Raw genomic sequence first — 111,941 nt, 5'->3', positions numbered from 1 at the left:
CTGCACGGCCTCCGAGAAGTTGACGGTCAGTCCTTCGTAGGCCAGGAACTGCCCTGCATAACCTCCAATATCGCGATTTTTGGTAACTCTTCGTGCTTGATCGCGAAGCTCCGCCCACGTCTGGGGAGGCTTCCCGACCAGGTCCGCCCGGTAGTAGAGCAACCCGGCGTTGCTCGTGTACGGCACGGCCCACAGCTTGCCCTTGTGGATCGCCGTGTCCACGACGGGCGGCAGGAACCTGTCGAGCGGGAACAGCCCGCGCTCCAGGGGGATGATCCAGCCGTTCTCCGCGAACTCGGCGGTCTGCACGACGTCGAGCCCCAGCACGTCGTACCGGCTGCTCCGAGCCTGGAGGTTGGCGACCATCTGCGCGCGCTGCTCGTCGGCGGCCTCGGGGAGCTCCAGCAGCGTCACCTTCTCGGCCGGGTGGGCCTGGTTCCAGCGGTCCAGCAGGGGTTGCAGGTACGCCGTGGTGTCGCGGCCGGTGGCGAAGGTGATCGGCCCGGTGCCGCCGGTGCCGGTCTCGCCGTCGCCCTCCTCGCCCGCCGCCGCGCAGCCGGCCGCCAGGAGCACGGCCAGCACGGGCGCGAGCGAACGCAGCACGATGTCCTCCACGTTCAGAGTGCTTTACATACGTGTTAGGTAGATGCATTCATGTTATGCACACCGGTAATCTGGCGGTCAACGACAGGTGCGTAACGCATCCGTAACACGGCGGGGAGGTGAGGCGTGCGGCTTCACCTGCTGGCGCTTCTGGCGAAGGAGCCTGCCCACGGGTACGAGCTCAAACAGGCGCTGGAGCAGACGTTCGGCAGCGCCTACCCATCGCCCAACATCGGGCAGATCTACGTCACCCTGGGCAGGCTGGAGAAGGACGGCCTGGTGCGGGCCGTCGACGTCGAGCAGTCCAACCGGCCGAACAAGAAGGTCTACTACCTGACCGCCAAGGGCCGCGACCTCCTCACCACCTGGGTGGACGAGCCGACCGAGGGCCCGCGGGTGCGCGACGAGTTCTTCATGAAGCTCGTGCTCGCGCCGCTCACCGGCATCGCCGACCGCATGGCGCTCATCAACCGCCAGCGCCGCCACTACCTGTCGCTCATGAGCGACCTCAACGACCTGCTGGAGCGCACCCCGCCGGCCGACCGGGTGGCGATCCTCCTCATCGAGGGCGCCATGCTCCACCTCCAGGCCGACCTTGACTGGCTGGAGCGGTGCCAGGAGGATCTGGCATGACCCCCGTGGTGAAAACGGTCAATCTCGTCAAGATCTACTCCGACGGCGCGGTTCCCGTGCCCGCCGTGCGCGGCGTCGACCTCCAGGTGGAGCCAGGGGAGTTCGTCGCCGTCATGGGGCCGTCAGGCTCGGGCAAGTCCACCCTGGTGCACATGCTGGGCGGCCTCGACACCCGCACCAGCGGCGAGATCTGGCTCGACGGCAAGCGCGTCGACACGCTGTCCGAGAGCGCCTGGGCGCTGCTGCGGCGCGAGAAGATCGGCTTCGTCTTCCAGTTCTTCAACCTCGTCGCCAACATGACCGTCGGCGACAACGTCGAGCTGCCCGCGCTGCTCGCGGGAGTCTCGCCCAAGGTCGCGCGCGAGCGCAGGGAGAGCCTGCTCGCCGCGCTCAACCTGACCGAGCGCGCCGACGCCGCGCCCGCCCAGCTCTCCGGAGGCGAGCAGCAGCGCGTCGCGCTGGCGAGGGCCCTCGCCAACAAGCCCAGCCTGCTGCTCGCCGACGAGCCCACGGGCAACCTCGACAGCCGCAACACCCGCGACGTGCTCCGCCTGCTCGGCGAGGTGCACAAGGAGGGGCAGACGATCGTCATGGTCACCCACGACGCCCGCGTGGCCGCCCTGGCCGACCGGCTCGTGTCCCTGTTCGACGGCGAGATCGTCGACGACGGCCGCATCGCGCGCAGGCGCTCGCGCACGGCCGGCGAGGTGATCGACCTTCGATGAGCGCCACCTCATGAGCACCGTGCTGGCCGGAGGCAGGTGGATCAGGGCCGACCTGCGGGCCAGGAAGGGGCCGGCCGCGCTGACCGTGCTGGTCGTGGCCGGCATCGTGGCCGCGCTCATCACCGCCGTCACCCTGCTGGAGGACGGCACGAACCCGTGGCGCGGCCTGTTCGCCCAGACCGACGGCGCGCACGTCTGGGTCCACACCGACGACAGCCCGCAGGTCGCCCTCGACCGCATCGACGGCGTCACCCGCACCGCGGGGCCGTACCGGTCGGCGCCGGTGACGGTGGTGCAGGACGGCAAGAAGGAGCCCGCCGCGCTGCGCGCCATGCCGGCCGCGCCGCCGCCGGTGGCGCACCCGGTCGTGACCGAGGGCGGGTGGCTCGACGGCTCCCAGCCCGACGGCGTGGTCGTCGAGCGGTCGTTCGCGAACGCGCTGCGCCTGCGGGTGGGCGCGCCCTTCACGGTGGTCGCGCTCAGCGGCGAGCGGCACACCCTGTACGTCCGCGGCATCGCCGACTCCGCCGAGCAGGGCTTCTACCCGGAGTGGGCGCCCGGCCTGGCCTGGGTGCTCCCCGCCGCCCTCGACCAGGTCGAGCCCATGCTCGGCCGCAGCGAGTGGGTGACCGGGCTGCGCCTGGCCGACCCAGAGGCCACCCAGGTCGTCTCCCAGCGGGTGGTCGTGATGCTGGAGGACAAGGTCCAGCGGGTCTACACCTGGCGCGAGGTCAGGGCCGCCATGGAGCTGGACAACCGGCTGCTCGGCACGCTGCTCGCGCTGTTCGGCGTGGTCGGCCTGGTGGCCGCCGCGCTCGCCCTCGCCAACGCGGCCGGCGGGCGGGTGCTGGGGCAGCTGCGCGACCTGGCCACGCTCAAGTCCCTGGGGTTCACCGGCGGGCAGGTGGCACTGCTGCTGATCGCCGAGCACGGCGCGCTCGGCCTGCTCGGCGTCGCGCTCGGCGCGGCCGCCGGGTGGGGCTCGACGGTGGCCGTGCTCGGCGCCACCTCGGTGGCGCCCGGCCCCGTGCTGTCCATCGTGGGCGGCACCGCCGTGGTCGTGCTCGCGGCCGTGGCCGTGCCCGCCTGGCGCGGCGCCAGGACGCCGCCCATCCCCGACGTTCCCTCGGCGCCGCCGCGCGGCCACCTGTCCAGGCTGGCCAGGCTCGCCCTCCTCGTACGCCTCCCGCCCGCCCTCGTCCTCGGCACCAGGGACGCCTTCACCCGGCGGGTGCCGGCGTTCCTGACGGCGTTCGGGCTGGCGGTGCCGATGATGATGATCACGATCGGGCTCGGCGTCTGGGCCACGCTCGACGACTTCCTCAGGCACCCCGAGCAGGTGGGCCAGCACGCAGGCGTGTACGTCAGGCCGGGCAAGCTGGACTCCGCCGAGGCCAGGCGGCTGGCCGAGCTCGACCCGGGCGTGGCCACGGCGTACCCGGGCGCCGAGGTCGACGCCCTCGCGCCGGGCGCGGCGCGGTCCGTACGGGTGCGGGCGCTCGGCGGCTCGGCGGACCCGTACCCGTTCCCGGTGGTCGAGGGCCGCATGTACGCGCAGCCGGGTGAGGCCGTCGCCGGGCAGGGCCTCCTCGACCTGCTCGGCCTGAAGATCGGCGACCGGGTGCGGCTGACGGTGGGCGGCTCGCCGCTGATCGTCAGGATCGTCGGCAGGGCGGTCGAGCCCGACCAGGACGGCGAGGTGCTGTCGCTGGGGCTCGACAGCCTGGCCGCCAAGGACTCCGTGCCGCCCGAGTTCTACGCGCTGGCCCTCAAGCCGGGCACGGACCGGGCGGAGGTGCGCGCCAGGCTGCTGGCGGAGTCGGGGGAGGCCCTCGACGTGCAGCTGGCGGTGAACCCGGCCGACCGGCTGTCGGTCATCCGGGCGGTGATCGTCGCGCTGATCGCGGTGCTCGCCCTCATCGGCCTGGCGAACCTGCTCACGGCCAGCGCGCTCGGCCTGCGCGACCACGCCTTCGACCTGGCCGTGCTCAAGGCGATGGGGCTGACGCCCCGCCAGGTCATGGCCACGCTGGTGACCGGCACGGGGCTGCTCGTGGCGCTGGGCGTCGGCGCCGGCACGGCGGCCGGGGCCGCCGTCGCGACCTGGCTGATCGACCTGCAGGGCCAGACGAGCGGCGTGGGCGCGGGCATCGGCCGGCCGCCGTCGCCGTTGACGCTGGCCGTCGCCGTGCTCGTGGCCGTGGGCGCGGCCCTCGCGGTGGCGCTGATACCCGCCCGCCGCGCCGCCCGCGCCCAGGTGCCCGTCACCTCTCGATGAGCCGGCCCGCCTCGGGCTCGCGCAGGACGCCGGACGCGGGACGCTCGGCCTGCTTCAGCGCGAACCAGTAGAAGCCGTGCCCGGGGAGCGTCAGCAGGTACGGCAGCTCCCCGATGGCCGGGAAGCGCACGCCGCCGCGCGCCTCCACCGGGATCATGCCCTCGAACCTGCGCAGGTCCAGCTCCACCGGCTGCGGGAACTTCGACAGGTTGTTCACGCACAGCATCACGTCGTCGCCCTCCTCGCGGACGAACGTGAGCACGCACGGGTTCGACGACCACATCTCGGTGTAGGCGCCGGTGCCGAACACCGGGTGGTCGCGCCGGATCTCCAGCATGCGGCGGGTGAAGTGGAGCAGCGACCCCTCGTTGCGCTGCTGCGCCTCCACGTTGACCGCCTGGTAGCCGTAGATCGGGTCCATGACGGCGGGCAGGTAGAGGCGGCCGGGGTCGGCCGTGGAGAACCCGGCGTTGCGGTCGGGGCTCCACTGCATCGGCGTGCGGACCGAGTCGCGGTCGTCCAGCCAGATGTTGTCGCCCATGCCGATCTCGTCGCCGTAGTACATGACGGGCGAGCCGGGCAGGCTCAGCAGCAGCGCCGTGAACAGCTCGATCCGGTCCCTGTCGTTCTCCAGCAGCGGCGCGAGGCGGCGGCGGATGCCGAGGTAGGCGCGCATGCGCGGGTCCTTGGCGTACTCCGCGTGCATGTAGTCGCGCTCCTCCTCGGTCACCGTCTCGAGCGTGAGCTCGTCGTGGTTGCGGAGGAAGATGCCCCACTGGGCGTTCTCGGGAAGCTTCGGGGTGCGCGACATGATCTCGGAGATCGGCTCGCGCGTCTCCTTCTTGACCGCCATGTAGATGCGCGGCATCAGCGGGAAGTGGAACGCCATGTGGCACTCGTCGCCGCCCGTGGTGGGGTCGCCGAAGTACTCGACGACGTCCTCGGGCCAGCCGTTGGCCTCGGCCAGCAGCACCCGGTCGGGGTAGAGGCGGTCGACCTCCGCCCGGACCTTCTTCAGGTACGCGTGCGTCTCGGGCAGGCCGGAGCAGGCGGTGCCCTCGCGCTCGAACAGGTACGGCACCGCGTCGAGGCGGAAGCCGTCGATGCCGAGGTCCAGCCAGAACCTCAGCACCTCCAGCATCGCCTCCTGCACCGCCGGGTTGTCGTAGTTGAGGTCCGGCTGGTGGTGGAAGAAGCGGTGCCAGTAGTACTGCTTGCGCACCGGGTCGTACGTCCAGTTGGACTCCTCGGCGCCGACGAAGATGATCGGTGCGTCGGGGTAGCCGGTCGGGTCGTCGGACCACACGTAGAAGTCGCCGTACGGGCCCTCGGGGTCGTGCCGGGACGCCTGGAACCAGGGGTGCCTGTCGCTGGTGTGGTTCATCACGAGGTCGGTGATGATGCGCAGGCCCCGCGCGTGCGCCGACTCGATGAGCTGCACGAAGTCCCCGAGGTCCCCGAAGTCCGGCAGGATCTTCATGTAGTCGGAGATGTCATAACCGCCGTCGCGCAGCGGGGACTCGTACAGTGGCAGGAGCCACAGGCAGTCCACGCCGAGCCATTCGAGGTAGTCGAGCTTCTCGATGAGGCCGCGAAGGTCTCCGGTGCCGTCGCCGTTGGAGTCCTTGAACCCCCGGACGAGGACCTCGTAGAACACCGCCCTCTTGTACCAGAGGGGGTCCGCCGAGACGAAGGTCTCCGACACCGGCTCCGGCGTTGGGGATGCGTTGATCATATGTCGCTCACAGGAAGAGATGTGGGCAGGACGAAGTCACCGGTTTCCCCGGCGCTGTTATCTGGTGACCGCGCCGCCTGGAGTCGTCATCCCTGCGAACTCCATGCCCTGGAACGAGCCCGGATTTGTGATCCGGTGCCCGCTTGTGCGGCGCTTACGGGCCGAACACTACCAGCCCGTTGGCTTTCCGGAACCCGCTTGTGCTGTGCGAGCTGTAATACCCGAGAGATCGGTATGTAACCGCTCTGTTACCCACAGTTCACTAAAAAGGCGGCGCGACGTCTGCGAGGTCGTTCTCGAAGTCGCTCAGCCAGAGCCCGAACAGGACGAGTCCGCGCACCCAGAACCGGTCGTTCCAGCCGTTGAAGCGGGTCAGCGCGTCGGGCCCGCCCGCGACCACCTCGTGCAGCTCCTCCGACAGCATCCCCGGCAGCCGCGTCGCCACCACGTCGAGCATGCGGTGCGCGTACGCGCGGGCCGGGGCCGCCGCCGACCGCAGCGGCACCCGCCGCAGCGGCTGCTTGACCACGTTCGTCGACGGCAGCGCGGCAACGCGCGGGTTCGCCGCGTGCAGCACCTCCCGGTAGAAGCGGCCCTTGTCCTTCCTCGCCACGCCCACCGACAGCGCCGCGTCGAAGAAGTCGGGGTGGATGAACGGCGCCGCGAACGACGCCTCCGGGCCCACCAGGTTCACCGCCGAGCGGGCGATGCCGCGCACGGTCCTCGTGTGCAGCACCGACAGCGGCAGCTCGGCCCGGTGGCCGTGCAGCATCGAGGTGGCCGCCGCGAACTGCTCGCGCACGGTCTCCTCCATCCACTTGGCCGCCGCCTTCGACAGGAACGGCATCGAGGGCGCCCCCAGCGACAGCGAGCCCAGCACCGCCGCCGACCGCTCCGCCTGCGTCCTGGCCTCCAGCGCGGCGCCGCTCACCATGAAGTTCTTCAGCAGCGGGCCGCCCGCCAGCCCGTCGACGAGCGTCCTGCCCGCGCCGTGCACCTCCTTGGCGAAGGGCGCGTACCAGGCGTGGTGCGGCGTCAGGTACTCCAGCCTGCGCGCCACCTCCTGGGCGTCGGCCGGGTAGTCGGCCGCGTCCTGCGTGACGACCCGGTGCGGGATGCCCAGCTCCCCGGTGATGGCCTTGGCGAACGCGATGTCGGTGTCGGTGCCGTCGTCGGGGCTCGTCGTCCACGACTCCACGTCGGCGCCCCTGGCCACCGCCACGCTCGCCAGCAGCCGGGAGTCGTACCCGCCGCTGACCGGCACCAGCAGCCTGCGGCCGTCGTAGTCCTTGTAGACCTCGTGCAGGATCTCCAGGATCTCGCCCGCCCCGATCCACGTCTCGAACGGCTCGGTGCGCAGCCAGCGCGGCAGCCTGCGCTCGGTCGCCAGCCGCCCCTGGGCGAACACCAGCGCGCTCGACCCGGGCAGTCGCTTGATCCCCTGGTACGGCGTCGCGTCGCCCAGCGGGAACGTCACCTGGACGATCGAGGCCCAGGCCGCCCAGTCGATCTCGACGGGCACGAGGCCGAGCAGCGGCCGGATGAGCGAGGAGAAGTACACCGCCTCGCCCAGCCGCACGTAGTAGAGGTCGACCAGGCCGAGGCCGCCCGCGTGGAGCGTCACCCGGTCGCCGTCGCCGATCAGTCCCGGCGTCTCGTACGTCTCCGCCACCGTGATCCAGTCGCCGGGCCCGGCCGGCCTGCGCTCGCCCCACGAGAACGCGAACGAGCCCTCCGCGCGGTGGTACGGCGGCAGCGGCGCGGAGCTGAAGAGCGCGGCCTCGGCGGTCTGCAGCGCCGGCCGCACGCGGGGACCGGCGGATGCCAGGGCGCCCAGCGTTTCCGGGTCGATCCGGCCGAGAGCGCCGCAGATGTAGGGTCGCACGTTGAACTGCACCGGATCTCATCCCTTCGAGACGCTTCCCGCAAAAGAGTATCCTTTGCCGGGCTGAGAGAGCGGAGGTCCAGTTGTCCACCGAGCTGGAAAGCACGCGCAGGGCGTTGCGAGATGCGGTCGAGCAGGCAGGGCGCGCGGCAGAGCTGGCCAGGCTGCTGGACGCCGCCCAGGCCAGGCTGGCCGAGGCCGAGCGGCACGCCGCCGAGGCGAAGGCGCTGGCCGAGCGCGTGGCCGAGGTGGAGGAGCTGCTGGAGGCCGAGCGGGCCGCGGCGGCCAAGCTGCGCAAGGAGCTGGCCGAGCAGCGCTACCAGGCCGAGGTGGCCAACTGGAAGCTGTCGTCGATGAAGGTCGCCCGCTGGACCAGGCTCGGCGACGCCATCAAGAGCGGCAAGAAGAACCCGATGGCCCTGGCCAAGGGCATCAGGGTGGCCGCCAGGCCGGTCAAGCGGCCCACGGCGCCCAAGCGCAGGCCCGTCGCGGTGTCCGCCTCCAAGGACGAGCGGCCGGGCGCCTCGTTCCAGGCGACGACGTCCACCAGGACGCTCGGCGGCGCCTCGTTCAAGCTCAAGCCGTTCCGCGTGCCGACGGGCCCGAACACCCGCCCGCACATCACCGCCGCCGTGGTCGCCGACCCGCACGTCGAGGCGCTGCTGCGCTACGAGTGGCGGCAGACCACCGGTTTCACGCCGCGCGACTTCGCCCGCGTGCTCCCGGCGGAGGTGCCCCACCTGCTCGTCGTCGAGTCGGTGACGCAGGGGCCGTGGGCCGACGAGATCAGGGGCGAGCCCGGCGAGGGGCTGAGGGCGCTGCTGGCCTGGTGCGCCGAGCGCGGCATCCGCACGGTCTTCTGGCACACGCGCGGCGACGTGGCCGACTACGCCGCGGCGGCCGAGCTGTTCGAGCACCGTTTCACCAGCGAGCAGGCCGCGGGCTGGCCCCGGCTGACGTTCGGGGTGCAGCCGCGCGTGCACAACCCGCTGCCGCTCGCGGGCGGGCGCATCGACCGAGTGCTCACGCTCGACCAGCTCCTGCCGGGCCAGCTGGCGTACCCGGACGTGCTCACCTCCTACCGGTGGCCGGCGGCCGTGAACTGCCCGCCGGGCACGCCGGCCTGGCGGCTGGCCGAGATCGCGGCCTGCGGCACGCCGATCGGCGCCGACCCCGACCCGAGGCGCGCGCACGTCGCGCTGCGCCGCGCGTACGACATGGGCACGATGACCGAGCGCGTGGACGAGCTGCTGGAGGCCGTGGGCCTGCCGAGCGCGCGGGCGACGCTGAACGTGTCCGTGCTGCTGCCGATCACCGACGCTTCCCTCACCGAGCACGCCCTGGCGCAGGTCGCCAGGCAGTCGGGGGTCGTCCAGGCGATCGTCATCGGCCCGCCGGAGGCCGAGCTGCGCGCCCGCGACGTCCTGCGCGACGTCGAGGTGATCCACCGGCGTCCCCACCCGGGCATGACGGAGGGCGCGATGCTCAACCGCGCGCTCGACCTGTGCGAGGCCGACCTCGTGGCCGTCATGGACCCCCGCGACGTGTACGGCTCCCACTACCTGGCCGACCTGCGGCGGGCGTTCCAGTTCACGACGGCCGACATCGTGGGCAAGGCCGCCTTCTTCGCCCACCTGCGCAAGCCGCAGGCCACGCTGCTCAAGCAGCCGGAGGCCGAGTACGCCCACCTGCCGGAGATCACCGGCGGGACGCTGCTGGCCAGGCGCAACACGCTGCGCGAGATCGGCTTCCCCGACCTGACCGAGGACTGGGACGAGGTGCTCATGCGCCAGTGCCGGGCCGACGGGGTCAAGGTGTTCTCCGCCGACAGGTTCGGCTACGTGCGGGTGCGCGACGAGGACCGCTGGCTGCTGGGCGCCGCCCACCTGGTCGAGTACGGCTCGGCCGAGCCGCACGCCCTCATCTGACCGCCGGGCCCCGTTAGGCTTCCTGCGCATGACGCCGGGGAAGCTGGCCGAGGTGCTGGGGGAGCCGCCCGCGCCCGAGGGCGGGTGGGAGTCGGAGGCCGTGTACGTCTCGGCGGCGGCGCCGCGGCGCGGCGTCCCGCCGGACGAGCTGGCGGGGCGCGTGCGGGCGCTGCCCGGCGTGCGCGCCGTGGAGGTGCGGCGCGACGGGCTGCTGCGCATCACCGTGTCCGCGCCGGGGGAGCTGCTGGAGTGGCTGGAGCCGCCGCGCGTTCCCGTGCCCGCCTGGCCCGACGCCCCCCGCACCTGGGACAACCCGGGTTTCGTGGTCCGCTACGGCCACGCCCGCGCCTGCGCGGTGCTGCGCTGGGCACGGGAGCTGGGCGTGCCTGAGACGGGGTTCCGTCCCGAGCTGCTGGACGACCCGCGTGACCGGCGGGTGCTGCGCCTGCTGGCGGAGCTTCCGGGGCGGGCGGGGAGCAGGGATCCGGGGTGGGAGTCGTACCTGGTGCGGCTGGCGCTGGCCTACCACGACGCGCATGAGCAGGCCCCGGCCGTGCCGAAGGGGGACGAGCCGCCCGTTGCCGTGCACACGGCGCGGGTGAGGCTGGCGGCGGCGGTCGCGGCGGTGCTGCCCGGCCCCGACCGATTGTGACTTCGTACAAAATATCCGGCCAAGTGGCGATAAAGCGTAAAAATATCGCTCCGGAGGCGTGATCGCGTCTCGATACGTGAGCAGCGGGTCATGGTGGAGTGGCGCTTCCGATAGCCTCGATCGGGTGAGCCGATTCGTCCATCCCGCAGGGGACAGGCACGCCGAGATGCTGCCCCAGGAGCGCCCCCCGCGGGCGCCCGCCGACCTCAACCGGATCAACCCCGCGATCTGGCCGCGAACGTCGGGCCGCACCGATGGCGCGCTCACGGTGGGCGGCGTGGACGTCCGCGACCTCGCCCGCGAGCACGGCACGCCCCTGTACGTCCTCGACGAGGACGACGTCCGCTCGCGCATGCGCGACTACGCCACCGCCTTCTCCGGCTCCGAGGTCCACTACGCGGGCAAGGCGTTCCTGTGCAAGGAGGTCGTGCGCTGGCTGGCCCGCGAGGGCCTCGGCCTCGACGTGGCGAGCGGCGGCGAGCTCGCCGTCGCGCTCAGCGTCGGCTTCCCGCCCGAGCGCGTCACCATGCACGGCAACAACAAGTCGGCCGCCGAGCTCACCCGCGCGCTGGAGGCGGGCGTCGGCCACATCGTGATCGACTCGTACGAGGAGATCGCCAGGCTCGGCCACCTCGCGGGCGAGCTCGGCAAGCGGCCCAAGGTCATGATCCGCGTGACCACGGGCGTCGAGGCCCACACGCACGAGTTCATCGCCACCGCGCACGACGACCAGAAGTTCGGCCTGTCGCTGAACACCGGCGCCGCCGCCGAGGCCGTCCGCCGCGTGCTCGCGCTCCCGCAGCTCGACCTCGTCGGCCTGCACTCCCACATCGGCTCCCAGATCGTCGACACCGCCGGGTTCGAGGTGGCCGCGCGTCGCCTGGCCACGCTGCTCGTCCAGATCAAGGACGAGCACGGCGTCGTCCTGCCCGAGCTCGACCTCGGCGGCGGCTACGGCATCGCCTACGTCGAGGGCGACGAGGCGCCCGACATCAAGGAGCTGGCCGACGGCCTGCGCGAGATTGTCACCAAGGTCTGCTCCGACGCGGGGCTGCCCGTGCCGCGCCTCACCATCGAGCCGGGCCGCACCATCGTCGGCCCCGGCGGCGTCACCCTGTACGAGGTCGGCACCGTCAAGGACGTCGAAGGGCTGCGCACGTACGTCAGCATCGACGGCGGCATGAGCGACAACGTCCGCACCGCCCTGTACGGCGCCGAGTACACCGTCGTCCTGGCCAGCAGGGAGAGCGACGCCGAGCCGATGCTGTGCCGCGTCGTCGGAAAGCACTGCGAGAGCGGCGACATCATCGTCCGCGACTGCTACCTGCCCTCCGACCTGGCACCTGGCGACCTGATCGCCGTCGCCGCGACCGGCGCCTACTGCCGCTCGCTGGCGAGCAACTACAACTACCTCCCCAAGCCCGCCGTGGTGGCCGTCTCCGGCGGGGCCTCACGCGTCATCGTGCGGGGCGAGACCGAGGACGACCTGTTGAGAGGGCAGCTGTGAAACCCCTGAAAGTGGCTCTCCTGGGATGCGGCGTCGTCGGCTCCCAGGTCATCCGCCTGCTCGACGAGCAGGCCGCCGACCTCGCCGCCCGCATCGGCGCCCCGCTGGAGCTGGCGGGCGTCGCGGTGCGGCGGCTCGGGCGCAAGCGCGACGTCGAGGTCGCCCCCGACCTGCTCACCACCGACGCCGAGACGCTGGTCGCCCGCGACGACATCGACATCGTCGTCGAGGTCATCGGCGGCATCGAGCCGGCGCGCACGCTCATCGTCTCCGCGCTGAACAACGGCAAGTCGGTCGTCACCGCCAACAAGGCGCTGCTCGCCGAGGACGGCGCCACCCTGTACGAGGCGGCCCGCGCCGGCAACGGCGACCTGTACTTCGAGGCCAGCGTGGCCGGCGCGATCCCGCTCCTTCGCCCCCTGCGCGAGTCGCTCGCCGGCGACCACGTCAAACGGGTGCTCGGCATCGTCAACGGCACCACCAACTACATCCTCGACAAGATGGACACCACGGGCGCGTCGTTCACCGACGCCCTGGAGGAGGCCCAGACCCTCGGCTACGCCGAGGCCGACCCCACGGCCGACGTCGAGGGCTTCGACGCCGCCGCCAAGGCCGCGATCCTGGCGAGCCTCGCCTTCCACAGCCGCGTCACCGCCGCCGACGTCCACCGCGAGGGCATCACCGAGATCACCGCCACCGACGTCGCGTCGGCCAAGGCGATGGGGTACGTCATCAAGCTGCTGGCGATCTGCGCCCGCTCCGACGACGGCCGCTCGTTCGGCGTCCGCGTCCACCCGGCGATGATCCCGAGGACGCACCCGCTCGCCGGCGTGCGCGAGGCGTACAACGCGGTGTTCGTCGAGGCCGAGTCGGCCGGGCAGCTCATGTTCTACGGCAAGGGCGCGGGCGGCGCCCCCACCGCCTCGGCCGTGCTCGGCGACATCGTGGCCGTGGCCCGCAACCGCATCGCCGGCACCCGGGGGCCCGCCGAGTCCACCTACGCCGACCTGTCCGCCCACCCGATGGGGGAGACCGTCACCCGCTGCCACGTCGCGCTCGACGTCGCCGACAAGCCGGGCGTCCTGGCCACGGTCGCGGACCTGTTCGCCAAGCACGACGTGTCGATCCAGACGGTGCGCCAGGAGGGGCACGGCGACGACGCGCAGCTCGTCATCGTCACCCACCGGGCCACCGACGCCGCGCTCACCGCCACCATGGAGAGCCTGCGCGAGCTGGACATCGTCCGCGCGGTGGCGAGCGTCATGCGCGTGGAGGGCGACGACTGACCGCGACGCCGCCCGCGGTCAGCGGTCCTGGGGGAAGACGAGGGCGCGGACGCGGCGCACGGCGCGTCTGACGACCGTGCGGTCGCGGGCCCGCGCCGGGCGCACCGCCTCGCGCCGCCACGCCTCCGCCTTCTCCCGCCGGCGGGCCGGCGTCCCCGCCGGCCTTGCCCGCGGCCGCGGCCGCCGCGTCCGGCACGAGCAGGCCGGCGAGTACGAGGAGTGCGAGCACCGCGACGGTCGGTGCTCCGAGGAGCACGGCGGTCGCTGCCAGCCGGCGGGGCGGAAGCATCGGCGCATGCCGTTCGTCGTCACGACTGGTCTTGCGTCAAAGGCGGTCTTGCATCAATCGGATGAAACCCACCTCGAGAAGCAGGTGTGACCACCCTGCCACACGTTCCTGGATGGATTCTGGGAATCTCCCCTGATGAACCCAGGTGGGTCACCTGGCGGGTAACAGACGGTAAAAACGGCGTATGGTAGGCGCCGCACAGTGTCACCGGGTCCGAGGAGCACCGTCCATGTCCGTCACTCCTTGCGGCTTCGCGCGTACGCCGTCCAAGGGGATCGCCAGGCTCTCCTGGGGCGGGAACGGCTGGGAGGCCGACGGGCGGCCGTTCGCCGGAGAGCCCGCCGACGTCGCGGCGCTGCGCCCGCTGCGCGGCCTGGAGATCGAGTGGCCGCGCGCCAGAGCGCCGCTGGAGCCCCTGCTCGACCTGGCCGCCGCAGGCGTCCCCCTCACGGCCGAGGACGCGCCCACCTGGGTGCCCGCCGGGCTCGCCGAGCTCCTCACCGACCACGCCTGGCTCGGCCACACCCCCGACGGCACCGCCCGCTGCGTGGCCGACCTGCGGCGCGAGGAGCACAGCGTGCGGCTGCGCCGCCTGCGCTGGCGGCCCGCCACGCTCGCCGCTCCCGCCGTCAGCGTGGTGATGTCCACCATGCGGCCCCACCTGGTCGGCGCGGCGCTCGCGCAGATGGAACGCCAGCGCGGCGTCGAGGCCGAGGTGCTGCTCGGGCTGCACGGCGTGCCCTTCGAGCAGGTACGCGAGCGCGTCGGCGCCTGCTCGCTGCCCGTGAGGTGGGTGGAGGCCGCCGCGTCCGTGCCCTTCGGCGAGGTGCTCAACCAGGCCGCCTCCCTCGCCTCCGGCGACTACGTGGCCAAGTGGGACGACGACGACTGGTACGGCCCCGACTACCTGTCCGACCTGGTCATGGCCCTGACGTACGCCGAGGCCGACATCGTCGGCACCACCGCCGAGTTCCTCTACCTGGAGCCGCTCAAGGCGACGATCAGGCGCACCACGTTCGCGAGCGGCGCCTCGTACCCGAGCGAGGTCTACTCCCACCACGTCGCGGGCGGCACCATCCTCGTCCCGCGGGAGCGCTTCCACGAGCTCGGCGGGTTCCCCGCCCTGCCGCGCGCCGTGGACCAGGAGTTCCTCAAGGCCGCCGAGCAGGCCGGCGCGCGCACGTACCGCACCCACGGCCTCGGCTTCGTCGTGCGCCGGGGGCCCAGCGCCGGCCACACCTGGCAGCTCCCGCTGGCCCACTTCGTCAAGGTCGCCACCAGCCAGTGGCGCGGCTTCCGCCCCAGCCTGCTGATGGAAGCGGCATGAGGGTCCGCGGCAACGACTACCGGGTCCTGCGGCCCGAGGAGCGGTTCACCCCGCGGCTCACCGTCAGCGTGGTCGTCCCCGCGTACGGCGGGCAGCACGAGCTCGACCTCGTGCTGGCCGCCCTCGCCAGGCAGACCTACCCGGCCGAGCTGACCGAGGTCATCGTCGTCGACAACGGCAGCGAGCCGCCGCTGCGGCTGCCCGCGACGCGCCCCGCGCGCACCCGCCTGGTCGTCTGCCCGCGCCCCGGCCGGGCCGCCGCGCGCAACGCCGGGCTCGCCGAGGCCACCGGCGACGTCGTCCACTGGCTCGACTCCGACGTGCTGCTCACGCCCGGCGCGATCGAGGCCCACATGCGCTGGCACCACGCCGCGCCGTACCTCGTCGTCACCGGCTACATCAGGTTCACCGAGGTGGAGCCGCCCGCCGAGCTGCCCGCCGACCTGGAGCGGCACTTCGAGCCGGCCAAGCCGCACGCCTGGATCGTCGAGCTCGTCGAACGCACCGGCGGCCTCACCGACAACCCGAAGCGCCCCTTCAGCCTGCACGTCGGCGGCGCCACCTCGGTCAACGCCGCGCTGCTCGCCGCCGCCGGGCCCATGGACGACGACCTCGTCCTCGGCCAGGACACCGAGATGGGCTACCGCCTCGCGCAGGCGGGCGCCGTGTTCGTGCCGGAGCCTTCCGCCCGCGCCTACCACCTCGGTCCCACCATGCGGATGCGCGACCAGGGGCCCATCGACCGGGTGAGCCACGCGTTCGTCGCCGACCGCATCCCCACGTACCGGTGGCTGCGCGGGCACCCCGGCAGGCAGTGGAAGGTCCCGTACGTCACCGCCGTGCTCGACGGCGCCGCCGGGTACGAGCCGGTCCGCGCGGCCGTGGACGCGCTGCTCGCCTGCACCGTCGCCGACCTGTCCGTGCTGCTGGTCGGCCCCTGGGACACCCTGGAGCGCGACCGCCGCGCCCCGCTCAAGGACCCCGCGCTCGACCTCGTGCTGGTCCAGGGCCACTACGAGCACGAGGGCCGCGTGCGGCTGTCGGCGGCCGAGGACGTCGACCCCTCGGTGCCGTACGTGCTGCGGCTGCCGCCCGGCTGGGTCCCCGGCGAGGACACCGTGGCCCGCCTGCTCGACCTGGCCCGCGACGAGGGGCTCGGCCTGGTGAACGTGCTGCTGGACGAGACCGGCGAGGGCGTCGCCGCCGCCCGGCTGGAACGCGTGTCGGCCTTCGCGAGGGCCAGGATCCTCGCCGAGCCCGGCGAGGACCTCGACGACGTCGTGGACGCGGTGTCGGGCGTCGTCTGGGTCGAGGGCGAGAGCTACGGCTTCACCACCGAGGCCGGGCCGCCCCCGCTCGGGCGCAGGGGGGCGTACCGGGGGCGCCAGGAGGCGCAGGCGGAGGCGGCCAGGCTCGCCAAGGAGGCCGAACGCCTGCGGGCGCAGGTGGCCAAGTGGAAGGACGAGGCGGGCCGCTGGCGCAGGACGGCGGTGGAGCTGCGCAGGGAGGTCGGGACGCTGCGCCGCCAGCTCGCCGCCGCCAACCGCGCCCAGCGGAGCCTGCGCGCCCTGGTCTCCACGACCATGAAACGCGCCCTCGCCAAGCGCCTGCGCACCTGACCGCGGTGCGGCGCGGGACGGCTCCGCGCGGCGCTCGGCGGGTCCCCGGTCGCCTCAGTCAGGGCGGAGGGCGGACTTGAGGCGGCGCAGCAGGGTGCGCTCGGGCGTCCTCGCGCCCGTGCCCGTCGCCGGCGCGGCGGCGGCTCTGCCGTCCGGAACCGTCGGTCCGCCTGGCTGGGCGGGCGTGGCGGCCGTGGCGCTCCCTGGCCTGCCTCCGCTGGCCTGCGCCGGCCCGGGGGATGCGGCGGGCGCAGGCGACGCGGCGGGTTTGGAGGAGGCGGGCGCGGGCGCGGGGGGCCAGTAGTGCTCGGGGGATTCGCGGCGGATGCCGTGCGTGGTCTCGATGACGGCGTCCAGGTCGCCGCCCGCCCCGGCGAGCAGGACGGCCCTGCCGAGCGCGGACGTCCGCTCCAGCCTGGCCGTCCTGGGTTCGGCGCCCGCGCCGGGCAGGTCCACGACGAGGACGCCCGTCAGGTCCTTCTGCACCGTCTCGATCATCCGCTCCAGCGTGACCCGGTGCAGCGGCACGTCCACGGGACCGCGGTAGCGGAACGGCGCGGGCGCCGGGGTGGGCGCCTCCTCGTCGATGAGGCGGACGCGTTCGTCGTGCGCGAACAGGTCGCGCATGAACCGCAGCTCGAACGCCGGGTCGCCGAGCACCGAGCGGCGCCCGTCGCCCAGCCGCGACCACGGCCCGACCAGGGTCACCGCGACGTCCTGCAGCGAGCCGTCGAGCGCGGCGGACACGGCCGCGCGCACCTGCTCCTGCGTCGCGCCCGCGACGTCCAGGACGATCTCCACGTACGGCACCAGCCACCGCCGCCCGCGCTCCTTGCGCAGGTCCCTGCGCAGCGGGACGCGGTGCGCCAGGTACGGCTCAACCGCCCGCACCGCCCGCTCCCTGTCGAGGTGCTGCGCGGGCAGGCCGAGGTGCACGGCCTGAGCGGCCGGGTCGGGCACGAACACGACGCCGTGCATGGCGAGCCGGTAGGCGAACTCGGTGTCCTCGCCGCGGAGCACGTTCGGGTCGAGGCCGCCGGCCGCGTGGAAGACGTCCCTGCGAAGGGCGAAGGTGGGGCCGGTGCACACGTGGTACGGGTTGCGGCTGGCGCGCAGCCCGTCGGTCCTGGCGATGGTCGCCTCGGTGGAGCTCGGCACGGCCGCGTCGAGGTCGAACAGCTCTCCCAGGTGCCGTGCCAGGGAGACCTGCCGCGCCGTCACCTCCGGCGGCTCGACGAACTTCTTCATCCCGATGGTGACGAGGTAGTCGGTGACGTGGTGCCAGCGGGCCAGCGCCTCGATGTGCTCGCGGCAGGGCACCATGTCGGCGTCGAGCCGCTGGACGATCTCGCCGTCGGCGGCGTTCGCGCCGGTGTTGACGGCGTTCGAGATGCCCCAGCCGGTCTCCACCCTGATCAGCCGCGTGCGTAAGGGCCTGAGCTCCGGCAGCGTGATCGGCGGCTCGCTGCCGTCGTCCACGACGAGCACCTCCATGAGGTGCGCCGGGTACGTCTGGGCCGCCAGCGCGGCGAGTGTCAGCTCCAGGTGCCGCCCGCCGTGCGCCGGTATCACGACGCTCACGGGCAGGGCGGGCGACCAGGCGCCGAGTTCCGGCGGTGTGACCGGTGAATAGTCGTTCTGCCTCAGAGCAGGACGCGCGTCCATCGTGGTTGACCCCCCTGGCGAGCGACCTTATCGGGACAGGCCGAGAATTTCCTGAATAGTCGTTCTATCTAATGACTGTTCAACGGGTGGACACGACTCCGCCCCTGTCGCCCGCACCCCGTACACTCAGTGCCCAACACCGCAGGTAGGGGAGTCATCATGAGCAGGTCGTGGCGTGGCCTCATCGAGGAGTACCGAGAGCGCCTTCCGGTCACCACGAAGACGCCCGTCGTCACGCTGCTGGAGGGCGGCACGCCGCTGCTGCCCGCCCACCGCGTCTCGGCGCTGACCGGATGCGACGTCTACCTGAAGGTCGAGGGCGCCAACCCGACGGGCAGCTTCAAGGACCGCGGGATGACCATGGCCATCAGCAAGGCCGTGGAAGAGGGGGCAAAAGCGGTCATCTGCGCCTCCACCGGCAACACCTCGGCCTCGGCCGCCGCGTACGCGGTCCGCGCGGGCCTGACCTGTGCCGTCCTCGTCCCGCGCGGCAAGATCGCCATGGGCAAGCTGGCCCAGGCGCTCGTCCACGGGGCGACGCTGCTGCAGGTCGAGGGCTCCTTCGACGACTGCCTCGACATGACGCGCAAGCTGTCGTCCAGCTACCCGATCGCGCTCGTCAACTCGGTCAACCCGTTCAGGCTCCAGGGCCAGAAGACGGCCGCGTTCGAGATCGTCGACACCCTGGGCGACGCCCCCGACATCCACTGCATCCCGGTGGGCAACGCCGGCAACATCTCCGCGTACTGGATGGGCTACAAGGAGTACGCCGACGACGGCCTGGCGACCAGGCGGCCGCGCATGTTCGGCTTCCAGGCGAGCGGCGCGGCGCCCATCGTCAACGGCGCGCCCGTCGCCCGCCCGCACACGATCGCCACCGCCATCCGCATCGGCAACCCGGCGTCCTGGGACCTCGCCACCGCGGCGCGCGACGAGTCGGGCGGCGTGATCCAGGCGGTCACCGACAGGCAGATCGCGGCGGCGTACAAGCTGCTGGCGCAGGAGGAGGGCGTCTTCGTGGAGCTCGCCTCGGCGTCCAGCGTGGCGGGCCTGCTGCAGGCGCACGCGCAGGGCCTGGTCGAGCCGGGGCAGCGCATCGTGTGCACCGTCACGGGAAACGGGCTGAAGGACCCCGACTGGGCCATCTCGGGCGCCCCGGCGCCGGTCGTCATCCCGATCGACGTGCACGCCGCCGCGGGGGCCCTGGGCCTGGCCTGATAGAACACCTCCGCCGGGTGTGCACCAACGGGGGCTTCATGGGGGAGACGAGGAACGTGAGCGAATGACGACGGTTGAGATCCGCGTGCCGGCCACGTCGGCGAACCTCGGGCCGGGCTTCGACGCCCTGGGGCTGGCGCTGACCCTCCACGACGAGGTGGAGGCCACGCTCACCGGGGAGCGCGGCGTCCAGGTCACGGTGGAGGGCGAGGGCCAGGGCGAGGTCGACCTCGGCGAGGGGCACCTGATCGTCAGGGCCATGCGCGCGACGTTCGACCGCATGGGGGTCGCGCAGCCGGAGGGCGTACGGCTGCGCTGCCGCAACCGCATCCCGCACGCGCGCGGCCTGGGCTCCTCGTCCGCCGCCGTGTGCGCGGGCATCCTGGCCGCCCGCGCGCTGTCCGGCGACGCCGGCGCCGCCTTCTCCGACGACGCGGTGTTCGCGCTGGCCACCGAGATGGAGGGGCATCCCGACAACGTCGCGCCCTGCCTGTCCGGCGGCCTGGTCGTGGCGTGGACCGACCACCTCGGAGCGCCGCATATGGTGAAACTGGTCCCCGACCAGCGAATCCATCCGGTCGCCGTCGTGCCGTCGGCACGGCTCGCCACCGAGACCGCGCGGGGGCTGCTGCCGAAGGACGTGCCCCACAAGGACGCCGCCTTCAACGCAGGCAGGGCAGCGTTGCTCATCGCCGCGCTGACCCTGCGCCCGGAACCGGAGCTGCTGCTCGCCGCCACCGAGGACCGGCTGCACCAGCCGTACCGCGCGCCTGCCATGCGGGGGAGCGCGGATCTGGTAGAACGTCTGCGTGCTGTAGGCGTGCCCGCGGTCGTTTCGGGAGCGGGTCCTACGGTTCTTGCGTTTCCGTCACCGGATACGCAGGATTTGATCGCGCCAGAAGTGGGTAATGACTGGCACATCCAGCAAATGGACGTCGACCAGGTTGGTGCGACCGTTCGGTTCCCCGAGACACGCTGAAACCTCTTTAGACCTTCAGGGAATAGCCGTGTGCGCTGGTGATGTTAGGCTGGTAGCCGCACCAGATGCCCCCTTGGTGGGTGCGTGCTTGTCAGCCACACATCGCTGCATCATGCTTCACGTCGCGAGGCGTGGGCAGCGCGGCTGTCTCCCCGGAATCCGTTGCCTCCGGTTGGCCCACACCCGGTTGGCCCAACGTGAGGCGGCGACGACGGGGATCCGCGCGCTCGAATCAACTCGACATCTGGATGGCGACAGCAATCTGGGGGGTGTCAGCCACGCGCCACGGCCCTGTGGTGGCCTGGACGAGCCCCTCCCCAAGAGTGGCGGCCGTCTCCAACGACAGCCGAAGATCGCAAAGTGCACCCCGACCCGGTCTGTCCCACCGGATCGCAAGCACCTCCGGGACGCCCGGCAGAACAAAACCGGCGCCCGACCCCTGGGAAGGACCTTTTAGTTGAGCGACACCACCGAACTCCTCTCCGACGCATCAGGCGCTCAGCCCGCGTCCGGCGACACCCCCACCCGCGCCGCGGCCAAGCCCCGTGCGCGTCGCTCCGGCACCGGCCTGTCCGCCAAGGTGCTGCCCGAGCTGCAGAAGATGGCGGCCGAGCTGGGCATCAGCGGGACCGGGCGCATGCGGAAGAGCCAGCTCATCGCGGCCATCCAGGAGAAGCAGGGTGGCGGTTCCGCCGACGGGGCTCCCGCTCCGGCGGCTGAGGCCCCGGCTCCGGCCGCCGCCGAGGCCGCTCCCGCGGCCGAGCGGCCCGCCCGCGCCCGCAGGGAACGTTCCCGCGTCAAGCCCGCGGAGGAGAGCGCGCCCCAGGCCGCCGAGCCCGTGGCCGCGGCTCCCGAGCCCGTCGCGGCCCCGGCCGAGCCGGTCGTGGAGCAGCAGGCGCAGGCCGTCGAGGCCGGCCAGGGCGACACCCGCGGCGAGCGCGGCGAGAGCAGGCGTGAGCGCCGCAGCCGCGGCGAGCGCCGTGAGCGCGGCGACCGTGCCGACCGCGGTGACCGTGCTGACCGTGGCGACCGCGCCGAGCGCGGCGACCGCGCCGAGCGTGGCGACCGCGGTGACCGTGGCGACCGTGCTGACCGTGGCGAGCGCGGAGAGTCCGGCCGCGACCAGCGCACGGCCGACGGCGGCGCCCGCGGCGGCGCCGACCAGCGCGGTGACCAGCGCGGTGACCAGCGCGGTGACCAGCGGGGCGGCATCGACGACGACGAGCGCGGCGGACGTGGCCGCAGGGGCCGCTTCAGGGAGCGCAACCGCGGCAGGGGCCGCGACCGCTTCGACAGCAGCGAGCCCGTCATCGGCGACGACGACGTGCTCATCCCGATCGCCGGCATCCTCGACATCCTCGACAACTACGCGTTCGTCAGGACCAGCGGCTACCTGCCGGGCAGCAACGACGTCTACGTCTCGCTCGCCCAGATCCGCCGCAACGGCCTGCGCAAGGGCGACGTCATCACCGGCGCCGTCCGCCAGCCGCGCGACGGCGAGCGTCGCGAGAAGTTCAACGCCCTGGTCCGCCTCGACACCGTCAACGGCATGGACCCCGAGCAGGCCCGCAACCGGCCCGACTTCAACAAGCTGACGCCGCTGTACCCGCAGGAGCGCCTGCGCCTGGAGACCGAGCCGAACATCCTCACCACGCGGATCATCGACCTCGTCTCCCCGATCGGCAAGGGCCAGCGCGGCCTCATCGTCTCGCCGCCGAAGGCCGGCAAGACGATGGTGCTGCAGGCCATCGCCAACGCGATCACCCGCAACAACCCCGAGTGCCACCTGATGGTCGTGCTCGTGGACGAGCGGCCCGAAGAGGTCACCGACATGCAGCGGTCGGTCAAGGGCGAGGTCATCCACTCGACCTTCGACCGTCCCGCCGAGGACCACACCACGGTCGCCGAGCTCGCCATCGAGCGTGCCAAGCGCCTGGTGGAGCTGGGCCACGACGTGGTCGTCCTGCTCGACTCGATCACCCGCCTCGGCCGCGCCTACAACCTGGCGGCCCCGGCGTCCGGTCGCATCCTGTCGGGTGGTGTCGACTCCACGGCGCTCTACCCGCCCAAGCGCTTCTTCGGCGCCGCCCGCAACATCGAGAACGGCGGCTCGCTGACGATCCTCGCCACGGCCCTGGTCGAGACCGGGTCCAAGATGGACGAGGTCATCTTCGAGGAGTTCAAGGGCACCGGCAACATGGAGCTCAAGCTCAACCGCTCCCTGGCCGACAAGCGCATCTTCCCCGCGGTGGACGTCGACGCGTCCGGCACCCGCAAGGAAGAGATCCTGATGGCCAAGGAAGAGCTCCAGATCGTCTGGAAGCTGCGCCGGGTGCTGCACGCCCTGGACATGCAGCAGGCGCTCGAACTGCTGCTGGAGAAGATGAAGGAGACGAAGTCCAACGCGGAGTTCCTCCTTCAGGTCCAGAAGACGACCGTGAACAACGACCGCGACTGATCGCGCGTCCGCGCCTGACGAGGGGCGGCGGGGGTCTCCCCGCCGCCCCTCGCGCGGTCTCCGGGGCCTCGCCCCGCCTCGAAGGGGGGATAACCCCACCTCCGTACTGCCGCCCGCTCCATTCACGCGCGCCGCCGTCCGGTGCAGGCTTGGGGCATGCGATCGGTGGCGTGGAAGGATGTCGTGCCGCTCGGGCCGAAGGGGCCGATCGGCGTCGTGGTGGACCCCGCGACGTGGCGGGCCGCCCCGTACCTGCTGCTCAGCCTGGTGTTCGGGCTGGGCTGGGGCGCCGTGCTGGGCGTCGCCGTGCCGTTCTCGCTGATGCTGGTCGCCGTGTGGGTGGGCGTGCCGCTGGTGCTCGCCACGATGTGGCTGTGGCGGGGCGCGGCCATGCTGGAACGGCGCGTCCTCGGCGCGGCGCTGGGGGTGCGCATCCGCGACCCGTACAGGGAGCGGCCCGACCACGGCGTCGTCCAGTACGTGGCGTGGCTGGTGAAGGACCCCGCCACCTGGAAGGACCTCGGCTACCTGCTGCTGCTCCTGCCGCTCGGGGCGGTCGAGTTCGTCGCGTCGGCGGTGCTCTGGGGCAGCACGCTCGCGCTGCTGACCGCGCCGTTCGGCGTCGAGTGGGAAGTCCGGCTCGAGCTGTGGGGCGGCCTGCTCACCTTCGACGACCAGGTGGACGCCGCCTTCGGGGCGATGCTGGGGCTCGTCATGCTGCCGGCGAGCGGGTACGCGGTGCGCGGCATGGCGTTCCTGCACGGCACGCTGGCCAAGGCGCTGCTCGGCGGCAGCGAGGAGGAGCGGCTGCGGGCCAGCAGGGCGAGGGGGATAGACGCGGCGGAAGCGGAGCGGCGCAGGATCGAACGCGACCTCCACGACGGCGCGCAGCAGCGGCTGCTGTCGGTCGCGGTCGACCTCGGCAGGGCGCAGGCGAAGCTCGACAGCGACCCCGAGGAGGTGCGCGCGCTCATCGCGCAGGCCCACGCCGGCACCAAGGCCGCCATCAAGGAGTTACGCGACCTCGCCAGAGGCATCTACCCGGCCATCCTCACCGACAGAGGGCTCGACGCGGCGCTGTCGGGCCTCGCCGCGCGGGCGCCCATCCGCGTGGACGTCTCCGTGGACCTCGCCGAGCGCCCGCCCGCCGCCGTGGAGAGCATCGCGTACTTCATCGTGGCCGAAGCGCTGACGAACATGGCCAAGCACGCGGCGGCCACCGAGGCGTCCGTCACCGTGAGCAGGGACGGCCGCAGGGTGCTGGTGGACGTGTGGGACGACGGCATCGGCGGCGCGAGCGTCACCCCCGGCGGCGGGCTGGCCGGGCTGGCGGACCGGGCCGCCACCATCGACGGCGTGCTCGTGCTGCACAGCCCCGTCGGCGGCCCCACGCTCGTACGCGCGGAGCTGCCCTGCGAATGGTAGTCATGTGGCCATGCGCGTGGTCATCGCCGAGGACTCCGTACTGCTGCGGGAAGGGCTGGCGCGGCTGCTGGCCGACGGGGGGATCGAGACGGTCGCCGCGGTGTCCGACGGCCCCGGCCTGGTCACGGCGGTTCACGAGTACGAACCCGACCTGGCGATCGTCGACGTCCGCATGCCGCCCAGCCACACCGACGAGGGCGTGCGGGCCGCGCTGGAGGTGCGGGCGGCCAGGCCCGGGTTCCCGATCCTGGTCCTGTCGCAGTACGTCGAGGAGCGGTACGCGGGCGACCTGATCGGCAAGGCCGTCGGCTACCTGCTGAAGGAGCGGGTGGCCGACGTGGCCGAGTTCCTGGCCACGGTGCGCCAGGTGGCGGCGGGCGGCACGGTGATCGACCCGGAGGTCGTCATGCAGTTGCTCGGCCGCCGTCGCCGCGGGCCGCTCGACACGCTCTCCCCCCGAGAGCGTGAGGTGCTGGCCCTGATGGCCGAGGGCAGGTCCAACACGGCCATCGCGGCGCGCCTCGTGGTGAGCGAGGGCGCCGTCGAGAAACACATCTCCGGCATCTTCGCCAAGCTGGCCCTCGGGCCCGCGCCCGAGGACCATCGGCGGGTGCTCGCCGTCCTGACCTATCTCGGCCGCTGACGGCCGTTCACGGGTCCGGGCCGGTGGCACGGCCTGCACCCGGGGTTTGGGGTGCGGGCCGTGCCAACGGTCACCTCACGTCGACGAACTCCTGCGGCGACAGCGCGCTGCGGGTCTTGCTCGTGCCCGGCACCTTGACCTGGAAGTAGCCGTCCTTGCGGGCCTTGAACGACTTGGCGTACTTGCCGGTCGAGGTGGTCTTGGTGAAGCCCATGAACTTGTACGTCTTGGTGCCCTTGGCCTTGAAGTAGACCTCCAGGACCTTGCTCGGGTACGCCCTGGTGCCGCGGTACGCCTTGCCGTACACCTTGAACGTCTTGCCCGCCCTGACCTTGCTCGGGGCGTTGATGGTGACCTTCGCCCTGGCCTTCTTGGACGCGCCGCCCTCGGGGGCGACGACGGTGAACGACGCCTCGCCCTTGAGCGTCTGCCCGCCGCGGGAGGCGTACAGCTCCAGCGTCCAGCTGCCGGGGGTGGAGTCGTCGCTGAAGTACGTGACGCCCCGGTAGTAGCCGTCGGACTCCTTGGCCAGCTCACCGAGGTCGTAGTACTCGCCCGCGGTGTCGCTGACCAGCTTGGCCGTCACCATGGTGGCGTCCTTCACCGACGCGGTGACGGTCACCTTGACGTCCTCGCCCTTGACGAGCTGGACGGGGTCGGGGGTGACCGTGCCGGAGGTGATGCCCTGCTTGCCGGAGACGGCGACGGCGAACTCGTTCGCCCTGGAGGACCCGTCCCTGGTGACGTCGACGACGAGCTTCCACTCGCCGGACGGGTCGTCCTTGCCGATCGTCCACTTGCCGGTGACGGTGGTCTCGGTGGCCGTGCTGGTGCTGTCGGCCTTGAAGTCGAACGTGACCGCGCGCTGCTCGGTCTTCCCCGCCGGCGTGATCGCGCCGGACAGCGCGGTGACCTTGCCGGGCTCCCTCAGCTTGAGCGTGATGGTCGCCTCGACGGCCTGCTCCAGCGGCACGCCCGCGTTCGACACCGACGGGGCGCCGTTGAAGTCGTCGGCGGCGAGCACCTGCTGCTGGGCGGCCAGCGCGGCGGTGGTGGTGAGGCCCGCGCCTCCTGCGAGAACTGCGGCCCCCGTGGCGGCCGCCACCAGCAGCCGCACCCTTCTCTTCATCTGATAGGTCGTCCTTTGGCTCGTCCCAATTGTGGGAAAAGTTACGGTTTGTGGGCTGGAGCCTAATGTGACCGCTGTGACGGTGTCTTGAAGATCGGGGGAATGGCCGGTGGCCTGGGAGGGTTACAGCATCTGGCACACTGGTAGCTGACCATCAGCGGCTCCGGCTCCCGCCGTCAGTCTGGGCGACCCGGCGGCCGCACCCCGAAAGGACAGCGATGAAGCGCGACATTCACCCCGAGTACCACGTGACGCAGGTGAGCTGCTCCTGCGGCAACACCTTCACCACGCGCAGCACCGCCAAGAACGGCGTCATCCACGCCGACGTGTGCTCTGCCTGCCACCCGTTCTACACCGGCAAGCAGAAGATCCTCGACACCGGCGGCCGGGTGGCGCGCTTCGAGAAGCGCTTCGGCAAGAAGGCCGCGGGCAAGTAGCCCGAGCGACGCCGGCCCGACGCACCCCCCTCCACGCGGGCGGGGCGCCGGGTCGGCGTTGTTGGTGAAACGGCTCTGCCACATCCGGACAAGAAGGACCCACGGTGAATCTCGACGAGTTGCTCAAGGAGTATTCCGAGCTGGAACTGCAGCTCGCCGACCCCGCCGTGCACGCCGACCAGAACAAGGCCCGCACGCTCGGCAAGCGCTACTCACAGCTCACCCCGATCGTCACCACCTACCGCGAGCTCGACTCGGCCAGGGCCGACCTCACCGCCGCCAAGGAGCTGGCCGGCGAGGACGAAGCGTTCGCGGACGAGGCGGCCGAGATCGAGGCGCGCATCCCCAAGCTGGAGGAACGCCTCAAGCACCTGCTCATCCCGCGCGATCCCAACGATGACAAGGACATCATCATGGAGATCAAGGCGGGCGAGGGCGGTGAGGAGTCCGCGCTGTTCGCGGGCGACCTGCTGAGGATGTACCTCCGCTACGCCGAACGCATCGGCTGGAAGACGGAGATCATCGACACCCAGCCCTCCGACCTCGGCGGCTACAAGGACGTCACCGTCGGCATCAAGGCCAAGGGCGACGAGGGCGTCTGGTCCAGGCTCAAGTACGAAGGCGGCGTCCACCGGGTGCAGCGCGTGCCCGTCACCGAGTCGCAGGGGCGCATCCACACCAGCGCCGCGGGCGTGCTCGTCTACCCCGAGGCCGAGGAGGTGGACGTCCAGATCGACCCCAACGACCTGCGCGTCGACGTCTACCGCTCCAGCGGCCCCGGCGGGCAGAGCGTCAACACCACCGACTCCGCCGTCCGCATCACACACCTGCCCACCGGCACGGTCGTCTCCTGCCAGAACGAGAAGAGCCAGCTCCAGAACAAGGAGTCGGCCATGCGCATCCTGCGGGCCAGGCTGCTCGCGATCGCGCAGGAGCAGGCCGAGGCCGCGGCGCAGGCCGAGCGCAAGTCGCAGGTTCGCACCGTCGACCGCTCCGAGCGCATCCGCACCTACAATTTCCCGGAGAACCGCATCTCCGACCACCGCGTCGGCTTCAAGGCGTATAACCTCGACCAGGTTCTCGACGGCGACCTTCAGGCCGTCACCCAGGCCCTCATCGACGCCGAAATGGCGGAGAAGCTCGCACAACACTCATGACATTTCTGCTGGACGAGATCGCTCTCGCCACCGCCAGGCTGGCCGAGGCAGGTGTGCCCTCCCCGCGCACCGACGCGGAGGAGATCGCGGCCTTCGTCCACGGCGTGCGCAGAAGCGAGCTCCACACGGTCAAGGACTCCGACTTCGACGCGCTGTTCTGGGAAGGCGTCGCCAGGCGCGAGGCCCGCGAACCCCTGCAGCACATCACCGGCCACGCCTACTTCCGCTACCTCGAACTCAAGGTCGGGCCGGGCGTGTTCGTCCCCCGGCCCGAGACCGAGGTGATGACCGGCTGGGCCATCGAGACGCTGCGCGCCATGGACGTCACCGCCCCGCTCGTCGTCGACCTCGGCACCGGGTCGGGCGCCATCGCGCTGTCCATCGCCCAGGAGGTCGCGCTCGCCGAGGTCCACGCCGTCGAGGTCGACCCGGCGGCGTACAGCTGGGCCAAGCGCAACATCTCCGAGCATGGCCAGGGGCGCACCCACCTGCACCCCGAAGACCTCGCCGAGGCGCTTCCCGAGCTCAACGGCAAGGTCGACCTCGTCATCTCCAACCCGCCGTACATCCCGCCCGGCGCCATCCCGCGCGACCCCGAGGTACGCGACTACGACCCGTCCAGGGCGTTGTACGGCTCGGGCGACGACGGCCTCGGCGAGGTGCGGGCCGTCGAACGCACCGCGCGGCGGCTGCTGCGGCCCGGCGGCTGGGTCGCCGTCGAGCACGCCGACGAACAGGGCAGGGCCGTCTACCTGACCTTCAGGGAGGACAACGGCTGGCGCGACGTGAGGCTCCGCCAGGACCTCACCAGGCGAGACCGCTTCGTCACCGCCAGACTCGGTCAGGACTAGCCAGGACTAGGATGCACGCCGTGGGAAGACGCTTCGACTGCTCCGACCCGGAGCAGCGCACAGAAGGACTCAACGAGGCCGCCGCCGCCGTCCGCCGCGGTGAGCTCGTCGTGCTGCCGACCGACACCGTCTACGGCATCGGCGCCGACGCCTTCATGCCCGCCGCGGTCACCGGGCTCCTCGAGGCCAAGGGCCGCGGCCGCGACATGCCGCCGCCCGTCCTCGTCGGCACCGTCAGGGCCGCCACGGCGCTGGTGGAGGACCTCGGGCCGTACGGACAGGACCTCATCGACGCCTTCTGGCCGGGGCCGCTCACGCTGGTCTGCAAGGCCAACAGGGCCCTGTCGTGGGACCTCGGCGACACCAAGGGCACCGTCGCCGTCCGCATGCCGCTCCACCCGGTCGCGCTCGACCTGCTCAAGGAGACCGGCCCGATGGCGGTCTCCAGCGCCAACCGCTCGGGCGCGCCCGCGGCCACCACCGCCGCCGAGGCGGAGGAGCAGCTCGGCGAGTCCGTCGCCGTCTACCTCGACGGCGGCAAGACCACCGACGACACGCCCTCCACCATCCTCGACCTCACCACCGCCGTGCCCCGGCTGCTGCGTCGCGGCGCCATCCCGGTGCAGAAGCTGCGCGGCATCATCGGGTACGTCGCCACCGAGGACTGACGTATACCGTCTGCTTATCCCGGCTGCGGCGCCACCGGTCCCGTGCTTACGGTGAACCCCGGAGCGGCGCGACGTCCGGGAGTGAGCCATGGGCAAGTTCGACGGCATGGACCCGAAGCTCGTCCGTGAGCTGCTGGCCGAGGTCAAGCACGCGGCCACGCGCATGCGTACGATCGAGGGCCAGGTCAGGGGCGCCCTGACGCGTGCCGGGCTGTCCACGCGCACCACGCACCGCCCGTCCCAGATCGCCGACGACACGGAGACGATGGTCAGGGACGTCACCAAGCGCCTGACCCTCCTGGAGAAACGCGCCGACCGCGACAAATCCCGCGAGCCAAGCAAGACGGACGACCCGCCCAAGCGAGACGACGACAAGACCCGCGACGGCACCAGAACCGACACCGGCACCAAGCCCGACAACGACCGCAAGACCGACGACGGCCACAAACGGGACGACGACGGCACCAAGCGAGACACCGACGGCAAGAAGCGCGACGACGACGGCACGAAGCGGGACGGCAGCGGCAAGACCGGCGACGGCCACAAGACCGACGACGGCACCAAGCAAGACAAGGGCGACAAGACCGGCACCGGCACCGGCAAGTCAGACGAGGGAAAGCCGGACGCCACCGGCAAGACAGGCGAGACGGGAAAGCCAGACGCCACCGGCAAGACAGGCGAGACGGGAAGGCCTGACGACACTGGTAAGACAGGCGGGACCGGCACCTCGTGCGACGGCACCCGAGGCCCCGGCCAGACCGGCGACAGGGACACCGGCGGCCGTGACATGGGCGGCACCGGCGGAACGCCCACGGACACCCCCAAAGACAACGACCTGGACAGCAGACGCGACCGCGGCGCCGAACGCGGCGGCGGCACAACGACAGGCGCACCCCCCAGCACCGGCCTGGAACCAGCCCCATCCCCCGGCCCCGGAGCAGGAGCGGGCGACGGCACGGGCACCAGTACGGGCACAGGAGCAGGGGCGAGCGACAGCACGGGCACCGGAGCAGGAGCGGGCCACGACAGGGGCACCGGAACCGGCACCGGAGCGGGCACCGGAGCTGGCAATGACACGGGCACCGGGACCGGCACTGGCACCGGGACCGGCACAGGAGCAGGAACTGGGCACGGCACGGGCACCGGGACCGGCACGGGCACCGGCGATGTGACCAACCCCGGCACTGGCTCCGGAACGGGCAGCGGGGGCGAGCCAGGCAGCACCGGCGCAGGAACAGGCGCGGACACAGGCGACGGCTCCGGCGGCTGCAACGACCCCGGCACGGCAACAGACAGAGGCACCGGCACAGGCGGAAGCACGGGAACAGGCGGAGACACAGGCAGGGGTGCGGGGACAGGTACGGGCACGGGCTCAGACGCGGGCTCAGGCACAGGCACAGGCGGAGACACAGGTACGGGCAGGGGCGCGGGGACAGGTACAGACACGGGCTCAGGCACCGGCTCCGGCATGGGAACCGGCGGCGGCACCGGGACCGGAGGCGGGGCAGACCCCGGCAACGCGACAGGCGCGGGCACTGGGTCCGGCACGGACTCCGGCATGGGTGGCGGCGCCGGCTCGGGTACTGGCGCCGGTGCAGGTCAAGGCGTCGGCTCCGGCGCTGACTCGGGCATGGGCGTCGGCGGCGGCGCCGGCGACGGCGCGGACACCGGCAACGGCGGAGGAGCTGGCAACGGCGCGGACACCGGCAACGGCGGAGGTGCCGGCGGCGGCTCAGGTGCTGGCGATGGCGGAGGTGCCGGTTCGGGCGCGGGCGCTGGGAACGGCGCGGGCGCGGGCGGCGGCGTCGGATCAGGCGGCGACGGCGCGGACACGGGTGCAGGTGCAGGTAGGGGAACAGGCGCGGACGCCGGTACAGGCACAGGCGGTGGAACTGGCGCTGGTACAGGCGCGGGTGGTGGAACTGGTGCCGGTACGGGCGCAGATGGTGGAACTGGCACCGGCGCGGGCGGTGGAAACGGCAGCGCGGTCACGGGTCAGTCGGTGAACATCGACCCCCACCAGCCCCAGGTCATCGACGTGGACGGCGTGAAGGTCCTGCAGATCCCGATCGATCCGCCCACGGCGCAGCAGGTGGATTCGCTTCTGAAGAACGTCGACACCATCCAGCCCGTCGACATGCCAACCCCGCACACCGGCACCGGCGCTCACGACATCGGGAGTTCGAACGGCACGTACGACCCAGGCACCGCGAGCGGCGGAAACAGCGCAGGCGGAACGAACGGCACGTACGACGCCGGCAGCGCGAACGGCCGCGACGGAGGAGCGGCTGCGGCGGGTCTGGACACTTCACGCGGTCTCGCCGTCCCGCCCACGCCGCCTCCCGGCGTGGACGCCCCTCCGGGCAGCGGGTCGGTGGACGGCCTGCCCACCGGCGCCGGCCCTTCGCAAGGAACGCCGTCAGCGGTGCCAGGCGACACGGCGACCGGAGGCGGACATCCGGCCCACCACGGCTCGACCAGCGCGATCGGCCACCACGGACCAGGACAGATCGGCGGCCATCAGGGCTCCACCGGTGTCACGGCCGTTCACTCCAGCACCGACACGACACCACTTCGCCCCAGCACCGACACGACGTCAGTTCACCCCAGCACCGGCACGACACCAGTTCACCCCAGCACCGGCACGACGCCACTTCACCCCAGCGCTGAGGTGAGGCCGCTTCACCTCAGCACCGACACGGCGTCCGTCCACCACGGCGCTGGTTCCACGGCCGCTGGGGACGGCTGGGGGACGAGCGGTGCTGTCGTCGGCACCTCCGATAGCGGTAGTGCTGTCGGCGCGGCGGACGGTGGCCGTGTCGCCGCCTCTCACAGTGGTGGCGCCGCCGTGGGGGATGCCGGTGGACACGGGGTTTACGACTCCTCAGGGGGCGCCGAACCGTCCCGGCACGACATGGCGTCTCCCAGCACCGGCACCGCCCCGGCAGGCGCCGAAACCGCAGCCACAGGCCCGGACAGGGGCCTTCACGGAAGCGGAGGGTCGGCCGTCGGCAGTGGCGACACGGGTGGAGGCGGCCATGGCGGCAATGCCGTCGGCGGGAGTGGTCATGGCGGCGGTGTGGCGGTGGATGGAGGGAGTGGCGTCGCCTCTGGTGACTCCGGGTCGATCGGCCGGGAGGCCGTACGGCTGCTGGTCGGGGACGAGCCTGGCGGCACGTCTTCATTCGGACTGGATGGCCAGGGGTTGGGTCAGGTTGACGGGCCTGATCCCGATTCGTCAGGCGGCCAGAGTGGGGTGGACAGGGCTGGGGCGGCGGTCTGGGGTGTTCAACCTGAGGACGTAACCGGCAGCGCGGTCGATCCGGGTGATCCCGCAGCACCCGCGCACCCCGCGCAGTCCGCAGCACCCGCCCACCCCGCGCAGTCCGCAGCGCCCGCACACCCCGCGCAGTCCGCAGCGCCCGCCCAGCCCGCGCACCCCGTGCAGCCCGCGCACCCCGCACCGCCCGCGCACCCCGCACCGCCCGCGCAGCCCGCACCGCCGGCGCAGCCCGCGGCGCCCGCGCAGCCCGCATCCGCACCCCCAGCGCCGGCCGCGCAGCCCGCGCAGTCGGCACATGTGGCCCATGGGGCGTACGCGGTGCAGGCGGAAGAGCCTGCAGGTTCCGGGGATCATGGACATTGGGGAGAGAGGAACGTCTGATGTTCACGGACCCGCCGGCTCCCGAACCGCTCAAGCCGGGCGAGGGCCCGCCCGCGAAGGCCACGGGCCCGCTGGACGGTCAGCCGCGGGCGTGGGAGTTCAATCCCGACTACCAGAAGCTGGTCGTGGCCTGGCAGACCGTCGTGCCGCTGCTGGAGCAGCTCAGGACGTCGCTCGACAAGGCGTACCAGCTCGGCAAGAGCCCCCAGACCTGGGACGCGCCGGTGGGGGAGCGGTACGTCGAGGACATCCGCGAGTGGCGGTCGAGGCTGGCCCTGTACCGGCACGCCGTCCTGACGGCCATCAGCGACCAGGCCGTCGACACGCCCAGGTGGATCCCGAGCTCGGTCGGCGCACCCCACGCCTTCCCCTGACGGTCCTGGGGGTGATGCCGGGGCGCGGGAAGGCGCGTCGGAGTGGATGGGTGCCTCATGCGGCCGGGTTCTCGCGCGGCGTCCAGGTGGTCGGGCGCACTACGACGCGTTGGGTGGGCTGGTTCGCCTGTCGGCCTTGGGCGGCTGCGTTCTTCTTGCAGCGTCTGGCGGCCTTCGCTTGACGCGGCGGGGGAGGGGGGTGCGGGCGCCTGCATCGAAGCGGGAAGCCCACTGTCATGACAGCGGGAAGCCCGCTGCCGTGACGTCCTGTTCTCGCATCGATCAGCGGCTCGTTTCTCTCGCTGGTCTTCGGGGTGGTGTGGCCTGGTCGGCGGCGGCGAGGTGGGGTGCGGGCGGCTGCTGGGAGCGGAGGACCGTGTCATGGGGCGACGTTTCGCGCACTGACCGGCGGCTCGGTTCTCGTGCTGGTCTTCCTGTCGCCGGGTGGCGCCGGTCGCGGGCGGGCGGGCGCGGGTGTCGGGGTTCGGCTTGCTGCCGGTTCTCCCGTCGAGGGGTGTCTCACCCGGGAGGGAGGTGTTCGGTGAAAGTTCATCTGGTGTTCGGTGGCGGCTGCCGGCTCGTGCCGAGGCGGAAATGGGGGAATCGGGGTGGGTTGGGAGGTGGATCCCGTATGATCCCGACCGGCGGCGATCATGTCCGGGGCGTGCGCCGGCAGCACCGCGTGTGGCTGCCCAGGGCATGGGGCCGCAGAGCTGAAATGAGGTGGGGGACGCGTGGCCGGCGGGTCCCGTCCGGCGGTCCGGCGATGAGGCCGGGAGTGCGGCGACGATGCCGCCCCGCGGTCCATCCATAAGCCATATCTCAGCGAACATTAAGCTGGTCTGTGTCGTTTTCCGGTCTCAGCGGGCCGGAGCATCAGAGAAACTAGGTTCGTGCGCGAATACCTGTTCATGGCGCTCATCGCAGCAGCGGTGACGTACCTGCTGGTCCCGCTGGTGCGCCGGTTCGCCATCCGCATCGGCGCCATGCCCGAGGTGCGTGAACGCGACGTGCACACCACGCCGACGCCCAGGCTGGGCGGTCTGGCGATGTACGGCGGCCTGGTCGCGGGCCTGCTGGTGGCGAACCAGCTGAGCCACACGGGCCAGGCGCTGAAGGAGTCCGACGGCCATCCGGTGGTGGCGCTGATCGTGGCGGGCGCCCTGATCACGCTGACGGGGTTCCTCGACGACTGGTGGGGCATGGACGCCTTCATCAAGCTCGGGGGCCAGATCGCGGCGGCGGGCGTGCTGGTCTACTCGGACCTGCGCCTGGTGTACCTGCCGCTGCCGAAGGACTGGGGTGGTTCCACCAGCCTCGACTACACGCTGAGCACGGTCATCACCATCCTGGTCGTGGTCGTGACGATCAACGCCGTGAACTTCGTCGACGGGCTCGACGGCCTGGCCGCCGGCATCGTCTGCATCGCCGCCATGGCCACATGGGCGTACTCGATCTTCCTGTCGCAGAGCATCAGCGGCACGAACATCACGACCACGGCCGCCATCGCGTCCATCCTGATAGGCACCTGCCTGGGCTTCCTGCCGCACAACTTCCACCCGGCGAAGATCTTCATGGGCGACACGGGCGCGATGCTGATCGGCCTGGTGCTCGCCTCCTCGATCGTCACGGTCACACCGCTCGACCCGGCGGTCATCGAGGACATGAACAAGGTCCCGGTGCTGCTGCCGCTCATCCTGCCGGCGGCGGTGCTGGTGCTCCCGCTGGTCGACCTGACGACGGCGGTGGTGCGGCGCACGTCGCAGGGTCTCTCGCCGTTCGCGCCCGACCGCGGCCACCTGCACCACCGCCTGCTCGACATCGGCCACTCGCACCGCCGCTCGGTGCTCATCATGTACGCGTGGGCGTTCATCTTCGCCTTCGGCATCGTGGCGCTGTCGACGATCGGCGTCCCCGTGCTGCTGTTCCCCGTGGTGATCGTGCTCGCGGTGGTCGTGCTCGTGCTCATGGCGGCGCCCCGCTGGAGGGGCCGGGGCGGGACGCCCGCCGCTCCGCGTGACGGCGACCACGACGACGACGGCCCGCCCACCGGCCCGATGCCGCCGGTCCTGCCGGAGGGCGAGGTCAGGCGGCGGATGCCGCCGTCCGGCGGCCCCGCAGGTCAGGAGCGTGCGAGCGCCGAGGGCAATCCGGTCATTCCTGCCTTTCCGCGTAGTTCTTGATCGGGAACTAGAAACGGCAGGTAAAAGCGGTCTTCCGTGAGCTTGTGATATCTTTCACGAGCAGGGGCCTTCGGACGTACAGGTCCTGAAGGTAGCAAACGCTCGCTTGATAACTAGCTGATGGAGCTCCGATGCAGGCCAACGACGTGCGCGTACTGAAGAGCGCCGCGCTTCCGACCCTCGGGGTCGGGGTGGTCGCCCTGCTCGTGGCGTTCCTCCTGGCGGGTGGCAAGGGGGCGATCGGCGCCGCCGTCGGCGCCCTGCTCGTCGGCGTCTTCTTCAGCGTCAGCGTCGTGGTGGTCTCCTACGCCGCGCGCGTCTCGCCGCAGATGATGGCCATGGCCGCCATGGGGAGCTATCTCGTCAAGGTCGTCGTCATCATGCTGATGCTGGCGACCTTCGGCGACACGACGGCGTGGAATCCCAAGGCGTTCGCCTGGACGGTGGTCGTGTGCACGATCGTGTGGACGGCCTTCGAGGTGCGCGCCTTCATGAAGACGAAAATGCTCTATGTCGACCCCGACGCCCGCGTGCCCGGGAAGAGCGACTCATGAGCCTGGTAAAGGGGCGGGGTCCGATATGACTAGCCCTCTACTTGCCTGCTATCGTCGGCCCCGCGATGAGCGAACAGGAACGCCGGCCCGAGAACGACGGTCGCGACTTCGCCGACGCCATGTGGTCGATCCCCAGCTATCTGCTCGCCGGGATGGCGGTCTACGGAGGCATCGGGTGGTTGCTGGACCGATGGCTCGGCATGTCCGCGTTCTTCCCCATAGGCATCATCCTGGGGCTGGTGCTCGCCGGCTATCTGGCCTACCGGAAGTTCAGTCGCTAGCCCGACGCAGCGATGACTTCGCTGAGGAAACCCTTGTGATCCACTACGACGTTGAAGGGAACGCCGCGTGAGTGCGCTGACGGTCCTAGCCTCTGATGAGTTCGGGGCGCCTACGCCTGATGAGCTGTTCAACCTGCCCCCCATCATCCCGGGCGTCGACTGGTTCACCAAGCCGGTTCTGCTCGCGATGCTCAGCGCGATCCTCGTGATCGGCCTGTGCTGGGGAGCGTTCGCCAACCCGAAGATCGTGCCTGGGCGCCTCCAGAACGTCATGGAGTACGGCTACATGTTCGTCCGCGACCAGGTCGCCCGGCCCTTCCTGGGCAAGGACGCCGACCGGTGGATGGGCCTGCTGCTGACGCTGTTCTTCCTGGTCTTCATCTGGAACATCATGGGCGTCATCCCGATCGCCCAGTTCCCCGTGGCCTCGCACATCGCGTTCCCGGCCGTTCTCGCGGGCTCCATCTACGTGCTCAAGGTCTACCTCGGCATGAAGCACCAGGGCCCGGTCGGCTACTTCAAGAACCTGATGTTCCCGCCGGGGCTGCCCAAGCCGATCTACCTGCTGCTCTCGCCGATCGAGTTCCTGTCGAACCTGATCATCGCGCCGTTCACCCACGCCGTCCGACTCTTCGCGAACATGTTCGCCGGTCACATGCTGCTCGCCTTCTTCAGCATGGTCGGTTTCTGGTTCCTGTTCGAGAAGCTCACCCCGCTGGGTGCCGGCGTCGGCGTCATCGGTGTCGTGATGACCATCGTCTTCACGGCGTTCGAGATGTTCATCCAGTTCCTGCAGGCGTTCCTCTTCGCGATGCTGGCGTCGATGTACATCGGCGGCTCGCTGCACCCCGATCACTGAGAACCACATACCGGAATATCCATGACCGGTGAAACCCGATTCACCGGCCGTCCAGTAAAGGAAAACAGCAATGAGCGTTCTCGCTGAGGTCTCCGGCAACGTCACCGCCATCGGTTACGGTCTCGCCGCCATCGGCCCCGGCATCGGCGTCGGCATCATCTTCGGTCAGGGCGTGCAGGCCATCGCGCGTCAGCCCGAGGCTTACGGCCTGATCCGCCAGAACATGCTCCTCGGCTTCGTCCTCACCGAGGCCCTCGCCCTGCTCGGTCTGGTCGCGCCGTTCATCTTCGCGCAGCTCTAAAGACCAGAAGAATTCCCTGACGAAAGGCTGCATCCATGATCACGGCAGCTAAGCTCCTCGCGGCGGAGGGGGCGGCCAACCCCCTCATCCCGCACACGTTCGAGCTCGTCGTCGGTATCTTCTCGTTCCTCGTCGTCCTCTTCGTCGTCGGCAAGATCCTCGTCCCGCGTATCCAGAAGACGCTGGCCGAGCGCACCGACGCCATCGAGGGCGGCATCAAGAGGGCGGAGGAGGCCCAGGCCGAGGCGCAGGCCCTGCAGCGGCGCTACTCCGAGCAGCTCGAGGAGGCCAGGCGCGACGCCGCCAGGCTCCGCGAGGAGGCTCGCGAGCAGGCCGCCCAGATCAAGGCGGAGCTCCGCGAGGAGGCGCAGGCCGAGGCCCGGCGTCTCGTCGAGGCGGCGCACGCCCAGATCGAGGCCGACCGCGCTGCGGCTTTCGCCCAGCTCCGTGCGGAGATCGGCCGTCTGTCGACCGACCTGGCCGGCCGCATCGTCGGCGAGTCCCTGGAGGACGAGGTCCGGCAGAGCCGCATCGTCGACCGGTTCCTCGACGAGCTTGAGAGCTCCAGCGCGCAGGCGGTGCGCTGATGCGCGGTCTGAGCAGGACGTCGCTGGCAGAGGTCGAGGAGCGCTTCAACGCGGTCGCCGGTAGCGCCGACCTCGGCACGCTCTCCGACGAGCTGTTCGCCGTCGCGGACCTGCTCGACCGCGAGCACGGCCTGCGCCGGGCCATGTCCGACCCGGCCAGGCCCGGCGAGCAGAAGGCGCGGATCCTCCGCGCGCTGCTCGACGGCAAGGTGAGCCAGGCGGCCCTGGCCACGGCCGAGGCGGCGGTCTCGGCCCGCTGGTCGCGCGCCGGCGACCTCGCCGACGTGCTCGAGCGCCTCGGCGTCGTCGCCGCGGCGGCGGAGGCGGAGAGCCAGTCCAGGCTCGACGACGTGGAGGACGAGCTTTTCCGCTTCGGCCGCATCGTCGCCGCCAACCCCGAGCTGCGCCGCGCGCTCGCCGACGACTCCGCCCCCGCGGACGGCAAGCGCGAGCTGCTGCGCACGCTGCTCGACGGGAAGGTCGCGCCCACCAGCCTGCGTCTTGTCACGCAGCTGGCAGTGCACCGGAGAGGGCGTAGCCTGGAGACGGGGCTGGAGGAGTACGGCCAGCTCGTCGCCCAGCAGCGTCAGCGCCTCGTGGCGGTCGTGCGCAGCGCGGTCGAGCTGACCGAGGGGCAGAAGCAGCGCCTGGCGGCGTGGCTGCGCACCTCCTACGGCCGCGACGTGCACCTGAACGTCGAGGTGGACAAGCGTGTGCTCGGTGGGTTCTCGGTCCGCATCGGCGACGAGATCATCGACACCACCATTGTGGGACGAATCGAAGAAGTCCGCCGCCGGTTGGCCGGCTAGGCGAATAGGGAGACAGAGTAGAGATGGCGGAGCTTACGATCCGGCCGGACGAGATCCGGGACGCGCTTGAGCGCTTCGTCCAGGCGTACGAACCGGAAGGCGCCGCGCGCGAGGAGATCGGGACCGTCGTCGACGCCGGCGACGGCATTGCCCATGTCTCCGGCCTTCCCTCGGCGATGGCGAACGAGCTGCTCGAGTTCGAGGACGGCACGCGCGGTCTGGCACTGAACCTCGACACCCGCGAGATCGGTGTCGTTATCCTGGGCGACTTCAGCAGCATCGAGGAGGGCCAGACGGTCCGCAGGACCGGCGAGGTCCTGTCGGTGCCGGTCGGCGACAACTTCCTCGGCCGCGTGGTCGACCCGCTGGGCAACCCGCTCGACGGCAAGGGCTCCATCGAGTCCGAGGGCCTGCGCGCCCTTGAGCTCCAGGCCCCGTCGGTCGTCCAGCGGCAGCCGGTGAAGCAGCCGCTGCAGACCGGCATCAAGGCGATCGACGCCATGACGCCGATCGGCCGCGGCCAGCGCCAGCTGATCATCGGTGACCGTGGCACGGGCAAGACCGCCATCGCCGTGGACACCATCCTCAACCAGCGCGAGAACTGGCTCTCGGGCGACCCCGAGAAGCAGGTGCGCTGCGTGTACGTGGCGGTCGGCCAGAAGGGTTCGACGATCGCCCAGGTGCGCTCCCGCCTCGAAGAGGCCGGCGCGATGGAGTACACCACGATCGTCGCCGCCCCGGCGTCCGACCCCGCGGGTTACAAGTACATCGCCCCGTACACCGGTTCCGCCATCGGGCAGCACTGGATGTACCAGGGCAAGCACGTCCTCATCATCTTCGACGACCTCACCAAGCAGGCCGACGCCTACCGCGCCGTGTCGCTGCTGCTTCGCCGCCCGCCGGGCCGCGAGGCGTTCCCCGGTGACGTCTTCTACCTCCACTCCCGCCTGCTGGAGCGCTGCGCCAAGCTCTCCGACGACATGGGCGGCGGCTCGATGACCGGTCTTCCGATCATCGAGACGAAGGGCAACGACGTGTCGGCGTTCATCCCGACCAACGTCATCTCGATCACCGACGGCCAGTGCTTCCTGGAGACCGACTACTTCAACGCCGGTATCCGCCCGGCCATCAACGTCGGTATCTCGGTCTCCCGAGTCGGCGGCTCCGCGCAGATCAAGGCGATGAGGAAGGTGGCGGGCACGCTCCGCCTCTCCCTGTCGCAGTACCGCGACCTCGAGGCGTTCGCGGCCTTCGCCTCCGACCTGGACGCAGCCTCCCGCGCCCAGCTGGAGCGTGGCCAGCGCCTGACCGAGCTGCTCATCCAGCCGCAGTACTCCCCGCTCCCCGTCGAGCGCGAGGTCGTGTCGGTCTGGGCCGGCACCACCGGTGAGCTGGACGAGGTGCCGGTCGAGGACATCCGCCGCTTCGAGCAGGAGTTCCTCGACTACCTGCAGAGCGGCAAGAAGGGCGTCCTCGACAGCATCCGCGAGACGAAGGACCTGTCCGACGACACGGTGACCACGCTCAAGGACGCCATCACGGAGTTCAAGAAGGGCTTCACCACCTCGTCCGGCGAGCTGCTGGTCAAGGACGAGCCGGTGGCGCCGCTCGGCGCCGACGAGGTCGGCCAGGAGAAGATCAAGAAGGTCGTCCGCCCGGCGGCGGAGAAGTAGTCATGGGTGCCCAGCTCAGGCTGCTGAGGCGGCGGATCAGGTCGGTCAAGTCGACCGCCAAGATCACGCGCGCCCAGGAGCTCATCGCCAGTTCGCGGATCGTGAAGGCGCAGCAGCGGATGCAGGCGGCGCTGCCGTACGAGCGCGAGATCACGCGCGCCGTCACCGGCGTCGTCAGCAACGCGGCGAGCGTCGACCACCCGCTGACGGTGGCGAAGGAGAACCCCCGCAAGGCGGGCGTGCTCATCGTCACCAGCGACAGCGGGTTCTGCGGCGGCTTCAACGCGAACGTGCTGCGCGAGGCCGAGGCCCTGCGCGGCCTGCTGGCCGGGCGCGGCATGGAGGTCGTGCCGTTCGTCACCGGCCGCAAGGGTGTCACCTGGCACAGCTTCCGCGCGCGTCAGATGGGTGGGCAGTGGGTCGGCTTCTCCAGGAAGCCGGCCTACGCCGACGCCAAGGAAGTCGCGGAGACGCTGATCGACTCGTTCAAGGACGAGAACGGCATCGACGAGATCCACATCGTCTCGACCGAGTTCGTCTCGATGCTCACGCAGAACGTCGTCGTCAAGCGCGTCCTGCCGCTGGAGGTCGAGGAGACCGAGGCGACGGACACCACGACGATCCCGCCGTACTTCGAGTTCGAGCCGACCGCGGGCGACGTCCTCGAGTCGCTGCTGCCGCGGTACGTGGAGTCCCGCATCTTCACGGCGCTGCTGCAGTCGGCCGCTTCCGAGGAGGCGGCGCGCCGTCGCGCCATGAAGTCCGCCACGGACAACGCCAACGAGCTGATCCGCGTGTTCACCATGCAGATGAACCAGGCTCGCCAGGCCGAGATCACCCAGGAAATCAGCGAGATCGTCGGTGGCGCCAACGCGCTGGCTGACGCCGCAGCGGGGAAAGAGTGAAATGACTGCAGAGGCTGTTGAGACCGTTGAGACCCCGTCGGCCGGCACCGGCCGCGTGGCTCGCGTCACAGGGCCCGTCGTCGACGTGGAGTTCCCCGTCGAGGCGATGCCCGACATCTACAACGCGCTGACCGTCGACGTGACGCTCGGCGACGACACCAAGACCCTCACGCTGGAGGTCGCGCAGCACCTGGGCGACAACCTCGTGCGGGCCATCTCCATGCAGCCCACCGACGGCGTCGTCCGCGGCGCCGCGGTCGTCGACACCGGCGCGCCGATCTCGGTGCCGGTCGGCGACGTCGTCAAGGGCCACGTGTGGAACGCGCTGGGCGAGCCCCTCGACGTCCCCAAGGCGTCGCTGGAGGTCTCCGAGCGGTGGGGCATCCACCGTCCGTCCCCGGCGTTCGACCAGCTCGAGTCGCGCACCGAGATGCTCGCCACGGGCATCAAGGTCATCGACCTGCTCACCCCGTACGTGCAGGGTGGCAAGATCGGCCTGTTCGGCGGCGCCGGCGTCGGCAAGACCGTCCTCATCCAGGAGATGATCCGCCGCGTCGCCCGCAACTTCGGTGGCACCTCGGTGTTCGCCGGCGTGGGCGAGCGCACCCGTGAGGGCAACGACCTCTGGCTGGAGATGGAGGAGGCGAACGTCCTCAAGGACACCGCCCTCGTCTTCGGCCAGATGGACGAGCCGCCGGGCACCCGTCTGCGGGTCGCGCTGTCGGCGCTGACGATGGCGGAGTACTTCCGCGACGTGCAGAAGCAGGACGTGCTGCTCTTCATCGACAACATCTTCCGCTTCACGCAGGCCGGTTCGGAGGTCTCCACCCTCCTCGGCCGCATGCCGTCCGCGGTGGGTTACCAGCCGACGCTGGCCGACGAGATGGGTGTGCTCCAGGAGCGCATCACCTCGACGCGCGGTCACTCGATCACCTCCATGCAGGCGATCTACGTGCCCGCCGACGACATCACCGACCCGGCGCCGCACAACGCGTTCGCGCACCTCGACGCGCAGACCGTTCTCTCCCGGCCGATCTCGGAGAAGGGCATCTACCCCGCGGTGGACCCGCTCGACTCCTCCTCCCGCATCCTCGACCCGCAGATCGTGGGCGAGGAGCACTACCGGGTGGCCCAGGAGACCAAGCGGATCCTGCAGAAGTACCGCGAGCTCCAGGACATCATCGCGATCCTCGGCATCGACGAGCTGTCCGAGGAGGACAAGGTCATCGTGCAGCGGGCCCGCCGCATCGAGCGGTTCCTGTCGCACCCGATGTACGCCGCCGAGGCGTTCACCGGCCAGCCGGGCGAGAACGTCCCGCTGGACGAGACGATCGCCTCCTTCAAGGGTCTGTGCGCCGGTGAGTACGACCACCTGCCCGAGCAGGCGTTCTTCATGGTCGGCGGCATCGACCAGGCCGTGGCCAAGGCCAAGGAACTCGAGAGCCGCTGATCGCCCCACGGTGGTGGCACGGCCCGCCGGCCGTGCCACCATCTGATCGGAAAGGAACCTACATAAGTGGCGAAGCTACGCGTAGGGGTTGTCTCACCCGAGCGTGAGATCTGGTCGGGCGAGGCCGACATGGTGATTGCCAAGACCGTGGACGGCGAGATCGGTATTATGCCGCAACACGCACCCGTGCTCGGCGTCCTCGTCGAGGGCGGCGTGCTGCGCGTGAAGCGGGAAGGCGAGGGGGACCTGGTCGCGGCCGTGCACGGGGGGTTCATCTCCGTGGCCGACAACGAGGTGTCCGTGCTCGCCGAGGTGGCCGAGCTCGGTTCCGAGGTCGACGTCGCGGCGGCCCGTGACGCTCTCGACCGGGCCCAGGCTTCGATCGAGGCCAACCAGGAAGACGTCGACGCCGCGATCGAGGCCAAGCGTGCCAGGGCCCGGCTGCGTGCGGCAGGCGAAGAGGTTTAATCAGAGTCAACGAGCCTAGGGGGCGGCATGGTGGCGACTGTACTGACGTTCGTGACGCTGCTGGCCGCCCTCGTGGTCGTACGGGCGGTGCTGCTGTCGCGCACGCGCGGCAGCGTACCGTGTCGTCTCCGTGCGGGTGACCGGAGCTGGCGGAGCGGGATCGCCCGCTATGCCGACGGGGAGCTCCACTGGATCCCGCTCATAGGCGTCCGTATCAGGCCGCGCCACGCGATCGCGAGGCGCGGCCTGATTGTTTCCGCCCGCAGGGAGCTCGACGGCGGGCTCTACGCGATCGACTGCTCGGGCACCACGAGCGGCATCTCGCTGGCGATGAGCGCCGACGCGCTGACGGGTTTCCTGTCCTGGCTGGAGGCGGCGCCGCCGAGCGCGTACCTCGACGTGGCCTGACCGTTCAGCGGGTGCCGCCGGGCCTCCAGAGGATCTCGTCGCCGGCGTGGGCCACCCGGCAGGCGATGAAGAGCAGGTCGGAGAGCCTGTTCAGGTACTTCGCGGTGAGCGGGTTCATGTCGGCGTGTTCCTGCAGCGCCGCCCAGGTGGTGCGTTCGGCCCTGCGTACGGTGACGCGGGCGACGTGCAGCGCGGCCGTGGCGGGGTCGCCGCCGGGCAGGATGAAGCTGCGCAGCGGCTTGAGCCCGGCGTTGAACCGGTCGCACTGCTCCTCCAGCCAGTCGATGTACGACTGTTCCACCCGCAGCGGCGGGAACTCGGGGTTCTCCTTGACGGGCGTGGCGAGGTCCGCGCCGAGGTCGAACAGCTCGTTCTGGACGCGTGACAGCACCTGCGCCAGTTCGGCGGGCAGCGTGCCGTGCGACAGTGCCACGCCGAGGTGGGCGTTGGCCTCCTCGACGTCGGCGTAGGCGGCGAGTCGCGGGTCGGTCTTCGAGGTGCGGCTCATGTCGCTGAGCGCGGTCGTGCCGTCGTCGCCGGCGCGGGTGTAGATGCGGGAGAGGACGACCGGCTTGTCCTTGTCTGCGCGGGTCATGGCCCCAGGATGTCACGCCCGGCGGCCGACATGACAAATGTCATCGGCGACGGGTGCGGTGCGCATGTCCGACCGGTGATTCTTCCGACTACAGCGCCTGTGCCGTCCGGGCCACCATGGAGGCCATGACGAAGGAGAGGACCTGATGCTCGAACTCAGCGATCTGCGCAAGCGTTTCGCGGGCGGCCCGGACGCCCCCGACGGCAAGGTGGCCCTGGACGGGATCAGCTTCGCCGTACAGCCGGGCGAGATGTTCGGGTTCGTCGGCGCGAACGGGGCCGGCAAGACGACGACGATGCGGATCGTCATGGGGGTGCTGGAGGCCGACTCCGGGTCGGTGGCGTGGAAGGGCAGGCCCCTGGAGCACGCCGACCGCAGGCGTTTCGGCTACATGCCGGAGGAGCGTGGCCTGTATCAGAAGATGTCGGTCGCCGAGCAGGTCGAGTACTTCGGGCGGCTGCACGGGCTCGGCCCTTCCGCGGCGAGGAAGGCCACGGCCGACCTCCTGGAGCGGCTCGGGCTGACCGAGCGCCGGGGTGACGCGGTGCAGGCGCTGTCGCTGGGCAACCAGCAGCGGGTGCAGCTCGCCGTGGCGCTGGTGCACGACCCTGAGCTGCTGGTGCTGGACGAGCCGTTCTCCGGGCTCGACCCCATCGCCGTCGACGCCTTGGTCGCCGTGCTGCAGGAGCGCTGCAGGGGCGGCGTGCCCGTGATCTTCTCCAGTCATCAGCTCGAACTCGTCGAGCGGCTGTGCGACTCGGTCGGCATCGTCTCGTCGGGCCGCATGGTGGCGGCCGGCACGGTGGCCGGCCTGCGGAGCGCCGAGGGCGGCACGCTCCGCGTGGTGGTGCGCGACCCGGCGCCCGGCTGGGCCGACGGCCTGCCCGGCACGGTGACCGTGGCGGGCGACAGGCACGAGCTGCGGGCCGTGGACGCGGACGACCAGGAGATCCTGCGCCGCGCGCTCAAGGCGGGCCGCGTGGAGTACTTCGGCGTCGAGCAGCCGACCCTCACCGATATCTTCAAGGAGGCAGTGGCGTGAACGAGCTGATGCTGGTGGCCAGGCGTGAGATCGTCACGCAGGTGCGGTCGCGGACGTTCGTCATCGGCCTGCTGGTCAGCGCGGTGCTGGTCGCGGCGCTGGCGTTCGCGCCGAAGCTGTTCGGCGGGCCCGACTCGTACACCTTGGGGGTGGTCAACTCCCAGCGGCTGCCCGTGACGGCGCCGCAGGGGGCGACGGTGGAGTGGCGGACGTACCCGGACGAGGCGGCGGCCAGGAAGGCGCTGCTCGACGGCGACGCCGACGCGGTCGTGGTGAACGGCTCGAAGGTGCTGTCCGAGGGCGAGCTCGACGAGCGGCTGGGCGTGCTGCTGCAGGTGGCGAACCGGGAGATGAAGCTCGACGCCCAGGGGGTGCGGGTGCCGCCGCTGCAGACGGAGGCGGTGCGGGCCGACGCCCGCTACGACGCGGCCCGCGGCGGCATGGCGACGACGCTGACGTTCCTGCTCTTCTTCACGCTCGTGGGCCAGATGATGATGGTCGCGATGGGCGTGGTCGAGGAGAAGGGCAGCAGGATCGTGGAGATCCTGCTGTCGTCGATGAAGCCGTGGCAGCTCCTGGGCGGCAAGATCGCCGGTCTGGGCGTGGTGGGCCTGATCAACCTCGTCGTCATCGTGTGCGGAGGCCTCGGCGCGGCGACGGTGTCGGGCCTGGTCGTGGACTTCCCTCCGGGCATGACGGGGATCGTCGTCGGCGTCCTCGTGTGGTTCCTCCTGGGCTACGTGTTCTACGCCACGCTCGCGGCGGCGCTGGCCTCGCTGGTGTCGCGGCAGGAGGAGGTGGGCAGCGTCATGAACCCGCTGATGATGGCGCTGATGGGCACCTACTTCGTGGCGTTCTTCGCGGCCAACGAGCCGAACGGCACGCTGGCGGCCGTGCTGTCCTGGGTGCCGCCGTTCTCCGCGATGGTCATGCCGGTGCGGATGGCGGCGACGGAGATACCGCTGTGGGAGGTCGCCGGCTCGGCGGCGGTCATGGCGCTGGCGGTGGCGGGCGCGCTGGCGCTCGGCGCCACCGTCTACCGGCGCGCGGTGCTGCGCACCGGCGCCAGGCTCAAGATCCGCCAGGTGCTGAGCCAGAGGTAGCGGCCGCCGATGGACGCCATGAGGCGGGCACGGCGCTTCACCTGGCACATGCTGATCTCCGGCCTGGTCGTGATGTGGGTGGTCGTCGCGGCCGGGTCGACGCTCGCACTCTCCGAGGGCCGGCTGTGGTGGCCGCGCGTCGTGCTCGCCCTGGTCGCGGGCGCCGCCTTCAGCGCCCTGTACCCGCGATCCGTCACCGCGATCCTGGACGGGCGGCGCCCGGCCAGGATCATCGCGGTGATGGGTGCGCTGGCGGTGCTGGCGGCGGGCCTCGGCGGGGCGGAGCCGGTCGGGTGGGGCTTCGTCCCGATGGTGTGGCTGTCGGTCGCGGTGCTCGGCGTGGGGGCCCGCGCGGCCGTGCTCCTGTCGCTGGGGACGTTCGCGGTGTGCGTGACCCTGGCCCTGGTGTCGGGGCCTGGCAGTGAGGGCCTGCCGGGCCCGTGGCTCTCCATGGTGGTGTACGCGCTGTGGTGCGCGGTCCTGCCGCCGTCGAACCGCATGTGGAACTGGATCTGGACGCTGGCCGTCCAGGCGCACGAGGGCCGCGAGGCGCACGCCAGGCTGGCGGTCGCCGAGGAGCGGCTGCGGTTCGCCCGCGACCTGCACGACCTGGTGGGTCACCAGCTGTCGGCCATAGCGGTGAAGACGGAGCTGGCGGTGCGCCTGACCGGCGCCGACCTCGACGCCGCCAGGGCGGAGATGACCGAGGTGAACACGCTCACCAGGAAGGCGTTGAAGGAGCTGCGCCAGGCGGTGCGCGGCTACCGCGAGCTGGACCTGTCCGCGGAGCTGGAGAGCGTGAGGTCGGTGCTGGAGGCGGCGGGGGTGCGCTGCCGGGTGCGGCTGCCGTACAGGGATCTGCCGGACGGGGTGGCGCCGGTGTTCGCGTACGCGGTGCGCGAGGCGGTGACGAACGTGCTCAAGCACAGCGCCGCGACGTTCTGCGACATCACGCTGCGCTTCACCGAGGAGGAGGCGGAGCTGTCGGTGCGCAACGACGGGGTGGTGCGGCGGCAGGTGGCCGACCTGGGCAGCGGGCTCAGCGGCATGGGGGAGCGGCTGGCCGCGCTGGGCGGGGCCGTGAGCGCGCGTCCCGTGGGCGACGGCGAGTTCCTCCTGAACGCGGTGGTGTCACTCCCGCTGAGTGGGTAGGGGAAAAAGTCGGCGTCTTCCGGCGACAAGTGCGTGACCAGGGGTAGGGGTACTGTCGCAGCACATCTGAGGAGGTGGCATGCGCGTCCGGGGCAATCCGAAGGCCCAGGTGGTGCGGATCGGCACGAGGCTCGACGCGGGCACCTCTGCCGGGGTGCGGGAACGCCTGCACGAGGCGGTCGACTCCGGGCACGGCGACCTGATCCTCGATCTCTCGAAACTGGAGATGATCGACGCCACGGGTCTCGGCGTGCTCGTGGGCACGCATCGGCGCGCGCTGAGCGCGCAACGCCGCCTCGTCCTTCGGGGGGTGCCACCGCGGATCATGCGGGTCCTCGCGGTGACCCGGCTGAATCGGGTCCTGCACGTGGAGGTTCCCGCCGCCGCCGTGGCCTGAGCGTCGATATCGGGCGGAGGGTGATCAGCCGCCGTCCGCCCCTTTCGCCGCCATTTCGGCTGTCACCTTTCCCGGCCTCCTGACCATTCAGAAACCGCCCGAAAAGCGATTTTCACCCCGTCAGTACGAGATGTAATCGCAGCATCGGCGTCATGCGGAGCCGAGCGTCCTGCCGAAGATGTGGACGGCGGCACTCACGAGTTCCTCGACCTCCGGCGGATCGGCCGACAGCAGCCATTCGATGAGCAGCTCTTGTAGCGCTCCAATGACCCCGAGGGTCACCAGGCGGCGATTCGCGGGGCCGGGCGCGGGCAAATCCCCCGCCGCCTCTTCGAGGAGCCTGGCGAACGCGTCCACGGCCCGCTGCCGCGAGTGCGCGAGGATGTCGCCCGACCTGCGCACCTCGACGTGCATGATGCGGGCCCGGCGCCAGTCCCCGGTGACGAACTCGATGTACGCGCGGATCGCCGCCCTGGCCTTCGCCTCCAGGGCGGCGGGCGCCTCGCGTAACGCCTTGGCGACCGCGGCGAGCCCTTCCTCGACGCACCGTTCGTGCAGGGCTTGGAGGAGTTCCTCGCGGCCGCCGAAACATTCGTAGAAGGCGCGGTTGGAGATCCTCGCCTCCGAGCACAGCCTTTCGATGGTCGTCGCCGCGAAACCCGGCTTGGCGTATAGCGTGTACGCGGCCGTCATCAGCCGCTCGCGTCTGTCTGCCAGCCTTTGCTCGGCTGACATTCCCCGGTAAGACCGGTTCACATTCCACCCGTCCAACATGATCGTGGCCCCCAGAGCACACAATTATGGACGGATGATCGGATTTGGGAAAGGGTGCATAGTTTATCTCTTACGTCAGCCGTGCAAGAACGTGACAAGTCTGATCAGCCGCTCAAGTCCGGCAGGCCCGGGTGAACGGCACAGGCTTCACGCGGGCACGGCGAAGCGCCGCCGCGGACCCGAGGCCGGGCGGCGCTCCTGCAAGGCACTCTCCACGGGGAGAGCCCAGGTCAGAACAGGGTGGGGTTCTCCGGCTCGATGCCGCGCAGCGCGTCGTAGTCGAGCGTGACGCAGTCGATGCCGCGGTCGGCGGCCAGCACGCGCGCCTGCGGCTTGATCTCCTGGGCGGCGAAGACGCCGCGCACCGGGGCCAGCAGCGGGTCGCGGTTCAGCAGCTCGAGGTAGCGCGTGAGCTGCTCGACGCCGTCGATCTCGCCGCGCCGCTTGATCTCGACCGCCACCGTCGCGCCCCCGCCGTCGCGGCACAGGATGTCGACGGGCCCGATCGCCGTCATGTACTCACGCCTGATGAGCGTGTAGCCGTCGCCCAGCGTCGTGATGTGCTCGGCCAGCAGCTCCTGCAGGTGGGCCTCGACGCCGTCCTTGATGAGCCCCGGATCGACACCCAGCTCGTGGCTGGAGTCGTGGAGGATCTCCGCCATGGTGAGGACCAGCTTCTCGCCGGTCTTGCCGTGGGTGACCGTCCAGGTCTCGCCCTCCTCCTTCAGCTTGCAGGGAGGGTTCATCCAGTTGAGCGGCTTGAAGGCGCGATCGTCGGCGTGGATCGACACGCTGCCGTCCGCCTTGATGAGCACCAACCGCGGCGCCATCGGCAGGTGCGCCGTGAGCCGTCCGACGTAATCCACGCTGCATCGCGCGATGACCAACCGCATGACGATCCACCTTAGTGGCTCTGGAAAACTGGAAGTATGGCGTTTGAAATGGTGGGAGTGCTCGGGCTGGGCACCATGGGCTCCGGCATCGCCGAAGTCCTCGCCCGCGCGGGCCTCCGAGTGATCGGGGTGGAGGCCGACGCCGAGGCCCTCGCCCGCGGACGCCGCTACCTGGAGGCGTCCACCCAGCGCGCGGTCGACCGCGGCAAGCTCACGGCGGAGGAGCGCGAGGCCGTCCTCGGCCGCGTCTCCCTCACCACCGCCCGCCGCGACCTGCGCGACGCCGACCTCGTCATCGAGGCCGTCCCCGAGGTCATGTCCTGCAAGATCCCGCTCTTCCAGGACCTCGACGCCGTCTGCAAGCCCGAGGCCGTGCTGGCCACCAACACCTCCTCGCTGTCCGTCACGGCCATCGCCGCCGCCACCTCCCGCCCCGAACGGGTCGTCGGGCTGCACTTCTTCAACCCGGCGCCCGTCATGCGGCTGGTCGAGGTCATCCGCACCGTCCACACCGCGCCCGGCGTCCTCGCCGCCGTCGTGGAGCTGGCGGGCCGCCTGGGCAAGACGCCCGTGACGGTCGGCGACCGGGCCGGGTTCCTGGTCAACCGGCTGCTGCTGCCGTACCTGAACCACGCCGCGCAGCTGCTCGACCAGGGCGTGGCCGAGCGCGAGGGCATCGACGTCGCGATGCGGCTCGGCGTCGGCATGCCGATGGGGCCGTTCGCGGTGCTCGACCTGATCGGGCTCGACACGGCGTACGAGACGATGTGCGTGCTGTTCGACGAGACCCGCGACCGCCGCCACGCGCCCGCGCCGCTGCTGCGCGAGATGGTCTCCGCCGGGCTGCTGGGCCGGAAGACCGGCCGCGGCTTCTACGGCGAGGAGCGGGCGCACCGCGACCCGGAGAAGTCCTCCGTCATCACGTTCGCGGTGGCGGGAGAGGGGTGCGAGGTGCTCGCCGAGCGGCTGCGCGTCGCCGGGTACAAGACCTCCGACGACCCGGACGTCGTGCTGCACTTCGCCGACCGGCCGGTCATCGAGCACGCCGCCCGGCGCACCGCCTGCTCCAAGCTCGTCGGCGTCCACGTCGTCGGCGGCCGGGTCGCGGAGCTGGCCGTCACCGCGCTCACCGCCCACCACTCCGCCGTCGCCGCGGCCGGCCTGATGAAGGTCGCCGGCCTGACCCCCGTACGCTGCAGGGACCGGGCGGGCTTCGTGGCCGACGCGCTGCTCTACCCCTACCTGAACGACGCGGTGCGCATGTACGACTCCGGCTACGCCTCGATCGCCGACATCGACCTGGCGATGCGCCTGGGCTGCGGGTACGCCGAAGGGCCGTTCGAGATGATGGAGCGCCTGGGGCTGGCCAAGGTCCGCGACGGGCTGCGGGCGCTCTACGCCGAGTACCGCGAGCACGCCTTCGCCCCCGCCCCGCTGCTCGACGAACTGGTCGCCGCGGGCCTCGACACCTTCCCCCGCGCATGAGCCCACGCCGCGCCCGGCACAGGGAATCCTCCCGGCCTTTCGGCTTCCCCCGCGGCATGGACGCCGTCGAGGAGTGGCCGGACGGGGAGTGGAAGGTCCGCATGCTGACGGGCGCGTCCTCGACGAAGGACTACCGCTGCCCCGGGTGCGACCAGGAGATCCGCACGGGGCAGCCGCACCTCGTCTCCTGGCCCAACTGGCCGGGCGGAGACGAGGAGCGCCGCCACTGGCACTCCGGCTGCTGGCGCAAGCGACTCGACCGCGGCCCCGGCCGCAGCCGCTACTGACCCCGAAGCCCGTACGAAAGGGAAGACGTTGGAGATTCGCGCGGCCACCGTGCTGCCTGCCAGGCGAGAGCCGATCGAGCTGCACACCGCCGACGGCCTGACCCTGGTCGGCGAGCTCGCCCTGCCCCTCGACCGCCCGCCGGTGGCGACGCTGGTGACCCTCCACCCGCTGCCCACCCATGGCGGGTTCATGGACAGCCACGTCTACAAGAAGGCCGCCAACCGGCTGCCCGCGCTCGCCGACCTGGCCGTGCTGCGCTTCAACACCCGCGGCACCTCCTCCGAGCGCGGCACGTCCGAGGGGGCGTTCGACGGGGGAGAGGGCGAGCGGTTCGACGTGGCCGCCGCCCTGGAGTACGCCGAGTTCGAGGACCTGCCCAGGGTCTGGGTGGTCGGCTGGTCGTTCGGCACCGAGCTCACCCTCAAGTGGGCGCACGACCCGCTGGTCGAGGGCGCGATCCTGCTGTCGCCGCCCCTGCACAGGGCCACCGACGACGACCTCGACGCCTGGGCGCGCTTCGGCCGCCCGCTGGTGGTGCTGGTGCCGGAGTTCGACGACTACCTGCGGCCCGACGAGGCGCGCAAGCGCTTCGCCAGGGTGCCGCAGGCCGAGGTCATCGGGGTCGAGGGCGCCAAGCACCTGTGGGTGGGCGAGCCGTACGTCCGCATCGTGCTGAACGAGATCGTCAAGCGGGTCAACCCCGAAGCCTGGCCGCTGCCGACCGACGTCTCTTAGAATCGCGTTCGGTCCGTACGGAGGAGGCCTGGCGTGGACGCGTTCGCTCTCAGCGGGAAGAAGGCTCTGGTCACCGGGGCGTCGAAGGGCATCGGGCGCGCGATCGCGCTCGCCTACGCCGAGGCGGGCGCCGACGTCGCGCTGGTCTCGCGGTCGGCCGAGACCCTGGCCGAGGTGGCCAAGGAGGTCGAGGCGCGCGGCCGGCGGGCCGTGGTGGTCCCGGCCGACCTCACTGACAGGGAGGCCGCCGCCGGGGCCGTCCACGCCGTGATCGACGCGCTGGGCCACCTCGACGTCGTCGTCAACAACGCCGGAGGCTCCAACTTCCTCGTCGAGTTCAAGGACCTTCGGCTGTCCGGCTGGGACAAGCTGATGCGGCTCAACCTCGACTCGGCGATGGCGGTCTGCCACGCCGTGGCGGGCCACCTGCTGTCCAGGGGCGGGGGCTCGGTGATCAACGTGGCGTCCGTGGCGGCGCTCGGCGCGCCCTTCCTGGCGCCGTACGCGGCGGCCAAGGCCGGCCTGGTGGCGCTGACCAAGACGCTCGCCGTGGAGTGGGCGCAGGCCGGCGTCAGGGTGAACGCGCTGTGCCCCGGGTGGACGGCCACCGACCTCAACAGGAGCCTGTGGGAGGACGAGTCGGCGAGCGCGGCGACCGTGGCGAGCGTGCCGATGCGGCGGTGGGGCACGCCGGAGGAGATGGCGTACCCGGCCGTCTTCCTCGCCTCCCCGGCGGCGGCGTACGTGACGGGCCAGGTCCTGTTCGTCGACGGCGGCGCCACCGCCGTCTGAGGGGGTTCTCGGCCGTACGGCTCGCACTTAAGGGGTATATCGGCATGTGCCCGGAGTGATTGTCGCCCCGAACCCGGCTACCGTGTGGTCCGTGCAGCTCTACTCGAGATCGGCCGGCACAGGGCTCCCAGTGGTGCTCCTCCACGCCTTCCCGCTGTCGTCGGCCATGTGGCTGGCCCAGCGCGAGGGGCTGTCGAGGAGCTGCCGGGTCATCACCCCCGACCTGCGCGGGTTCGGCGGGTCACGGCTCGGCGAGGACGACCCGTCGATCGACCTGATGGCCGACGACGTGGCCGCGCTGCTCGACGCCGAGGGCGTCGACCGGGCCGTCGTCGGCGGCCTGTCGATGGGCGGCTACGTCACCATGGCCTTCTGCCGCCGCCACCCCGACCGGGTGCTCGGCGTGATCCTCGCCGACACCAAGGCCACCCCCGACCCGCCCGCCGCCAGGGAGAACAGGGAGCGCATCGCCCGCGCCGCCCTCGACGGCGGCAGCGACGTGCTGGTCCGCGAGGTGCTGCCGACGCTGGTCGGGCCCACCACGAAGGAGCGGCGGGCCATGGTGTTCGGCCGGGTCAAGGGGCTGGTGCAGGCCGCGCCGCCCGCGGCGGTCGCCTGGGCGCAGCGGGCCATGGCCGCCAGGCCCGACTCCCTCCCCACGCTCGCCGCGCTGAAGGCGCCGGCCCTCGTCCTGGTGGGAGAGGAGGACGAGCTCGCGCCGCGCGGCGACGCCGAGGCCATGGCGCAGGCCGCGCCCGAGGGCCGGCTGGAGGTCATCCCGAAGGCCGGGCACCTCAGCGCGGTCGAGCAGCCCGAGGCGTTCAACGCGGCCGTCACCGCGTTCCTCAGCAGCGATCTTGGCGAGGCAGCACGATCTCTCGGATGATCAGCGCGATCGCGGCGGCCACCGGGATGGCCAGCAGCGCCCCGACGATGCCGAGCAGCGCGCCGCCGAACAGCGCCGCGATCACCGTCACCGCGGGCGTCACGTCCACCGAGTGCTTCATCACCCTCGGGTAGATGACGTAGTTCTCGATCTGCTGGTAGACGACGAAGAAGATCGCGCACGCGATGCCGGCGGGCAGCGACTGCAGCAGCGCCACGCCCGTCACGAGCACCGCGCCGATCGTGGCGCCGACCAGCGGGACCAGGTCGGTGAGCGCCACCACCAGGGCGAGGGCCAGCGCGTAACGCACGTCCACGATCGACAGGAAGATCCAGGTCAGCACGCCCGCGATGACCGAGATCAGGACGTTGCCGGCGACGTACCCGCCGATGCCGGTGAGGACCTGCTCGCTGATGGCCCGCGTACGGTCCCGGCGGGACGCCGGCACGAGCTTGAGCAGGTAGTCCTTGATCGTGTGCAGCGAGCCGAGGAAGTACAGCATGAGCACCAGCAGCGTCACCGTGGTGAACACGCCGTTGAGCACCACGAGGCCCGCGCCCATGATGCCGCTGGCCAGCGACGGCCCGAGGGTCGTCGTCACGAACGTGCGCAGCTGCGGCAGGATCTGGTAGTCGGCGTCGAGCCTGCGCAGCGTGGGGTGGTTGCCCAGGTCGGTGAGGTAACCGGGCACGGCCGCGACGAACTCGCTGAGCTGCTTGCTCACCGGCGGCACCACGGCCAGCCCGAACAGCGCGAACGCCACGATCACGCCGGCGAAGACGATCGAGATGGCGAGCCGCCGCTTGAGCCCGCGCCGCTGCAGCGTCTCCACGGCCGGGTTCAGGCCGACGGCCAGGAACATCGCCACCACGACCAGGATGATCGTGCTGAGCGAGCTGACGATCATCTGTGCGATCGCGATGGCGGTCAGCACGCCGAGGCCGCCGACCAGCCCGAACAGGAACGGGCCCCGGGCGAGCGGCTTGCCGGGTAAGCCGTACGGCCGGTCGGTCTCCTCCGCGGCCTTCGGGCCGGCGTCAGTGGACAAAGAGCCTCCTCGGGGGATACCACAACGAGCCGTACAGGCCCTACAACACGGAGAGAGCCTAGCGACCGTCGGGTCGCCAGGCTCTCTCCACCGTCATTCAGCCCCAGGGGCGGGCACGCGGCTCGTGCCCGAGCGGTCGCCTACTCCTGCCACCACTCCGCGTCGTCGTCGGCCTTGCCGCTGGCGGGCTTGGCGGTGACGGGCGAGGCGGCCTCGACCTTGGGCGCGGGCGCCGGAGCGGGAGCCGAGGGCTCGGCCGCGGCGATGGCCGGCTTCGGCGGGGCCGCCGTGACCACCGGCTCGGGCTCCAGGCCGGGCAGCGGGGCGCCGCCGAGGAGCTGACGGAGCTGGGCCAGGTGGCTGGTGATGCTGTCGCGCTGCCTCGTCAGCTCGTCGACCTGGCGCTGCATCGTCGCACGGGTGCGCTCGGCCTCGTTCTTCGCGTCGGTGACGATCGTCTCGGCGCTCGCCTTGGCCTCGGCCACGATGGTCTCGGAGCTCTTGCGGGCGTTCGCCACGAGCTGCTTGGCGTGCAGGTCGGCCTCGCGGCGGGTCTGCTCGGCCTGCTGCGTGGCCTTCGTGGCCCGCGACTCGGCGGTGGCGGCGCGCTGCTCGGCCTCGGCGACCAGCTTCTGGGTGGCGGCCTGCGCGGTGGCGTGGCGCTCGGCCTCCTGCCGCTCGGCCTCCTCGCGCCGGGCCGCGAGCTGGATCTCGAACTCCGCTTCGTCCTGCGCCCGCTTCGCCTCGGACTCCTCCAGGACCCGCTGCGCCTGGGCGCGCATCTCGTCGGCCTGCCGCTTCGCCGTGGTGAGCACCTCGTCGCGCTCGCGCTTGGTGGAGGCACGCAGCTGGGCCACCTCGCGCTCGGTGGTGGTGCGCAGCTTGGCGATCTCCCGCTCGGCGTCGGCCCGCTTCTCGGCGACCTCGTGGTCGGCGGTGGCCCGCAGCTTGGCGACCTCGCGCTCGGTGGTGTTGGTCAGCTCGTCGGCCTCGCGGCGGGCCGTGGAGCGGATCTCCTCGGCGTCGCGCTCGGCGGCCTGGCGCATCTCGTCGCTCTCGCGGGTGGCCTGGGCGCGCTTCTCGGCGGCCTCGGCCTCGGCGGCGGCCCGCATGTCCGCGGCCTCGACCTTGGCGGCGGCCTTGATCTCGTTGGCCTCGGACCTGGCGGCCTGCACCAGCTCGGTGGCCTGCTCCTCGGCCAGCCTGAGCAGCTGCTCGATGCGGGCGCCGAGGCCGGAGTAGGTGGGTCGCTCCTGCTCCTGGAGCTGGCGCTGGGAGTCGCCCAGCTCGCGCTGCAGGGTGGAGACCTGCTCGCGGGCCTGGCGGAGCTCGCCGTCGAGCTGCTTGAGATGGTCGTGGACCTGGTGCCGGTCGTAACCGCGGAGCACGACGTCGAACTCGCGGGCTGGGGCGTCCTCGAAGAAGTTGTTGAGCTGTGCGTCGATGTCGGACTGCATGGAGGCTCGATCCTGGGTTGTCGAGACGGCTACACGGGCCGGACGGGGGGTTCGGGGCACCCGAGCCAGGAGCCCGCGCCCGGCGCAGGCTCCTTGTCCGGTGGAAGGCCAGCGTACTCCGCCGGTGCCGCCTTGGAGGCCCCGTCCAACTTTCTGCGTGACTCGTTACTTATAAGCGTTTTCTTGGTTTGCTAGGGCCTGGCCGCTTGGACCAACTCAGTGAGCATTCCTCCCACGTCTTTCGGATGCAGAAACGCGATCTGCGAACCCATGGACCCGTGTCGGGGACGCTCGTCAAGCAGCCTCACGCCCTTCTCGTTGATCTTATCCATGGCCTCGGCGACGTCGGGCACGCCGAATGCCACGTGGTGTACGCCCTCGCCCCGCTTAGCGAGGAATTTTCCCACAGGCGAGTCTTCCGTGAGGGGTTCAAGGAGCTGAATGTAGGAGCCCCCGCCTTCGCCGTCGGCGATATGCAGCATGGCCTCCTTGACGCCCTGCTCCTCGTTCACCTCCCGCGCGACCACCGTGAGCTCGAAGAGCTCCGAGAAAAGCCGGATCTTCTCGTCGAGGTCGCGGCACGCGATCCCGACATGGTCGATGCGCATGAACATTGTGTGGCCCACCTCCATAGCGGACGTCCTCCTACTCGTGGGTATGGTGTCAAAGAACCCCACGTGAGCACAGGAGGCCCGCCATGTCCGGTTCCGTCATCGTCGCCGGAGCCCGCACCCCCATAGGCAAGCTGCTGGGCGGACTGTCCGGCCTGCGTGCCGTCGACCTGGGCGGCATCGCCATCAAGGCCGCGCTCGAGCGCGCCGGAGTCGCCCCCGAGGCCGTCGAGTACGTCATCATGGGCCAGGTCCTCCAGGCCGGCGCGGGCCAGATCCCGTCCCGCCAGGCCGCGGTCCAGGCCGGCATCCCCATGACCGTGCCGTCCATCACCATCAACAAGGTCTGCCTGTCGGGCCTCGACGCCATCGCCATGGCCGACCAGCTCATCCGCGCCGGAGAGTTCGACATCGTGGTGGCCGGGGGCATGGAGTCCATGACCAACGCCCCCCACCTGCTGCCCGGCCTGCGCAAGGGCGTCAAGTACGGCGGCTCCGAGGTGATCGACTCCATGGCGCACGACGGCCTGTTCTGCGCCTTCGACCAGTGCGCGATGGGCGAGTCCACCGAGCGGCACAACGCCAGGCTCGGCATCGGCCGCGAGGAGCAGGACGCCCTGTCCGCCCGCTCCCACCAGCTCGCCGCCGCGGCCATCAAGAACGGCCTGTTCGAGGACGAGATCGTCCCCGTCGAGATCCCGCAGCGGCGCGGCGAGCCGGTCGTCGTCCGCGAGGACGAGGGCGTGCGCGGCGACACCACCGTCGAGACGCTGGCCAAGCTGCGGCCCGCCTTCGCGGCCGACGGCACCATCACCGCCGGGTCGGCGTCGCAGATCTCCGACGGCGCCTGCGCCGTCGTGGTGATGTCCAAGGCCAAGGCGGAGGAGCTCGGCCTGCCCTGGCTGGCCGAGATCGGCAGGCACGGCAACGTCGCGGGGCCCGACGCCTCGCTGCAGTCGCAGCCCGCCAACGCGATCAAGCACGCCATGGCCAAGCAGGGCGTGACGGCCGCCGACCTCGACCTCGTCGAGATCAACGAGGCGTTCGCCAGCGTGGTGCTGCAGTCGGCCAAGGAACTCGGCGTGCCGATGGAGAAGGTGAACGTCAACGGCGGCGGCATCGCGCTCGGCCACCCCATCGGCGTCTCCGGCGCGAGGATCGTGCTGACGCTCGCGCACGAGCTGAAGCGGCGCGGCGGCGGCCTCGGCGCGGCGGGCCTGTGCGGGGGCGGCGGCCAGGGCGACGCCCTGATCATCAGCGTCCCGAAGTCCTGACCACCGAACTCGGACGGCCCCGCCCCGGAACCGGCCGCCCGCTGGAGACGGCCGCCCGGTGAAGGCGGCCACGCGGTGCGGCATGCGGTCCCGGTGAGGGCGGCCCGGGTGATGGTGGAAAGCGCGGGGCCCCGGTCCGACCAGGAATGGACCGGGGCCCTGCGTTACCTTGCGCGTCCGGTCCAACCCAAGACCGGCGGGCTTGCCTCCGCTAAGGAGGCGTTTCAGCCCGGCCGCGAGGGAGGTTGCGGCCGGGCTGCTTGTGGGCGGTCATGAGGCGAGGAACCTGGCGAGCAGCGAGCGGTTGCGGCGCTCGCCCCGGGCCTCCTGGCCGGCCTGGCGGGCGCGGCGGTGCTCGGCGGCGGCCCTGCGCAGCTCGTCGGCGTGGCTCTGCATCACGGCGTACTCGAGTTCGGCGTTCATTCCTGCTCCTGAGTGCTCGTTCCCTTGCACTCTCAAGACTCCTCCTAAGGCCCACCCCGACACATCGGGCGGATGTCCTATCTCGGGTCTTAGGCCTAAATACCGAGCTCCTAAGGAGGGGGCGCCGACCACCTAAGGCGCTGTAGGACGGCCCGTCCCGCCTAGGGCTCCCCGGTGAACTCCACCGTGACCTTGCTGAACCCGAGGGATCTGAGCAGGCCCTCCATCATCGCCCTGGTGTTGGCGTCGGCCCTGGCGCGCAGGTCGCTGGCCGCCGCCGCCTCCCCGATCTTCCGCTCCGCCAGCGTGTACAGCTCCCGCTGGTCGTCGGGCGACGACGACAGGAAGTCCTGGACCCGGTCGAACAGCCCCCGCTGCTCGGCGAACACGTAAGAGCGCCTGTTGTCCAGGTTCGGCTTCTCCAACTGCGCGTGCGGCAGGCGCACGGTGGCCCGGGTGCGGTCCTCCGAGACGGTGACGGCGTCGGCCCCCAGCGCCGAGAAGTCGACGTACGCGTCGACGCCCCCCGCGCCGACGAACAGCGTGCGAGAGCCCTTGATCGCGTCGGGCAGGAACGGGGCGTCCTTCTCCAGGTCCACGACCACCTGGAAGGTGCCCGTCGCCGCCTCGAACCGGCTCAGGTCCTTGATCGACTGGAGCAGGACGGGCTGGCTGCGGTCGACGGTGCGCTCGCCGAACGGGTTGAGCCACGACCAGGCCAGCCGGCCGCCCACGACCAGCAGGACCGCCAGCACGAGCAGCCCGGCCAGGTAGCGCCACCACCTCCGGCGCCGCCCGAGCGTCGGCTCGGACGGCGCCGTACGGGAAGTCGTCATGCGAGCATGACTACCCGCTGGCCGATCATCATTGCCAGCCGTTTGGTGACATCTTCGGATCGGTATGGTCGGGAGACGGATACACCGGATACACGTGGCTCGCCTCCGGCGCGGGCCTGCTGGCCGGCGTGGCGAGCTGGGAGCGCGGCAGGCCGCCGCCGAAGTGCGTGCCCGACAGGCCGCACCGCTGGAAGTCGCTGAAGAACATCCGCAGCCACTCCCTGCGCTGCGCCTCGCTCAGCGACGCGAACCTGGCGGCGGCGTACTGGTGCTCGGGCAGCGGGCCGCCGGGCAGCGGCTCGCCGCGCAGCCACGCCATCACGATCTCCCTGTAGCCCTCGGCCACGGAGTCCTTGCACCTGGCCGCGAGCGACTCGATGTACTCGTACGCCGCCTGCTCGGCGAAGCCCGCCGACAGGTCGGGCACGTGGATCGGCGCGAGCCCGTTGGACGGCTTCAGCTCGTCGCCGAGCGGCCGCTGCTCCACCCTCGTGAACGCGGCGGGCGTGCCGGCCAGCCGCGAGGCGATCGGGGTGAAGGCCGCGCCCAGCTCGGTCAGCCCCGCCCGCATGCCCGGATGGACGCACACCGTGATCGGCCACTCCTGGCAGGCGTACGCGATGTCCTCGGCCGCGGCGGGCACCGGCTGGGCCAGCATGCGCGCCACGCCCGCGCCGGCCGCGAGCACCGCGAGCAGCGCGCACGCCAGCACCAGCGCCTGCCTGGTGACCAGCGCCGCCCAGCCGAGCAGCAGCGCCCCTGTGATGCCGAGCAGCCAGATCGTCTGGTCGAAGAAGGCGGCGCCGTTCAGCCCCTGGAACAGGTCGTACGGCTCGCCGGTGCCGGGCGCGAGCCTGTCGGCCCAGCCGCGGTCGTCGGCCAGCCACGAGAACAGCGCGTAGCAGGCGAGGCCGGCCAGCGGCGGCGTGAACGGCCTGGGCGCCACCCACCCGGCCACCCACCCGATGACGGAGTAGAGCGCCAGGCCCGCCATGCCCATGCCGAGCCCGGCCAGGCTGAGACGCCCCGACTGCTCGGTCAGCACCGTCTTGATCGCCAGCACCAGCACCGTGGCGGCGAACGAGCCGAGCACCACGACGACGATCGCGAGCGGCGCCTTCAGCGCCACCCACGCCGTCACCGGACGGCCGCGCAGCGCCCTGCGCTTGCGCAGGGCGACCCAGGCGGCGAAGGCGGCGGCCACGGGCCCGGTCATCCGCAGCGAGCCGATGACCGCGGCCACGATGTTCTCCCACGCGTCGACGCCTGGGATGAGGACGTTCCACGCCGCGACCAGGCCGAGAGCGAGGAGCACGGCCACCGTGACGGCCGCGCTCTGCTTCAGCTCCTCGCGTGTAACGCCCGCGTGCTCACGCACGCTTGTCCCCGTTGACGTTCATCAAGCACCCCCCGTGCCCCCTCGGCGAGGCGGAGGAGCACGGCCCATGCCGGTCCCCACGGCTGATGGACTTGGCCTCCGCGTCACCATTCGATGCGAGAACCATAACTGAGCGTGATGATTGACGTCCGGATTCTTGGCCAAGCGGCCCTTCCTGTCGCGCAGAGTAACCACGCGAACCGGGACGAGGGGCGCGCTACCGTAGCGCTTGTGTCCCAGCAGAAGCCGCTCAACCTGCCGTTCGACCCCATCGACCGCGCCGCGCGGACGTGGCGGGCCCACTTCGGGGCCTCGTCCGCGATGGCGGCCGTGACCTCGATCATGAGAGCGCACCAGATCCTGCTGTCGCAACTCGACTCGCTGCTCAAGCCGTACGACCTGACCTTCGCCAGGTACGAGGCGCTGGTGCTGCTGACGTTCAGCAAGAAGGGGGCGCTCCCGCTGCGCAAGATCGGTGAGCGGCTCATGGTGCACCCGACCAGCGTCACCAACACCGTGGACCGGCTGGAGCGCTCCGGGTTCGTCCGCCGCCTGCCGAACCCGCTGGACGGGCGCGGCGTCCTCGCCGAGATCAGCGAGGCGGGGAGGGACGTCGTGCGGCGCGCCACGGACGACCTGATGGCGGCCGAGTTCGGGCTCGGCATGTACGGCGAGGACGAGCTGCGGCAGATGTTCGACCAGCTGCGCACGCTGCGGGTGGCGGCGGGTGACTTCTCCGGCTCCGCCATGCGGCAAGATGAAGAACATGGCGGACTTCTCTAGGCCCGGATCGCTCTACGGAGCCGTGGATCTGGGCGCGCGCAAGCAGGCACTGGAGGCGCAGGCCAGGCGGGAGGCCGCCGGCGCCCAGGGGGCCTCGTCGGCCTCGATCGTCGACGTGACCGAGGAGACGTTCACGACCGACGTCATCGACCGGTCGATGACGGTGCCCGTCGTCCTCGACCTGTGGTCACCTCGGGCGCCCGGCAGCGCCCAGCTCAGCCCCGTGCTGGAGAAGGTGGTCGGCGACCTGGGCGGCGCGGCGGTCCTCGCCAGGGTCAACGTCGACCTCAGCCCGCAGATCGCGCAGGCGCTGCGGGTGCAGGCCGTCCCGACCGTGCTCGCGATCTTCCAGGGGCAGGCCGTCACCGGCTTCCAGCAGGTGCTGCCCGAGCAGGAGGTGCGCCGCTGGCTCGACGAGCTGATGGCGGCCGTCGAACAGTTCTACCAGGCCAACCCCGGTGTCAGGCCGGCCGAGGGGGAGGAGGCGCCCGCGGGGCCGCCCGCCGACCCCGACCTGGTGGCGGCCGAGCAGGCCATCGACAGGGGCGACCTCGACGCGGCGGCCCAGGCGTACGAGCGGCTGCTGGCCAGGGCGCCGGGCAACGAGGACGCCAGGATGGGCCTCGCGGGAGTGGGCCTCATCAAGCGCACCTCCGAGGCCGACCCGGCCGACGTCCAGCGGCGCGTCCAGGACCCGTCCGACATCGACGCCCACCTCCTCGCGGCCGACCTCGACATGATGGCGGGCAGGGTCGACGAGGCGTTCGAGCGGGTCATCGCGGTCGTGAAGCGCACCTCGGGCGACGAGCGCGACAGGGCGCGGCGTCACCTGCTCGGGTTGTTCGACGCCCTGCCCGCCGACGACCCGTCCTTGACCAAGGCGCGGAGAGCCTTGGCGAGCGCACTGTTCTAGCCTGGGGGTATGCGGGTCGTCACCGTCTCGGCGACGTACGGCACGGCCGGGGGCCACATCGGCCCGGCCGTCGCCGAGATGCTGGGCGTGCCCTTCGTCGACCGCGCCATCCCCAGCGCCGTCGCCCAGGAGCTCGGCTGCACCCTGGAGGAGGCGCTGGCCCACGACGACCGCGCCGAGCACGGCCTCGGCCGGCTGCTGTCGGGGGCCATGCGCCTGCCCACGGTCACGTTCGGCGGGGTGGACATGTACGTCTCGGGCGCGATGCCGTTGCCGCCCGAGGAGTTCGTCCGCCACACCGAGCGGCTGCTGCGTGACACCGCGCGCGCCACCGGCGGGGTCTTCCTCGGCCGGGCGGGCGCGCTCGTGCTGGCCGACGTGCCGGGCGCGCTGCACGTACGGCTCGACGCCCCGCAGGAGCGCCGCGTGCGGCAGACGGCCACGCTGAACGAGATGGGCGAGCGCGAGGCACGCAGGCTCATCGAGGCCAACGACCGCGCCAGGACCGCGTACGTACGGCACTTCTACCGCGCCGACCCGGCCGACGCGCGGCTGTACCACCTGGTGCTCGACAGCACCACCATCCCCGTCCCGACGTGCGTCGATCTGATCGTCAGGGCCGCGGAGTCCTTGGGTTGACCGAATCGCCCCTACCATGGGAGGACTTCTTGGTCAGTCCCGAAGGAGCGATTGACGTGGCGACCGTCCCGAGTGTGTCGTACTCCATCACCGTGCGGCTCGAGGTGCCCGCAGGCGGCAAGGCCGTCAGCCAGCTCACCCACGCCGTAGAGTCGGCCGGGGGCGTGGTGACCGCCCTCGACGTCACCAACGCGGGCCACGAGAAGCTCCGCATCGACGTGACGTGCGCGGCGAGGGACACCGACCACGCGCAGGCGATCGTCGACCAGCTGGAGGCCGTGGAGGGCGTCGTCATCCACAAGGTCTCCGACCGCACGTTCCTCATGCACCTCGGCGGCAAGATCGAGATGAAGTCGAAGGTGCCGCTGCGCAACCGTGACGAGCTGTCGATGGCGTACACGCCCGGCGTGGCGCGGGTGTCCATGGCGATCGCGCGCAACAAGGAGGACGCCCGCCGCCTCACCATCAAGCGCAACACGGTCGCCGTCGTCACCGACGGCTCGGCCGTGCTCGGCCTCGGCAACATCGGGCCCGAGGCGGCGCTGCCGGTCATGGAGGGCAAGGCGGCGCTGTTCAAGCGCTTCGCGGGCATCGACGCCTGGCCGATCTGCCTCGACACGCAGGACGTCGACGAGATCGTCCGCACGGTGCAGCTGATCGCGCCCGGGTTCGGCGGCATCAACCTGGAGGACATCGGCGCGCCGCGCTGCTTCGAGGTGGAGCGGCGGCTGCGCGAACTGCTCGACATCCCGGTCTTCCACGACGACCAGCACGGCACCGCCATCTGCGTGCTGGCCGCGCTCACCAACGCGCTGCGGGTGGTCGACAAGCCGATCGAGAACGTCAAGATCACCATGGCGGGCGCGGGCGCGGCGGGCAACGCCGTGCTGCGGCTGCTGCTGGCGGCGGGCGCGCGCAACGTCATCGTCTGCGACTACCTCGGCGCCGTCCACGAGGGCCGCGACGACCTCGACGACTCCCTGCGTTGGATCGCCGAGCACACCAACGCCGAGGGCTACGCCGGCGACCTGCGCGGCGCGCTCAAGGGCGCCGACGTGTTCGTGGGCGTCTCCGCGCCCGGCATCCTCACCGGCGACGACATCGCCACGATGGCCCCGGGCGCGGTCGTGTTCGCCCTGGCCAACCCCGAGCCCGAGGTGTCGCCCGACGACGCGCGCGAGCACGCCGCCGTCGTGGCCACCGGCCGCTCCGACTACCCCAACCAGATCAACAACGTGCTGGCCTTCCCCGGCGTCTTCCGCGGCCTGCTCGACGCGCAGGCCAACGGCGTGACGCAGGAGATGCTGCTGGCCGCCGCGGGGGCGCTGGCCGCCGTGGTCACGCCCGAGGAGCTGGGCCCCAACTACATCATCCCGAGCGTCTTCCACCCCGACGTCGCCACCGCCGTGGCCGCGGCCGTGCGCGAGTCGGCGGGCGGCCGGGCGCGCGGCTTCACCGAGGCCTGACCGTCCCCGGCGGCGGCCCACGGCCCGCGCGGCGCGGTCGGCGCGTCAGGGCGCGGCGTACGAGTCGTGGGTCACCGCGGGGATGATGGTGTGGTCCGACTGGAAGACCAGGTTGTGGGCGTCGGCGCCGGCGATCGCGCGCAGCGTGTTGAGCTGGCCCGCCGCGTCGGCCGGGCTGAAGACGTTCATCGGCCAGTCGCCCACCGTGTTGCCCCGCAGGTGCGGGTGGTGGAAGTCGGCGCCGTAGTGGGCGACGACGGCGATGGGCAGCACCGCCGCCTCCCGCTGCTCCGGCCAGGTGAGCGACCACATGGCGTTGAGCCCGCCCTCGCGGGAGCGGGTCACGCCGCTGGCCACGATCTCGCCCGTGCCGAGCAGCAGGTCGGCGTTGAGCTCGTCGAGCACGGTCCGCGCCACCGGGTCCAGCAGTTCGACACCCCTCGCGAACAGGCGTTCCTTGTCCTCGCGCGTGCTCGCCAGGCCGTGGCTGCCGTCGCGCAGGTCGCGGAAGTGCCGCATCAGGGCTTCGTTGAGTGGTGTGCGCATGCGTACCCCCTTCCCAGGGGAGCGCTGCTCAGCCCGCCGCGAGCAGAGCGGCGATGCGGGTCCGCACCTCCGCCGTGTCGAGGCCGCGTACGGTGAGCGTCGTGCGGCGGCGCGCGACGTCGTCGACCGTGGCGGCCCACTCGTGGTCGCGGGCGTAGACGACCTGCGCCCAGATGTCGGGGCCGTCGGGGTGGATGCGCTCGCCGAGTGCCGGGTCGTCCCTGATGAGCCTGGCCAGGTCGAAGGCGATCGAGCCGTAGTGGGTGGCCAGGTGGCGGGCCACCAGGGGGTCCATGCGGGCGCCCGGTTCGCGGTCGCTCCACAGGCGCAGCGCCACCGCGTCGGGGCTGGCCAGGCCGGGCAGCGGCACCGCGGGCAGGATGTCGGCGAGGTCGTCGCCGAGCGGGTGGCCGGGCAGGTGGGTGAGCGTGTCGAGGACGTGCCTGCCGATGTGCCGGTACGTCGTCCACTTGCCTCCCGCGACCGACAGCATGCCGCCCGCGCCCCTCGTCACGACCGTCTCCCGCTTGGCCGCCGCCACCGCGCCGGGGCCGCCGGGCAGCACCCTCAGCCCGGCGAACGCGTACGTGATGTCCTCGCGGCGCAGCTGCTCGTCGCGCACGGCGTGGCCGGCCTCGTCGAGGATCTGCGCGATGTCCGCGTCGGTGACCCGCACGGCGGCCGGGTCACCCTCGTACGCCTCGTCGGTGGTGCCGAGCAGGAGGTGGTCCTCCCAGGGGATGGCGAACGACACGCGGTACTTGTCGATGGGCGTGGTGAGGGCGGCCTTCCACGGGTCGTGGCGGCGCAGCACGAGGTGGGCGCCCTTGGACAGGCGGATGCTGGGCGCCGCCCCCGGGTCCTCCATCCGCCGCAGGTGGTCCACCCAGGGGCCGGTGGCGTTGAGCACGAGCCGGGCGTCCACGCCGAACTCGGTGCCGTCGAGCCGGTCGCGCAGCTCGGCGCCGGTGACGGTGGCGGCCGTGGTGCGCAGGCCGACGACCTCGGCGTGGTTGAGCACGACCGCGCCGGCGTCGACGGCGGCGCGCACGGTCATGACCGCGACGCGGCTGTCGTTCATTTGGTGGTCGCCGTAGACGGCGGCGGCGCGCAGGCCGTCGGCGCGCAGCGCGGGCACCCTGGCCAGCGCCTGGTGCGGCGTGACGACCTTGCCCACGCCGTCGCCGAACACCGACAGCGCGGAGTACAGGAACACGCCCGCGCCGAGCTTGGCCGCGCCGTGCGGGCCGCCCTTGTAGATCGGCACCAGGAACGTGAGCGGTTTGACCAGGTGGGGCGCGATGTCGGCGGCCAGGGCGCGCCGCTCGCGGTGGTTCTCCGCGACCAGCCGCACGTTGCCGGTCTGCAGGTAGCGCAGCCCGCCGTGGACCAGCTTGGACGACGCGCTGGACGTCGCGCCCGCGAAGTCGCCCGCGTCGACCATGGCCACCCGCAGCCCGGCCTGGGCTGCCATCCAGGCGACGGACGTGCCGAGGATGCCGCCGCCGATCACGAGGAGGTCGAAGGCGGCCCGGGATAGCTCGTGCCGGATCTCCGCCCGGTCGATGCCGGTGGCGGCGCCGGTTCCCATGGTCATGCGTTGCCTTCCTTCGCTGTGGCTGCTCGCGGCGCGTTCACTGCTCGACCCAGCCGAGTGTGCGGGCCACCGCCTTCTTCCAGTTGCGGTATTCCCGTTCGCGGGCCGCCTCGTCGATCGCGGGCCGCCACTCGGCGGCCTTGTGCCAGTTGGCGCGCAGGCTGTCGAGGTCGGGCCAGTAGCCGGTGGCCAGGCCCGCGGCGTACGCGGCGCCGAGCGCGGTGGTCTCGGCCACCATCGGGCGGATCACGGGCACGTCGAGCACGTCGGCCAGGGTCTGCATGAGGAGGTTGTCGGCGGTCATGCCGCCGTCGGCGCGCAGCGAGGCCAGGTCGAGTCCCGAGTCGGCGTTCATCGCGTCGACGACCTCCCGGGTCTGCCAGGCGGTCGCCTCCAGCACGGCCCTCGCGAGGTGGCCCTTGGTGACGAACCCGGTCAGCCCGGCGATCACGCCGCGGGCGTCGGAGCGCCAGTGCGGCGCGAACAGCCCGGAGAAGGCGGGGACGAAGTAGCAGCCGCCGTTGTCGGGCACGGTCTTGGCGAGCGTCTCGATCTCGGCCGCGCTGGAGATCAGGCCGAGGTTGTCGCGCAGCCACTGCACGAGGGAGCCGGTGACGGCGATGGCGCCCTCCAGCGCGTACGTGGCCGGGCCGGTGCCGAGCTGGTAGCCGACGGTGGTGAGCAGGCCGTGCTTGGAGACGACCGGTTCGGTGCCGGTGTTCATGAGCAGGAAGCTGCCCGAACCGTACGTGCTCTTGGTCTCGCCGGGGGAGAAGCAGGTCTGGCCGAACAGGGCGGCCTGCTGGTCGCCGAGCGCCGCGGCCACGGGGACGCCGTCGGCGGTGGCGCCGTACACCTCGGCCGAGGGGCGGATCTCGGGCAGCATGGCGCGGGGCACGCCGAGCATGGCGAGGAGCTCGTCGTCCCAGGCCAGCGTGTGGATGTTCATGAGCATGGTGCGGCTGGCGTTCGTCACGTCGGTGACGTGGCGGCCGGTGAGGTTCCAGATCAGCCAGCTGTCCATGGTGCCGAACAGCACCTCGCCGCGTTCGGCGCGCTCGCGCAGCCCCGGGGTCTCGTCCAGCAGCCAGCGGATCTTGGGGCCGGAGAAGTAGGTGGCGAGCGGCAGGCCCGCCTTGTCCCTGAACAGCGCCTCGTGCCCGGACAGCGCGTGGGTGAGGGCGTCGGTGCGGGTGTCCTGCCAGACGATCGCCGGTCGGACCGGGCGGCCGGTGGCCCGTTCCCACAGGACGGTGGTCTCGCGCTGGTTGGTGATGCCGAGGGCCGCGATCTGGTCGTGCCCGATGCCCGCGCCGCCGACGGCCTCGGCCAGCACCGTCCGGACGGCCTGCCAGATCTCGTCCGCGTCGTGCTCGACCCAGCCGGGCCTGGGGAAGATCTGGCGGTGCTCGCGTTGGGCGACGGAGACGATGTGCCCGGACCGGTCGAAGACGATGCAGCGGCTGGACGTGGTGCCCTGGTCGATGGCGGCGACGTAGTGCGGTCGAGGCACGGGGCTTCCTCGCAAGGCTAGGGGTTCGACAATGTCGAACGACGGGAGAAATCGTATTAGGTTGCGGGGGAGTGTCAACAGTGACGTCAGTGGGCCAGCGAGCGCGTGATGGCCCTGGCCGCGTCGCGCACGTACGAGACGAACTCCATGCGCGGGGCGTCCCCGTCGGCCAGGCGCTCGACCGCGCCCCTGATGCCGATCGCCCCGACCACGATGCCGCGCGGGTCCTTGATCGGGGCGGCGAGCGCCACCTCGCCCTCCACCAGCTCCTCCATCTCCGCCGCCCAGCCGCGCGCCCTGACCTGGTCGAGCTCGCGCTCCAGCGCGCCGGGGTCGACGAGGGTGCGCCCGGTGTGCGGCGCGAGCGGCGGCGCGGCCTCGCCGTACGGGTCGTGGGCGAGCAGCACCTTGCCCAGGGCGCTCGCGTGGGCCGGCAGGTACGTGCCGACCTGCAGCGTCTGCATGCTGTCGTCGGGGCGGAAGACGTGGTGGATGACCAGGACGTGCCCCTCGTGCAGGGTGCCGATCCAGGCGCTCTCCCTGCTGCGGCCGGCCAGCGCGTCGGCCCAGTTGAGCGAGCGGGTGCGCAGCTCGTTGACGTCGAGGTAGCTGCTGCCGAGGTGCAGCAGGGTGGCGCCGAGCCGGTACTTGCCGGTGGCGGCGTCCTGTTCGACGAAGCCGACCTTGACGAGCGTGCGCAGGATGCCGTGCAGCGTGCCCTTCGGCAGGCCCAGCGCCCTGGCCAGCTCGGCGACGCCGAGCAGGCGGGGGCCCGAGGCGAGCAGCCGCAGGATGGCGGCCGCCCGCTCCACCGACTGAATCGTGTCTCCCACGCGGCGACCCTAGCGCAGCGCGTTCGATATCGCCGAACGGTGAGGGCGGATGAAGGCGGCGGCGAGGGCCAGGGCGGCGTTCACGAGCACCGCGACGGTCACCCCCTGGAGCACGGACCCCGAGCCCATGGCGGCCGTCACCACCGCGCTCATGACGGGGATGCCCATGGTGATGCCGACCTGCTGCGTCATCGTGGCCAGACCGGTGGCCAGCCCCTGCTCGGAGTCGGGCAGCCCGGACGTCGCGGTCACCATGAAGGCGACGATGGCCACCATGTTGCCCACGCCGCCGGCGAAGGTGGCGGCCGGCAGCAGCCACAGCGACGCGGTGCCGGTGCCGAGCAGCGCCAGCGCGGCGGTGGCGACGGCCTGCAGGGCGAAGCCGCCGGCGAGCGCGCGGGCCGGGCCCGCCGCCCGGAGGACCCTGGGCGCGGCCACGCCGCCCAGCACGGTGCCGAGCCCGAGCACGCCGAACGCGAGCCCGGTGGCGAGCGCCGAGTACCCGAGGACCTTCTGCAGGTAGAGCGTCATGAGGAAGACGAGTGAGGTCTCGGTGGCGAACGCGACGAGGCCGGCGAGGTTGCCCAGCGCGACGGCGCGCCTGGACATGATCGCCACCGGTACGAGCGGCGCGGCGGCCCGCCGCTCCACGAACCAGAAGGCCACCAGCAGCGCGGCGCCCGCGGCCAGGGCCGCGACGGCCAGAGGGTCGGCGAAGCCGTGCTCGCCGGCCCGGGTCAGGCCGTAGACCAGCGCCAGCAGGCCGGCCGTGACGGCCGCGGCGCCGGGCACGTCGACGGCGGGCCGCCGGTCGGGGCGGCTCTCCTTCAGCAGCAGCGGCGCCACGGCGACGACGGCCAGCGCGACGGGCACGTTGATCAGGAAGGCCCACCGCCAGCTCAGCAGTTCGGTCAGCACCCCGCCGAGCACCGCTCCCGAGGTGAACCCGGCCGACATCAGGGCGCCGTTCAGCCCGAGCGCCCGCTCGCGCAGCGGCCCCTCCTGGAACGACGTCGTGAGGAGCGACAGCCCGGCCGGCGTGACGATCGCGGTCGCGAGGCCCTGCGCCACGCGGGCGGCGAGCAGGGCGGCGGGCGAGGACGCCAGCCCTCCGGCGAGGGAGGCGACGCCGAGCAGCGCCATGCCGGCCAGGAAGAGCCTGCGGCGCCCGAACAGGTCGGCGATCCTGCCGGACAGCAGGGTGAACCCGGCGGCGGGCAGCGCGAACGCCGTGGCGACCCACTGCAGGTCGGCCAGCGCGAACCCGAGGCCCGCGCCGATCACCGGCAGGGCCACGTTGAGGATGGAGAAGTCCACGGCCAGCATGAACTGGGAGCCGAGCAGCAGCGTGAGGACGAGACGCTGACGCCCGGTCATCCGCCCTGCGGCGGCCGGGGCGGGCAGCACGGTCATGCGATCCCCCTAATGGGACAGAAGTTCCGTTAAGATGCCGCATGACGGTACCACGCGAGGAGGATTAATGGAACAAGAGTCCCGTTTGGCTGGGACGGTCCGTCCGGGCGGCCGCACCGCCAAGGTGCGCGCCGCCGTGCTCACCGCCACCCAGGACGAGCTGGTCGAGCGCGGCTTCCACGGGCTGAGCATGGACCAGGTGGCGGCGCGGGCCGGCGTGGGCAAGACCACCGTCTACCGGCGGTGGGGCACCCCTTCCGGCCTGGTCGCCGACCTGATGAACGAACTGGCCGACGAGTCGTCACCCCACGCCGACACCGGCACCGTCGAGGGCGACCTGCGGGCCAACGCGCTGTCGGTGCTCCAGGCCGTGACCGACCCCCGGCTCGGGGCCACGTTCCAGGCCGTGATCGCCGCCGCCACCTGCGACGAGGAGGCCGCCAAGGCCCTGCGCGCCTTCTACGGCCGCCGCGTCGAGGAGTGGGCGAAGGCGGTGGACCGCGCCGTCGGGCGCGGCGAGCTGCCCCCCGGCACCGACGCCAAGGAGGTGATCAGGGCGGTCTCCGCGCCGCTGTACTACCGGCTGCTGGTGACGCGGGAGCCGGTGACGGCGGAGGCGGCCGAGCGCTCCGCCCTGCGCGCCCTGGCGGCGGCCCGCGCCGGCGCCTTCGCCGAAGGAGCCTAGGACGAGCGCGGCCAGATGCTGCCGTACCACCACAGGATGCCGCCCATGATGACGAGGCCGGCCGCGGTGGCGAGCTTGGCGACCAGGTCGGTGGGCGGACCGGTGAACGGCAGCTGCTTGGCCCTGCTGCCCCACGGGCAGTCGTTCCTGACGTGCTGGGAGTCGATCAGGGTGTCGGCCTCGGAGTCGGCGACGGAGTACGCCTCGATCTCGACGCTGCTGCCCGTGCGCACCGGCACGTTCCTGACCACCTGCTTGCGCGCGGGGATCGACCCCGAGGCCACGGTCGAGGAGTCGGCCCGCAGGTCGAAGCGGACGAGCTGGCGCGTCTGGTTGCGCAGGACGACGGGCACCGACCCGGCCGGGCAGTTCAGGCGCCCGACGGTCATGGTGAACGGGTCGCCCGCGTCGGGCTGGGGCCACGCCTTGGCCGTCGCGGGGAGTAGCAGCGCCGCGCCGACCGGCAGCGCGGCCAGGATGAGACGGACTCCGACGCGCATGGAAGCTCCTCTCGAACCTGTACAAAGGGGTTGGCCTGCTGGCACGTACAGTGCCCACGCCGCTACGAAAAGTAACATGACTGGGGCGGGGGCGCGGGAGAGACCGTTCCTCCCTCATCATGGAGGTATGGCGGAAGCGATCTACGTCGGCGGTCTGTTGGTGGCGACTCCGCTTCTCGACGACCCCAACTTCCGGCGTAGCGTGGTGCTCGTCCTGGAACACGACCACGACGGCGGCTCCCTGGGCGTGGTGCTCAACAGGCCGAGCGAGATCGCCGTGACCCAGGTCCTGCCGCTCTGGGACCCTCTCGTGACCGGCCCTTCCGTGCTGTTCGAAGGCGGTCCCGTCCACACCGACAGCGCGCTGGCGCTGGCCGTCGTGCCGAGCGGGGCCGAGCCGCTCGGCTGGCGCAGGCTGCACACGGCCACCCCGTCCGTGTCGCGGCTCGGCATGGTCGACCTCGACGCGCCGCCGGAGATCCTGCAGGGCGAGATCGCGCAGATGCGGATCTTCGCCGGCTACGCGGGCTGGTCGTCGGGCCAGCTGGAGAGCGAGATCGCCGAGGGCGCCTGGTACGTCGTCGACTCCGAGCCCGGCGACACCTTCTTCCCCGACCCGCGCTCCCTGTGGCGCCACGTCCTGCGGCGCCAGCGGGGCGAGCTGGCCTTCGTCGCCACCTGCCCCGAGGACCCCACCATGAACTAGCCCGCCTCGACGTCCCAGCCGGGCCGCAGGGAGCGTTCGGCCAGCTCGATCGTCGCGGCCATGCGCCGGGCGATGGCGGGCATCGACACCTCGGTCATGGGGCACTCGAACCCCACCCGCATGGCGGACGTCGCGAAGGCCACGATCAGGTGGGAGAGCAGGTCCTCCTCGGCCGCCACGCCCCTGCGCGCTGCGACCGCTTCGGTCAGTCGGCGCTCGGTCTCCGCGCCCCTCGCCACCGACCGCCCCACGAGCTGGGGGTTGTCGTCGAGGAGGCGGCGCAGCTTCAGGAACCTCGCGGTGTCCTCCGGCGTGGAGTCGAGCAGGTCCTGCATCACCGCGCGCATGCCGTGCATGAGCGAGGTGAACGGCGGCTCGTCGGCCGGGCGTGAGGCGAAGGTCTCCAGCAGGATCGCCTCGCCGTGGTCGTGGAACAGCAGGGCCACATGGTCCTTGCCGGTGAAGTAGCGGAAGAAGGTGCGGGGGGAGATGTCGACCACCCCCGCGATCTGCTCGATCGTGGTCGACTCGTATCCTTGTTCGACGAACAGGTCGAGTGCCGCGTCGAGGATCGCCAGGCGCGTCTTCTCCTTCTTGCGTTCCCGCAGACCCACTGCCGTCACTCCCTCGAAACCTTCCTGTCACAGACTGACACAAGTCATAGTGCGACGAATAAAACTCGTTTGTCAGTTGTCATATGCTGACAGTAGATTACCTGAGGCTTAAGTGACGTTTGCCCCAACGCGGGGCGAGATGTAATGAGGGGGACCACATGGCTCAAGCGAAGGCGGTCGACGCGCCGCCGACGCCCGGCGCCGGGGGCAAGGCGGCCGGAGGCAATCCCTGGCTGGTGCTGTTGGCCGTCTGCCTGGGCGTCATCATGGTGATGCTCGACGGCACCGTCGTCGGCATCGCCAACCCGGTCATCCAGGTCGAGCTGGGCGCGTCGCTGTCCGACCTGCAGTGGGTCACCAGCGGCTACCTGCTGGCGCTGGCGGTGTTCCTGATCACCGCGGGCAAGCTGGGCGACCTGTTCGGCCACAAGCGCGTCTTCCTCATCGGCGTCGCCGGTTTCGCGCTGTCGTCGGTCGGCATCGGCCTCAGCCAGGAGCTCGCCGACGTCATCCCCGGCATCACGCCGGTCGGCGCCCTGATCGGGCTCCGGGTGCTGCAGGGCCTGTTCGGCGCGCTGCTCCAGCCCGCCGCGCTCGCGCTGCTGCGCGGCGCCTTCCCCGGTGAGAAGCTCAACCAGGCGATGGGTGCCTGGGGCGCGATCATCGGCCTGTCCAGCGCCGCGGGGCCGATCGTCGGCGGCGTGCTGGTCGAGAACGTGAGCTGGGAGTCGGTCTTCTTCGTCAACGCCCCCGTGGGCGTCATCGCCCTCGTCCTGGGCATCATGCTGATCAAGGAGAACCGCACCCGGACCCTCGCCAGGATCGACTGGCTGGGCGTGCTGCTGCTGTCCGGCGCGATGTTCTCGCTCGTCTGGACGATCATCAAGGCGCCCGAGTGGGGCTGGGGCGACACCCAGACCCTGAGCTTCATCGGCGCGTTCGCGGTGCTCACCGCCGCGTTCGTCTTCTGGCAGAGCAAGGCCGCCCAGCCGCTCGTGCCGCTGGGGTTGTTCAAGAACCCGTCGATCTCCATCGGCACCGTGCTCATGATGATGGTCGCGTTCGCCATGTTCGGCGCGATGTTCTTCCTGGGCTTCTTCTTCCAGGGCGTCCACGGCCTGTCGCCGCTCGACGCGGGCCTGCGCATGCTGCCGATGAGCGCCGGCATGATCGTGGCGTCCCCGCTGGCCGGCATGGCCATCGGCAAGCTCGGCCCGAAGATCACCATGGCGGGCGGCCTGCTGATCACCGCGTCCGCCATGTTCCTCATGTCGCGGCTCGGCATCGACGCGTCGTTCGTCGAGAGCGCCGTCCCGTTCGTGCTGCTCGCGTTCGGCCTCTCGCCGGTCTTCGTCGGCGCCACCGAGATCATCGTGGGCAACGCGCCCGTCGAGCTCAGCGGCGTCGCGGGCGGCGTCCAGCAGTCGGCCATGCAGGTCGGCGGCGCCCTCGGCACCGCGATCCTCGGCGCCGTCATGGCGTCCGAGATCCACGACACGCTGCCCGGCTACCTCGGCCCGGCGGCCCAGGCCGTCAAGCCCGAGCAGATGAGCCTGCTGGAGAAGGCCGCGGCGTTCGGCACCGCCCCTCCCGGCCTGCCCGAGCCGGTCGTCTCCGCCGTGCACAACTCGTTCATGGACGGCATGCACCTCGCCTTCGTGGTGAGCACGATCGTCGCCGTCATCACCGCCGGGCTGACGGCGTTCGTCAAGGCCGGTCGCAAGTCCGAGGGCGCGCCCGTCCACATGGGCTGACCCGCGCCACCCGCCGAGCGCGGCCCCGCCATCAGGCGGCGGCCGCGCTCCGCGTCTTCCGGGACGCCACGTTCCAGCAGGGAGAGGTTCCCGCCGGGCATAAACTCGGTGGGGTGAGCACGAAGATCCTCCCTGAGCAGGAGACCACGCCGCGCACCTCCCACGGCGACGGCGACCACGAGCGCTTCGCCCACTACGCCGACAAGCACAAGATCACCGAGAGCATGGTGACGGGCACGCCGATCCGCGCCCTGTGCGGCAAGGTGTGGGTGCCCAGCCGCGACCCGAAGAAGTACCCGGTCTGCCCCGAGTGCAAGGAGATCTACGAGGGGCTGCCCAAGAACATCGGTGGCGGCGACGACAAGCAGTGAGTGTTGCTGAGGGGTGAAGCCCCCGCCGGGCGTTACGGTCGGTAACGACATTCGTCACTGACCGTCACGGGAGACCGCATGGCCCGGCGCGCGACCGCCGTCTCGTTGGCATGCCTGCTCGCGGCCGGGGCCGCCCCGCCGCTCGCCACCGCACCGGCGCACGCGCACGCGACGGCCACCTGCGCCTCGGCACCGGCCGGTGCGGAGGCGCGCGGGCCCCTCGCTCGCATCCTGGAGGCGCGCGGGCTGGAGGCGCGCGGGCCGCTTCCGCGCAGCCGGCGCGACCCCGAGACGACCGGCCCGCGCTCGCCCAGGCCCGAGGACGTCGCCAGGGTCACGGCCGAGGTGCGCCGCAGGCTCGGCGGCGCCGCCCCGCCCCCGAGGGTCGCCGTCCGCGTACGCGCCCACGTCATCACCGCCGGGCAGCGTCAGGTCACCCACCAGGACGTCGTCACTCAGATCGGCGTGCTCAACGCCGCCTACGCCGGCCGGTACGGCGGCGCCGACACCGGCGTCCGCTTCGTCCTCGACGGGGTGACCGTACGCGACGAGCCCGCCTGGTTCGCCGACCCCGTGGCCAACGAACGGGCCATGAAGACCGCGCTGCACCAGGGCGGCGCCGACACGCTCAACCTCTACATCGCCCAGCTCAGCGAACGCATGCTGGGCTTCGCCAGCTACCCGTACTGGTACGCGGGCGAGCCCGAGCTGGACGGCGTCGTGATCGACTGGCGCAGCCTGCCCGGCGGCCAGATGACCGACTACAACCGCGGCTTCACCGGCGTCCACGAGATCGGCCACTGGCTCGGCCTGTTCCACACCTTCGAGAACGGCTGCAGGGAGCCCGGCGACGGCATCGACGACACGCCCCCCGAGGCCAAGCCGAGCGAAGGCTGCCCGGTGGACAAGGACACCTGCCCCCAGCAGGGCCGCGACCCCTCGCGCAACTTCATGGACTACGCCAACGACACCTGCATGTCCGAGTTCTCGGCCGGGCAGGCGCTGCGCATGCGCGAGATGTGGGCGGTCTACCGGCGGGCGCCGGCCGCCTGAACGGCCGCCTTTAGGATGTCGGAGTGACAGCACCCAAAGCACTGGACACTCCGCACGACGTCCCGGGGATCCTCGGACCGGCGCACCGTACCGCCACCCTCGGGATCCTGCTGGTGGTCACGCTGATCGCGTTCGAGGGCATGTCCGTGAGCGTCGTCATGACGGCCGTCTCCCACGACCTCGACGCGCTCGACCTGTACGGCCTCAGCTTCTCGGCGTTCCTCATCGCCAGCCTGTTCGCCAACGTGGTGTCCGGGCTGTGGTCCGACCGGCGCGGGTACCAGGCGCCGTTCCTCGTCGGGGTGCTGCTGTTCGCCGTCGGCATGGCGCTGGCCGGCGCGGCGCAGACCAAGGAGCTGTTCCTCGCGGCGCGGGCGGTGCAGGGGCTCGGCGCGGGCACCTCCGTCGTCGCCCTGTACGTCATGATCGCCAGGGTCTACCCGGTCGCGATGCGGCCCAAGGCGTTCGCCGCCGTCTCCGCCGCCTGGGTCGTGCCCGCCATGGTCGGCCCCGCCGTCGCCGGGTTCGTCGCCGACCAGTGGGGCTGGCGCTTCGTCTTCTACGGCATCATCCCGCTCGTCGTGCCCGCCCTGGTGATGCTCGTCCCGGCACTGCGGCACCCGGCCGAGGAGGCGCAGCCCCCCTCCGGCGGCCCCCGCTCGCGGCCCGTCGCCATGACCCTCGCCGCCACCGCCGCCGCCGGAGGCGCCGGCCTCATGCTGTTCGAGGTGGACCGCCTGCACGTCGCCCCGCTGCCCAGCGCGCTCCTCGCGGTCGCCGGGCTCGCCTTCCTCGCGTACGGGCTGCACCGCCTGCTGCCGCCGCGCGCGCTGCGCCTCGGCCGCGGCCTGCCGACCACGGTGATGCTGCGCGGGTTCTTCTCGGCGGCGTTCTTCGGCGTCAACGCCTTCATCCCGCTGGCGCTCCAGCAGGTCAAGCAGTTCGACACCACCACGGCCGGCATCGCGCTGACGACCGGCGCGCTCGGCTGGTCCGCCGGCTCGTACCTGCAGAGCAGGCGCACCGCCGACCCGCACCGCATGATGCGGATCGGCGCCTCCTGCGTGACCGCGGGCATCGTCCTGTCCGCCCTGTCGGTGCTGCCGGGCATGACGGGATGGGTGGCCGTGCCCGCCTGGATCGTCGCCGGGCTCGGCATGGGGCTCGGCATGACCACGGTCAGCGTCACCGCGCTCAAGCAGTCGCCCTTGAACGAGCAGGGGGCGAACTCCGCCGCGCTGTCCGTCACCGACATGCTCGGCTCCGGCACGGCGCTCGGCGTGGCGGGCGCGCTCGTCAACGTCATCGGGCACAGCCCGGAGCAGATCGCCACCGGCTTCTGCGTCATCTCGCTCCTCATGGCGGCGATCGGGCTCGCCACCGCCGTCCTCGCGGGACGAACCCGGCCGCTCTCCGCATAACTCCTCCTGAACATCCGTCGCTCCTGCCACGCCTGTCACGGTTCGCCTGATCGGCGCGCGTAGGAGTGATAGGAAGCGGGCGAGGAGGTGTCCATGGAGGGTGATCACCGGGTCTGGCCGCCCGCCACCGGCCCCAGGCACCGCCGCACCGCTCCGCGCGACTCCCCGCCCTCAGGGGACGACGCCCCGCCACCCGGCCCGTCCGGGGAGCGCCGGGAGCCGCCACCCGCACGGGGAGCCGAGGGAGTCGCCGGCAGCACCGAAACCGCCCCAGGCGGCGTCAGCGGCAGAGACGCCCCCGGAGACCCGCCCGCCCCCGGCACCGGCCCCCCACGCCCCGCCCCTGGAACCGCCACCTCGCCGAGCGCGCCCTCTCGGAGCACCCGCCCATCGAGCGCCGGCCCGCCGCTTGGCAGCCCGATGGGCGGTCCTCCGAGCGGGAGCCCGATGGGCGGCCCGTCGAGCGGAGGCTCTTCGAGCGCCGCTGCGGCGGGCGGTGGTGTGCATGGGGCGCCGACCTTCGAGGAGGGGCGGGAACCGCCTGCCGAGCCCGACGCCGGATCCGCACCCCGCGCCGTCCAGTCCCCCTGGAGCCGCGATCCCTTCGGCACCCCGGACGAGCCCGAACGGCGCGCCGCCTCGCCCAGACGTCGCCATCCCTTCGCCGACAGCACCATCCCCTTCCCCCAGGCGCTCCGCGGCCGCGCGGAGCCCGAGCACCGGCCCGATGCCGGACACCGGGCGAACCCCGACCATCGCGCCGCGCAGACCGGTTCGCAGCCCACTCAACCCCTGCCCACCAGCCGCCCCGACCCGGACACGGGCCGCTCGGGCAAGGACCTCAGCCGGCCCGGCACGAACCCCTGGAGACCCGGCGCAGGCCCCGGGTCGTCCGGCGCGGACCCCTGGCATCCCGGCGCGGACACCGGGCAGCCGGGTGCGGGTGTGGGGCGGGCCCCGGCGGGGTTCGGGCAGGCGGGAGCGTACGTCGGCCGAGCCGCCAAGGACCCCGGGCGCGTTCAGCCGGGCTCGGGGGATGGCGCGGGAGACGCCGGGCGGGTTCAGCCGGACTCTGAGGGCGGCGCGGGAGACGCCGGGCCCCGAGGGCGGGGCTCCTCCTTGCGGGACCGGCTCGCGGGCCGGGGCGAGGCGCCCTCATGGCTGCGGTCGCCCTTCACGGAAGCTTCCGCCTCTCGCGATCAGTCGCCCTCCCGTGACGCCGCCGCCCCTGCCGGGCGGTCGTCCTCCCGGGACGCCTTCGTCGCCGATGCGTCCGCCGGCGCCGACAGGTCGCGCTCGGCATCCGCCCCAGGGTCCGCGGGCGCCTCCCCCTCCGGCGGCGGCTCGGGCTTCGGCGGGGGGTTCGCCGAAGCTCCAGGGGACGTCCCCGGCGACGGCGGTTCAGGTGTGGCAGGCGTTCAAGCCGGTGGCGGGCGGGGTTCGGGGGAGGCGGCCTCGTCGCGGAGGAGGACGCCTGATCCTGACGACTTCCGTGAGTTCTGGGAGGAGGACGGCGACGAGCCCTGGAGCCCCCGGCTGCTCAAGATCGTTGACCCGGACCCCGGCGACGACACCGACCCCGGGTCGGGTTCGTCCTTCCCGCCCAGGGACTCCCTGCCTCCCTCAGGGCGCTTCTACGGCGCCCCCGCCTCTCCCGGCACCAGAAGTCGCGGACGCCCCCGCACGGGCCTCCTGGCGGCTCTCCTGGCCGTGGCGGCGCTCGTCACCACGGCCGTCCTCCTGGTGCCGAGGATCCTCGCCCCGCCCGGCGACCCGTCCGCCGCCCCGCCCGGCCGCTCCGGGACCGTCCAGGGGAACGGCGACAGCGCCGGGAGCGCGAGGAGCGGAAGCGGCCCGGCCCCCGGCTCCCGCGCCTCCACGGGTACGGCCACGGGCGGAGAGGCCACCGCCGGCACCGGCACGGAGGCGCCCAGCGGGGCCACCTCCGGCTCCGAGGCGTCGAGCGGGGCGGCCTCCGGCTCGGAGGTGTCCGGCGGGCCCGCGCAGGACGGGCGGGGGCGGCTGAGCGATGCGCGGGCCGGGGTGACCCTGGCGCTGCCCGACGGCTGGCGGGCCGAGGCGCTGCCCCCGGTCACCGGGTTCACGTCCGCCGCCAGGGACGGCGACGGCGCGCTGCTCATGGCCCGTCCGTTCACCGAGCCCGCGGGCGACCAGGAGAAGGCGGTCTCGCAGGCGGCCGAGCTGTACTCCAGGCTGCTGCTGAAGGGCGACAAGGTCACCGTCGTCGAGGACAGGGCGCTGCCGCAGGGCCGCACCAGGGCGCTGCGGGCCGAGTACAAGGACGTCGTCAACCGTCCGGCCTTCCTCCGCGTGACACTGGTCACGCGGGGCGGCCGTCCGGCGCTGCTGCTCGGCCTGCTCCAACCCGAGCAGAACACCCGCAGGCAGGCCCTGGACGCGCTCATGGCGAGCGTCCGATAAGCCCCATAGCACGCGAGGATGACCTTGGCCAGGATCCGCGGTGCACGGCACGTCCTGTCGGTGTCCCCGATTACCCTTGGGTCACTGTGAGAGAGCGAAGCACACGAACCCCAGAGGTGATGCGGTGAGCACCTTCGCCGCGTCCCACCTGTCTCCTTCCTACCCCGACCGGGCCGCGTGGGGCACCGCCCCCAAGCTCAGGGCCTGGCAGCAGGAGGCGTTCGACCTCTACTTCAGGCGCGAGCCTCGCGACTTCCTCACCGTGGCGACGCCCGGCGCCGGCAAGACCACGTACGCCCTGCGCATCGCCAGCGAGCTGCTGGCGACCGGCGTGATCAAGGCGATCACCATCGTCACGCCCACCGAGCACCTGAAGCGGCAGTGGGCCGACGCGGCGGGCCGGGTCGGCATCTCGGTCGACCCGGAGTTCAAGAACAGCCAGGGCACGACGTCGCGCGACTACATCGGCGTCGCGGTGACGTACGCCCAGGTGGCGATGCACCCGGCGCTGCACAGGGCGCGCACCGAGGCACGCAGGACGCTGGTCATCTTCGACGAGATCCACCACGCGGGCGACGCGAAGTCGTGGGGCGACGGCGTGCGCGAGGCGTTCGAGCCGGCCGCGCGCAGGCTGCAGCTCACGGGCACGCCGTTCAGGTCCGACGACAACCCGATCCCCTTCGTCCAGTACGAGGAGGACGCCGAGGGCCTCAAGCGCAGCCTGTCCGACTACTCCTACGGCTACGGCCCGGCGCTCCAGGACGGCGTCGTCCGTCCGGTGATCTTCCTGGCGTACTCGGGCGAGATGAAGTGGCGCACGCGGGCGGGTGACGAGATCGCGGCCACGCTCGGCACGCCGCTGACCAAGGACCAGCTCTCGCAGGCGTGGCGGGCGGCGCTCGACCCGAAGGGCGACTGGATCCGGCAGGTCATGCACGCGGCCGACCGCCGCCTGACGGAGGTGCGCAGGGGCGTGCCCGACGCGGGCGGCCTGGTGATCGCCACCGACCACGAGACGGCCCGCGCCTACGCCCGCCATCTGCGCACGATCACGGGTGAGGGCGCCACGGTGGTGCTGTCCGACGACCCGGGGGCGTCCAAGAAGATCAAGCAGTTCGCGGCCTCGCAGGACCGCTGGCTGGTGGCGGTCCGCATGGTGTCGGAGGGCGTCGACATCCCGCGCCTGTGCGTCGGCGTGTACGCCACCTCCACCTCCACGCCGCTGTTCTTCGCGCAGGCCGTGGGGCGTTTCGTGCGGGCGCGCAAGCGCGGCGAGACGGCCTCGGTGTTCGTGCCGTCGGTGCCCACGCTGCTGGGGCTGGCCAACGAGATGGAGGTCGAGCGCGACCACGTGCTCAACCGGCGCCCGCCGGAGGACGGCCTCGACGACAGCCTCCTCGAACAGGCCAACCGCAAGAAGGACAACCCCGACGTCCTGGGCGACGAGCTGCCGTTCGAGACGATGGAGACGACGGCCACGTTCGACCGGGTGCTGTTCGACGGCGGCGAGTTCGGCACGGGCGCGGAGGTCGGCTCCGCCGAGGAGGAGGACTTCATCGGCCTGCCGGGGCTGCTGGAGCCCGATCAGGTGGCGACGCTGCTGCGCAAGCGGCAGTCCGACCAGCAGGCGGCCAAGCGCAGGCAGGCCGCCGAGCAGGAGCAGAAGGAGACCCTGGCGCCGCACGAGCAGATCGCGGAGCTGCGCCGCGAGCTGAACGGCCTGGTCGGCGCATGGAACCACCGCACGGGCCAGCCGCACGGCGTCATCCACGCCGAGCTGCGCCGGGTGTGCGGCGGCCCGGCGATCGCGCAGGCCACGGCGGAGCAGATCCAGGAACGCATCGCCATGATCCGCCGCTGGGCCACCCAGCGCCGATGACAGGCCGATAACGGTCCGCATGCTCCCGCATGCGGACATGGATCTGGATTTGGACACAGACCGGTCGCGGACCGTTAGAACACCGCCGCGAACGGCAACAACCTTGTTGGCTGTCTTGGGATACGCAGAAGGACGGGTATGTCGTTCGAGGCCGCGGGGAAGCCGACGCTGAGCGTGGTTTCCGGCCTCGCCGGAAACGCGGTGGTCCTGCGGCTGGAGGGCGAGCTCGACGTCAACGCGGTGCCGCTGCTGCGCGAGCACCTGCAGCGCGTCTGGGACCTCCCGCCGAAGCCGTTCCTCATCCTCGACCTGGGCGAGCTGGCCTTCTGCGACTCGATGGGCGTGAACGAGCTGGTGCAGCTGCTCCACCGGTGCGAGGCGCGCGGCACCCGGCTGGTGCTGGGCGGGGTGCAGGGCGTGATGGCGCGGGTGCTGTCGATCACGGGCCTGCGGCACGCGTTCGAGGTGTACGCGAGGTTCGACGACGCGCTGCGCCTGGCCGTCGCCCACTCCTGAGCCGCCCGGCCGCCGGCCGCGGGGTCAGGCGCGCGGGATGCGGCGGCCGCTGCGCCCGTCGACGGGGATGTAGGGCGCCTTGCCGGGCAGCGGCCCGGTCAACGGCACGGTCAGCGCGGCGGCGCCCCGCTCGACGCGTACCGGCACGGTGTGCATGCCCTCGTGCTCGCCGGTCAGCGGCCCCTCGTGCACCCAGATGAGCAGGCGGCGCCCCTCGGGCCGGACGACGACCTTGGCGGTGCCGCACTCGTCGGGCACGGCCGTCCACGTCAGGACGAGCGCCTTGCCGACCTTGGCCGACAGGGGGACGGGCGTGCGCACCGCCTGGCACGACGGCGGGGCGGCGGCCGGGGCCGCGCTCGCCGCGACGGGCGCGGAGGCGGGGGCGGGGCGGGCGCGGTCCATGGCGAAGGTGGCGGCCTCCAGGAGGAGCAGCGTCACGACGGCGCCCGCGCGGGCGGCGGTGCGGCCCTGGAGCAGGGCCCACAGGCTGAGCGGGCCCAGCAGCAGCCAGGCCGTGCCGAGGGAGATGGCAAGCATGAGAGAACCTCGCAGCGAGGGCGGGAGACGTATGACTCTCCGTGCTGCATCGGTCGCGGAGAGGTCGTGTCGTCTTGGATATCACATCAACGCGGTGTTGCCTACCGCGTACCATGCGTGATATCGGCGGACGACCGCCTCCCGCCCCTGCGGGTCAGGCGCCGGCCGGTGTGCCCACCAGGGTCGCGCCGGCCGAACGCATCTCGTCGAGCGCGGCCGCGGTGGTGGCGGGCGCGACGCCGGCCGTCAGGCCGAGCAGCACCCGCACCGACAGGCCGTTCGCCAGCGCGTCGAGCGCGGTGGCGCGCACGCAGTGGTCGGTCGCGATGCCGACGACGTCCACCCGGTCGACGCCGCGCTCGCGCAGCCAGTCGGCGAGGGGCACGCCGTCGCCCGACGTGCCCTCGAAGCCGCTGTAGGCCGCCGCGTACGTCCCCTTGCTGAAGACCTCCTCGACCTCCGCGACGTCGAGCGAGGGGTGGAAGTCCGCGCCCGGGGTGCCGGCCACGCAGTGGGCCGGCCAGGTCGAGACGTAGTCGGGGGACTCGGCGAAGTGGGTGCCGGGGTCGACGTGGTAGTCACGCGTGGCCACCACGTGGTCGTAGCCGTGGTCGGCGACATGGTGGGTGATCGCCGCAGCCACCTCGGAGCCCCCGGCCACGGCCAGGCTGCCACCTTCGCAGAAGTCGTTCTGCACATCGACGATGATCAACGCGGTGCCCATACAGAGCACGATACGTCAGGCGAATTCCGTGGGGATGGCGGCGTACCCTCTGCCGAGGTGGAGGGCCTCCAGGGGGAGCAGCGACACGGCCTCGGCGTGCCTGGCGCGGGCCGCGGGGAGCGGTTCCCTGCCGACGACCTCGCCGTCGATCATGAGGGGGCGGATGAGGGGGATGGCGTCCTCGGGGATCAGGCCGGACGTCGTGATCAGCTCGGTGTCGGCGTGCCCGCTGCGGTCGATCAGCCGGTACGCCTCCTTGCGCCCGCCCCGCGAGGGCTTGCCCACGGAGCGCTTGGCCACCGCCTCCAGCTTGCCGGTGGCCGTCTCCCTGGCGACCAGCTTGTAGACCAGCGCGGCCGTGGGGACGCCCGAGCCGGTGGCCACGGAGGTGCCGACGCCGTAGCCGTCGACGGGGGCGGCGGCGAGCGCGGCGATGGCGTACTCGTCGAGGTCGGAGGTGACGACGATGCGGGTGTCGAACGCGCCGAGGGAGTCGAGCTGCTCGCGCACCTCCTGGGCGGCGGCGGCCAGGTCGCCCGAGTCGATCCTGACCGCGCCCAGCCGGGGCCCGGCCAGCTCCACCGCCGTCCGCACGGCCTCGGCCACGTCGTACGTGTCCACCAGCAGGGTCGTCTCGGCGCCGAAGGAGGCGATCTGCGCCTCGAACGCCGCCCGCTCGGAGTCGTGCAGCAGGGTGAACGCGTGCGCCGCGGTGCCCGCGGTGGGGATGCCGTACAGGTGGCCTGCCATGAGGTTCGAGGTGGAGGCGAAGCCGGCGATGTAGGCGGCGCGGGCGGTGGCGACGGCGGCCTGCTCGTGGGTGCGGCGCGAGCCCATCTCGATGATCGGCCGCTTGCCCGCCGCGTTCGTCATGCGGGAGGCGGCCGAGGCGATGGCGCAGTCGTGGTTCATGATCGACAGGATGAGGGTCTCCAGCAGCACGGCCTCGGCGAAGGTGCCCTCGACGATGAGGATGGGGGAGGCGGGGAAGTAGGCCTCGCCCTCGCGGTAGCCGTAGATGTCGCCGGAGAAGCGGTACTCCGAGAGGAAGGCCAGGGTGTCGTCGTCCACGACGCGGTGCTCCCGCAGGAAGGCGATCTCCTCGTCGCCGAAGCGGAAGCGTTCCAGCTCGTCCAGGACGCGTCCGGTGCCGGCCACGACACCGTAGCGCCGTCCGCCCGGCAGATGCCTGGCGAACACCTCGAAGACCGCGCGCCGATGCGCCGCGCCGCTGCGCAGAGCGGCTTGGAGCATCGTCAGCTCATAGTGATCTGTAAGCAACGCAGTGCTCATGGTCGTTCTCACGTGTCGAAGACTACGACCCACATAGGGCAGACTCATGGATGTGGGTAGCACCGCTCCAATCGCCGTCGAGCGTCCGTCATCGGACGTCCGGCCCGATCTGCCGTGGGTGACCATCGTGTGGAATGACCCGGTCAACCTCATGTCGTATGTGACTTATGTCTTCCAAACGGTCTTCGGCTACACCCGGGAGAAGGCCGAGAAGCTCATGCTGGACGTCCACCGCAAGGGCAGGGCCGTCGTCTCCAGCGGCACCCGCGAGGAGATGGAGCGCGACGTGCAGATCCTCCACTCCTACGGCCTGTGGGCGACGCTCCAGCCGGATTCCGTCAAGTGAGGCGCTGGTGAGCTCGGGGTTCTCGCAGGGGACGAAGGGCGGCGTCGTCGCCGACCTGGAGCCCACGGAGGTGGCGCTGCTGCGCCAGCTCGTGTCGATGGTGCTCGGCCTGGTCGCGCCGGGGCAGACCGGCGACGACCCGCTGGAGCGCGCCCTCGGCATCGGCACGGGGGAGGCGCCGTCCGACCCCGTCCTCGCGCGGCTGTTCCCGTCGGCGTACGAGGACGACCAGGAGGCGTCCGAGTTCCGCCGCTACACCGAGGCTACGCTGCGCGACGGCAAGCGCGCCGACGCCCAGACCGTGCTCGACACCGCCGAGCCGGGCCGCACCGAGCTCACCGCCGACCAGGCGCAGGCGTGGATGCGCGCGCTGAACGACGTGCGGCTGGCCCTCGGCACCCGGCTGGAGGTGACCGAGGAGATCCACGACGAGCTGGCCCGGATGTCCGAGGACGACCCCCGCTACCCGGCCTTCGTCACCTACGACTGGTTGACCTACCTCCAGGACAGCCTGGTCCGGGCCCTCTGGTAGCTTCCGGGCATGCTGACGATCTCAAAGGAACTGGCGGACAGGATCGTCGCCCACGCGCGGGCCGACCATCCGGACGAGGCGTGCGGCGTGATCGCCGGCAGGAACGGCGTCCCTGAGCGGTTCATCCCCATGGAGAACGCCGAGCGCTCGCCCACCTTCTACCGCTTCGACTCGATGGAGCAGCTGCGGGTGTGGCGGGAGATGGACGACCGTGACGAGGAGCCGGTCGTGATCTACCATTCCCACACCGCCACCGAGGCGTACCCGTCGCGCACCGACATCTCGTACGCCTCCGAGCCTGACGCCCACTACGTGCTGGTCTCCACGAGGGACGACGACGAGGTGGAGTTCCGCTCGTACCGCATCCTCGAGGGTGTGGTGACGGAGGAAGAGGTAAGATTCATCCCATGATGGTCAGGCCGGTGCAGAGTTACCTCTTCGCGCACACTCCGGCTGTCGTCCTCTACGACTGTCGTTGAGAACGGAATCCGCGTCCCCTCCGTCGGCGTTGCCTGCCGATGGACGTCCGACCTGACCCCGAGGAGACCTGCCGCGATGGCCATCGAGGTTCGCATCCCGACCATCCTGCGTAACTACACCGACGGCGCCAAGGCCGTCGCCGCCGAGGGCGCCACCCTCGACGAGCTGATCACCAACCTGGAGTCGCGCCACCCCGGCATCAAGGACCGCCTGGTGGACCAGGGCAGCCTGCGCCGCTTCGTCAACGTCTACCTCAACGACGAGGACGTGCGGTTCCTGGGCGGCCTGGGCACGCCGCTGTCCGACGGCGACACGGTGACCGTGCTCCCCGCCGTCGCCGGCGGATGACATGCGGTTCGCATCGCTGATCGACTCGGTCGGCCGCACGCCGCTCGTCGGCCTGCCCCGGCTGTCGCCCTCCCCGGACGTACGGATCTGGGCGAAGCTGGAGGACCGCAACCCGACCGGCTCGATCAAGGACAGGCCCGCGCTGTGGATGGTGGAGCAGGCCGAGAAGGACGGCCTGCTCACCCCCGGCTGCACGATCCTGGAGCCCACGAGCGGCAACACCGGCATCTCGCTGGCGATGTCGGCGAAGCTCAAGGGCTACAAGCTGATCTGCGTGATGCCGGAGAACACCTCGGAGGAACGCCGCCAGCTCCTGCGCATGTGGGGCGCCGAGATCATCTCGTCGCCGGCCGCGGGAGGTTCGAACGAGGCGGTGCGCGTCGCCAAGGAACTGGCCGCGCGGCACCCCGACTGGGTGATGCTCTACCAGTACGGCAACCCGGCCAACTGGCGCTCCCACTATGAGAGCACCGGGCCCGAGATCCTGGAGGACCTGCCGGGCGTCACCCACTTCGTCGCCGGCCTCGGCACGACCGGCACGCTGATGGGCGTCGGGCGGTTCCTGCGCGAGCGGGTGCCGGGCGTGCAGATCGTCGCGGCCGAGCCGCGCTACGGCGAGCTGGTGTACGGCCTGCGCAACGTCGACGAGGGCTTCATCCCCGAGCTGTACGACGAGTCGGTGCTGACCACCCGGTTCTCCGTCGGCTCGGGCGACGCGCTGCGCCGCACCCGCGAGCTGCTGGCGGCCGAGGGCATCTTCGCCGGCGTCTCCACCGGGGCCGCGCTGCACGCCGCGCTGGGCGTGGCGAACAAGGCGGTCAAGGCGGGGGAGCGGGCCGACGTCGTGTTCGTGGTGGCCGACGGCGGCTGGAAGTACCTGTCCACCGGCGCGTACGAGGGCACGCTGGACGAGGCGGAGGAACGCCTCGAAGGCCAGCTCTGGGCCTGACGCCCGCCGCACGGGCGTGGGCGGCCGGTGGGAACCGGCCGCCCTTCGCCGTGCCTGGGGCTAGTTGAACAGCACCCGCAGCGAGAACGACGCCTCGGTGTCGGTCTGCCTGCCGCTGAGCCCGATCGCGCGCAGCACCTGGAGGTTCGCCTTCTCGTCGCCCTCCATGGACTGCAGGTAGTACTTCTCGACCTTGTCGAGGTCCACGAACAGGCCGAAGGTGGCCTCGCCGGCGTTCGGCACGGCCGTCTGGAACGTCTCGGAGTCGCCCAGCGCGCCGTCCTCCGCGAGCTTCTTGCCGTACTCCTCGGTCGTCGCCACGGTGAAGACGCCGTCGCCGGACGCCTTGGCCAGGTCCGGCACCGGCTGGCCCTCCGCGGCCATCGCCTTCTGGACCTTGTCGACCAGCGCCTGCGCCTTGGCGGGATCGGTCACCACGCGGACGCCGCCCTTGATCTGGTCGCCGTCCAGGCCCTCGCCGTCGACGGCGATCGTGAGGTTCTTGCCGACGATGGTCGCGAGGTCGTCCGGGAGCTGGAGTCCGGCGGAGGTCACGAGCTCGTGGAGCACCTGCTTCGGCCCGTCGCCGCCGGAGCCGGAGATCGCCTGCTCGTACTTCGCCCACGTCTTGTTGATCATCTGGTCGAGCCCGGAGATCGACAGGGCGCCCGCGGTGGTGGCGGGCAGCTCGGCCAGGCGCACAGGCTCCAGGTCGCCGTCCACCAGGCCCTCCGCGCCGCGGACCACGCCGGTCAGCTCGGCGTAGGCGCTGTCGAAGCGCAGCGCGCCGGCGAACCTGGCGTTCTTGACCTGGTCGAGATTCACCGCCTCCTCCGGCGTCATGTCCTTCTTGGCGAGTTCGGCGACGGCTCCCAGGTCGCCCCAGAACGACAGCACGCCCTGCTCGCCGAGCGCGTTCATGTCGTCGCCGAACTCGGCGTTGTCGGCCAGGCTGTCGCTCGCCCGGGCGTACTTGTCGGCCAGCGCCTGGTCGGAGGTGAGGAGCGCGTAGTCGTCGCGGAAGGCGAGACCGACCTTGCCGTCGCCCCGCAGCTTGGCGATGCCGGCCCTGGCCTGCGCCTCGTCCTTCACCTGGACGGCCACGACGACGTCGGGCTCCTCCTTGCCCGACGGCACGACGGCCACGCCCAGCCTGTTGCCGAGCCACGGGTCCACGTCCTTGGCGAAGTCCAGCTTGGCGAGGTCGTCGCCGCCGTCCTCGCGCAGTGCCTCGAACAGCGCCTTGCGCGGGTCCTCGCCCTGGAAGGAGTCCTTGGTGACGGTGAACTTCCTGGCGATCTGGAACAGCGCCAGCTTCTGGTTGGCCGCCGGGTCGAGGTCGAGGCGGGCGTAGGCGATGGACGAGGCGGGCAGCACCTCGTTCGGCTGGGTCCCTCCGCCGCCGATCGCCCCCACGGCCCAGACGGCGCCGCCGCCGAGGAGCACCACGGCCAGCGCGGCGGCGACGGCGACCAGCCAGCCCTTGCCGCCCTTCCCGGCGGGCCGGGCGGGCCCGATGCCCTCGGGGCCCTGCTGCTGCCAGCCGGCCTGGAGGTCGTACGGCTGCTGGGAGGGCTGCTGGTACGGCTGCTGGGGCGGGTACGGCTGGCCGTAGGGCGGCGGCGGGTTCCCCGGCTGCTGACCCTGGTTCCAGCCGTACGCCATGGTCCGTTCCGGGTCCTGACCGTGGGGGGGATTATTCGCAGACATCACTCAACTCACGTTGTGGACTTTGACCACAAGGAAAGTAGTGGATGCCGCTATATGTTCACTTGCAATGGGCTGAAGCTGCATTTTTGGCTGTTTATCCGTACGCGGCGGCGTCTCGCGCGGCCGCCCGGCGGCCTGCCGTAGAGTAGGGGGCCACTAGAATATAGTTCCGGACTTTGAGGCAGGGCGGATGACCAAGTTCGACGAGGCCACGCAGGCGATCAGGGTGGACGAGACCACCTACGACGTGTGCCTCGACCCGGGATACTCCATCGGCGGGCCGCTCAACGGCGGCTACCTGATGGCCGTGGTGCTGCGCGCGGCGGTCGACGCCGCCCCGTTCGACCACCCCGTGAGCACCGCGTCGCAGTTCCTCAAGGCGCCCGCCCCGGGGCCCGCGCAGGTGCGCGTCGAGCCGCTCAAGGCGGGCAGGACGGCCGCGTTCGCGAGGGCCACGCTCCTCCAGGACGGCGTCCCCCACATCGAGAGCCTGATCACCACCGCGACCCTCGGCGACGCCGAGCCCGACTACGCCGACGGGCCGTCCCACCCCATGCCCGCCCCGGAGGAGTGCGTCCAGCTCCCCGCGCCCAAGGCCGAGACGAACATGACCCTGAGCGCCCAGATGGACCTGCGGTTCGACCCGCCCACCCTCGGCTGGCTGAACGGGCGCCCCACCGGCCGCCCCGAGTCGCGCGCCTACTTCAGGATGGCCGAGCCGCAGGACCCCGACCCGTACGTGCTGGCCCTGGCCGTGGACGCGCTGCCGCCCGTCGTGTTCTCCGCCGGGGCCCGCGGCTGGGCCCCCACCGTGGACCTCACCTGGCACCTGCGGGCCCTGCCCGCCCCCGGCTGGCTCACCCTCATCGGCAGCGGCAGGCTCGTCCGCGACGGATGGTTCGACGAGGAGGTCGAGGTCTGGGACTCCGCGGGCCGGCTCGTCGCCCAGTCGCGCCAGCTCGCCAGGGTCGGCCGCGGCTGACCGCAGGGCGAAGCCACGCCGGGAACGCGCCGGTGTGAGCATTCTTACGCGGTGCTGATCGCGCAGGTCGCCTACCCTCTAGAACGTGCCGGACGCGAGTATTGGGATCTTCGACAGCGGGGTGGGCGGCCTGACGGTCGCCAGGGCGATCATCGACCAGCTGCCCCACGAGGCCATCACCTACGTGGCCGACACGGCCCGCCAGCCCTACGGGCCCAAGCGCATCGCCGAGGTGCGCTCCTACGCGCTGGAGGTGATGGACCACCTGGTCGAGCAGGACGTCAAACTGCTCGTCATCGCCTGCAACAGCGCCAGCGCCGCCGTGCTGCGCGACGCCCGCGAACGTTACGACGTCCCCGTCGTCGAGGTGATCCAGCCCGCCACCAGGCGCGCCGTGCGGGCCACCCGCAACGGCAGGGTCGGCGTGATCGCCACCAGGGTCACCATCGAGTCGATGGTGTACGCCGACGCCTTCGCCGCCGCCCCCCACGTCGAGCTGGTCGGCGTGGCCGCCCCGCGCCTGGTGGAGTTCGTCGAGCGGGGCGAGACCATGAGCGGCGAGCTCATCGACGCCGTCCGCGACTACCTGGAGCCCGTCAGGGCCGCCGGGTGCGACACCCTCATCCTCGGCTGCACCCACTACCCGCTGCTCCTCGGCGCCATCTCGTACGTCACCGGCAACGGCGTGACTCTGGTCTCCAGTGCCGAGGAGACCGCCAAGGACGTCTACCGCATCCTGCACGACCGCGGCCTGGCGGCGGACGGCGGAGCCACCCCCCGGCACCGCTTCTTCGCCACCGGCGACTCCACGCTCTTCGCCCGGCTCGGGCGACGCTTCCTCGGGCCGGAGATCGACGTGGTCGAAGTCGCACCAGTGGGGGGTACCACCTCTAACGGGAGGCCCACATGAAGCTGACCATCGTCGGATGCTCGGGCAGCTACCCCGGCCCCGACAGCCCCGCGTCCTGCTACCTCCTCGAAGCCGAAGGGTTCAGGATGCTGCTCGACCTCGGCAGCGGCGCGCTCGGCGCGCTCCAGCGCCACGTCGGGCTGTACGACGTCGACGCCGTCTGCCTGTCGCACCTGCACGCCGACCACTGCCTCGACATCTGCGGCTACCACGTCGCCCGCACCTACGGGCCCGACGCGCCGTACCCGCTCCTGCCCGTCTACGCGCCCGCCGACGCCCCGGCCAGGCTCTCCGCCGCGTACGGCATGCCGGACGAGCCGGGCCTGGAGACCGCGTTCGACTTCGTCCCGCTCACGCCGGGCTCGTACGAGATCGGCCCCTTCACGCTCACCGCCGGGCTCGTGAACCACCCGGTCGAGGCGTACGGCTTCCGCGTCACCAGCGGCGGCCGCACCGTCACGTACTCCGGCGACACCGGCGAGTCGCCCGAGCTGGTGAAGCTCGCCGACGGCGCCGACCTGCTGCTGTGCGAGGCGTCGTTCGTCGAGCGGCCCGGCCTGCCCTCCGGCCTGCACCTCACCGGGCGCCAGGCCGCCGAGCACGCCGCCCAGGCCGGAGCGGGACGTCTCGTGCTCACCCACCTCGTGCCGTGGAACGACCGCTCCGACGTCATGGACGACGCCGTCAGGGGCGGCTTCGAGGGGCCGATCGAGCTGGCCCGCAGCGGAGCCGTCTACGACCTCGGCTGAACCGTCCCACGACCTCGGCCGAAGCGTCCGACGACCTGGCCTGGCCTGGCCTGGCCTGGCCTGGCCTGGCCTGGAGCGTTCTAGGACCTGGTACGGAGCTCGCTGAAGTCGCGCATGCGAGGCAGCGGCGAGAACAGCAGCGGCACGGCCGACAGCAGCCGTCCGATCATGAACACCCATAACGCCTGACGCACGCCGATCTGCTGGGCGACGAGGCCGCCGAGGAGCGCGCCCAGCGGCATCGTCCCCCAGACCAGGAACCTGACCGAGGCGTTCACCCTGCCCAGCATGTGCTGGGGGGTGGTGCTCTGGCGGTAGGTGGCCTGGCCGATGTTCGACAGCACCGCGCCCCACGACAGCGCCATCGAGGTGATGGCGAAGAACGACACCCGCCAGTCGGCCTGCGTCATCGGTAACAGCAGGCCGAACGGCGAGGCCGCGAAGAAGCCCAGCCAGGTCATGCGGGCGGAGCCGTACCTGCGTGCCAGCCAGGCGCCGGAGAAGCCGCCCACCAGGCCGCCGACGCCGCCTGACATGAGCAGGATGCCGATCGCGGTCGGCGGCAGCCGCACCACGTCCGACAGGAACAGCACCGACAGGCCGACCACCGCGCTGACGCACAGGTTCGTGCCCGCCGAGGAGAACGCGAACGCGCGCAGCAGCCGGTCGCGCCAGACGTGGGCCAGGCCCTCGCCGATGTCGTGCAGCAAGGGGCGCGGCTCGCTGTGCGCGGGCGGCTTGTCGGGCGCCCTGATCGAGCCGAGGAGGAGCACGGAGGCGAACGCGCCGAGCGCCGTCATCAGGATCGTGAACGGCGCCGTGATCGTCTGCACGAGCACGCCGCCCACGCCGGGCCCCGCCATGAAGGCGCCGGAACGGACGATCTCCAGCTTGGCGTTGCCGTCGCTGAGCTGCTCCGTCGCGACCAGGTCAGGCAGGTACGTCTGGTCGGCCACGTCGTTGAACACCTGGGCCATGCCCACGAGCAGGGCCACCGCGTACATCATGCCGATCGACAGCAGGCCGAACTGGGCCGCCAGCGGGATGCCGGCCAGCAGCACGCACCTGGTCAGGTCGCTGGCCATCATGACGTGCCGCCTGCGCAGCCTGTCGACCCACACCCCCGCGGGCAGGCCGATCACCAGGAGGGCGGCGGTCTGGAGCGCCGTCAGGAGTCCCACCTCGGCCGGACCGGCGTGCAGCACCAGCACGGCGACGAGCGGGAGGGCGACGCGCGAGATATTCGCTCCGAGTTCGTTCGCGACGTGCGAACCGATGAAGCGGACGAAGTCAGGGTTCCGCAACACCCCCGTTGTCATTGCGTAAGGATCTATGTGTCGGACACATTTGGTCAAGAGTGTTACGGGCCGGAGATAGGGTGATCTGCATGTCCCGACAGGATGGCCGCAACCCCGATCAACTGCGCCCCATTACGATCACCCGCAACTGGCTGGCGCACGCTGAGGGCTCGGTGCTGGTCGAGTTCGGCGGCACCCGGGTGCTGTGCGCGGCCTCCGTCCAGGACAGCGTGCCCCGCTGGCGCCGCGGCAGCGGCCAGGGCTGGGTCACCGCCGAGTACGCGATGCTGCCGCGGGCCACCAACACCCGCAACGACCGCGAATCCGTCCGAGGCAAGATCGGCGGGCGCACGCACGAGATCTCCCGGCTCATCGGGCGGTCGCTGCGCGCCTGCGTCGACTACAAGGCCCTGGGCGAGAACTCCGTCGTGCTCGACTGCGACGTGCTCCAGGCCGACGGCGGCACCAGGACGGCCGCCATCACCGGCGCCTACGTCGCCCTCGCCGACGCCGTCGCCTGGATGCGGGAGCGCCGGATGTGCCCGGGAGACCCCCTGATAGGCTCGGTCGCCGCCGTCTCCGTCGGCGTCGTCGGCTCCGTGCCGATGCTCGACCTCTGCTACACCGAGGACGTCGCCGCCGAGACCGACATGAACGTGGTGATGACCGGCGAAGGCAGCTTCGTCGAGGTCCAGGGCACGGCCGAGGGCGCCCCCTTCGACCGCGGCCTGCTCGACAAGCTCCTCGACCTGGCCGTCGGCGGCTGCGAGGAGCTGACCCTGATCCAGCAGGAGGCGCTGGGCGTATGAAGATCGTGCTGGCCACGCGGAACGCGGGCAAGATCGCCGAGCTGCGGCGCATCCTGACCGGGTTCGACATCGTGGGGCTGGAGGAGTTCCCCTCCATCGGCGAGGTCGCCGAGACCGGCGTCACCTTCGAGGAGAACGCCCTGCTCAAGGCGCGGGCCGTGGCCGAGCAGTCCGGTCTGCCCGCCGTCGCCGACGACTCCGGGCTGTGCGTCGACGTCCTCAACGGTATGCCCGGCGTCTTCTCCGCCCGCTGGTCCGGCCGGCACGGCGACGACAAGGCCAACCTCGACCTGCTGCTCGCGCAGATCTCCGACGTCCCCGCCGACAAGCTCACCGGGTACTTCGCGTGCGCCGCCGCGCTCGCGCTGCCGTCCGGCGCGTCATCCGTGGTCGAGGGCGTGCTGAACGGCCGCATCATCACCACGCCGCGCGGCACGGGCGGCTTCGGCTACGACCCGGTCTTCGTGCCCGAGGGCGAGACCCGCACCACGGCCGAGCTGTCGCCCGAGGAGAAGGACGCCATCAGCCACCGCGGCCGCGCCTTCCGCGCGCTGGCGCCCCTCGTACGGGAGATGCTCGCCTCCTGAGGCGATGGCCTGAGCGGGTCGTAACCACCGCGTAAGAACCCCGCGAAGTGCGGCGGCGTACCGTCGTAACGTGCAGAAACTCAAGAAGGCGCCCCTGTGGGCGGGGGCGCTGGCCGGGCTGGTCGCGGGTGCCGTCGCCCTCGGCGTCGCGCAGCTCGCCGTCCCGCTGACCGGCCAGGGGACGTTCCCCGTCGTGGCCGTGGGCGACGCCGTCGTGGACCTGTCGCCCGCGCCCGTGAAGGAGTTCGCGATCAGCACCTTCGGGGCGAACGACAAGACCGTGCTCGTCGGCGGGGTGTTCGTCGTGCTCGGCCTGGCCGCCGCGCTGATCGGCGTACTCGCGCTGCGCAGGCTCGCGTACGGGATCGCCGGCATGGCGGTGCTCGCGGCGGTGGGCGTGCTGGCGGTGCTGACCAGGCCGGACGCGCAGGCGGCGGGGGTGCTGCCGACCGTGCTCGGCCTGACCGCCGGCGCCCTGACCCTGACCTGGCTGCTACGCCGCTCCCTCCCCCTCGCGCCCCGCGCGGCCACGGGCCTGCCGGAGCGCTCCACCCCTCCTGAAGGGACGGCCGGCCCGCCGGAGCGGGACACCCGGGAGGCGTCGGGACGTGGCGAGGGCGCTCCACACCCGGGGGAGCCGGGTCGCGCGGAGGAGCGGGAAGCGTGGGCGGGGCGTGGCGGCGAGGAGGGCGCGCCGCGCGCGGGCGAGCCGGGTCGCGCGGGGGAGCCGGAGCGGCCTGCGGTCATGCGCGTGGGGGAGGACCTGCGGGCGTTCGACAGGAGGCGGCTGCTGACCGGCGCCGCGGGAGGCATCGTGGTGGCGGGGGCGGCCGCGCTGCTCGGGCGGGAACTGGCCGGGCGGCAGGCGGTGAACTCGGCGCGGGGCAGGGTGGCGCTGCCCGCTCCCGCCACGCCCGCCAAACCGCTGCCGAAGGGGGCAGACTTCAGGATCAACGGCCTTACCCCCTTCATCACGAAAAATCAGGACTTCTACAGGGTGGACACCGCGATCGTCGTCCCCCAGGTCGATCCCCGCGCCTGGACCCTGCGCGTCCACGGCCTGGTGGACCGCCCCGTCGAGATCACGTACGCCGACCTGCTCCGCATGCCGCTCACCGAGGCCGACGTCACGCTCACCTGCGTCTCCAACGACGTCGGCGGTCCGCTGGTCGGCAACGCGCGCTGGCTCGGCGTACGCATGGCCGACCTGCTCCGCCGGGCCGGGCTCCGCTCCGACGCCGACATGCTGCTGTCCACGTCCGCCGACGGCTTCACCTGCGGCACCCCCGTGGACGTCGTCATGGACGGCCGCGACGCCCTGTTCGCCGTGGCCATGAACGGCGAGCCGCTGCCCCTCGAACACGGCTTCCCCGTGCGGCAGGTCGTGCCCGGTCTGTATGGGTACGTCTCCGCCACCAAGTGGGTGGTGGACATCAAGGTCACCAGGTTCGACACGGACCAGGCGTACTGGACGCCTCGGGGCTGGGCCGCCAAGGCCCCGATCAAGACGGAGTCCCGGATCGACCTGCCCAGGGCGGGCGCGTCGCTCAAGGCGGGACGCGTAACCGTCGCAGGCGTCGCCTGGGCCCAGCACACCGGCGTCGCGGCGGTCGAGGTACGCGTGGACGGCGGCGAGTGGCGTCAGGCGCGCCTCGCCGAGGTGCCCGGCCCCGACACCTGGCGCCAGTGGGCCCTCGACTGGGACGCCACCCCGGGCCGGCACACCCTCCAGGTCCGCGCCACGGACGCCGCCGGACGTACCCAGACCGAGCAGGAGGCGCCGCCCATGCCGGACGGCGCGACCGGCTGGCACACCATCACCGTCGAGGTGGCTTGACCCCTGTTTGTGCAGGTACGGGGCTTAGACGTCGCCGCGAATCTTGCCGACTTCACCCCGCCGGCCACGCCCGCCCCTCTACGATCGGTCGTCGAGCATGACAGGAGGCAGGACGTGTACCGCGACCGCAAGCAGGACGTCCGGCGGGTCCTTCAGGAAGGGCGGTACAACCCGGAGGTCGGAGAAGGGGTGCGCTGGCTCGACTACGAGCAGGCCGCCCACGCCCCCACGCCTGCCGCCGACCCCACCGCACCACCCACCCACGACGGCACCACCTCCCCGGAACCCCCCGCCCCCACCTCCACCACCCAGCCCACCGGACCAGCAGCGACAGCACCCGCGAGGGAGGCCGCGACGCCGTCCGCCGGGACAGCAACGACAGCACCCGCGAGGGAGGCCGCGACGCCGCCCGCCGGGACAGCAGCGACAGCACCCGCGAGGGAGGCCGCGACACCGTCCGCCGGGACAGCAGCGACACCGCCTGCCAGGGAGACAGCGACACCGCCCGCCGGGACAGCAGCGACACTGCCTGCTCGGGAGGCCGCGACGCCGTCCGCCGGGATAGCAGCGACAGCACCCGCGGGGGAGGCCGCGACACCGTCCGCCGGGACAGCAGCGACACTGCCTGCTCGGGAGGCAGCGACGCCGTCCGCTGGGGCAGTAGCGACAGGGCCGGCCAGGGAAGCTGTGACACCGCAGCCTTGGGCCGACGACGTTGATCCGAGCCGCCGGCTGGCACCACCCCGCCACCCGGGAAGTCCCCCCGCTGCGCCGGCAACGCCGCTCCCGGAACCCTCGCCCAACCCTGCCGCTTCGCCGGCCGGCGAGACCGAGCCCGCCCACCCGACGTCGAGAACGGAACCCGCGAGGACGCCTCTCGCGGAGGCTTCCGGCGCCCAGAGAGCTGGGGCGCCTGCCGCGACTCCTTCAGGGAGCCAGCCGGGCGGGGTGCCTCATCCGGCTCTTCCAGGAGGTCAGCCGCTCGTGGCGCCTCCGGCAACCGGGACGGCGGAGGCGCCTCCTACCACGCCCACGCCAATCCGACACGCCGCACTGGACACCACAACGGGCCCTCCGCCAGCCTCCCCACCCACCTGGGCTCAGGCGACGCCTCAGCCGACCTCTCCGCCGACTGCAGGTACGCCCGCTGCTCAAGCCGGGCCGACATCCCCCCACGTTCATCCAGCGCAGGCAGCAGGGCATGCCGAAACAACGCAAGCAATCCACAGCGCGCAGCTGATCCACCACGCAGAGACGATCCACCGCGCAGAGACGGTCCACCGCGTTGAGACGGTCCACCGCGCTGAGACGGTCCACACCCCTCGGACCGCCGAAGGCGCACAGCCAGTCGAAGCCGCCACCGAAAGTGCCCAGCCATCCGAAGCATCTCAGGAAGCCGAGCGCGCTCAACGAGCCGAAGGCGCTCAGACGATCGACCGCGCTGAGCGTTTCGGGGGTGCTGAGGCAGCCGGTCATGCTGAGCGTCTCGGGGGTGCTGAGGCAGCCGGTCATGCCGAGGGTTTCGGGGGTGCTGAGGCAGTCGGCCACGCTCAGCGTGTCGGGGTTCCTGAGGCAATCGATCGTGCTGAGCGTGTCGGACGTGTTGAGGCAGTCGGGCGTGCTCACTGTGTCGGAGGTGCTGAGGTAATTGGCCATGCTCAGCGTGTCGGAGGTGCTGAGGTAATTGGCCATGCTCAGCGTGTCGAGGGTGCTGAGGTAATTGGCCAGGCTCAGCGTGTCGGGGGTGCTGAGCAAATCGATCGTGCTCGGCCAGTTGGAAGTGCTGAGGCAGTCGGCCGTGCTCGGGGCGGTGCCCCGGCGCATGGTGTCTTGGAAGCCTCCCCGCCAGCCCAGGCGGAAAACTCTGTTGGCATCCCAACGGAAGGGTCTCCAGGCAGCACGGCTGTAACTGCTCCCGGTACCCAGGTTGGCGGCTTGCTGGTCACGTCGGAAGGCGCTCCCTATCCCCGCGCGGAAGGCGCTCCCAGCCCCCGCGCGGAAGGTGCTCCCAGCCCCCGCGCGGAAGGTGCTCCCAGCCCCCGGGCGGGAGGCATTTCAGCGGCCTCGGCCTCCGTCTTCACACCGTCTCCGCCTTTCGCACATTCGTCCCTCTCCGCACCTTCGTCCCTCTCTGCACCTTCGTGCCCCTCTGCACCTTCGTCCTCTTCCGCGCCGTCTGCTCCTTCCGCGCCGTTCTCTGTCTCCGTGTCGTCTCCGTCGTCGAGTGCGTCCGCTCCTTCCGCGCCGTTCGCCGCCGCTCCCACGGCGTACGTGGAGACCTCCGCAACCGCTGCGGCGTTTCCGGCTGCGAGTGCCGCTGGGTCCGCTTCGCGGAAGACGTCCACGTCCGAGACGGCGCCTCTGCCGGATGGCGCGGCGGCGCCTCCCGTCCCAGGGGCCGCGCCCGACATGTCGTCGTTGTCGGCTCACCTGGCGGCTCCTGCGGCTCCTGCGGGCTCGGGGTGCCAAGCACCTGCCACCAGCTCTCCTTCGGGCGCGCCTCACGATGGCCCGCACCTGGTTCCCGGCACGGCTCCCGTCTCGTCCTCGATGGCATCCGCGTCTGCCGACGGACATCCAGGCGACGCCTCGGCTTCAGCCGTGTACCGCGCCGCCGGGCTTCCGGAGACGGCCGGGCACCTGACGGCCTCGCCGTCCGTCCGGCCGGGCGATGGGACGGCTCACCTGCCTCCTGGCGCGGATGCTCCAGGACAGCCGGGCACCGTACGCCCTGGTGATCCTGCAGCGCTCTACGCCGATCGCCAGACGGTCTACGGGTTCCCCGCGCCGCCGAACCGGGACACCGCCACACCGCTTCGAGGTGCCGACGCGCCCAAGGGGCCGTCCGATGGGATGGCGGCGAGCGGCGCGGGAGGGGCACCGGCGGCTGCCCTCGGGGCGACGGAGGGCATCGTCACCGGCTCCGGTACGGCACCTAATGGAGACGCGGGCATGAACGGCCCTGCCGCCGCCGGAACAGGAACCGGACCGGCCACCTCGGCCGACATGACGTCAGAGACCGATATGTCCCAGGGTGCGGGGCCGTCGTCGTCCCTGACCCCGGCGTACTCATCCCCGTCGTCTCCAACCCCGTCGTCATCACCTGCCACGCACCAGCCCCCGGCATCCTCGTTCCCGGCGGAGCCTTCCGCGACGTCCCCATACGTGCCAGGGGCCTGCGCGGTGTCGCCGTCGGCGGCAGGGGCGTCTCAGGCGTCGTCGTCGGTCTCGGCGGGGCACTTCGAGACGGCCCCGCTCCTGCCGGGCGCGTCCCAGGCATCTCCGTCCCAGGCATTTCCGTCCCAGGCGTCTGCGTTCCAGGCGGGGAACTTCGCGGCGTCGTCCCCCGAGATGTCGCTGCTGTCGGCGGGGGCGTCCCAGGTTTCCTCGTCGGTGGAGCAGCCGTCAGAGGCGGTGCCGTTTCCGCCCGCGGCGTTCACAGGCTCGGCCCAGGGGATGATGTTCCCGGACGTGCACGCTCAGGCGGGAGCGGCGACAGCGGAGGGTGGTGCCACGCCCTCCGTCTCCGAACGGGATCGTCCGGTGTGGGGTGGGGACGGCCGGACGGGTGGCTCGGAGGACGTCTCTGAGGAGCCGTCCGTCACGTCGTCGCATGCTGCGGCGATCGGCTTCCCGGTGGAGGTGCTGGGTTCCAGCGTCCCGTCCGCGGCGCTGCCTGATCGCGACGCCGTTCTGCGTCGTCCGTTGCCGGAGTGGCCGCAGGTCGTACCGGCCGATTCTTCGGCTGCGCGTGCCGGGGACGGGCGGCAGGAGGCGGTGCGAGGCGATCTGGAGGGCGTCTCGCAGGCCTCGTGGCAGCAGGACGAGCGGATCGGGTTCTCGCGCGAGACGCCGACCGCGCAGGTGGCTTCGGCGGCGGCCGGTGATGCGGGACGTGCTCGGCCGACCCCGGCACCCCACCTCTCCACCTCGGCTCCAGCCTTTCCGCACTCCGCGGTGACGGGCTCGGCACCGGCCTCGAATCAGCCGTCCACCTCGGTTCCTGTTCCGACGTCCACCTCGGTTCCTTCTTCGACGCGGAACCCCGATCCTGATCCGGCGGCGCCCGGGGTCGCGGATCCGACGGTGGGCCCGGCGCGGGCTCCGGGCTCGGGCTGGGGGTCCGGGGCCGCCGCCGCTGTGCCGGTCTCGGGTCCGGCTGCCGTACGGATCTCCGATCCGGCTCCGGCCACGAGCCCAGGCTCCCGCCCAGCTCCGGCCCCCTACTCCGGATCAGCGCTGACTTCGCCGCCGCCCTCCGGTTCCGCTCCGGCGCCGTCCGCTGCCTCCGGTTCCGCCCCGGCCGGCGGCGTGGGGGCGGGGTCCGGTGCTGATTCCGCAGCCCGTGTGGGCGAAGGCGTGGTTCCGGGGGACTTCGGCAGAGGTGCCTCGGGGCAGCCGGGCGAGCGGCTTCCGAACGCGGCGGCCGGTGGGCCGGGTTCCGTCTCGGAGGCCGGGTTCCGTGACCGGCCTCATGAGGTCGAGATGGGGTTCGGTGGTCGCGGGGCTGGAGCGGAGGCGTCGCCCGGCCGTGGGCTCCCCGGGACGGACGTTCCCGTCGAGGGCCACCGCATGCCTGGTCTTGGGCGTTCTGGGGCTGAGGCGCAGGCAGGGTCAGCCGAGAGCGGTTGGGAAGGGCGGCCGTCGGCGTGGCTGGACGGGTCGTCCTCTGATGCCGGTTCGGCTGAACCGCCTGACGGCTCGTCCTCAGGGCTTCATGGCTCGGCGCGCCGGTCTGATCGCTCGGCCCGTCCGTTCGATGAGGCGCCGTACCCGGTGGACGGGTTGCCTGGTCGGCCTCAGGGGGTGCCGCGGCCTCTCGACCGGCCCTCGGGGGCGCTCGACGGCATGCCGGGACGCCTTGACGGGCTGTCGGCGGAGCTCCGTGGCGTGTCCGGGCGCGGGGACGGGGAGTCCGCCGCTGGTGACGGGAGGTCCGGCCGCGTCGATCGAGCCGGGTTCGACGGGATGGCGGGACAGTTCGAGGGGGTGTTCGCCGAGTATCGGGGTGGGGCTCCGGGGAGTCCGTTCCCGGTGGCGTCGCTGATCCTGCGGGACACCTGGTTCGAGCAGCCGCACCGGCCGCCGCGGCTGGTGGACTTCCGTCCGTACGGGGTCCCGGGCGGGCTGGGTCAGCCTGACCCGCAGGCCGAGCACGACCTGCTGGCCGCGCTGCCTCCCGGTGCCAGGTTCCCGGACCCCAGGGGCACCTGGGTGCGGCTGATCAACGGTTGCGGTCCCGCGGACGACCCGTTCCGCACGTCCAATGCCGTGGACTGCGCGCTCGCGGTGCTGTCGACGTGGCACGGCGAGCCGGTGACGGGCGCGCCGAGGTTCGCCGAGTACGACCGGCTGGGCAGGCCGCTGCTCAGCGGGGAGAGGGGCGGCACCGGCCGGATGGAGCGCTGGGTGGGGCAGCGGTTCGAGTACGCGGGGAAGGGGCGGCACGCGTACCCGATGCTGGCGCGGAGGCTGCGGCAGGCGGGGCACGGGGCGGCGGCGCTCATCGTGGTCCGGTGGCCGGGCGGAGGCTCCCACGCCTGGAACGCCGTCAACTCCTCCGGCGAGGTGATCTGGATCGACGCCCAGCGGGGGCACATGTCGGTGGAGCCGCCCTACCAGACGGTGACGGGGGTGTTCTGCGTGATTCTGGACCGCCGGGGGCTGCCGCGATGAACCTCGACCAGGCGCGGGCGGTGGCGGAGGAGTACTTCAACGGGGTGCGCCCGCTGGACCGGGCGCTGCCGGTGGGGGTGTACGGGTTCAGCGAGGGGTTCGTGGCGTGGGTGCGTGAGCTCGACCCGGATGATCCGGCCGTGCTGCCCGACACGGTGGGAGGCGGCTGCATCGTGATCGACCGGGCGACGGGCGAGGTGGTGTCGCGCCCGATGCTCGACCCGGAGACCGTGGCGGAGCTCTGGCCCGGCCGCACCCCCCGCTGAGCGCGACGCATCTCGATGGGGGCGGGCCGTCCGGGGAGTCTGCGGCTTCCCCCCGCTGCCGCCTGGCCGCCACCGGCGAGGCGGCTTCCCTCGGCTGCCGCCTCGCCGGTGGCGGCCTGGCTCGGTGTGCGTGCCAGCCGCCGGTGCGGCCTCGTGAACGGTGACCGGATGTCGGGCCCGGTGTCGCGCAGGCGTGGCCGGCGTGCAGCGGCGGGTCGGTGGTGGCGAAAGCCGTCTCGGCGTGGGCTGGGCCTTCGGGCCTGCGGCGCGGGGCTGGTCCGTGGTGTGGAAGGCGGTTCGGCGGAGGTTCGGGGTCTGCGGGGGAGGCGGGGAGGGGGTTCTGCTCCCCGCCTCTCCTGACGTTTCCCGTCAGCCGGAGGCCAGGGACGTGACGATCGAGGCGCGGGCGGCGCGGCGGGCCGGGAGGACGGCGGCGAGGACCCCCGCCGCTCCCGAGAGGGCCACGAACAGTGCGATCTGCCCCACCGGCACCGAGAAGACCGCTCCCGTGATCATCACCTTGACGGCGGCCCAGCCGAACACGCCGCCGAGTACGACGCCGACGAGCGCCCCGATGAGGCCGAGCACCAGGGCTTCGACCGACAGCATGCGCCGTAGCTGCGGCCGGGTCAGGCCGAGGGCGCGCAGCAGCGCCGACTCCCTGGTGCGTTCGTGCACCGACAGGGACAGGGTGTTGGCGATGCCGAGCAGCGAGATCAGGATGGCCAGCCCCAGCAGGCCCGTGATGATCATCAGGAGCATGTCGAGGGTCTCGTCGAACTGGCCGCGCACGTCGGTCGAGCTGGCCACCTTGACCATGGGGTACGGGTCGGTGACGGCGTCGACGATCTTGCGGGCCTGCGCGGGGTCCACCCCGTCCCGGATGTTGACCATGACGCGGGCGTCGGGGACCTGGCCGAAGTAGGAGTCGAGCGCGGCGGCGGGGACGGTGACGGGCGGCAGGGACGAGTTGGTGCCGACGAGGACGGCGACGACCTTCAGGGGGACGGCCCCGGCCCGTTTGGTCCTGAGGGTGACGGAGTCGCCGACGCGGACGCCGAGCTGGGTGGCCGCGTAGTCGGCGAGGGCGGCCTGACCGGCGGCGAAACCGGCGAGCGACCCGGAGGAGATCTCGGGCTTCGCGTCGGCGCCTTCGTAGGTGCCGACGTCGTACCGGCGGCCGGAGACGGTGGCGGTCACGCCCCTGAGCTGGAGGACCGAGCCGAACTGGGGCGCCTTGCGCAGCCCTTCGGCCACGGACCGGGGGATGCTGGACTCGCCGTCCTGGCTGGACAGCATGTAGTCCACGGGGAACTGGTTGTCCAGCTTGGCGGTGAGGGTGAGCCGGGTGGACGCGGTGAGCACCGAGATCAGCGTCATGAGGGTGACGCCGATGGTCAGGGCGACGGTCGTGGTGGCGGCGCGCCGGGGGTTGCGGCCGGAGTTGTCGACGGCGAGGCGTCCGGGGACGCCGAACAGCCTGGCGGGGAGCCAGCCGATGACCGCGCTCAGCGGCTTGACCAGCACGGGGCCGAGGATGAGCACGGCGACGAAGGTCAGCGCGCCTCCTGCCATGACGACGAAGAGCGCGACCTGGTCGCCGGGTTCGAGCGCGACGGTGGCGTACACGGTGGTGGCGGCGCCGGCCAGCAGGAACAGCGCGGCGAAGACGGCGCGCAGCACGCCGGTGCGGAACGTCTGCTCCTCCACCTGGCTGCGCAGCGCCGCGATGGGCGCGACGCGGGTGGCGGACCTGGCGGGCAGCAGCGCGGCGCACATGGTGACGACCAGGCCGATGCCGAGCCCGGCGGCGATGGTCTTGGGGGCGAGCGTGAGCGGCGCGTCGGTGGGCAGGGGGGCGTCGAGCGCGCCGAGGACGGTCAGGGTGAGCGCGGCGAGCCCGTACCCGACGGCCAGGCCGAGCAGGGAGGCGACGAGGCCGACGACGGCCGATTCGAGCACGATCGAGCCGAACACCTGGCGGCGGGTGGCGCCGATGCACCGCAGCAGGGCCATCTCCCTGGTCCGCTGCGCGACGAGGATGCCGAACGTGTTGTAGATGACGAGCGCCGCCACCATCATGGCGACCGCGCCGAACATCAGCAGGCCGGTCGTCATCACCTCGATCTGGACGCCGGCCTCTTCGGAGAGGGCGGCGGCCAGCTCGGAGCCGGTCACGACGTCCATGCCGGAGCCGACGGCGTCCTTGACGGCCCGCTTGAGGGCGGCCGGGTCGGCGGTGCCGGCGACGTCGATCTCCTGGTAGGTCTTCTCGCCGGTCATGAGCTGCGCGGTGGCGGTGGTGAACCCGAGCGCGCCGGTGTAGCTGAGCCGCTGGTCGACGCCGGTGTCGAAGAGGCCGACGAGCTTGAACCGGTGCTCGGTCCTGCGGTGGTCGAGCACGGTGATCGTGTCGCCGACCTTGAACCCCTGCGCCTTGGCGGTGTTCTTGTCGAGCACGGCGGCGCCGTCGTCGCTGCCGGGGCCGGTGCCGGACACGATGGTGGTGCGGTCGAGCGGGCCGGTCACGACGGAGATCGCGGTGGTGGGGATGTCGCCGACGGCCTTGCCGTCCTTGCCGAGCAGCGGCGCGCTGCCGCGGACCAGCCCGTACGCCTCCGTGACGCCGGGGACGGCGCGTACCCGTTCGAGGGTGCGCTCCTGGATGCCGCCTTCCTTCGTGGGCAGGACGGCGACGGTCACCTTGTCGGCGTCGGCGGTGACGCGCTCGGAGAAACCGGCCTGGACGGTGTCGTTCAGGACGAAGGTGCCGGCGATGAAGCCGACGCCGAGCGTGATGGCGAGCGCGGTCAGCACGAGCCGCAGCCGGTGCGCGAGCAGCCCGGCCAGGGTGGTCTTGAGCACCTCAGCCCTCCAGCTTCACGAGCGTGTCGAGGACGGACTGCGGCGTGGGGGCGGTGACCTCGGTGACGAGCGTGCCGTCGCGCAGGAACACGACGCGGTCGGCGTACGAGGCGGCGACCGGGTCGTGGGTGACCATGACGATGGTCTGGCCGAGCTCGCGCACGGAGGTGCGCAGGAACGCGAGCACCTCGGCGCCGCTGCGCGAGTCGAGGTTGCCGGTGGGCTCGTCAGCGAAGATCACCTGGGGCTTGCTGATGAGGGCGCGGGCGACGGCGACGCGCTGCTGCTGGCCGCCGGACAGCTCGGACGGCTTGTGCCGGAGCCGGTCACGCAGGCCGACGGTCTCGATGACGCGGTCGTAGAGCTGCTGGTCGGCCTGGCGGGCGGCGATCTCCAGCGGGAGCCTGATGTTCTGCTCGGCGGTCAGCGTCGGCAGCAGGTTGAACGACTGGAAGATGAAGCCGATGCGTTCGCGGCGTAGGAGGGTGAGCTGCCGGTCGCCCAGCCCGGTCAGTTCGACGTCGCCGATGTGGACGCTGCCGGAGGTGGCGGTGTCGAGCCCGGCGAGGCAGTGCATGAGGGTGGACTTGCCGGAGCCGGACGGGCCCATGATCGCGGTGAACGCCCCGGTCTCGAAGGCGATGTCCACCCCGCGCAGGGCGTGGACCTGGGCGTCGCCCTGGCCGTACACCTTGGTCAGGCCTGTCGCCACCACGGCGGGCGGGGCTTGGCGGGGTGTCTCGATGAGGGTCACGTTCACTCCTTGTCACGACTTCTCGACGTGACCAACGCTAGAAGCGGAATGTGGGGAAACCCTGCGCCTTGAGGAGGGACTTCGTGTAGGACCTGGGATGACCCCGCTCAGCCATTCGGCCGATGCGACGGCAGGACGAGCCCCGACTCGTACGCGTACACGACGGCCTGCGCGCGGTCGCGCAGCCCCAGTTTGGCCAGAACCCGTCCGAGGTGCGTCTTCACCGTCGCCTCCGCGACCTCCAGCCGCTCGGCGATCTCCCCGTTGGACAGCCCGCGCGCCACCATGAGCAGCACCTCGCGTTCGCGCGGCGTCAGGTCGCCCGGCGCGGGAGGCGCGGCGGCGGGCAGGTGCGCGGCGAACCTGTCGAGCATGCGCCGCAGCGTGGGGGGCGCGACCACCGCGTCACCGGCGTGCACCACCCTGATCGCCTCGACGAGGTCCGACGGCGGCACGTCCTTCAGCAGGAACCCTGCCGCGCCGGCCTTGACCGCGGCGAAGGCGTACTCGTCGAGGTCGAACGTGGTCAGGATGAGCACCTTGGGGCCGTCGATCCTCCTGGTCGCCTCGACGCCGTCCATGACGGGCATGCGGACGTCCATGAGCACGACGTCCACCTCGGTGCGGGCCAGCACCTCCAGGGCGGCGGCGCCGTCGGCGGCCTCCGCGACGACCTCGATGTCGGGCTGGGCGCCCAGCACCATCCTGAACCCGGCCCGCAGCAGCTCCTGGTCGTCGACCAGCATCACCCGGATCATCGGCCCCGCCTCCTACGCCGCTCTGGCCAGGGGCAGCCTGGCCAGGACCTCGAAACCGCCGCCCGCCCGCGGGGCGGCCGAGACGGCGCCGCCGTACATGGAGGCGCGCTCGCGCATGCCGATGAGGCCGTGCCCGTCGGGGCTGCGCGGCGCCGAGGCGCCCCTGCCGTCGTCGGTGACGCGGACGACCAGGTCGGGGCCGTCGTACCGGAGCTCGACGAGGGCGTGCGTGCCGGGGCCGCCGTGCTTGAGCGCGTTCGTCAGCGCCTCCTGCACGATGCGGTACACCGCGAGCTGCTGGCCTTCCGGCAGGTCCTGCGGGACGCCGTGGACCTCCAGCCGCGCCGGCACCCCGGCACCGCGCACCAGGTCGGCGAGCTGCCGGATGCCGGGCTGCGGCGTGTAGTCGGTGGCGCCGTCCTCGCTCTCGCGCAGCACGCCGACGAGCCTGCGCATCTCGGCGAGCGCGGCCCTGCCGGTGCTGGAGATGTTCTTGACGGCCTCGCGGGCCTGCTCCGGGTTCAGGTCGAGGGCGTAGCCCGCGCCGTCGGCCTGCACCACCATGACGCTGACGTTGTGCGCCACCACGTCGTGCAGCTCCCTGGCGATCCTGGCGCGTTCGGCGGTGGCGGCCATCCTGGCCTGCTGGTCGCGCTCGCGTTCGGCGCGTTCGGCGCGTTCCTCCAAGCTCTCCAGGTAGCGCCTGCGGGTGTTCGCGTACAGGCCGGTCAGCCAGACGGTGACGACGAGGATCGACCCGCTGAAGAACATGCCGAAGGTGGGGGTCTTCCAGTGGACGAGGACGAGGAACACGCCCAGCTCGGAGACCAGGCAGGCGGCCAGCGCCCAGCGGAAGGCGCACTGCGACGCCACGGCGTAGAGCGCGATCAGCACGGACATGTTGGCGGGGACCGGGGTCATGTGCAGCAGCCACTGGACGAAGCTGGTGGCGGCGACGGCGGCGAACACGGCCACGGGGCGGGTGCGCAAGGCCAGCGGCGCCAGCAGGACGAGCGACAGGCCCATGTAGGTCCAGAGCGAGACGTACTGGTCGCCGACCGGCGGGGTGCCGCCGTACGGGGCGGCCGTGAGGAAGCACAGCAGCGCGAGCGGCCCGACCCGCAGGACGCCCACCAGCCTGTCGTGACGCTTGGACCACGCCCGCACCCTGCCGAACACACCCTCACCATACGAACCGTTGGGGCACGCTTGGTCCGCCTGAAGTCGGAAGTTCATCTACGACCCAGGTCTTACGCGCGTTTTACTATGAGACGGGCATTCTTGACCTTGGGAGCGCCCCACGGGGCGAGTAAAGGGAGATCGTGATGACTGATCATGATCGCGAAGCCGGGTCGCGCGGCGAAGAGGAAGTGCCGCGCGACCCGACCTCCCGGGACACCCGCGAGCAGCCCGCCGGCCTGAGGTACGGCGAGGGCGCCGGGGCGCAGGACGACGTTCACCCTTCGGCGGCATCCGGCCGAGCGGGTCGCGACCGCCACGACGCGGAGGACCCCGAGGACCCCGAGGACTCCGAGATCTTCCGGTATCGCCACGACCCCTACGGAGAGCCCCGGTCGTTCCGTGCCTTCCTGCGGCAGCGTCACGCGCAGATCATCGGAGCGGGACTCGCCGGCCTGGTGGCGGGCGCCGTGCTCGGCGGCACGGCGGTGGCGGCCCTGGACGGTCGCGGCCACCGTGACCACGGGGGCTGGGAGCACACGCGGATGGAGCAGTGGCCCAGCCTGGTCGGCCCGTCGGCGTGCCTGCGGACCGAGGGGGAGATGCGCTGCCGCCTGCGAGTGCCCGAGGAGGCGCCGCCGGGGATCGACCCCACCGTGGCGCCGCCGATCGACCCCACCCTGATGCCGGGACTCGATCCCACGCTGGAGCCCCGGACCGGGCCCACGCGGACGGGGTGAAGCGGAGCCGGTGTGCGGGCGGGGGGACTCGAACCCCCACAGTGTCTCCACCAACAGGACCTAAACCTGCCGCGTATGCCAATTTCGCCACGCCCGCGCATCCCGCAGCAAGGCGGGCTTGTGACAGTTTAGCGCTCCGAGCAGGGCCTGGGGGCCTGTCCTGAGGCGCCGTCCGCGGGCCCGGATCCCGCGCGGGGCCGGGGGTTGCGTGAGCAGGGAGACCGCCCGGACGGGCGCCGCGCGAGTGCGGCGGCCCGCCGGGACCGAGGCTCGTGACGGGGGTGGCGCCGCGGGCGTCAGGACAGGCCGAGGCGCTTGGTGAGCGAGGCCACGTGACCGGTGGCCTTCACGTTGTAGAGCGCGTGCTCGATCTTGCCGTCGGGGTCGATGACGAAGGTCGAGCGGATGACGCCGACGACCTCCTTGCCGTAGAGCTTCTTGGTGCCGTACGCGCCGTACGCCTGGTGGACGGCGAGCTCGGGGTCGGACAGCAGGGGGAAGGTCAGGTGGTCGCGCTCGGCGAACTTGACGAGCTTGGCCGGTTTGTCCTTGGACACGCCGAGGACGACGAACCCCTCGTCGGTGAGACGGCCGAGGTTGTCGCGGAAGTCGCACGCCTGCTTGGTGCAGCCAGGGGTCATGGCGGCGGGGTAGAAATAGAGGATCACCCGCTTGCCGCGGAGATCGGCCAGGGACACGGCCGATCCGTCGGCGGCGGGCAGCGTGAACTCGGGCGCGGCGTCGCCGGGCGCGAGCTTGGTGTCGGTCATGGGCCCTCCAGAGTTCTCCCAGCACAACCTACCGGTCCGGCCGCGGTGCCGTACGGCGCGCGGACCTGACAGACTGATCACGACCAGAGTGGACCGTCCCCGCCCGGGTACGTGAGGCGGGCGTGTCCCGCGAGCAGGCGGCCACGAGCACGGTCGGAAGGAGAGCCATGGCTGACACCGATCCCGACGAGTTGGAGCGGCGGATCGCGCGGACGCGCGCGGAGTTGGCGCGCACGGTCGACGCCATCGCCGACCGGGTGAGCCCCAAGCGGGTCGCGGAGCGCACGGTGGCCGACGTCAAGAGCAGGGCGGGCGAGTTCGTGGCGCAGGTGGGCGACGCGCTCGGCGTGACGCCGCGCCCGGTCGAGTACGGCGACGAGTCCGACCGGCTGTGGGAGGACGAGCGGCCGGACCTCGGGGCGGTGCTCATCGGCGTGGGCGCGGTGCTCGTGGTCGGCGCGACGATCCTGATGTGGCGCAGGCGCCGCCGCCGCGGCCGCTGACCCCCGAGGCGGCGACCGGGGCTACAGGAAGGTCTTCCCCTCGCCCCGGTAGGTCGGGACGGTCTCGACGAGCGTGTCGCCGTCGACGAGGTGCAGGGCGTCGAAGCGCTCGCACAGCTCCCCGGCCTTGGCGTGCCTGAACCACACCCGGTCGCCGACCCGCAGGTCGTGGGCCGCCGGTCCGAGCAGCGGGGTCTGCACCTCGCCCGCGCCCTCGTCGGGCGCGTACCGCAGGCCGGCGGGCAGGTACGGCTGCGGCAGCCGGGTGCTCCCCGCCGGGCCGGAGGCGGGGTAGCCGCCGCCGAGCGCGGTCACGGTGCCGGGCCCCGGCCTGCGTACCACGGGGAGCGCGAACAGGGCGGCGGGCCGGCCGGTGAAGCGGCGGTAGAAGTCGAACAGCCTGGGGTGGAAGAACCCCGACCCGGCGGCCACCTCGGTGACGGCCTTCTCGCGGACGGTCCGCTCGATCGAGCCGGTGCCGCCGCCGTTGACGAACTCCAGGTCGCAGACCTCGCGTACGGCCCGCACGATGCGCCCGCGCCGGACGACGAGGTCCCGCGCGGACCTGGCCTGCATGAGGCGCACGGCGCGGGCGAGGAGGGCGTTGCCCGGCGGGTCGTCGCCGACCCCGGCGATCTGCGCCTCGTACGCCATGAGCCCGGCCAGCCGGAACCCGGGCCGCGCGGCGATGGCGGCGGCGAGCGCGGCGGCCTGCTCGGGCTCGCGGACGGGCGAGCGCAGCGCGCCCGCCCTGAACCTGCCTCCGAAGGCGACGTATCCGGCGTCGACGTCCATGCACAGGCGGATCTCGGCCCGTGGGCGGACGCCGGCGACGGCGGCCTCGATGAGGTCGAGGTGCTCGGCGCCGTCGACGGTGAGGGTGATCTCGCGGGCGGCGGCCGGGTCGCCGGCCAGTTCGGCGAGCGCGCGCCGGTCGGCCGTCGGGTACGCCACGAGCACGTCGGTGAGTCCGGTGGACACCAGCCACAGCGCCTCGGGCAGGGTGAACGCCATGACGCCGCGGAAGCCGTCCATCGCCAGGACGCGTTCGAGCACGGGGCGGCTGCGTACGGACTTGCTCGCGACCCTGATGGGTTTGCCGCCGGCGCGGCGGGCCAGGTCGGCGGCGTTGGCCCGCATGGCCGCCAGGTCGAGGATCGCGAACGGGGGGTCGAGTTCCGCGGTGGCCCGGTCGTACCGCAGGCGGTCATCCATACCAGCAGCGTAACGGCATATAGGGCAAATGAAGGTGAGGGAGGTTCATCTTTGCCCGGCGGCCCGTAATGTTCGGGCAAATCGGCGGCGAGGACGCGGTTCCGTGAGGAGGCGCGCCATGTACGTCTGTCGGTGTGATGACCACGCTTCAGCAGATCCTGCCCGCCGCCGTCACCGCGCGGCAGAGCGGGCTGCGCAGGGCGAACAGGGCGTTGCGACCGGCCAGGACGCTGCCGGGCGCCGCCGTGGCGGCCGCGCTCACCGCGGCGTTCGGCGCGACCGCGGCCGAGACGGTGTCGGCGCTGCTCGGCCGGCCGCTCGGCTGGATCCCCGTCGTGGATCTGGTCGAGGCGGCGAGCCGGCGCGGCTGGCAGGAGGTGACCCCGCTGGGCCTGGGCCTGGCCGTGCTCGGCGTGGCGCTGCTGCTGCTCGCGGCCGTGCCGGGGCGGTGCACGCTGGTGCCCGTCGAGACGTCCGACCCGCTGATCGTCATCGGCATCACCCGCGTCGGCCTGCGCCGCACGCTGCGCGCCGCCGCGCTCCAGGTGAACGGCGTCGAGCGGGCGAGGGTGAGGCTGCGCAGGCGCACCATCGAGGTGTCCGTCGTCACCGGGCCGGAGAGCTCGGGCACGATGCTCCGCCAGGTCGGCACCGCCGTGGGCGACCGGCTGGCCGGGGTGGGCACGCTCGGCACC

At 71.9% G+C, this 111,941-nt stretch carries 108 protein-coding genes and 1 tRNA gene (2 of these 109 only partly in view); 71 read left to right on the top strand and 38 right to left on the bottom strand.

Going from position 1 to position 111,941, the window contains the following annotated elements; translation table 11 throughout:
* Nucleotides 1–615, bottom strand: the beginning of a protein-coding gene (locus tag BMX74_RS22525) for an ABC transporter substrate-binding protein (RefSeq protein ID WP_055506942.1). Its footprint begins 645 nt before the window's first position; only the first 615 of its 1,260 coding nucleotides appear in the window; the start codon lies at nt 613–615; the stop codon falls past the left edge of the window.
* Nucleotides 616–729: 114 nt separating this feature from the next.
* On the opposite strand from BMX74_RS22525, the gene BMX74_RS22520 reads away from it, so the two are divergent.
* The 3 genes from BMX74_RS22520 to BMX74_RS22510 are packed head-to-tail and all read left to right on the top strand — an operon-like array spanning nt 730 to nt 4,239.
* Nucleotides 730–1,236, top strand: a complete 507-nt coding sequence (locus BMX74_RS22520; RefSeq protein WP_055506943.1) for a PadR family transcriptional regulator — start codon at nt 730–732, stop codon at nt 1,234–1,236.
* Complete coding sequence (locus tag BMX74_RS22515) at nt 1,233–1,961, top strand: ABC transporter ATP-binding protein (protein WP_055506944.1); 729 nt, start codon at nt 1,233–1,235, stop codon at nt 1,959–1,961. Before BMX74_RS22520 ends, BMX74_RS22515 begins: the two co-directional genes overlap by 4 nt.
* A 10-nt stretch (nt 1,962–1,971) precedes the next feature.
* Complete coding sequence (locus BMX74_RS22510) at nt 1,972–4,239, top strand: ABC transporter permease (protein WP_091102529.1); 2,268 nt, start codon at nt 1,972–1,974, stop codon at nt 4,237–4,239.
* Here BMX74_RS22510 and treS read toward each other — a convergent pair.
* Together treS and BMX74_RS22500 are read right to left on the bottom strand one after the other, a co-directional pair.
* A complete protein-coding gene (treS, locus tag BMX74_RS22505) occupies nt 4,226–5,974 on the bottom strand; it encodes a maltose alpha-D-glucosyltransferase (protein ID WP_091102527.1) in 1,749 nt (582 codons plus the stop codon). The two genes, BMX74_RS22510 and treS, sit on opposite strands and share 14 nt — an antisense overlap.
* 262 nt (nt 5,975–6,236) lie before the next feature.
* Nucleotides 6,237–7,871, bottom strand: coding sequence for an asparagine synthetase B family protein (locus tag BMX74_RS22500; protein ID WP_091102525.1), 1,635 nt, complete (start codon nt 7,869–7,871; stop codon nt 6,237–6,239).
* Nucleotides 7,872–7,942: 71 nt separating this feature from the next.
* On the opposite strand from BMX74_RS22500, the gene BMX74_RS22495 reads away from it, so the two are divergent.
* From BMX74_RS22495 to BMX74_RS22465, 6 genes are all read left to right on the top strand, one after another.
* Nucleotides 7,943–9,787, top strand: a complete 1,845-nt coding sequence (locus BMX74_RS22495; RefSeq protein ID WP_177227470.1) for a hypothetical protein — start codon at nt 7,943–7,945, stop codon at nt 9,785–9,787.
* Nucleotides 9,788–9,815: 28 nt separating this feature from the next.
* Nucleotides 9,816–10,439, top strand: coding sequence for a DALR anticodon-binding domain-containing protein (locus tag BMX74_RS22490; protein WP_091102523.1), 624 nt, complete (start codon nt 9,816–9,818; stop codon nt 10,437–10,439).
* Between the two features lie 124 nt (nt 10,440–10,563).
* Nucleotides 10,564–11,946 (top strand): diaminopimelate decarboxylase, encoded by a 1,383-nt coding sequence (lysA, locus tag BMX74_RS22485; RefSeq protein WP_055506950.1) that lies wholly within the window; start codon nt 10,564–10,566, stop codon nt 11,944–11,946.
* An 11-nt stretch (nt 11,947–11,957) separates the two neighbouring features.
* Nucleotides 11,958–13,232, top strand: a complete 1,275-nt coding sequence (locus tag BMX74_RS22480) for a homoserine dehydrogenase (RefSeq protein ID WP_082535435.1) — start codon at nt 11,958–11,960, stop codon at nt 13,230–13,232.
* Between the two features lie 518 nt (nt 13,233–13,750).
* A complete protein-coding gene (locus tag BMX74_RS22470) occupies nt 13,751–14,848 on the top strand; it encodes a glycosyltransferase family 2 protein (protein ID WP_091102518.1) in 1,098 nt (365 codons plus the stop codon).
* The gene (locus tag BMX74_RS22465) at nt 14,845–16,467 is read left to right on the top strand and encodes a glycosyltransferase family 2 protein (protein ID WP_091102516.1); all 1,623 of its coding nucleotides are present in this window, start codon (nt 14,845–14,847) and stop codon (nt 16,465–16,467) included. Before BMX74_RS22470 ends, BMX74_RS22465 begins: the two co-directional genes overlap by 4 nt.
* A 54-nt stretch (nt 16,468–16,521) precedes the next feature.
* Here the strand turns inward: BMX74_RS22465 and BMX74_RS22460 are convergent, their stop codons facing one another.
* Nucleotides 16,522–18,132, bottom strand: coding sequence for a glycosyltransferase family 2 protein (locus tag BMX74_RS22460; protein ID WP_091102513.1), 1,611 nt, complete (start codon nt 18,130–18,132; stop codon nt 16,522–16,524).
* Between the two features lie 159 nt (nt 18,133–18,291).
* On the opposite strand from BMX74_RS22460, the gene thrC reads away from it, so the two are divergent.
* From thrC to BMX74_RS22435, 5 genes are all read left to right on the top strand, one after another.
* Nucleotides 18,292–19,350: a threonine synthase gene (thrC, locus tag BMX74_RS22455; protein ID WP_055506955.1), complete on the top strand. Its 1,059-nt coding sequence runs from the start codon at nt 18,292–18,294 to the stop codon at nt 19,348–19,350.
* 64 nt (nt 19,351–19,414) lie between these two features.
* Complete coding sequence (gene thrB / locus BMX74_RS22450; RefSeq protein WP_091102512.1) at nt 19,415–20,329, top strand: homoserine kinase; 915 nt, start codon at nt 19,415–19,417, stop codon at nt 20,327–20,329.
* 457 nt (nt 20,330–20,786) lie between these two features.
* Nucleotides 20,787–22,787: a transcription termination factor Rho gene (rho, locus tag BMX74_RS22445; protein WP_091102509.1), complete on the top strand. Its 2,001-nt coding sequence runs from the start codon at nt 20,787–20,789 to the stop codon at nt 22,785–22,787.
* 156 nt (nt 22,788–22,943) lie between these two features.
* The gene (locus tag BMX74_RS22440) at nt 22,944–24,212 is read left to right on the top strand and encodes a sensor histidine kinase (protein WP_091102507.1); all 1,269 of its coding nucleotides are present in this window, start codon (nt 22,944–22,946) and stop codon (nt 24,210–24,212) included.
* A 10-nt stretch (nt 24,213–24,222) separates the two neighbouring features.
* On the top strand, nt 24,223–24,855 hold the full coding sequence (locus tag BMX74_RS22435) for a response regulator (protein ID WP_055507514.1): 633 nt from the start codon (nt 24,223–24,225) through the stop codon (nt 24,853–24,855).
* A gap of 70 nt (nt 24,856–24,925) precedes the next feature.
* Here BMX74_RS22435 and BMX74_RS22430 read toward each other — a convergent pair whose 3' ends face one another.
* Nucleotides 24,926–25,984 (bottom strand): hypothetical protein, encoded by a 1,059-nt coding sequence (locus tag BMX74_RS22430; RefSeq protein ID WP_143078725.1) that lies wholly within the window; start codon nt 25,982–25,984, stop codon nt 24,926–24,928.
* Nucleotides 25,985–26,202: 218 nt separating this feature from the next.
* On the opposite strand from BMX74_RS22430, the gene rpmE reads away from it, so the two are divergent.
* The 4 genes from rpmE to BMX74_RS22410 all read left to right on the top strand — a co-directional run bounded on the left by rpmE (nt 26,203) and on the right by BMX74_RS22410 (nt 29,097).
* Nucleotides 26,203–26,421, top strand: a complete 219-nt coding sequence (gene rpmE / locus BMX74_RS22425; protein ID WP_020546698.1) for a 50S ribosomal protein L31 — start codon at nt 26,203–26,205, stop codon at nt 26,419–26,421.
* A 104-nt stretch (nt 26,422–26,525) separates the two neighbouring features.
* A complete protein-coding gene (gene prfA, locus BMX74_RS22420; protein ID WP_091102503.1) occupies nt 26,526–27,578 on the top strand; it encodes a peptide chain release factor 1 in 1,053 nt (350 codons plus the stop codon).
* Complete coding sequence (gene prmC, locus BMX74_RS22415) at nt 27,575–28,429, top strand: peptide chain release factor N(5)-glutamine methyltransferase (RefSeq protein ID WP_055506960.1); 855 nt, start codon at nt 27,575–27,577, stop codon at nt 28,427–28,429. The genes prfA and prmC overlap by 4 nt, the downstream gene beginning before the upstream one ends.
* A gap of 11 nt (nt 28,430–28,440) precedes the next feature.
* Nucleotides 28,441–29,097, top strand: coding sequence for an L-threonylcarbamoyladenylate synthase (locus tag BMX74_RS22410; protein WP_420538136.1), 657 nt, complete (start codon nt 28,441–28,443; stop codon nt 29,095–29,097).
* Between the two features lie 46 nt (nt 29,098–29,143).
* On the opposite strand, the gene BMX74_RS43200 is transcribed toward BMX74_RS22410, so the two are convergent.
* A complete protein-coding gene (locus BMX74_RS43200) occupies nt 29,144–29,665 on the bottom strand; it encodes a hypothetical protein (RefSeq protein ID WP_143078724.1) in 522 nt (173 codons plus the stop codon).
* A gap of 1,024 nt (nt 29,666–30,689) precedes the next feature.
* On the opposite strand from BMX74_RS43200, the gene BMX74_RS22405 reads away from it, so the two are divergent.
* On the top strand, nt 30,690–31,103 hold the full coding sequence (locus tag BMX74_RS22405) for a hypothetical protein (RefSeq protein WP_143078723.1): 414 nt from the start codon (nt 30,690–30,692) through the stop codon (nt 31,101–31,103).
* Here BMX74_RS22405 and BMX74_RS44280 read toward each other — a convergent pair.
* Together BMX74_RS44280 and BMX74_RS43195 are read right to left on the bottom strand one after the other, a co-directional pair.
* On the bottom strand, nt 31,093–31,236 hold the full coding sequence (locus BMX74_RS44280) for a hypothetical protein (RefSeq protein WP_177227468.1): 144 nt from the start codon (nt 31,234–31,236) through the stop codon (nt 31,093–31,095). The genes BMX74_RS22405 and BMX74_RS44280 overlap by 11 nt on opposite strands.
* A gap of 1,099 nt (nt 31,237–32,335) precedes the next feature.
* Entirely contained in the window at nt 32,336–32,740 is a 405-nt protein-coding gene (locus tag BMX74_RS43195) for a hypothetical protein (RefSeq protein ID WP_143078722.1), read from the bottom strand.
* 20 nt (nt 32,741–32,760) lie between these two features.
* On the opposite strand from BMX74_RS43195, the gene BMX74_RS22400 reads away from it, so the two are divergent.
* The 13 genes from BMX74_RS22400 (at nt 32,761) to BMX74_RS22340 (ending at nt 43,613) form a co-directional block, all read left to right on the top strand.
* Nucleotides 32,761–33,135, top strand: coding sequence for a hypothetical protein (locus tag BMX74_RS22400; RefSeq protein WP_055506963.1), 375 nt, complete (start codon nt 32,761–32,763; stop codon nt 33,133–33,135).
* An 893-nt stretch (nt 33,136–34,028) separates the two neighbouring features.
* A complete protein-coding gene (locus tag BMX74_RS22395; protein WP_091102499.1) occupies nt 34,029–35,318 on the top strand; it encodes a glycosyltransferase family 4 protein in 1,290 nt (429 codons plus the stop codon).
* A gap of 131 nt (nt 35,319–35,449) precedes the next feature.
* On the top strand, nt 35,450–35,872 hold the full coding sequence (locus BMX74_RS22390; protein ID WP_055506964.1) for a Cg1360 family ATP-synthase-associated protein: 423 nt from the start codon (nt 35,450–35,452) through the stop codon (nt 35,870–35,872).
* 65 nt (nt 35,873–35,937) lie between these two features.
* On the top strand, nt 35,938–36,153 hold the full coding sequence (locus BMX74_RS22385) for an AtpZ/AtpI family protein (RefSeq protein ID WP_055507518.1): 216 nt from the start codon (nt 35,938–35,940) through the stop codon (nt 36,151–36,153).
* Nucleotides 36,154–36,220: 67 nt separating this feature from the next.
* The gene (gene atpB, locus BMX74_RS22380; protein WP_055506966.1) at nt 36,221–37,012 is read left to right on the top strand and encodes a F0F1 ATP synthase subunit A; all 792 of its coding nucleotides are present in this window, start codon (nt 36,221–36,223) and stop codon (nt 37,010–37,012) included.
* A 70-nt stretch (nt 37,013–37,082) separates the two neighbouring features.
* Entirely contained in the window at nt 37,083–37,313 is a 231-nt protein-coding gene (gene atpE, locus BMX74_RS22375) for an ATP synthase F0 subunit C (RefSeq protein ID WP_055506968.1), read from the top strand.
* Between the two features lie 35 nt (nt 37,314–37,348).
* Nucleotides 37,349–37,900, top strand: coding sequence for a F0F1 ATP synthase subunit B (locus BMX74_RS22370; RefSeq protein ID WP_082535439.1), 552 nt, complete (start codon nt 37,349–37,351; stop codon nt 37,898–37,900).
* Entirely contained in the window at nt 37,900–38,709 is an 810-nt protein-coding gene (locus BMX74_RS22365) for a F0F1 ATP synthase subunit delta (RefSeq protein ID WP_055506970.1), read from the top strand. The genes BMX74_RS22370 and BMX74_RS22365 overlap by 1 nt, the downstream gene beginning before the upstream one ends.
* A gap of 23 nt (nt 38,710–38,732) precedes the next feature.
* On the top strand, nt 38,733–40,382 hold the full coding sequence (gene atpA, locus BMX74_RS22360; protein WP_055506972.1) for a F0F1 ATP synthase subunit alpha: 1,650 nt from the start codon (nt 38,733–38,735) through the stop codon (nt 40,380–40,382).
* Nucleotides 40,383–40,384: 2 nt separating this feature from the next.
* Nucleotides 40,385–41,287: a F0F1 ATP synthase subunit gamma gene (locus BMX74_RS22355; protein WP_055506974.1), complete on the top strand. Its 903-nt coding sequence runs from the start codon at nt 40,385–40,387 to the stop codon at nt 41,285–41,287.
* Nucleotide 41,288: 1 nt separating this feature from the next.
* Nucleotides 41,289–42,737: a F0F1 ATP synthase subunit beta gene (gene atpD / locus BMX74_RS22350; RefSeq protein WP_055506976.1), complete on the top strand. Its 1,449-nt coding sequence runs from the start codon at nt 41,289–41,291 to the stop codon at nt 42,735–42,737.
* 66 nt (nt 42,738–42,803) lie between these two features.
* Nucleotides 42,804–43,205: a F0F1 ATP synthase subunit epsilon gene (locus BMX74_RS22345; protein WP_055506978.1), complete on the top strand. Its 402-nt coding sequence runs from the start codon at nt 42,804–42,806 to the stop codon at nt 43,203–43,205.
* 27 nt (nt 43,206–43,232) lie between these two features.
* Complete coding sequence (locus BMX74_RS22340) at nt 43,233–43,613, top strand: DUF2550 domain-containing protein (protein WP_055506981.1); 381 nt, start codon at nt 43,233–43,235, stop codon at nt 43,611–43,613.
* A gap of 4 nt (nt 43,614–43,617) precedes the next feature.
* On the opposite strand, the gene BMX74_RS22335 is transcribed toward BMX74_RS22340, so the two are convergent.
* The gene (locus tag BMX74_RS22335) at nt 43,618–44,208 is read right to left on the bottom strand and encodes a cob(I)yrinic acid a,c-diamide adenosyltransferase (protein ID WP_091102498.1); all 591 of its coding nucleotides are present in this window, start codon (nt 44,206–44,208) and stop codon (nt 43,618–43,620) included.
* A 145-nt stretch (nt 44,209–44,353) separates the two neighbouring features.
* On the opposite strand from BMX74_RS22335, the gene BMX74_RS22330 reads away from it, so the two are divergent.
* The 4 genes from BMX74_RS22330 (at nt 44,354) to BMX74_RS22315 (ending at nt 47,902) form a co-directional block, all read left to right on the top strand.
* Nucleotides 44,354–45,250: an ABC transporter ATP-binding protein gene (locus BMX74_RS22330; protein WP_091102496.1), complete on the top strand. Its 897-nt coding sequence runs from the start codon at nt 44,354–44,356 to the stop codon at nt 45,248–45,250.
* A complete protein-coding gene (locus BMX74_RS22325; RefSeq protein ID WP_091102494.1) occupies nt 45,247–46,353 on the top strand; it encodes an ABC transporter permease in 1,107 nt (368 codons plus the stop codon). The genes BMX74_RS22330 and BMX74_RS22325 overlap by 4 nt, the downstream gene beginning before the upstream one ends.
* 18 nt (nt 46,354–46,371) lie before the next feature.
* Complete coding sequence (locus BMX74_RS22320) at nt 46,372–47,505, top strand: sensor histidine kinase (protein WP_218154013.1); 1,134 nt, start codon at nt 46,372–46,374, stop codon at nt 47,503–47,505.
* Between the two features lie 79 nt (nt 47,506–47,584).
* Nucleotides 47,585–47,902 carry an STAS domain-containing protein gene (locus BMX74_RS22315; protein ID WP_055506991.1) on the top strand — a complete coding sequence of 106 codons (318 nt, stop codon included), beginning with the start codon at nt 47,585–47,587 and terminating at the stop codon, nt 47,900–47,902.
* A 150-nt stretch (nt 47,903–48,052) separates the two neighbouring features.
* Here BMX74_RS22315 and BMX74_RS22310 read toward each other — a convergent pair whose 3' ends face one another.
* The gene (locus BMX74_RS22310; RefSeq protein ID WP_055506993.1) at nt 48,053–48,637 is read right to left on the bottom strand and encodes a TetR/AcrR family transcriptional regulator; all 585 of its coding nucleotides are present in this window, start codon (nt 48,635–48,637) and stop codon (nt 48,053–48,055) included.
* 269 nt (nt 48,638–48,906) lie between these two features.
* Nucleotides 48,907–49,569 carry an endonuclease NucS gene (gene nucS, locus BMX74_RS22305; RefSeq protein WP_055506995.1) on the bottom strand — a complete coding sequence of 221 codons (663 nt, stop codon included), beginning with the start codon at nt 49,567–49,569 and terminating at the stop codon, nt 48,907–48,909.
* 36 nt (nt 49,570–49,605) lie between these two features.
* Here nucS and BMX74_RS22300 point away from each other — a divergent pair, with 36 nt between their 5' ends.
* The 5 genes from BMX74_RS22300 (at nt 49,606) to BMX74_RS22280 (ending at nt 53,755) form a co-directional block, all read left to right on the top strand.
* On the top strand, nt 49,606–51,054 hold the full coding sequence (locus BMX74_RS22300) for a 3-hydroxyacyl-CoA dehydrogenase (RefSeq protein WP_091102490.1): 1,449 nt from the start codon (nt 49,606–49,608) through the stop codon (nt 51,052–51,054).
* A 56-nt stretch (nt 51,055–51,110) separates the two neighbouring features.
* Nucleotides 51,111–51,341: an ATP/GTP-binding protein gene (locus tag BMX74_RS22295; RefSeq protein WP_256257122.1), complete on the top strand. Its 231-nt coding sequence runs from the start codon at nt 51,111–51,113 to the stop codon at nt 51,339–51,341.
* 28 nt (nt 51,342–51,369) lie between these two features.
* Nucleotides 51,370–52,077, top strand: coding sequence for an alpha/beta hydrolase (locus tag BMX74_RS22290; RefSeq protein ID WP_055507001.1), 708 nt, complete (start codon nt 51,370–51,372; stop codon nt 52,075–52,077).
* A 33-nt stretch (nt 52,078–52,110) separates the two neighbouring features.
* Nucleotides 52,111–52,869, top strand: coding sequence for an SDR family NAD(P)-dependent oxidoreductase (locus tag BMX74_RS22285; RefSeq protein ID WP_091102485.1), 759 nt, complete (start codon nt 52,111–52,113; stop codon nt 52,867–52,869).
* A 91-nt stretch (nt 52,870–52,960) separates the two neighbouring features.
* On the top strand, nt 52,961–53,755 hold the full coding sequence (locus BMX74_RS22280) for an alpha/beta fold hydrolase (protein WP_055507521.1): 795 nt from the start codon (nt 52,961–52,963) through the stop codon (nt 53,753–53,755).
* Here the strand turns inward: BMX74_RS22280 and BMX74_RS22275 are convergent.
* The 3 genes from BMX74_RS22275 to mce form a co-directional block, all read right to left on the bottom strand.
* Nucleotides 53,715–54,803, bottom strand: a complete 1,089-nt coding sequence (locus BMX74_RS22275) for an AI-2E family transporter (protein WP_055507005.1) — start codon at nt 54,801–54,803, stop codon at nt 53,715–53,717. The genes BMX74_RS22280 and BMX74_RS22275 overlap by 41 nt on opposite strands.
* A 140-nt stretch (nt 54,804–54,943) precedes the next feature.
* Nucleotides 54,944–56,260, bottom strand: coding sequence for a DivIVA domain-containing protein (locus BMX74_RS22270; RefSeq protein ID WP_091102481.1), 1,317 nt, complete (start codon nt 56,258–56,260; stop codon nt 54,944–54,946).
* A gap of 191 nt (nt 56,261–56,451) precedes the next feature.
* Complete coding sequence (mce, locus tag BMX74_RS22265; protein WP_055507523.1) at nt 56,452–56,874, bottom strand: methylmalonyl-CoA epimerase; 423 nt, start codon at nt 56,872–56,874, stop codon at nt 56,452–56,454.
* An 83-nt stretch (nt 56,875–56,957) separates the two neighbouring features.
* Here mce and BMX74_RS22260 point away from each other — a divergent pair, with 83 nt between their 5' ends.
* The gene (locus BMX74_RS22260; RefSeq protein ID WP_055507009.1) at nt 56,958–58,145 is read left to right on the top strand and encodes an acetyl-CoA C-acetyltransferase; all 1,188 of its coding nucleotides are present in this window, start codon (nt 56,958–56,960) and stop codon (nt 58,143–58,145) included.
* A 270-nt stretch (nt 58,146–58,415) separates the two neighbouring features.
* Here the strand turns inward: BMX74_RS22260 and BMX74_RS44275 are convergent, their stop codons facing one another.
* The 3 genes from BMX74_RS44275 to BMX74_RS22250 form a co-directional block, all read right to left on the bottom strand.
* Nucleotides 58,416–58,568, bottom strand: coding sequence for a hypothetical protein (locus BMX74_RS44275; RefSeq protein ID WP_176573517.1), 153 nt, complete (start codon nt 58,566–58,568; stop codon nt 58,416–58,418).
* A gap of 161 nt (nt 58,569–58,729) precedes the next feature.
* Nucleotides 58,730–59,404 (bottom strand): DUF4230 domain-containing protein, encoded by a 675-nt coding sequence (locus BMX74_RS22255; protein ID WP_055507011.1) that lies wholly within the window; start codon nt 59,402–59,404, stop codon nt 58,730–58,732.
* Nucleotides 59,405–59,432: 28 nt separating this feature from the next.
* Entirely contained in the window at nt 59,433–60,782 is a 1,350-nt protein-coding gene (locus BMX74_RS22250) for a hypothetical protein (protein WP_055507013.1), read from the bottom strand.
* 231 nt (nt 60,783–61,013) lie between these two features.
* Here BMX74_RS22250 and BMX74_RS22245 point away from each other — a divergent pair, with 231 nt between their 5' ends.
* The 4 genes from BMX74_RS22245 to BMX74_RS22230 are packed head-to-tail and all read left to right on the top strand — an operon-like array spanning nt 61,014 to nt 64,583.
* Entirely contained in the window at nt 61,014–61,565 is a 552-nt protein-coding gene (locus tag BMX74_RS22245) for a MarR family winged helix-turn-helix transcriptional regulator (RefSeq protein ID WP_256257113.1), read from the top strand.
* A complete protein-coding gene (locus tag BMX74_RS22240; RefSeq protein WP_055507017.1) occupies nt 61,549–62,478 on the top strand; it encodes a tetratricopeptide repeat protein in 930 nt (309 codons plus the stop codon). The genes BMX74_RS22245 and BMX74_RS22240 overlap by 17 nt, the downstream gene beginning before the upstream one ends.
* Nucleotides 62,479–62,487: 9 nt before the next feature.
* A complete protein-coding gene (locus BMX74_RS22235; protein ID WP_055507019.1) occupies nt 62,488–63,117 on the top strand; it encodes a cytidylate kinase-like family protein in 630 nt (209 codons plus the stop codon).
* Nucleotides 63,118–63,173: 56 nt separating this feature from the next.
* Nucleotides 63,174–64,583, top strand: coding sequence for an NAD-dependent malic enzyme (locus tag BMX74_RS22230; protein WP_055507021.1), 1,410 nt, complete (start codon nt 63,174–63,176; stop codon nt 64,581–64,583).
* A 45-nt stretch (nt 64,584–64,628) separates the two neighbouring features.
* On the opposite strand, the gene BMX74_RS22225 is transcribed toward BMX74_RS22230, so the two are convergent.
* From BMX74_RS22225 to BMX74_RS22205, 5 genes are all read right to left on the bottom strand, one after another.
* Nucleotides 64,629–65,129 (bottom strand): hypothetical protein, encoded by a 501-nt coding sequence (locus tag BMX74_RS22225; RefSeq protein WP_055507023.1) that lies wholly within the window; start codon nt 65,127–65,129, stop codon nt 64,629–64,631.
* Nucleotides 65,130–65,157: 28 nt separating this feature from the next.
* On the bottom strand, nt 65,158–66,726 hold the full coding sequence (locus BMX74_RS22220) for a glycerol-3-phosphate dehydrogenase/oxidase (protein WP_177227467.1): 1,569 nt from the start codon (nt 66,724–66,726) through the stop codon (nt 65,158–65,160).
* 37 nt (nt 66,727–66,763) lie between these two features.
* The gene (gene glpK, locus BMX74_RS22215) at nt 66,764–68,239 is read right to left on the bottom strand and encodes a glycerol kinase GlpK (protein WP_091102478.1); all 1,476 of its coding nucleotides are present in this window, start codon (nt 68,237–68,239) and stop codon (nt 66,764–66,766) included.
* Between the two features lie 86 nt (nt 68,240–68,325).
* On the bottom strand, nt 68,326–69,072 hold the full coding sequence (locus tag BMX74_RS22210; protein ID WP_091102476.1) for an IclR family transcriptional regulator: 747 nt from the start codon (nt 69,070–69,072) through the stop codon (nt 68,326–68,328).
* 9 nt (nt 69,073–69,081) lie between these two features.
* Nucleotides 69,082–70,485, bottom strand: a complete 1,404-nt coding sequence (locus BMX74_RS22205; RefSeq protein ID WP_091102473.1) for an MFS transporter — start codon at nt 70,483–70,485, stop codon at nt 69,082–69,084.
* A 67-nt stretch (nt 70,486–70,552) separates the two neighbouring features.
* Between BMX74_RS22205 and BMX74_RS22200 the strand changes: the two genes are divergently transcribed.
* Nucleotides 70,553–71,170: a TetR/AcrR family transcriptional regulator gene (locus BMX74_RS22200; RefSeq protein ID WP_091102470.1), complete on the top strand. Its 618-nt coding sequence runs from the start codon at nt 70,553–70,555 to the stop codon at nt 71,168–71,170.
* Here the strand turns inward: BMX74_RS22200 and BMX74_RS22195 are convergent.
* On the bottom strand, nt 71,167–71,670 hold the full coding sequence (locus BMX74_RS22195) for a hypothetical protein (protein ID WP_055507036.1): 504 nt from the start codon (nt 71,668–71,670) through the stop codon (nt 71,167–71,169). The genes BMX74_RS22200 and BMX74_RS22195 overlap by 4 nt on opposite strands.
* A 127-nt stretch (nt 71,671–71,797) precedes the next feature.
* Here BMX74_RS22195 and BMX74_RS22190 point away from each other — a divergent pair, with 127 nt between their 5' ends.
* Nucleotides 71,798–72,376, top strand: coding sequence for a YqgE/AlgH family protein (locus BMX74_RS22190; RefSeq protein ID WP_055507038.1), 579 nt, complete (start codon nt 71,798–71,800; stop codon nt 72,374–72,376).
* On the opposite strand, the gene BMX74_RS22185 is transcribed toward BMX74_RS22190, so the two are convergent.
* Complete coding sequence (locus BMX74_RS22185) at nt 72,373–72,999, bottom strand: TetR/AcrR family transcriptional regulator (protein ID WP_082535441.1); 627 nt, start codon at nt 72,997–72,999, stop codon at nt 72,373–72,375. The two genes, BMX74_RS22190 and BMX74_RS22185, sit on opposite strands and share 4 nt — an antisense overlap.
* 149 nt (nt 73,000–73,148) lie before the next feature.
* On the opposite strand from BMX74_RS22185, the gene BMX74_RS22180 reads away from it, so the two are divergent.
* The 7 genes from BMX74_RS22180 (at nt 73,149) to BMX74_RS22150 (ending at nt 82,426) form a co-directional block, all read left to right on the top strand.
* Nucleotides 73,149–74,744 (top strand): MFS transporter, encoded by a 1,596-nt coding sequence (locus BMX74_RS22180; protein ID WP_091102468.1) that lies wholly within the window; start codon nt 73,149–73,151, stop codon nt 74,742–74,744.
* A gap of 113 nt (nt 74,745–74,857) precedes the next feature.
* The gene (locus tag BMX74_RS22175) at nt 74,858–75,115 is read left to right on the top strand and encodes a DUF3039 domain-containing protein (RefSeq protein WP_055507044.1); all 258 of its coding nucleotides are present in this window, start codon (nt 74,858–74,860) and stop codon (nt 75,113–75,115) included.
* A gap of 78 nt (nt 75,116–75,193) precedes the next feature.
* Entirely contained in the window at nt 75,194–76,168 is a 975-nt protein-coding gene (locus BMX74_RS22170) for a zinc metalloprotease (RefSeq protein WP_091102466.1), read from the top strand.
* 23 nt (nt 76,169–76,191) lie between these two features.
* Nucleotides 76,192–77,589, top strand: a complete 1,398-nt coding sequence (locus BMX74_RS22165) for an MFS transporter (RefSeq protein ID WP_055507047.1) — start codon at nt 76,192–76,194, stop codon at nt 77,587–77,589.
* Between the two features lie 1,407 nt (nt 77,590–78,996).
* Nucleotides 78,997–80,031, top strand: coding sequence for a hypothetical protein (locus tag BMX74_RS22160; protein ID WP_143078721.1), 1,035 nt, complete (start codon nt 78,997–78,999; stop codon nt 80,029–80,031).
* A gap of 124 nt (nt 80,032–80,155) precedes the next feature.
* Nucleotides 80,156–81,910 carry a DEAD/DEAH box helicase gene (locus BMX74_RS22155; protein ID WP_256257100.1) on the top strand — a complete coding sequence of 585 codons (1,755 nt, stop codon included), beginning with the start codon at nt 80,156–80,158 and terminating at the stop codon, nt 81,908–81,910.
* Between the two features lie 138 nt (nt 81,911–82,048).
* Nucleotides 82,049–82,426, top strand: a complete 378-nt coding sequence (locus tag BMX74_RS22150; RefSeq protein ID WP_091102461.1) for an STAS domain-containing protein — start codon at nt 82,049–82,051, stop codon at nt 82,424–82,426.
* A gap of 24 nt (nt 82,427–82,450) precedes the next feature.
* On the opposite strand, the gene BMX74_RS44270 is transcribed toward BMX74_RS22150, so the two are convergent.
* The 3 genes from BMX74_RS44270 to BMX74_RS22135 all read right to left on the bottom strand — a co-directional run bounded on the left by BMX74_RS44270 (nt 82,451) and on the right by BMX74_RS22135 (nt 84,944).
* A complete protein-coding gene (locus BMX74_RS44270) occupies nt 82,451–82,966 on the bottom strand; it encodes a hypothetical protein (RefSeq protein WP_055507053.1) in 516 nt (171 codons plus the stop codon).
* A 154-nt stretch (nt 82,967–83,120) separates the two neighbouring features.
* Nucleotides 83,121–83,690, bottom strand: coding sequence for a nicotinamidase (locus tag BMX74_RS22140; RefSeq protein WP_091102459.1), 570 nt, complete (start codon nt 83,688–83,690; stop codon nt 83,121–83,123).
* 15 nt (nt 83,691–83,705) lie between these two features.
* A complete protein-coding gene (locus BMX74_RS22135; protein WP_236715029.1) occupies nt 83,706–84,944 on the bottom strand; it encodes a nicotinate phosphoribosyltransferase in 1,239 nt (412 codons plus the stop codon).
* A gap of 85 nt (nt 84,945–85,029) precedes the next feature.
* Here BMX74_RS22135 and clpS point away from each other — a divergent pair, with 85 nt between their 5' ends.
* The 5 genes from clpS (at nt 85,030) to BMX74_RS22110 (ending at nt 87,638) form a co-directional block, all read left to right on the top strand.
* The gene (clpS, locus tag BMX74_RS22130; RefSeq protein ID WP_201784727.1) at nt 85,030–85,329 is read left to right on the top strand and encodes an ATP-dependent Clp protease adapter ClpS; all 300 of its coding nucleotides are present in this window, start codon (nt 85,030–85,032) and stop codon (nt 85,327–85,329) included.
* Between the two features lie 7 nt (nt 85,330–85,336).
* The gene (locus BMX74_RS22125; protein ID WP_055507059.1) at nt 85,337–85,861 is read left to right on the top strand and encodes a DUF2017 domain-containing protein; all 525 of its coding nucleotides are present in this window, start codon (nt 85,337–85,339) and stop codon (nt 85,859–85,861) included.
* Between the two features lie 9 nt (nt 85,862–85,870).
* The gene (locus tag BMX74_RS22120) at nt 85,871–86,272 is read left to right on the top strand and encodes a M67 family metallopeptidase (protein ID WP_055507061.1); all 402 of its coding nucleotides are present in this window, start codon (nt 85,871–85,873) and stop codon (nt 86,270–86,272) included.
* A gap of 144 nt (nt 86,273–86,416) precedes the next feature.
* On the top strand, nt 86,417–86,689 hold the full coding sequence (locus tag BMX74_RS22115; protein ID WP_055507063.1) for a MoaD/ThiS family protein: 273 nt from the start codon (nt 86,417–86,419) through the stop codon (nt 86,687–86,689).
* 1 nt (nt 86,690) lies between these two features.
* A complete protein-coding gene (locus tag BMX74_RS22110; protein WP_055507065.1) occupies nt 86,691–87,638 on the top strand; it encodes a PLP-dependent cysteine synthase family protein in 948 nt (315 codons plus the stop codon).
* Between the two features lie 60 nt (nt 87,639–87,698).
* Here the strand turns inward: BMX74_RS22110 and BMX74_RS22105 are convergent, their stop codons facing one another.
* Nucleotides 87,699–89,303 carry a DUF3352 domain-containing protein gene (locus BMX74_RS22105; RefSeq protein ID WP_256257091.1) on the bottom strand — a complete coding sequence of 535 codons (1,605 nt, stop codon included), beginning with the start codon at nt 89,301–89,303 and terminating at the stop codon, nt 87,699–87,701.
* 235 nt (nt 89,304–89,538) lie between these two features.
* Here BMX74_RS22105 and BMX74_RS22100 point away from each other — a divergent pair, with 235 nt between their 5' ends.
* From BMX74_RS22100 to BMX74_RS22090, 3 genes are all read left to right on the top strand, one after another.
* Nucleotides 89,539–90,330 carry a thioesterase family protein gene (locus BMX74_RS22100; RefSeq protein WP_091102455.1) on the top strand — a complete coding sequence of 264 codons (792 nt, stop codon included), beginning with the start codon at nt 89,539–89,541 and terminating at the stop codon, nt 90,328–90,330.
* Between the two features lie 85 nt (nt 90,331–90,415).
* Nucleotides 90,416–91,240, top strand: coding sequence for a glutamate racemase (murI, locus tag BMX74_RS22095; RefSeq protein ID WP_055507071.1), 825 nt, complete (start codon nt 90,416–90,418; stop codon nt 91,238–91,240).
* Nucleotides 91,237–91,989 (top strand): MBL fold metallo-hydrolase, encoded by a 753-nt coding sequence (locus BMX74_RS22090; RefSeq protein ID WP_055507073.1) that lies wholly within the window; start codon nt 91,237–91,239, stop codon nt 91,987–91,989. Before murI ends, BMX74_RS22090 begins: the two co-directional genes overlap by 4 nt.
* An 80-nt stretch (nt 91,990–92,069) precedes the next feature.
* Here the strand turns inward: BMX74_RS22090 and BMX74_RS22085 are convergent, their stop codons facing one another.
* Complete coding sequence (locus tag BMX74_RS22085) at nt 92,070–93,308, bottom strand: MFS transporter (RefSeq protein ID WP_055507075.1); 1,239 nt, start codon at nt 93,306–93,308, stop codon at nt 92,070–92,072.
* Nucleotides 93,309–93,376: 68 nt separating this feature from the next.
* On the opposite strand from BMX74_RS22085, the gene rph reads away from it, so the two are divergent.
* The 3 genes from rph to BMX74_RS22070 all read left to right on the top strand — a co-directional run bounded on the left by rph (nt 93,377) and on the right by BMX74_RS22070 (nt 96,520).
* Nucleotides 93,377–94,096: a ribonuclease PH gene (gene rph / locus BMX74_RS22080; protein ID WP_055507529.1), complete on the top strand. Its 720-nt coding sequence runs from the start codon at nt 93,377–93,379 to the stop codon at nt 94,094–94,096.
* On the top strand, nt 94,093–94,683 hold the full coding sequence (rdgB, locus tag BMX74_RS22075) for an RdgB/HAM1 family non-canonical purine NTP pyrophosphatase (RefSeq protein ID WP_055507077.1): 591 nt from the start codon (nt 94,093–94,095) through the stop codon (nt 94,681–94,683). The genes rph and rdgB overlap by 4 nt, the downstream gene beginning before the upstream one ends.
* A 70-nt stretch (nt 94,684–94,753) precedes the next feature.
* Nucleotides 94,754–96,520 carry a molybdopterin-dependent oxidoreductase gene (locus tag BMX74_RS22070; RefSeq protein WP_256257083.1) on the top strand — a complete coding sequence of 589 codons (1,767 nt, stop codon included), beginning with the start codon at nt 94,754–94,756 and terminating at the stop codon, nt 96,518–96,520.
* Nucleotides 96,521–97,447: 927 nt separating this feature from the next.
* On the opposite strand, the gene BMX74_RS43185 is transcribed toward BMX74_RS22070, so the two are convergent.
* Both BMX74_RS43185 and BMX74_RS44265 read right to left on the bottom strand, forming a co-directional pair.
* The gene (locus BMX74_RS43185; protein WP_143078720.1) at nt 97,448–98,344 is read right to left on the bottom strand and encodes a hypothetical protein; all 897 of its coding nucleotides are present in this window, start codon (nt 98,342–98,344) and stop codon (nt 97,448–97,450) included.
* Nucleotides 98,345–99,729: 1,385 nt separating this feature from the next.
* The gene (locus BMX74_RS44265; protein ID WP_055507083.1) at nt 99,730–99,960 is read right to left on the bottom strand and encodes a hypothetical protein; all 231 of its coding nucleotides are present in this window, start codon (nt 99,958–99,960) and stop codon (nt 99,730–99,732) included.
* Between the two features lie 1,594 nt (nt 99,961–101,554).
* Here BMX74_RS44265 and BMX74_RS22050 point away from each other — a divergent pair.
* Together BMX74_RS22050 and BMX74_RS22045 are read left to right on the top strand one after the other, a co-directional pair.
* Nucleotides 101,555–102,196: a toxin glutamine deamidase domain-containing protein gene (locus tag BMX74_RS22050; protein WP_236715031.1), complete on the top strand. Its 642-nt coding sequence runs from the start codon at nt 101,555–101,557 to the stop codon at nt 102,194–102,196.
* Nucleotides 102,193–102,462 (top strand): hypothetical protein, encoded by a 270-nt coding sequence (locus BMX74_RS22045; RefSeq protein ID WP_055507085.1) that lies wholly within the window; start codon nt 102,193–102,195, stop codon nt 102,460–102,462. The genes BMX74_RS22050 and BMX74_RS22045 overlap by 4 nt, the downstream gene beginning before the upstream one ends.
* A 369-nt stretch (nt 102,463–102,831) precedes the next feature.
* Here BMX74_RS22045 and BMX74_RS22040 read toward each other — a convergent pair whose 3' ends face one another.
* From BMX74_RS22040 to BMX74_RS22025, 4 genes are all read right to left on the bottom strand, one after another.
* On the bottom strand, nt 102,832–105,327 hold the full coding sequence (locus BMX74_RS22040; RefSeq protein WP_091102453.1) for an ABC transporter permease: 2,496 nt from the start codon (nt 105,325–105,327) through the stop codon (nt 102,832–102,834).
* Nucleotide 105,328: 1 nt separating this feature from the next.
* Nucleotides 105,329–106,081 (bottom strand): ABC transporter ATP-binding protein, encoded by a 753-nt coding sequence (locus BMX74_RS22035; protein WP_236715032.1) that lies wholly within the window; start codon nt 106,079–106,081, stop codon nt 105,329–105,331.
* A gap of 107 nt (nt 106,082–106,188) precedes the next feature.
* Nucleotides 106,189–106,839, bottom strand: a complete 651-nt coding sequence (locus BMX74_RS22030) for a response regulator transcription factor (protein WP_055507091.1) — start codon at nt 106,837–106,839, stop codon at nt 106,189–106,191.
* A gap of 12 nt (nt 106,840–106,851) precedes the next feature.
* The gene (locus tag BMX74_RS22025; RefSeq protein ID WP_055507093.1) at nt 106,852–108,018 is read right to left on the bottom strand and encodes a sensor histidine kinase; all 1,167 of its coding nucleotides are present in this window, start codon (nt 108,016–108,018) and stop codon (nt 106,852–106,854) included.
* A gap of 146 nt (nt 108,019–108,164) precedes the next feature.
* On the opposite strand from BMX74_RS22025, the gene BMX74_RS44260 reads away from it, so the two are divergent.
* Nucleotides 108,165–108,758: a hypothetical protein gene (locus tag BMX74_RS44260; protein ID WP_091102450.1), complete on the top strand. Its 594-nt coding sequence runs from the start codon at nt 108,165–108,167 to the stop codon at nt 108,756–108,758.
* Between the two features lie 13 nt (nt 108,759–108,771).
* On the opposite strand, the gene BMX74_RS22015 is transcribed toward BMX74_RS44260, so the two are convergent.
* Nucleotides 108,772–108,855: transfer RNA gene (locus tag BMX74_RS22015), tRNA-Leu, on the bottom strand.
* A gap of 199 nt (nt 108,856–109,054) precedes the next feature.
* Nucleotides 109,055–109,528: a thioredoxin-dependent thiol peroxidase gene (gene bcp, locus BMX74_RS22010; RefSeq protein WP_055507097.1), complete on the bottom strand. Its 474-nt coding sequence runs from the start codon at nt 109,526–109,528 to the stop codon at nt 109,055–109,057.
* 167 nt (nt 109,529–109,695) lie between these two features.
* Here bcp and BMX74_RS22005 point away from each other — a divergent pair, with 167 nt between their 5' ends.
* The gene (locus BMX74_RS22005; RefSeq protein WP_055507099.1) at nt 109,696–110,031 is read left to right on the top strand and encodes a DUF3618 domain-containing protein; all 336 of its coding nucleotides are present in this window, start codon (nt 109,696–109,698) and stop codon (nt 110,029–110,031) included.
* A 21-nt stretch (nt 110,032–110,052) separates the two neighbouring features.
* Here BMX74_RS22005 and BMX74_RS22000 read toward each other — a convergent pair whose 3' ends face one another.
* Nucleotides 110,053–111,246 carry an amino acid deaminase/aldolase gene (locus tag BMX74_RS22000; protein WP_091102448.1) on the bottom strand — a complete coding sequence of 398 codons (1,194 nt, stop codon included), beginning with the start codon at nt 111,244–111,246 and terminating at the stop codon, nt 110,053–110,055.
* 137 nt (nt 111,247–111,383) lie between these two features.
* Here BMX74_RS22000 and BMX74_RS21995 point away from each other — a divergent pair, with 137 nt between their 5' ends.
* A protein-coding gene (locus BMX74_RS21995; protein WP_055507103.1) for a DUF6286 domain-containing protein crosses the window boundary here: on the top strand, nt 111,384–111,941 show its 5' portion. 39 nt of this gene lie beyond the right edge of the window; 558 of the gene's 597 nt are visible here — the first part of the coding sequence; it begins with the start codon at nt 111,384–111,386; the stop codon falls past the right edge of the window.

Source organism: Nonomuraea pusilla (genome assembly GCF_900109355.1).
Classification (GTDB): domain Bacteria; phylum Actinomycetota; class Actinomycetes; order Streptosporangiales; family Streptosporangiaceae; genus Nonomuraea; species Nonomuraea pusilla.
The sequence above is the reverse complement of the archived record's forward strand: the minus strand, read 5'-3'. Positions and strand labels throughout refer to the sequence as shown.

What these genes read in the sequence shown, in the direction of transcription:
- BMX74_RS22515 (WP_055506944.1), top strand. Translation starts at nt 1,233, where the DNA reads ATGACCCCCGTGGTGAAAACGGTCAATCTCGTCAAGATCTACTCCGAC.
- BMX74_RS22510 (WP_091102529.1), top strand. Translation starts at nt 1,972, where the DNA reads ATGAGCACCGTGCTGGCCGGAGGCAGGTGGATCAGGGCCGACCTGCGG.
- treS (WP_091102527.1), bottom strand. Translation starts at nt 5,974, where the DNA reads ATGATCAACGCATCCCCAACGCCGGAGCCGGTGTCGGAGACCTTCGTC.
- BMX74_RS22490 (WP_091102523.1), top strand. Translation starts at nt 9,816, where the DNA reads ATGACGCCGGGGAAGCTGGCCGAGGTGCTGGGGGAGCCGCCCGCGCCC.
- BMX74_RS22470 (WP_091102518.1), top strand. Translation starts at nt 13,751, where the DNA reads ATGTCCGTCACTCCTTGCGGCTTCGCGCGTACGCCGTCCAAGGGGATC.
- BMX74_RS22465 (WP_091102516.1), top strand. Translation starts at nt 14,845, where the DNA reads ATGAGGGTCCGCGGCAACGACTACCGGGTCCTGCGGCCCGAGGAGCGG.
- BMX74_RS22460 (WP_091102513.1), bottom strand. Translation starts at nt 18,132, where the DNA reads ATGGACGCGCGTCCTGCTCTGAGGCAGAACGACTATTCACCGGTCACA.
- thrC (WP_055506955.1), top strand. Translation starts at nt 18,292, where the DNA reads ATGAGCAGGTCGTGGCGTGGCCTCATCGAGGAGTACCGAGAGCGCCTT.
- thrB (WP_091102512.1), top strand. Translation starts at nt 19,415, where the DNA reads ATGACGACGGTTGAGATCCGCGTGCCGGCCACGTCGGCGAACCTCGGG.
- BMX74_RS22440 (WP_091102507.1), top strand. Translation starts at nt 22,944, where the DNA reads ATGCGATCGGTGGCGTGGAAGGATGTCGTGCCGCTCGGGCCGAAGGGG.
- BMX74_RS22435 (WP_055507514.1), top strand. Translation starts at nt 24,223, where the DNA reads ATGCGCGTGGTCATCGCCGAGGACTCCGTACTGCTGCGGGAAGGGCTG.
- BMX74_RS22430 (WP_143078725.1), bottom strand. Translation starts at nt 25,984, where the DNA reads ATGAAGAGAAGGGTGCGGCTGCTGGTGGCGGCCGCCACGGGGGCCGCA.
- rpmE (WP_020546698.1), top strand. Translation starts at nt 26,203, where the DNA reads ATGAAGCGCGACATTCACCCCGAGTACCACGTGACGCAGGTGAGCTGC.
- prmC (WP_055506960.1), top strand. Translation starts at nt 27,575, where the DNA reads ATGACATTTCTGCTGGACGAGATCGCTCTCGCCACCGCCAGGCTGGCC.
- BMX74_RS22410 (WP_420538136.1), top strand. Translation starts at nt 28,441, where the DNA reads ATGCACGCCGTGGGAAGACGCTTCGACTGCTCCGACCCGGAGCAGCGC.
- BMX74_RS44280 (WP_177227468.1), bottom strand. Translation starts at nt 31,236, where the DNA reads ATGTCGACGGGCTGGATGGTGTCGACGTTCTTCAGAAGCGAATCCACC.
- BMX74_RS43195 (WP_143078722.1), bottom strand. Translation starts at nt 32,740, where the DNA reads ATGTCCATGATCCCCGGAACCTGCAGGCTCTTCCGCCTGCACCGCGTA.
- BMX74_RS22400 (WP_055506963.1), top strand. Translation starts at nt 32,761, where the DNA reads ATGTTCACGGACCCGCCGGCTCCCGAACCGCTCAAGCCGGGCGAGGGC.
- BMX74_RS22390 (WP_055506964.1), top strand. Translation starts at nt 35,450, where the DNA reads ATGCAGGCCAACGACGTGCGCGTACTGAAGAGCGCCGCGCTTCCGACC.
- BMX74_RS22385 (WP_055507518.1), top strand. Translation starts at nt 35,938, where the DNA reads ATGAGCGAACAGGAACGCCGGCCCGAGAACGACGGTCGCGACTTCGCC.
- atpE (WP_055506968.1), top strand. Translation starts at nt 37,083, where the DNA reads ATGAGCGTTCTCGCTGAGGTCTCCGGCAACGTCACCGCCATCGGTTAC.
- BMX74_RS22370 (WP_082535439.1), top strand. Translation starts at nt 37,349, where the DNA reads ATGATCACGGCAGCTAAGCTCCTCGCGGCGGAGGGGGCGGCCAACCCC.
- BMX74_RS22365 (WP_055506970.1), top strand. Translation starts at nt 37,900, where the DNA reads ATGCGCGGTCTGAGCAGGACGTCGCTGGCAGAGGTCGAGGAGCGCTTC.
- atpA (WP_055506972.1), top strand. Translation starts at nt 38,733, where the DNA reads ATGGCGGAGCTTACGATCCGGCCGGACGAGATCCGGGACGCGCTTGAG.
- BMX74_RS22355 (WP_055506974.1), top strand. Translation starts at nt 40,385, where the DNA reads ATGGGTGCCCAGCTCAGGCTGCTGAGGCGGCGGATCAGGTCGGTCAAG.
- atpD (WP_055506976.1), top strand. Translation starts at nt 41,289, where the DNA reads ATGACTGCAGAGGCTGTTGAGACCGTTGAGACCCCGTCGGCCGGCACC.
- BMX74_RS22340 (WP_055506981.1), top strand. Translation starts at nt 43,233, where the DNA reads ATGGTGGCGACTGTACTGACGTTCGTGACGCTGCTGGCCGCCCTCGTG.
- BMX74_RS22335 (WP_091102498.1), bottom strand. Translation starts at nt 44,208, where the DNA reads ATGACCCGCGCAGACAAGGACAAGCCGGTCGTCCTCTCCCGCATCTAC.
- BMX74_RS22330 (WP_091102496.1), top strand. Translation starts at nt 44,354, where the DNA reads ATGCTCGAACTCAGCGATCTGCGCAAGCGTTTCGCGGGCGGCCCGGAC.
- BMX74_RS22320 (WP_218154013.1), top strand. Translation starts at nt 46,372, where the DNA reads ATGAGGCGGGCACGGCGCTTCACCTGGCACATGCTGATCTCCGGCCTG.
- BMX74_RS22315 (WP_055506991.1), top strand. Translation starts at nt 47,585, where the DNA reads ATGCGCGTCCGGGGCAATCCGAAGGCCCAGGTGGTGCGGATCGGCACG.
- BMX74_RS22310 (WP_055506993.1), bottom strand. Translation starts at nt 48,637, where the DNA reads ATGTCAGCCGAGCAAAGGCTGGCAGACAGACGCGAGCGGCTGATGACG.
- nucS (WP_055506995.1), bottom strand. Translation starts at nt 49,569, where the DNA reads ATGCGGTTGGTCATCGCGCGATGCAGCGTGGATTACGTCGGACGGCTC.
- BMX74_RS22300 (WP_091102490.1), top strand. Translation starts at nt 49,606, where the DNA reads ATGGCGTTTGAAATGGTGGGAGTGCTCGGGCTGGGCACCATGGGCTCC.
- BMX74_RS22295 (WP_256257122.1), top strand. Translation starts at nt 51,111, where the DNA reads ATGGACGCCGTCGAGGAGTGGCCGGACGGGGAGTGGAAGGTCCGCATG.
- BMX74_RS22270 (WP_091102481.1), bottom strand. Translation starts at nt 56,260, where the DNA reads ATGCAGTCCGACATCGACGCACAGCTCAACAACTTCTTCGAGGACGCC.
- mce (WP_055507523.1), bottom strand. Translation starts at nt 56,874, where the DNA reads ATGTTCATGCGCATCGACCATGTCGGGATCGCGTGCCGCGACCTCGAC.
- BMX74_RS22260 (WP_055507009.1), top strand. Translation starts at nt 56,958, where the DNA reads ATGTCCGGTTCCGTCATCGTCGCCGGAGCCCGCACCCCCATAGGCAAG.
- BMX74_RS44275 (WP_176573517.1), bottom strand. Translation starts at nt 58,568, where the DNA reads ATGAACGCCGAACTCGAGTACGCCGTGATGCAGAGCCACGCCGACGAG.
- BMX74_RS22255 (WP_055507011.1), bottom strand. Translation starts at nt 59,404, where the DNA reads ATGACGACTTCCCGTACGGCGCCGTCCGAGCCGACGCTCGGGCGGCGC.
- BMX74_RS22240 (WP_055507017.1), top strand. Translation starts at nt 61,549, where the DNA reads ATGGCGGACTTCTCTAGGCCCGGATCGCTCTACGGAGCCGTGGATCTG.
- BMX74_RS22235 (WP_055507019.1), top strand. Translation starts at nt 62,488, where the DNA reads ATGCGGGTCGTCACCGTCTCGGCGACGTACGGCACGGCCGGGGGCCAC.
- BMX74_RS22225 (WP_055507023.1), bottom strand. Translation starts at nt 65,129, where the DNA reads ATGCGCACACCACTCAACGAAGCCCTGATGCGGCACTTCCGCGACCTG.
- BMX74_RS22220 (WP_177227467.1), bottom strand. Translation starts at nt 66,726, where the DNA reads ATGACCATGGGAACCGGCGCCGCCACCGGCATCGACCGGGCGGAGATC.
- BMX74_RS22205 (WP_091102473.1), bottom strand. Translation starts at nt 70,485, where the DNA reads ATGACCGTGCTGCCCGCCCCGGCCGCCGCAGGGCGGATGACCGGGCGT.
- BMX74_RS22200 (WP_091102470.1), top strand. Translation starts at nt 70,553, where the DNA reads ATGGAACAAGAGTCCCGTTTGGCTGGGACGGTCCGTCCGGGCGGCCGC.
- BMX74_RS22195 (WP_055507036.1), bottom strand. Translation starts at nt 71,670, where the DNA reads ATGCGCGTCGGAGTCCGTCTCATCCTGGCCGCGCTGCCGGTCGGCGCG.
- BMX74_RS22190 (WP_055507038.1), top strand. Translation starts at nt 71,798, where the DNA reads ATGGCGGAAGCGATCTACGTCGGCGGTCTGTTGGTGGCGACTCCGCTT.
- BMX74_RS22180 (WP_091102468.1), top strand. Translation starts at nt 73,149, where the DNA reads ATGGCTCAAGCGAAGGCGGTCGACGCGCCGCCGACGCCCGGCGCCGGG.
- BMX74_RS22170 (WP_091102466.1), top strand. Translation starts at nt 75,194, where the DNA reads ATGGCCCGGCGCGCGACCGCCGTCTCGTTGGCATGCCTGCTCGCGGCC.
- BMX74_RS22150 (WP_091102461.1), top strand. Translation starts at nt 82,049, where the DNA reads ATGTCGTTCGAGGCCGCGGGGAAGCCGACGCTGAGCGTGGTTTCCGGC.
- BMX74_RS44270 (WP_055507053.1), bottom strand. Translation starts at nt 82,966, where the DNA reads ATGCTTGCCATCTCCCTCGGCACGGCCTGGCTGCTGCTGGGCCCGCTC.
- BMX74_RS22140 (WP_091102459.1), bottom strand. Translation starts at nt 83,690, where the DNA reads ATGGGCACCGCGTTGATCATCGTCGATGTGCAGAACGACTTCTGCGAA.
- BMX74_RS22135 (WP_236715029.1), bottom strand. Translation starts at nt 84,944, where the DNA reads ATGCTCCAAGCCGCTCTGCGCAGCGGCGCGGCGCATCGGCGCGCGGTC.
- clpS (WP_201784727.1), top strand. Translation starts at nt 85,030, where the DNA reads ATGGATGTGGGTAGCACCGCTCCAATCGCCGTCGAGCGTCCGTCATCG.
- BMX74_RS22120 (WP_055507061.1), top strand. Translation starts at nt 85,871, where the DNA reads ATGCTGACGATCTCAAAGGAACTGGCGGACAGGATCGTCGCCCACGCG.
- BMX74_RS22115 (WP_055507063.1), top strand. Translation starts at nt 86,417, where the DNA reads ATGGCCATCGAGGTTCGCATCCCGACCATCCTGCGTAACTACACCGAC.
- BMX74_RS22110 (WP_055507065.1), top strand. Translation starts at nt 86,691, where the DNA reads ATGCGGTTCGCATCGCTGATCGACTCGGTCGGCCGCACGCCGCTCGTC.
- BMX74_RS22105 (WP_256257091.1), bottom strand. Translation starts at nt 89,303, where the DNA reads ATGGCGTACGGCTGGAACCAGGGTCAGCAGCCGGGGAACCCGCCGCCG.
- BMX74_RS22100 (WP_091102455.1), top strand. Translation starts at nt 89,539, where the DNA reads ATGACCAAGTTCGACGAGGCCACGCAGGCGATCAGGGTGGACGAGACC.
- BMX74_RS22090 (WP_055507073.1), top strand. Translation starts at nt 91,237, where the DNA reads ATGAAGCTGACCATCGTCGGATGCTCGGGCAGCTACCCCGGCCCCGAC.
- BMX74_RS22085 (WP_055507075.1), bottom strand. Translation starts at nt 93,308, where the DNA reads ATGACAACGGGGGTGTTGCGGAACCCTGACTTCGTCCGCTTCATCGGT.
- rph (WP_055507529.1), top strand. Translation starts at nt 93,377, where the DNA reads ATGTCCCGACAGGATGGCCGCAACCCCGATCAACTGCGCCCCATTACG.
- rdgB (WP_055507077.1), top strand. Translation starts at nt 94,093, where the DNA reads ATGAAGATCGTGCTGGCCACGCGGAACGCGGGCAAGATCGCCGAGCTG.
- BMX74_RS43185 (WP_143078720.1), bottom strand. Translation starts at nt 98,344, where the DNA reads ATGCGCCGGGGCACCGCCCCGAGCACGGCCGACTGCCTCAGCACTTCC.
- BMX74_RS22045 (WP_055507085.1), top strand. Translation starts at nt 102,193, where the DNA reads ATGAACCTCGACCAGGCGCGGGCGGTGGCGGAGGAGTACTTCAACGGG.
- BMX74_RS22030 (WP_055507091.1), bottom strand. Translation starts at nt 106,839, where the DNA reads ATGATCCGGGTGATGCTGGTCGACGACCAGGAGCTGCTGCGGGCCGGG.
- BMX74_RS44260 (WP_091102450.1), top strand. Translation starts at nt 108,165, where the DNA reads ATGACTGATCATGATCGCGAAGCCGGGTCGCGCGGCGAAGAGGAAGTG.
- bcp (WP_055507097.1), bottom strand. Translation starts at nt 109,528, where the DNA reads ATGACCGACACCAAGCTCGCGCCCGGCGACGCCGCGCCCGAGTTCACG.
- BMX74_RS22005 (WP_055507099.1), top strand. Translation starts at nt 109,696, where the DNA reads ATGGCTGACACCGATCCCGACGAGTTGGAGCGGCGGATCGCGCGGACG.
- BMX74_RS22000 (WP_091102448.1), bottom strand. Translation starts at nt 111,246, where the DNA reads ATGGATGACCGCCTGCGGTACGACCGGGCCACCGCGGAACTCGACCCC.